The sequence below is a fragment of the Pseudomonas songnenensis genome, assembly GCF_003696315.1.
GTDB classification, from domain to species: domain Bacteria; phylum Pseudomonadota; class Gammaproteobacteria; order Pseudomonadales; family Pseudomonadaceae; genus Stutzerimonas; species Stutzerimonas songnenensis.
The window spans coordinates 1-115,343 of sequence record NZ_RFFN01000004.1; the positions used below are offsets into that span (position 1 = coordinate 1).

A 115,343-nucleotide genomic window follows, 5' to 3' on the forward strand; every position below is an offset into this window, starting at 1 on the left:
AAGGCGCCGAAGAACCAGTTACCGACGTAGATATGCTTGACCTTGCGCGTCGCCAGCGTACCGAAGAAGACGACCGCATAGGCCACCCAGACGATGGTGATCAGGATGTCGATCGGCCACTCCAGTTCCGCGTATTCCTTGGAGCTGGTAAAGCCCAGCGGCAGGGAGATCGCGGCGAGCAGGATGACCAACTGCCAGCCCCAGAAGGTGAACGCAGCCAGCTTAGGCGCGAACAGGGTGGTTTGGCAGGTGCGCTGAACCGAGTAGTAGGACGTTGCGAACAGAGCACAGCCGCCGAAGGCGAAGATCACCGCGTTGGTGTGCAATGGACGTAGACGACCGAAACTGGTCCACGGGAGGTCGAAGTTCAGAAATGGCCAGGCCAATTGTGCTGCGATGAAAACGCCGAGCCCCATCCCGACGATTCCCCACACCACCGTCATGATGGCGAATTGGCGGACCACCTTGTAACTGTAGGCGGTACTGGTTGCTGTGTTCATGTATGGGCTTCCATCCACGGGTAATGAGCAGTTTTTTTCTTTCTGATAGAAAGCGAGGCAAGGATGGGGAAAGGGCAATCTGCCGGTATTGACCCGGATCAATACACACAAAGTGACAAAGGGCATCTCGTCCGGTGGAACCAAACGCCTGGGAAGGCATCGGCGAGCCTGATTCTGGCCCATGGTGCAGGCGCACCGATGGACAGCCCGTTCATGGAGGAAATGGCCGAACGCCTTGCGGCGCGTGGGATAGCGGTTTGTCGGTTCGAGTTCGCCTACATGGCGCAGCGGCGGGTGGGTGGGACAAAGCGACCGCCCAGTCCTCAGGCCCAGTTACTGGCGGAGTGGCGGGAAATCCATGAGCTGGTGCGACAGCAGGCCACAGGACTCGTCGCCATTGGAGGCAAGTCCATGGGCGGCCGCATGGCGAGTCTGCTCGCCGACGAGGTGGGGGCGGACGCGCTGGTCTGCCTTGGCTATCCGTTCTACCCGGCCGCAAAGCCCGACAAGCCACGTGTCGCCCATCTCGCCACGTTGCAGACGCCGACCTTGATCGTTCAGGGCGAGCGGGACGCCCTGGGCGATCGCGAAACGGTGGAGGGGTACGTGCTGTCACCGGCTATCGCGCTGCACTGGCTCGCCGCGGCAGACCATGACCTCAAACCCTTGAAACGCACGGGGTTGACCCACGCAGAGCATCTCGACCACGCCGCGGACGCCATCGCCATGTTTCTGCGGGGGCTCGTTCGACCGTGAGTCCGGCAGGTGGCAGCCGGGTCAAGTGACACCGGCTGCCGGGCGAGCTCAGCGGTTGAAGCGCTCCACCAGCGCGTACTGACCTTCCGCCGTTGCGGCGAGGTCCTCGCTGAGCAGCGCCGAGCTGCGCGCATCTCCAGAGGTCTGGTCGGCCAGGCGAGCGATGGTGCTGACGTTGTTGCTGATTTCATCGGCCACCGCGCTTTGCTCCTCGGTCGCCGAAGCGATCTGCGTGGTCATGTCGATGATGTTGCCCATCGCCTCGTTGATGCCGGTGAGCGCCTGGTCGGCCTGGGCTACCTGTTCGACACCGCGCGTGGCCTGCACACGACCTTCTTCGGTGGTCTGGACGGCATGCCGCGCCTGCAGTTGCAGTTTCTCGATCAGCTGGTGAATTTCACCCGTGGCCTCGGCAGTGCGTTGTGCCAGTTGCCGTACCTCATCGGCAACCACGGCAAACCCGCGGCCGCTGTCGCCGGCCCGTGCCGCTTCGATTGCAGCGTTGAGGGCAAGCAGGTTGGTCTGATCGGCAATGCTCTTGATCACGTCGACCACGCCGCCGATCGCGTCGCTGTCGTTGGCTAGCTGATTAACCGCCTCGCCAGTCCTGGCTACCGAATCGGCCAGCTGCTGGATCGCCTTTCGTGTTTCGGCGGTGACCTCGCGACCATGAATGGTGAGGCGGCTCGCCTCGCGGGTGGCTTCCGCCGCCAGGGCGACGTTGCTTGCCACCTCCTGGGTAGTCGCGGCCATTTCGTTGATGGCGGTCGCTACCTGTTCGGTCTCCTGATTCTGCTGTACCAGGCCGTTCGCACAGTTCTGTGCCAGTGAATCGGCCTGCTTGGCCTGACCCTGCAGCTGCACGGCCGTGTCCTGCAAGCGGGTGAGGCAGGTTTTCAGATGCGCCTGCTGGCTGAGCATCGCCATCTCGAGCTGGGCTTCTACGCCACGGCTGTCGGTATACATGCGTGCAATGAGCGGATCGCTGGTGGTCTGGCTCGCGAGCTGCAGCAGGCGCTTCAGGCCGCGCTGTTGCCACTGCAGACCGGCGAGTCCGAGCGGAACGGCAAGCACCGCTGCGGCGATGAAGCCCAGAGCGTTGTCGAGGACTGCCCCAACGAGAAAACCGACCTGGCTGACGATCAGGAAGGGCAACCACTTGCTCAGCACCGGCAGCCAGCTGTCTCGCCGCGGCACGCCGCTCTTGCCCGAGTTGATTCGCTCGTAGAGCGCTTCAGCGCGCTGCACCTGTTCCCGCGTCGGTTTTGTCCGTACCGACTCGTAGCCCGTCACCTGACGCTGCTGATCGAGAATGGGGGTGACATAGGCATTGACCCAGTAGTGGTCGCCGTTCTTGCGCCGGTTCTTGACGATGCCCATCCAGGGCTTGCCCTGCTTGAGTGTGGTCCACATATGGTCGAACACGGCCGGCGGCACATCCGGATGGCGCACCAGATTGTGCGGCGCGCGGATCAGTTCGTCGCGATCGAAGCCGCTGACCTCGACGAATATGTTGTTGCAATAGGTGATCTGTCCTTTCAGGTCGGTTGTCGAGACCAGTCGCTGCTGATCTGGAAAGGCGTATTCACGCTGGGTTACTGGCTGGTTGTTACGCATCGACTGTCACGCCTGGCAAGGTATTTGTAAGGTGGTGCGCCTGACCTTTTATATTTTTTTGAGTCTCAGACTGACCTATGGGTCGGCAGCCGCACCGTGTTCTTGAGCGATTAGCTGCTTGCCGGATCTGCTTCAATCCGACAGTAAGACGACGGGCATCTGGTGCGGCTTAATCTTTCTGCAATCTATTTCCGGCACGTTCGTTCCATGTCCGGACGCTCTTCGACGGGAGCGATGACCCGGCGGTCACGGAATCGGACAGCAGGCATGGATGTCAGGGCAGCTGGAGGATCAGACGCCACGGAACGGCAAACGCCGGTGCGAATGGATTCGCACCGGCGTTTTTGTTTGCGGAGCGGGGCGCCCCGCATGTGGGTGCTCAGTGGGCGATCAGCTGGCGCAACACATAGTGCAGAATGCCGCCCGCCTTGAAGTACTGGACTTCATTGAGCGTATCGATGCGGCTCAGCACCTGGAACGAGTCACGCGAGCCATCGGCACGCTCTACATCCACGGTCAGCATCTGGCGCGGCGTGATATCGGCGCCGAGCCCGCGGATCGACAACTTCTCGGTACCGTCCAGGCGCAGCGATTGGCGCGTCTGATCATCGACGAACTGCAAGGCCAACACGCCCATGCCGATCAGGTTGGAGCGATGGATCCGCTCGAAGCTTTCGGCAATCACCGCCTTCACACCCAGCAGATTGGTGCCCTTTGCTGCCCAGTCGCGGCTGGAGCCAGTGCCGTACTCCTTGCCGGCGATCACCACCAGCGGTACGCCCTCAGCCTGGTAGCGCATGGCGGCATCATAGATGGAAAGCTTCTCGCCACTCGGCTGATACAGCGTATTGCCGCCTTCCTCACCCCCCAGCATCTCGTTGCGGATGCGGATGTTGGCGAAGGTACCGCGCATCATCACTTCGTGGTTGCCGCGGCGTGAGCCATAGGAATTGAAGTCTTCAGGCGCGACCCCTAGCGATTGCAGGTACATGCCGGCCGGTGAGCTGGCCTTGATGTTGCCGGCCGGTGAGATGTGGTCGGTGGTGATGGAGTCGCCGAACACGGCCAGAACCCGGGCATTCTCGACGTCCGCCGGCGGCGCTGGTGGCTGGCCGATATCTTCGAAGTAAGGCGGGTTCTGCACGTAGCTGGAGTTGGCATCCCACGCGTAGGTATCCCCGGCACTGACCGGAATCTTTTGCCAGTGCTCGTCACCGCTGAACACGTCGGCGTAACGGCTGCGGAACATCTCGCCATCGATGCTGGCCACCGCTTCGGCGATTTCCGCGCTGCTTGGCCAGATATCCTTCAGGTACACCGGTTGGTTCTGCGCGTCATAGCCCAGCGGCTCGCGGTCCATGTCGATGCGTGTGGTGCCGGCCAGTGCAAAGGCGACCACCAGCGGCGGTGAGGCCAGCCAGTTGGCCTTGACCAGCGGATGCACGCGCCCTTCGAAGTTGCGGTTGCCGGACAGGACGGACGAAACGATCAGATCGTTATCGGTGATCGCCTGGCCGATGGCATCCGGCAGCGGCCCGGAGTTGCCGATGCAGGTGGTGCAGCCATAACCCACCAGGTTGAAGCCGAGCTCATCGAGGTAGCGGGTCAGGCCGGCGCGTTCGAGGTAGTCGGTCACGACCTTCGAGCCGGGCGCCAGGGAAGTCTTGACCCAGGGTTTGCGTTGCAGGCCGCGTTCGATGGCCTTCTTCGCAACCAGGCCGGCGGCCATCAGCACGTTCGGGTTCGAGGTATTGGTGCAGGACGTGATGGCGGCGATTACCACCGCGCCATGCTTGAGCTGGAACTGTTCACCGGCGACTGCAAAATCGGTATCGGCCTGCTGCTTGCGTCCGCTGGTCTCCAGCAGCAGGTCGAAGTTTGCGCCGATGTCGCCGAGGGTCACGCGATCCTGCGGTCGTTTCGGTCCGGCCACGGACGGGCGCACCTGGCTGAGATCGAGTTCCAGCGTGGCGGTGAATTCCGGGTCGGGCGAGTTGGTGTCGCGCCACATGCCCTGTGCCTTGCTGTAGGCCTCGACCAGCGCGATGCGCTCTTCGTTGCGACCGGTCAGGCGCAGGTAATCAATGGTGACCTGGTCGACCGGGAAGAAACCGCACGTTGCGCCATACTCGGGGGCCATGTTGCCGATGGTGGCGCGGTCGGCCAGCGGCAGGTGATCCAGTCCCGGTCCGAAGAACTCGACGAACTTGCCGACCACGCCGTGCTTGCGCAGCATCTGCGTTACGGTCAGCACCAGGTCGGTGGCGGTGACACCCTCGTTGAGCTTGCCGGTCAGGCGGAAGCCGATCACTTCAGGGATCAGCATCGACACCGGCTGGCCGAGCATTGCCGCCTCGGCCTCGATGCCACCAACGCCCCAGCCAAGCACGCCGAGGCCATTGATCATGGTGGTGTGCGAGTCGGTGCCGACCAGGGTGTCCGGATAGGCATAGGTTTCGCCGTTCTCTTCACGGGTCCAGACCACCTGGCCGAGGTATTCCAGATTCACCTGGTGACAGATGCCGGTGCCCGGCGGCACCACGGCGAAGTTGTCGAAGGCCTGCTGGCCCCAGCGCAGGAACTCGTAGCGTTCGCCGTTGCGCTGCATTTCGATCTCGACGTTCTGCTCGAAGGCCCGGTGGCTGCCGAAGCGGTCAACCATCACCGAGTGGTCGATCACCAGGTCCACCGGCGACAGCGGGTTGATCTTCTGCGGATCACCGCCGGCCTTGGCGACGGCGTCGCGCATGGCCGCCAGGTCAACGACTGCCGGCACGCCGGTGAAGTCCTGCATCAGTACGCGAGCAGGGCGGTACTGGATCTCCATCGTGGAGCTGCGCGTATCCAGCCAGCGCACCAGGGATTTCAGGTCGTCGGCGCGGACCGTCTGGTTGTCCTCCCAGCGCAACAAGTTTTCCAGGAGCACCTTCAGCGAGGTGGGCAAGCGGCTGATATCGCCCAGCTGGGCAGCGGCATCGGGCAGGCTGTAATAGTGGTAGGTCTTGCCGGCGACTTCGAGACTGCGACGGCATTTCAGGCTATCCAGGGAAGGCATTCCTCATCTCCTTGTGCCCCACACGGTAGGGCTGGCTGATGAATAAGCGTTGAAACTAGCTTAAGTGGCTGGCCTGGTGGATTCGGTTTCGCTCAAAACATTTCCGAGCCAACTCACCACACCGGCCACCAGGGCAGGGGTTTCGCTACTGCACTGGACCGGGCCATGCGGGCGAGGGTTCCCGTGGTCGGCTATGATGCGCGGCTTTGGCGCAGGCCCGACCGCTGACAGGATTCGAACATGAACACATTGCTGCTGCATTGCCGCCCTGGTTTCGAGGGCGAGGTCTGCGCGGAAATCAGCGAGCACGCCGCCATCCTGGACGTGGCCGGCTACGCCAAGGCACGGCCAGAGAGCGCCTGTGCGGAATTCATCTGCAGCGAAAGTGGCGGCGCCGAGCGGCTGATGCGCAAGCTGCGTTTCGCCGAGCTGATCTTTCCGCGGCAATGGGCGCGCGGTGAGTACCTGCAACTTCCTGAAACGGATCGCATCAGCGTATTGCTGGAGTACCTGGCGGCCTACCCGGTCTGCAGCAGCCTGTGGCTGGAAGTGCTGGACACCAATGATGGCAAGGAGCTTTCCAACTTCTGCCGCAAGTTCGAGGCGCCACTGCGCAAGGCGCTGATCAAGGCCGGTCGCCTCGACGAGCAGGGCAAGGGCCCGCGACTGCTGCTGACCTTCAAGAGCGGCCGTGAGGTGTTCGTCGGTATCGCCGAGGCGAACAACAGCGCGCTGTGGCCGATGGGCATCCCGCGACTGAAGTTTCCACGCCAGGCGCCAAGCCGTTCCACATTGAAGCTGGAGGAGGCCTGGCACCACTTTATCCCGCGCGACCAGTGGGATGCGCGACTGGCCGCAGGCATGACCGGCGTCGATCTCGGCGCAGCACCGGGCGGCTGGACCTGGCAGCTGGTCAATCGGCATATCAAGGTCAGCGCCGTGGACAACGGGCCGATGAACGCCGACCTGATGGACTCCGGACTGGTCGAGCATTTTCGCGCCGACGGTTTCACCTTTCGGCCGAAGAGGCCGGTGGACTGGATGGTCTGCGATATCGTCGAGAAGCCGGCACGTAACGCTGCGCTGCTGGAAACCTGGATCGGCGAAGGCCTGTGCCGTGAGGCGGTAGTCAATCTCAAGCTGCCGATGAAGCAGCGCTATGCCGAGGTCAAGCGCCTGCTCGAACGTATCGCCGATGGCCTGGCCGCGCGCGGCGTCAAGGCCAGCATTGGCTGCAAGCAGCTTTATCACGACCGCGAAGAGGTGACCTGTCACCTGCGGCGCCTCTGATCGTTGATCGGCAGCGGATGACCTGTTCTCCCGCTTGCGCCACAATGCACGCCTGTTTTCCGGAGCCCCCTGATGAGCCAATCAGCTGAAATGACCGCCGACGCCGTGCTCGATGCCAGCGGCCTGAACTGCCCCGAGCCGGTGATGATGCTGCACAACAAGGTGCGCGATCTCGCCGGTGGTGCCCTGCTCAAGGTGATCGCGACCGATCCCTCCACCCAGCGTGACATTCCGAAGTTCTGCATTTTCCTTGGGCATGATCTGGTCGAGCAGCAGGAGGCAGCGGGCACCTACCTCTACTGGATTCGCAAGAAGAGCGAGTGAGCGATGTGGCTGCCGATTCGTTCGCGCCGCCTCAGCCCAGCTCCTCCCGGGCAGTACCCGTTTGCTGGCGTCGCCACATGCGGGTCAGCCAGCGCCAGGCGATCCAGCCGCCGCCGATCAGGTAGATCAGCCCGCCCGGCACCCACATGATCAGCCCGGCCAGTTGCTGGTCTTCCACTGAGCGGCCGTCACCGTAGAACGACACGCTACCGAAAGTGAGCAGGGCGCCCAGCAGGCCGGTGTGCATCAGCGTCAGTAGCACCGCCATCAGTGCCTGTGGTACCTGCTTCGGGTTCGCGCGCAGGACCGACCACCAGAACAGCCAACCGGTGAACAGGAAGCACGCATGCTCGAAGGCATGCCACCAGAGGTTGTCCAGCGCCAGCACGTAGAGTTTCGGCGTGTGCCAGATCCAGATCACCGCGCCATGCAGCAGCGCCAGCACTGTGGGGTAGCGCCCCGCACGCAGGATGCCGGTCCATAGCGGCTGGGCGAAGCGCCCGGTAATCCCGCGCCATTGCGGCAGCGGCCGCGCCAGCGCCCACAGCGGGGCGATCACTATGATGAACAGCATGTGCTGGGTCATGTGCCAGGCCGTGCTGGTTTCCGCCCAGTCGTCGATGGGGCCGAACACCGAGAAGACCACCAGCAGCATTGCTGCGTGAAAGCAGAGGGCTTCATGGCGCCGCGGCGCTACCTTGCGACCACCGAGCAGGTACAGCAGCCAGGCCGCTGCCACCAGCAAAGCGGTCAGCAGCAGCGGCGCGCGGTCGAGCATATGGGCGTCGAACAGGCCGTGTGCATGGGCACGGGAGGGCAGAGCGAGCGTGGCGCCCACGACGAACATGAGCAGGGCGGGCCAACGCGAGGATGTAAAGGTCACAGGCATGGCGGAATCTGTAATAGCGGAATGCCGACGAACAGGGTGGCCAGCGCTGCGATCAGGTGAATGCCGGCCGCGATCTTGGTGACGAACTGCTGTCGTTCGTTCAACTGCTCCGGCATGCGTGACAGGCGCCAGAAGTAACGCGCCATCCACAGCAGCAGCCCGAGCGTAAGCAGGGTGAGGACGCCGAGACTGCCGTTCAGCCAGTTCCATACGCCCTGGGCCGGGTCGGGCGGGCTGAGCTTGCAGATCACCGCCTGGCCGCCATACATGGCGACGAACCACAGGCTCCAGATGATCAGGCCGATCGGGATCTGAATCGGATGGTAGGGCGACGTCCGCGCATATTTCATCACGCACCTCCCCACGTAGCCGGAAACAGCACGATGGCCGCATAGCTGACCCAGAGCACACCCAGGTTGTAGTACCAGAGCTGCTCGACCACGACAGGTTCGTATGGCGCCTTGTCGCCCACGTAGCCGAGGGCTACCCGCCACGCCTGCAGACCGGTGAGCACCGCTGCCAGTGTGCAATGGATCAGGCTGTACGCGAGCATTACGAAAATCACCGCGTCATGTGCGGTTTCGGTAGGTGCCAGCCCTGCGCTCAGCATCAGCCACAGCAGCATTGCCGACTGTGCCAGTGCCAGCAGGCCCAGCCATGCCAGCTGCGCCATCAGCCCACTGTGCATACCGGCCCGCAGGCGCTTGATCAGGCGGTGCAGCCAGAGCGTGCCGGCGCTCAGCAGGACGGCGCTGGCGAACATCAGCCAGCCGTTGAGCCCACTCTCCGGGACCTGCCATTGCGGCGACACGGTCCACAGATAGAACCAGCCGAACAGCAGTGACAGATACAGGGCGCCGTCAGCCAGCAACGTCACGCCCATGCCCCACAGGCCCGGCCCGTCGAAGGTGCGCGAGTGCAGCGGTGGTTCGCCTGGCTGGGTGTGGGCGTCTGGTGCAGCAGCGGGATGCGCGCCGTTTTCCCAGGACCAGCGCAGCAGTACCACCACGGTGGCAATGGTCGCCACGATCGCAAGGATGTAGGACTTGCTCAGCAAGCTCAGGCACAGCACCGCGAGAAAAACCGAGGCGATAAACGGCAGCCAGCTGTTGCCGGGCAGATGGATGATCTCGCGCACCTTGCCCGTCAATGGATCGCTACCCCAGGTCTCGCGCCGTCCGTGGTCGATCACCGTCAACGCATGTTCGCCACGGGCAATGCTGTCGGGCAGGTCCGGGTCTTTCCACAGCGGATGACGGTCGGTCACGTCAGGCAGGCTGACGAAGTTGTAGGCGCTCGGCGGCAAGCTGGTGGCCCACTCCAGGGTATCGGCCTTCCAGGGGTTCTTCGGCGCAGGGATGCCGAAGCGGAAGTGCAGGATGATGTCCAGCAGGATGGTGGCGACACCCGCCGCCATGATGAAGCTGCCGATCGAAGAGACCAGATTGGGCATGTCCCAGCCCAGGCCCGTGTCGTAGGTATAAACCCTTCGCGGCATGCCGATCAGTCCGGTCCAGTGCATGATCAGGAAGGTCACGTTGAAACCGATGAAGAAGAGCCAGAAGCCCCAGCGCCCGAGCTTTTCCGACGGCATGCGCCCGGAGAAGTGCGGCAGCCAGTAGTACAGACCGGCCATCAGCGGGAAGACCATGCCGCCCACCAGCACGTAGTGCATATGCGCAACCACGAAGTGGGTGTCGTGGACCTGCCAGTCGAACGGCACCAGCGCCAGCATCACGCCGGTCAGGCCGCCGGCGACGAAGACGATCAGAAAGCCCACCAGCCAGAGCATCGGCACCCTGTACACCGGCTTGCCGAGCCAGAGCGTCGCCAGCCAGGCGAAGATCTGCACCCCGGTGGGAATCGCCACCAGCATGCTCGCCGCCGAGAAGAACGCCGTGGCCAGCTGCGGAATGCCGACCGTGAACATGTGGTGCACCCACAGGCCGAAACTGATGAAACCGGTGGTCAGTACGCCCAGTACCACCCAGCGGTAGCCCACCAGCGGGCGCTGGCAAAACACCGGAATCAGCGTGGAAACGATGCCGGCGCCGGGCAGGAAGATGATGTACACCTCCGGGTGGCCGAACAGCCAGAACAGGTGCTGCCAGAGCACCGGGTCGCCGCCGCGGGCGACATCGAAGAACGGCATGCCTGCTGCGCGCTCCAGCTCCAGCAGGATGGAGCCGAGGATCAGTGGCGGGAAGCCGACCACGATCATCATCGCCATCACCAGGATGTACCACGCATACAGCGGCATCTTGTGCAGCGCCATGCCGTTGGTGCGGGTACGCAGTATCGACACCACCAGCTCGACACCGGCCGATACCGCGGAAATCTCGACGAAGGTGATTCCCAGCAGCCAGAAATCCGAGTTTACCCCCGGCGTATGGGCCGAGCTGGATAGTGGCGTGTACATGAACCAGCCGGCCTTGGGCGCGACGTCGAGAAAGATGCTCGACAGCAGGATCAGCCCGCCGAACAGGTAGCAGTAGTAGCCAAGGGCAGAAAGCCTCGGAAAGACCAGGTCGCGGGCGCCGATCATCTTCGGGATCAGGTAGACCGCCAGCCCCTCCATCATGGGTACCGCGAAGAGAAACATCATCACCGTGCCGTGCATGGTGAAGACCTGGTTGTAGACGTCCGGCTCCATCAGCTCATAGCCGGGCAGGGCGAGCTGGGTACGGATCAGCATGGCCAGCAGGCCGCCCACCAGGAAGAAGAACGCGCCGGTCACCAGAAAGCGCAGGCCGATGCTGGTGTGATTGACGATCGTCAGCGCACGCCAGCCGCGCGGGTTGCCCCACACCTCGTCGAACTGATCGTGGAGCTGGTCGAGATCGGCGGCGCCGTTGTTCTGAGTCGGTGTCATGGAGCGAGGGTCTCCAGCCAGTCGGCAAGCTGGCCGAGGGTTTCTTCGGGGATGTCGTCGTGTCGGGGCATGGCAATGCCGTGTTTCAGGCTCTGGTGATCGCTCAACCAGCGGCGCAGGCCTTCGCTGTCATTGGCTATGACGCCGGCACCCAGGGTTGGGCGGGTGGCCAGATCGCTCAGATCGGGGGCGCGATCGCCATCGCTGACCCCGGCCACGCGGTGGCATTGCCCGCAGCGCTCGTCGAACACCCGGCCGGCATCACCGCTGGGGGGTTGGTGTGCCAGCTCCCTGCGTGCCTCGACCCAGCCGGCGAACGCGTCGGGTTCGAGCGCCTCGACATGGAGAATCATGTGTGCGTGCTGGCTGCCGCAGAATTCCGAGCATTGCCCGCGAAACACGCCGGTCTGGGACGCTTGCAGGCGCAGGGTGTTGGTCCGCCCCGGTACCATGTCCAGCTTGCCGCCCAGGCGCGGCACCCAGAACGAGTGGATCACGTCGGCGCTGGTCACCTCGACGTCCACTGGCCGATCCACCGGCAGGATGAACTGGTTGGCTGTCACCACGCCGCTGTCCGGATAGCGCACCTCCCACCACCATTGATGCCCTACGACCTGGATGCGCAGCGGTTGCTCGCCCTCGACAGGCAGCGGCAGCATGCTGCGCCCGGTGGGAATGCCGAAGGCCAGAAGGGCGATGATGCTGACCGTGGGCAGGATCAGGCCGCCACCGATGATCCAGCGCCGGTTGATCCGCAGGGCCTGCTCAGCGCTATAGGTCTGCGGGCGCCGCAGCATGGCGTAGATCCACAGCGCGCTCACCACCAGCAGTACCAGCACGGAAAAACCGAACATGGCCCACCAGACATTGGCGACGTCGCGGGCCATCGGCCCGGCGGGCGACAGAGCCGACTGCGGCCCGTCGCATGCGGTCAGCAAAGGAACTGCCAGCGCCAGCGTGGTCCATTTGAAAGGGTTGCCGCCTCGTTCCGATGACCGGGCGGCCCGTTTCACTACAGTGCCTGGGAGGGCCGGATGGCCACAGAACGCGAGTCGATCAACAGTAATGCCGCCATTGCCGGCCATCCGCTGCATCCTATGATGATTCATTTCCCCGTCGCCGCGCTGATCGGCCTGGTGCCGGCGGACCTGGCCTATTTCTGGACGCTCGACGAGTTCTGGTGGCGAGCCGGCCTCTGGCTTTCGGGCGTGGGCGCCATCGGCGGCTGGATCGCCAGCATCGCCGGCGTCATCGATCTGCTCTCCGTCCAGCAGATTCGCCGCAAGATCACCGCATGGTGTCACGCCATTCTCGCTGTGATGATGCTTTCGCTGGCTTCGTTGAACTGGCTGTTGCGCTATCAGGGCATGGATCGTGGAGATGGCGATGCCATGTGGGGGCTCTATCTTTCGCTGCTGACTGCCGTGCTGATCTCGCTGGCGGCGTTTCTCGGTGGGCGGTTGGTCTACGAACATGCTGTCGGCGTGGATCTCGACGGCCAGCAGGCGCCCTGAGCCGTCGCTGCGGCAGGCAGAATGTGATGGGGCGGGGCGGGCCGTGCAGTCGGTCATGCGAGGCTGTCGTTCCTTGAGTCAGAAGGGTTTGGCAAGCACCAGCCACAGGGTCAGGGCGATCAGTATCGGAACCAGCACACCCAGGGCCATGCACTGGTATGTGACGCCACGCTCCGGCTCGCGTTCGATGCGCAGGACCAGAACCCCGCACAGGGCATGACAGAGCGCCATGCCTGTCACCATCGTCAGCTTCATGATCAGCCAGCCGGCCAGCGTGCCGTCGCGCAGGAACAGCGCCGTGCCGGAGCCGATCGCCAGCAGCGCAGCGGGTGTGCTGATCAGGGTGAACGCCATGCGGGTGAGATGGGCATGGTCGCGGTAGAAGAGTTGATCGCTACGCTTGGTGCCCGCCGCGATCATTGCCGGCAGATAGAGCAGCGAGCCGCACCAGCAGAGCAGGGCGGCAAAGTGCAGCAGTTTGAGCAAGGGCATGCCGGTCTCCATCCTGCCTGAGGCGAATCAGAGGATGTGACAGTCCCGCTTGCGGGCAGTTCGTCAGTGCTGGCGAAGCGGCGGCAGATGCTGCCGCCGGTGCTCCGGTACCTGCTACGTTCAGTTCGACGCGTCGCGTTCAGGGCGCTCGAACAATTGCGTGCCGCAGCGGCTGCAGAACGCCGCATTGGGCTCGTGGGTGAGCTTGTCACAGGTCGGGCAGCTGTGGCGCAGGTTGTCCTGGCGCATCGCATTGGCGAGCTCGGCAGTGAAAATGCCAGTCGGTACGGCGATGATCGAATAACCGGTGATCATCACCACCGTCGCCAGCGCCTTGCCCAGCGGCGTATGTGGGACGATGTCGCCGAAACCGACGGTGGTCAGCGTGACCACCGCCCAGTAGATGCTCATCGGGATGCTGGTGAAGCCGTTGGAGGGCCCCTCGATCACGTACATCAGCGTGCCGTAGACGATGAGCAGCGTAGTGACGCTGAGCAGAAAGACGATGATCTTCTGCCGGCTACCCTGCAGTGCCACCAGCAGGAAGTTCGCCTGGCTCAGGTAGGGCGTCAGCTTGAGCACGCGGAATATTCGCAGCATGCGGATGATGCGCACCACCAGCAGATACTGCGCATCCGGCAACAGCAGGGCGATGAAAGCCGGCAGCACCGATAGAAGATCGACCGCACCGTAGAAGCTGAAGATGTACTTGCGTGGCTCGGGATGCGTGTAGATGCGTACCAGATATTCCACGGCGAAGATCGCCGTAAACGCCCACTCCAGATTTGTCAGCAGCTCGCCGTGGCGCTCATTGAACGCGGCGATGCTGTCGAACATCACCACCACCAGGCTGGCCAGGATGATGACCAGGAGCCAGGTGTCGAAGCGCTTGCCCGCCGGGGTATTGGTGAAAAAGATGATGACGTATAGCCGTTCGCGCCAGCTCATCGCCTTCAGGGAATCGTTATCCATTCGCGGTGGTCTCTCGCATGGGGGCAGCCAAAGCGGCTCATTAAAGCATTGCTGCCGTCCGCCTGCATGCCGTGCCGCTGCGCTGGCCGCATGCCGTTGGTAACGTCACTTTGCCTGAATCACGGTTAGCGCATAGTCTGAACACAGGCGCAGCCAGCAGTTGGAGAGTGCAATGCCCGATTCCCAGTTGGTCGACCCATTCGGCCGGCGCATTACCTACCTGAGATTGTCGGTAACCGACCGCTGTGATTTTCGCTGTACCTACTGCATGAGCGAGGACATGGTCTTCGCTCCGCGTGCACAGATTCTTACCCTCGAAGAGCTGTATGCCGTGGCCGACGCGTTCATTGGCCTCGGTGTCAAACGCATTCGCGTTACAGGTGGCGAGCCGCTGGTGCGCAAGGGCCTGACTGGATTGCTGGCGCGGCTCGGCGCGCGCAGCGAGCTGGAAGATCTGGCTATCACTACCAATGGCTCGCAGTTGCCGAGCCTGGCTGCATCGCTGCGTGAAGCCGGCGTCAAACGGCTCAATATCAGTCTCGACTCGCTCAAGCGCGACCGTTTCGCCGAACTGACCCGCCGTGACCGGCTCGATCAGGTACTTGAAGGCATCGAGTCTGCGCGCCGCGCGGGCTTCAAGCGGATCAAGCTCAACAGCGTGGTGCAGAAGGGGCGCAACGACGACGAGATTCTCGATCTGGTGGATTTCGCCATCGAGCGCGGGCTGGACATCAGCTTCATCGAAGAGATGCCGCTGGGCAGCGTGTCCAGTCATCAGCGCCAGATCACCTTCTGCTCCAGCGACGAGGTGCGTGAGCGCATCGAGGCGCGCCATACGCTGGTGCGCAGCAGCCATGCCACGGGTGGCCCCTCGCGCTACTGGCAGGTGGCCGGCAGCGAGACGCAGATCGGCTTCATCTCCCCGCATAGCAACAACTTCTGCGGCAGCTGCAACCGTGTACGTGTGACCGCCGAGGGCAAGTTGGTGCTCTGCCTGGGTCACGAAGGCGCGCTGGATCTGAAAAGCCTGATGCGCCGTCATCCGGGCGACAGTGAACGCCTGCGCAATGCCTTGGTGGATGCGTTGCAGCTCAAACCGGAAAAGCATCACTTCCGTACCGATGAGCAGGTACAGGTGGTGCGCTTCATGAGCATGACCGGCGGTTGATCGCCCACGGCCGCCGAGCCACTGGTCGGTGTTTCATTTCTTCCGCATTTGCGTCGCCGTACTTACCGGTGCCGCTTCGCCTCGAGAGAGGCGTTTCTGTGCGCCGCCGCGCTGCGAGCCTGGCCGATCGGCGTGATAAACTCCGTGGCTTCTTGCCAGTACCCATTCGATGCCAGGATTTCCGATGTTCACGGCGACTCCGCTTGTTCGTCCCCATGCTGACTGCCAAGGATTGGCTGCATGCGCCTGAAGAGCATCAAACTCGCCGGCTTCAAATCCTTCGTCGATCCCACCACCGTCAGCTTCCCGAGCAACATGGCGGCAGTTGTCGGGCCGAACGGCTGCGGCAAATCCAATATCATCGATGCCGTGCGCTGGGTAATGGGCGAAAGTTCGGCGAAGAACCTGCGTGGCGAGTCGATGACCGACGTCATCTTCAACGGCTCGAATACGCGCAAGCCGGTAACCCAGGCCAGTATCGAGCTCATCTTCGATAACTCCGACGGTACGCTGACCGGCGAGTACGCTGCCTTCGCCGAGATATCCATCCGCCGCCGCGTAACCCGTGATTCGCAGAACACCTACTTCCTCAACGGGGTGAAGTGCCGCCGCCGCGACATCACCGACATCTTCCTCGGCACCGGCCTCGGACCGCGCAGCTACTCGATCATCGAGCAGGGGATGATCTCCAAGCTGATCGAGGCCAAACCCGAAGACCTGCGCAACTTCATCGAGGAAGCCGCCGGCATCTCCAAGTACAAGGAGCGCCGGCGCGAAACCGAGAACCGCATTCGGCGCACCCACGAGAACCTGGCGCGCCTGACCGATTTGCGCGAAGAGCTGGAGCGTCAGCTCGAACGCCTGCACCGTCAGGCGCAGTCGGCGGAGAAGTATCAGGAGTACAAGGCCGAGGAGCGCCAGCTCAAAGCGCAGCTTTCGGCATTGCGCTGGCAGGCACTGAACGAGCAGGTCGGCCAGCGCGAGCAGGTCATCGGCGATCAGGAGGTCGCTTTCGAGGCGTTGGTGGCCGAGCAGCGCAGCGCCGACGCGAGCATCGAGCGCCTGCGTGACGGCCACCACGAGCTGTCCGAGCGTTTCAACCAGGTGCAGGGCCGCTTCTATTCGGTCGGCGGCGACATCGCGCGCGTCGAGCAGAGCATCCAGCATGGCCAGCAGCGCCTGCGCCAGTTGCAGGACGATCTGCGCGAGGCGGAACAGGCGCGTCTGGAAACCGAATCGCACCTTGGCCACGATCGCACTCTGCTGGCCACCCTCGGCGAGGAACTGGCGATGCTCGAGCCCGAGCAGGAGCTCTCCGGCGCCGCTGCCGAAGAGTCCGCGGCCCGGCTGGAAGAGGCCGAAGCGGCCATGCAGGCCTGGCAGGAACAGTGGGAGCGCTTCAACCAGCACAGCGCCGAGCCGCGCCGCGCGGCGGAAGTGCAGCAGTCGCGCATCCAGCAGCTGGAGCAGAGCCTGGAACGCCTCGCCGAACGCCAGCGCCGCCTGGACGAGGAGCGTGCGCTGCTGGCTGCCGATCCCGAAGACGTCGCGATCCTTGAGCTTGGTGAGCAGCTCGCAGCCAGCGAACTCGATCTCGAGGCGCTCGCTGCGGCTGGCGAAGGACTCAATGAGCGTCTGGAACAGCTGCGCGAAGAGCTGCAGCAGGCGAACCAAACCCAGCAGCAGATGCAGGGCGAGCTACAGCGACTGAATGGCCGCATCGCTTCACTGGAAGCCTTGCAGCAGGCCGCGATGGATCCGGGGAAGGGCGTCGCCGAATGGCTGCGTGAGCAATGTCTGGCGGACCGTCCGCGCCTTGTCGAGGGTTTGCGCGTCGAGCCCGGCTGGGAATTGGCCGTGGAGACCGTGCTGGGCGGCGACTTGAATGCGGTATTGCTGGATGAGTTCGCGGCAATCGATCTTGCTGGGTTCGAGCAGGGCGATCTACGCCTGGTCAGCCCGCGCCAGGGCGATGTGAACCGCCCTGGCAGTCTGCTTGCGCTGGTCGAGTCAGCACTCGATCTTTCGCCCTGGCTGGGGCGTGTGCGTCCTGTCGAGTCGCTGGAGCAGGCGCTGGCCGCACGCGCAGCGCTCGGCGAAGACGAAAGCGTGATCAGTCGTGATGGCTATTGGGTCGGCCAGCATTTCCTGCGGGTGCACCGTGCCAGTCAAGCGGAATCGGGTGTGCTTGCACGCGGGCAGGAACTGGAGCGGCTACTGGCCGAGCGCGACGAACGCGAAGCAGCCTTGGCAGTGATTGAAGAGCGCATTTCCGAATTGCGCGCAGCCCAGTCCCGCCTGGAAGAGGAGCGCGAACAACAGCGCCGGCGACAGCAGGAAGAGGCTCGGACACACGGTGACCTCAAAGCCCAGCTGTCTGCCGGGCAAGCACGGCTGGAGCAACTTGGACTGCGCCGCCAGCGCCTCGACGAAGAGCTTGCCGAACAGCAGGACCGGCGCGAGATCGAGACCGAGCAGTTGGGCGAGGCGCGCCTGCAGCTACAGGACGCGCTGGATGCGATGGCTCATGACGCCGAGCAGCGCGAGACGCTGCTGGCCAGTCGTGACGGTATCCGCGAACGTCTGGACCGTATCCGTCAGGATGCGCGTCAGCAGAAGGATCATGCGCACCAGTTGGCGCTGCGAGTCGGCTCGCTCAAGGCGCAGCATGAGTCTACGCGCCAGGCGCTGGAGCGGTTGGAACAGCAGTTCGAACGTGCCATCGAGCGCCGGGAGCAGCTAACGCTGAACCTGGAAGAGGGGGAGGCGCCGCTCGAGGAGCTGCGCATGAAGCTTGAGCAATTGCTGGAACGGCGGATGGGCGTCGAAGAGGAACTCAAGCATGCCCGCCTCGCGCTGGAAGATGCTGATCGCGAGTTACGCGATGCCGAAAAGCGACGCACGCAGGCCGAGCAGCAGGCGCAGCTGCTGCGCGGTCAGCTGGAGCAGCAGCGACTGGACTGGCAGGGCCTGAGCGTCCGGCGCAAGGCGCTGCAGGATCAGCTTCACGAGGATGGCTACGACCTGCACGGCGTACTGGGCACGCTCCCGGCCGAGGCCAGCGAGCAAGGTTGGGAAGCGGAGCTGGAGCGCCTTGGCCAGCGTATTCAGCGCCTCGGGCCGATCAACCTGGCCGCGATCGACGAATACCAGCAGCAATCGGAGCGCAAGCGCTATCTCGATGCCCAGAACGATGACCTTGTCGAGGCACTGGATACGCTGGAAAACGTTATCCGCAAGATCGACCGCGAAACCCGTAATCGTTTCAAGGAAACCTTCGATCAGATCAACAGCGGCCTGCAGGCGCTTTTCCCGAAAGTCTTCGGTGGTGGCAACGCTTATCTGGAACTTACCGGGGAAGATTTACTCGATACCGGGGTGGCGATCATGGCAAGGCCGCCCGGAAAGAAGAACAGCACGATCCACCTGCTTTCCGGAGGAGAAAAGGCGTTGACGGCGCTGGCATTGGTATTTGCCATCTTCCAGCTTAATCCGGCGCCTTTCTGCATGCTCGATGAAGTTGATGCGCCATTGGACGATGCGAACGTCGGTCGTTATGCGCGGCTGGTAAAGGAAATGTCGGAGAAAGTGCAGTTCATCTATATCACTCACAACAAGATCGCCATGGAAATGGCCGATCAGTTGATGGGTGTAACCATGCATGAACCGGGTTGCTCGAGGCTGGTGGCTGTCGACGTCGAACAGGCCGTCGCCCTAGCTGAAGCCTAGGATTAAGCCGCGTGTTTGAGCGTTTTTGATACAAGGAAGGCCATAAAAAGAGAACTACCGCACGGTGCAAAGTTACCGTTCGTCGTGCTAGCTTAGAGCACAATTTTTACGATGCGCTTGCAGCGGCTCCATGTGGCCGTTTGTTGCGTCTTTATCATCGAATTCAGAGGTTAATGCATTAATGGATATCGGTCTGCGCGAGTGGCTGATCGTCATCGGCATCATTGTCATCGCCGGCATTCTGTTCGACGGCTGGCGACGCATGCGTGGTGGCAAGGGCAAGCTGAAGTTCAAGCTGGACCGTAGCCTCTCCAATCTTCCCGATGCCGACGATTCTCCTGAAGTACTGGGCCCCGCACGCGTGGTGAATCGCGATCACGAACCTTCCCTCGATGAAGGCGACATGCCTGCCGTGAGCACTCGCGAGTCCGGCAAGAAGCGCCGGCAGGACGAACCTTTCCAAGGCGATCTTCAGCTCAATACCGACGAACCCGTGCCAACGCTGCTTGATCCTGTCGTGGGTGACGATGAAGACGAGAAAGAGCAGTCGCAGAAAGAGCTGGCGCCTGTCGAGGAAGTGCTCGTCATCAACGTGATTTGCCGCGACCCTCAGGGTTTCCGCGGCCCTGCGCTGTTGCAGAACATTCTCGAAAGCGGTCTGCGCTTCGGTGAGATGGATATCTTCCACCGGCACGAGAGCATGGCCGGCAACGGCGAGGTGTTGTTCTCCATGGCCAATGCGGTCAAGCCCGGCACCTTCGACCTGGACGACATCGATCACTTCACCACCCCGGCCGTCAGCTTCTTCCTCGGTCTGCCAGGCCCGCGCCATCCCAAGCAGGCCTTTGATGTCATGGTCGCTGCCGCGCGCAAGCTCTCCCAGGAGCTTAACGGCGAGCTGAAGGACGATCAGCGCAGCGTGCTGACCGCTCAGACCATCGAGCACTACCGCCAGCGCATCGTCGAGTTCGAGCGCCGGCAGATGACCATCAAGCAGCGCTGATAATCCACCGCACCGGGCCTCGCGCCCGGTGTTGCGTTTGCTGGGCAGACGCCCCCCATTTGCTCTACCGGCTTGATGCGCAGAGTGCTGTTGGGAGCAGCCCACCAGCACCACACCTCAGTGACGTCGTCCCGTTACGCTATCTGTCCAGTCCGAACCAATCAGCTCCCTCCGCAGGCCTGCCTTCGGCTTCGCATTCGGCTAGAATCCGACGCCTTTCCTATCAACCAAGGCGCGCTGATGCGGTCTGAGTCAGCACAGCCCCAGTCACGGCTTCGTCCTATGCCTTCTGCCCAAACCGCCGCCGAGCGCATCGCCGAACTGCGCAGCGAAATCGATGCCCACAACTACCGCTACTACGTGCTCGACGAACCCAGCGTTCCCGATGCGGAGTACGACCGCCTGTTCAACGAACTCAAGGCGCTCGAGGCGGAGCACCCGGAGCTGGTGACACCCGAGTCGCCGACCCAGCGGGTCGGCGGTGCGGCGCTGGCGGCGTTCGGTCAGGTACGTCATGAAGTGCCTATGCTGAGCCTGGGTAATGCCTTCGAGGAGCAGGACCTGCTCGATTTCGACCGCCGCGTGCGCGAAGGCCTGGATCTGCCGGCAGGCGACCTGTTCGGAGATGGCGCGGTTGTCGAGTACAGCTGCGAACCCAAGCTCGACGGTCTGGCGGTCAGTCTGCTCTACGAAAACGGCCATCTGGTGCGCGGTGCTACCCGCGGCGATGGCAGCACTGGCGAGGACATCAGCGCCAATGTGCGCACCGTTCGCAACATCCCACTCAAGCTGCATGGCAGCGGCTGGCCGGCGGTGCTCGAGGTGCGCGGCGAAATCTACATGCCCAAGGCCGGCTTCGAAGCGCTCAATGCGCGGCAGCTGGAAAGCGGCGGCAAGCCCTTCGCCAATCCCCGTAATGCCGCAGCCGGCAGCCTGCGCCAGCTGGATTCGAAGATCACGGCCAGCCGGCCGCTGGAACTGTGCGCTTACGGTGTTGGCCGCAGTGATGGTGAGCTGCCGAATACGCACATCGGGATTCTCGAAGCGCTGAAACGCTGGGGTCTGCCCATCAGTCGCGAACTGAAGCTGGCCAAGGGCGTTGCCGAATGCCGCGCCTATTACGACGCCATCGGTGCAAAGCGCGACGCGCTGCCTTACGAAATCGACGGTGTGGTGTTCAAGGTCAATGCCGTCGAGCAGCAGCGCGAACTGGGCTTCCGTGCACGCGAACCGCGCTGGGCCATCGCCCACAAGTTTCCCGCGCGGGAAGAGATCACCGAGCTGCTCGACGTGGAGTTCCAGGTTGGCCGTACTGGCGCCATCACCCCGGTCGCCCGGCTCAAGCCCGTGCAGGTTGCAGGCGTCACGGTGTCCAACGCAACCCTGCACAACATGGACGAAGTTGCACGTCTGGGCGTGATGATTGGCGATACGGTAATCGTGCGCCGCGCCGGTGACGTCATTCCGCAAATTCTCGGCGTGATCGCCGAGCGTCGCCCCACCGATGCCCGCGCTGTGCATGTGCCAGAGCAGTGCCCGGTGTGCGGTTCTGCCGTGGAGCGCACCCAGCTGATCAAGCGCAGCAAGGGGCGTGAATCGGTCAGCGAAGGTTCGATCTACCGCTGTGTGGGGCGCCTGGCCTGTCAGGCGCAGCTGAAGCAGGCGATCATTCATTTCGTTTCGCGTCGGGCGATGGATATCGATGGGCTGGGCGACAAGATCGTCGAGCAGCTGGTCGACAAGGGGCTGGTCCGTTCTCCGGCGGATCTCTACTGCCTGACCCACGAGCAGGTGATTGAGCTGGAAGGTTTCGCCGAGATATCCACGCGTAACCTGCTCAATGCCATCGGTGCCAGTCGCAAGCCGAGCCTCGCGCGATTCGTCTATGCGCTCGGCATCCCGGACGTCGGCGAGGAAACCGCCAAATTGCTGGCACGCGCGCTGGGTTCCCTGGAGCGAATCGGCCGGGCACTGCCTGACGTGCTCGTTTACCTGCCCGATGTGGGGCTCGAAGTTGCCCATGAAATCCACAGCTTCTTCGAGGACGAACACAACCGCGCGGTCATCGCGCTGCTGCGTGAGCGTGGCGTCGAGCCGCAGGAGGAGGGCGACGTGCATCCGGAATTCGCAGCCTGCGCGACACTGCCCGATCTGCTCGACCGGCTCAACATTCCCCATATCGCCCGCACCGGCGCCCAGCGGCTGGCAGAGCGTTTCGGCACGCTCGAGGCAATCATCGCCGCCGACTGGCTCGACCTGCGTCAGGTAGAGCGCCTTACCGAAAAGGCCGCACGCTCCCTGCGCGACTACTTCGACAAACCCGAGAACGCTGAGCGCGCCCGCGCTATCGAAACCCAGTTGCGGGAGTTCGGCATGCATTGGGAAAGCGAGCGGAAAGCCGCCGAAGGCCTGCCGCTGGCCGGCCAGACGTGGGTGCTGACCGGCACGCTGGAAACCATGAGCCGTGATGAGGGCAAGACGCGGCTGGAGGCGCTGGGGGCAAAGGTCGCAGGGTCGGTATCCGCAAAAACCACCTGCGTGGTGGCAGGCCCCGGCGCCGGCTCGAAGCTCACCAAAGCCAACGAGCTCGGCGTGGCGGTGCTCGACGAAGCGCAGTTCCTCGAGCGCCTCGCACAGCTTGGTTCGGTAGACACATAGCGCATCAGCAACGGTTCACCCCAGCGAGCCAAACCTGCTCCCGAATGTTTCACCGAACCCGTGGGGGCGGCCTTGGCCGCTGAAGCGCTTATCCAACGTGCAACAGCACACAGCGATTTCCCTTCGCCACTACCTTGGGGAACAGCTTCAGCCATCCCCCTAAAGTTTTCCCCGTTGCGCCCGAAAAGCTGGTCAAGCAAGTCCGCAGTATGGATGCGCTGGCGTAGTGGTGGTGCGGTACCGGGGGCGCGAAAAAGTTCGAATCTGCCCTAAAGCCAACCCAAACGGCGCCGATAAGCTAATCGAATGCGAACTCAATGGGTGCCTGGGCACAAGCCGGCCCGGAGTCGCAAGCTCAGGCAACCAAAGTAACTAGCGCCCTTGGAGGCAAATACCATGGCTCTTACCGTCAATACCAACGTTGCGTCCCTGAACACTCAGCGGAACCTCAACACCTCTTCCCGTGCGCTGGATACTTCGCTGCAGCGTCTCTCCACTGGTTCGCGTATCAACTCCGCCAAGGACGATGCCGCCGGTCTGCAGATATCCAACCGCTTGACCAGCCAAATCAATGGTCTGAATGTCGCCGCGCGTAACGCCAACGATGGCATCTCCATGGCGCAGGTCACCGAGGGCGCGCTGCAGCAATCGACCAACATCCTGCAGCGTATGCGTGAGCTGTCATTGCAGTCTGCCAATGGTAGCAACAGTGCTGAAGACCGTGCGTCACTGCAACTAGAAGTCGTTCAGCTTCAGGAAGAACTGACTCGCATCGCTGAGACCACCAGCTTCGGTACCCAGAAGCTGCTAGATGGCAGCCTTGGCTCGGTCGACTTCCAGGTCGGGGCCAACGCGAACGAGGTCATCAGTGTTGATTTCGGCGATGACGCGTTCGACGCTGCTGGTCTGGGTGTAGATGCTGTCGATATTTCCGATGTGGACGGTTCTCAGGATGCTATTGCTGCCATCGATGCTGCATTACAACAGATCGACGACCAGCGTTCGGCGCTCGGTGCGGTGCAGAACCGCTTCGAGAACACCATTTCGAACCTGCAGAACATCGCTGAGAACGTATCGGCGTCGCGCGGCCGTATCCAGGATACGGATTTCGCCGCCGAAACTGCCAATCTGAGCAAGAATCAGGTGCTGCAGCAGGCCGGTACTGCCATCCTGGCCCAAGCCAACCAGCTGCCCCAGGCTGTTCTCAGCCTTCTGCGTTAAGCTGAAAGGCGAGTCGTTTGGACTTCGGGGGGTAGTGCTTAGGCGCTACCCCCGTTTTTCCATGTGAGGGGTGATTCATGGAATTCAACGCGATCAAGAGCGAGGGCCTAAGCGGGATCGTCCGAGCTAGCATTAGCGATAGCTCTCGGCAACCCGAGCGTACCCGAACCTCCGACGGGGCAGTTGAAGTGCTGGCGTTGCCCTCTGTGGCGCAGGATTCATTGCGCAAGCCGTTAGAGGCCGCAATGTCTGGCATCCAGGAATTCGCGCATAGCTTACAGCGCAACTTGAGTTTCGCGCTGGACGAGTCCAGCGGCAAAATGGTGGTTAAGGTGACCGATGGAGAGTCCGGAGAAGTCATTCGGCAAATTCCTTCGGAAGAGGCGTTGCGTCTGGCGGATACGCTAGACGAAATGCGTAGCCTGCTGTTCAAGGCAGAGGCTTGAGCGGCACGATTCTTGATTAAACTCGAATCCGGATGGATTAAGCGTCAAGCACATGGCGAGGTGATCAGGTATGGCAGGTGTAAGCGGTATCGGCTCCGGCCTAGATATAAACGGTATCGTGACGGCCTTGGTCAATGCCGAGAAGGCACCAAAGGAGGCTCAGCTTGCCCGTCTGCAGACCGCATCGACCACCAAGCTCTCCGCACTGGGCCAGTTAAAGTCGGTTCTAGGTGGTTTCCAGGCGGCGCTTAAGAATCTAAATAAATCCAGTTTGTTCGAGAGTCGTGTGGCCGTGTCTTCCAACCCCGCCGCCGTCACTGCAACGGCCGGTAAGACCGCGCCGAATGGTACTTTCAGCCTCACGGTCAGCCAGTTGGCTAGTGGAAGCAAGGTGGCCAGCGCCGCCTTGAACCGCACCTACACAACGGGCGGGGCTGGCACTCTGATGGTCAAGGTCGGTTCGGCTGATCCCGGCATTGAAGTGTCCATCCCGGTTGGGGCTAGCCTGACTCAGGTACGTGATACGCTCAATGTTGCGCTCAAGGACAGTGGTGTCAGCGCCAACCTGGTGGCTAACCCAAGTGACGGCGCCACCCGGCTGGTGCTGTCCTCCAGCAATACCGGTGTCGGCAAGGATATCGAGGTGATTTCGTCGGATGCGGGACTTTCTGATCTCACCATCGGTGCCGGTTCGCCGGGCAGCATGGTGCTGGAGGCCGCGGCCAACGCTAAGTTCAGCATCGACGGATTAGCCCTGGAAAGTGACAGCAATGAGGTTGGCGGTGCTATTAATGGTGTAACGTTCAAACTGCTGGTCGCCGATCCTGAGAAAGCTTTAACCGTATCGGTCGGCCAGGATCGCGAAGGCGTCATTGAGACCATCAAAGCCTTCGTCGAGGCTTACAACAAGCTGATCACTACTAGCAACAGTCTGACCAGGGTGACCTCTACCGGCGAAGGCAGTGCACCAACTACTGGTGGGCTTGTTGGTGATGCCACCATGCGGTCGTTGTTGGGGGCTGTGCGCAACGAGCTGGTTAATCCAGCTGTTCAGGATGGGGTGCGGATATTGGCCGACCTTGGTATCGGTACAGCGAAGAACGGTACGCTTTCGATCGACGAGGGTAAGCTGAACAAAACTTTAACAGACAATTTTGATTCAGTTGCCGCGTTCTTCACTGGTGACAGCGGGCTTATGAATCGTCTTAATCAGCGGATTGACGGGTATATTCAGACTGGTGGCGTTATTGAACAGCGCATGAAAGGGCTTGAGACGATTGTCAGGGGTATTTCTGATCAGAAAGAAACCTTGGCTAGGCGTATAGATCAACTGCAGGCCCGTCTTTTTGCTAAGTTCAATACTATGGACGCTCTGGTGGGGCAGTTGTCTCAAACAAGTGAGCGGTTAGGGCAGGCTCTTTCAAGTCTTCCTGGTCTTGTGAAAAAAGATTGATTCGATTCGTCCTCACCTATCCTGCTCACTTTGGTCTGCTCGGGGTGAGGGTGGGTTATGCCTAGCAGGGGGCTGCCTCAGAATATGCGGGGTTTTCAGGGCTCCTTCAGCCGTGATGCGGCAGGCTCGCTGATACGCTGCTTTGTCATGTAGCAGATACGCTCGGCATCGCGAGATGGCTGTTGTCCATCCCGGCCACAAGTGGAGTGCTGCTGTACTCGGTCGGTACTGCCAATACTGCGCTGGTGTTTGCCGAAACGTTGCTTTTATGGCATAGCATGTGCCCAGCCGGTCGACGTTGGGCAATCACTCGGATGGAATTTGAATGCCGAAAAAGCGAACATGGGTTCTAGCTGCCTGTCGATCAGCGCCGGGAAAGACAAAGCCGCCTTTATGGCGGTTTTTTGTTTGCCTCGCTCGCTCAAGTCCCGTCAACTTCGACCGATAACTAAAGCATGTACTTGATGTGGCGGGGCTAATCCAAATGTACGCAATGTCGGCAATGAAGCAGTATCAGCAGGTAGGTGTTCAGGCCCAAGTAAACGACGCCGACCCGCACCGGTTGATTCAGATGCTGATGCAGGGCGGGCTGGATCGTATCGCTCAGGCCAAGGGCGCGATGGAGCGCAGCGCCTATGCGGAGAAAGGCCTGCTGATCGGAAAGGCGGTCGGGATTATCGGTGGTCTGCGTGACGCTCTGGACAAGGGCGTCGGCGGTGAGCTGGCAGAGAACCTAGATCGCCTATACGAATACATGACGATGCGCCTATTCGAAGCGAGCCGCCAGAACGATATCGAGAAGCTCAACGAAGTAGGCAGGTTGCTCGGCGAGATAAAACTCGCCTGGGATCAGATTGCTCCGAAGGACTGATCTATCATGTTTCCACTTCAGGCGCATAGCGCGTTTAGCGACGCTGATCGATCTGGAGAGTATATGAACTCGAAAACGCGACTCTTTGCCGACCTCACGGAGCGTTTGCGCAACGCGCTAGCCAAGGATGACTGGGAAGCGATCGCCGCTCTGGATGACGACTGCAGCGCTCTGATTGCGACTTTACAGGATGAAGATGCAGCGGACGCCGAGCTGCGTGAAGCGATTGAGGCGATGGCCGAGGTATACGCCAAGCTTCAAGCGGCGGGACGCTCGGAGCGCGAACGGCTAGCACTGGAGCTCACCAAGCTGAGCCAGAGCAAGCAGGTAACGCAGGCCTATACGTCGTTGGGCTGATGCTTGGCGGCGTCGGCTGTGCTGCTTTTCATGATGTCCAGTCGTTGGGCTGCGACGCTCAGCCCTCAACAGTCCTCTTGCGGAAGGTGGATGGCGCAACGTTCATCCACCTCGCCTGCGCGTCAGGCAATGCTCGTTTCGTCTCAGCGATACTCGCAAAGATAAGCCGTATCCACCTTGACCTTCAGCTGAAACTTGCTGTTCGCCGGCACGGTAAACTGGCTGCCGCTTGCGAAGGTTTCCCAGGCACCGGCACCCGGCAGTTTCACGTCCAGGCTGCCTGCTACTACGTGCATGACTTCCAGTTGCGCAGTGCCGAACTCATATTCGCCCGGGGCCATCACGCCGATGGTGGCCGGGCCTTCCGTCATTTCGAACGCGATGGATTTGACAGTGCCGTCGAAGTACTCGTTGACCTTGAACATTTGGTTTCCTTTGTGGGTTGGAAAGAGGGGCGCCAGTATGCCCAAGCGCCTGGGTTGGCGTCACTTGGCAGATGCTAGCTACGAAAGATGAAGTAGACAGCGCCGACCAGGCACAATCCCGCCCAAAGATAATCGAGCTTCAACGGCTGCTGCATATACAGCACGCTGAACGGAACGAACACCATGAGGGTGATCACTTCCTGCATGATCTTCAGCTGGCCTATCGAGAGTTCCGTGTAGCCGATGCGGTTTGCCGGCACCATCAGCATGTACTCGAAGAATGCGATGCCCCAGCTGATCAGGGCGGCGATGGCCCAGGGCTTGCCGTTCAGGCTCTTCAAGTGGCCGTACCAGGCGAAGGTCATGAACAGGTTGGAGCAGCAGAGCAGGGCGGCGGTTTGCAACCAGACTGGCATGATGCGGGTGGGCTCGAAATAGCGACGCGCTAGCGTATTTCCAGATGCAGTCGTCTGCAATGGCGCATCTGGTGTCTTTTTTTAAGCCGGATTATTATCGCGCCCGTTTTTCCACTGAGTGGCAGTTTATGAATTGTCGCCCTGGTTGCGGTGCTTGCTGTATCGCGCCCTCCATTAGCTCCCCGATACCTGGCATGCCTCATGGCAAGCGCGCAGGGGAGCGCTGTGTTCAGTTAAGCGATGACTTTCTCTGTTTGCTGTTTGGCGATCCGCGACGGCCTGCCGTCTGCTCCGCTTTTTCGGCTGACCCTGTTTGCTGTGGTGAAAGCAGAGAGGATGCGATTCAGTTGCTGGGTTGGCTTGAGCAAGCAACTGCGTAGGCAAGTCTGCGTTTGTTAACTGTCGGTCTCGGTCAATCGGGTCGCCGCCATTCCAGAATTGCGTATTCTAGTGCTCGTCGGATTGAGGGGCTGCCGGCTGCGCCGGTATGTTGGCTGAGGATGCTCATTGACGTTCGGCCGGAGGGGTTGATTGGTCTCGATGGCGACGGATCGTCTGTGCCGGCCTCTAGCAAATCGAGTGGCACGGCTGGGCGAGGCAATAAAAAAAGGCTGCCCAGAGGCAGCCTTTTCTGTACGCGGGCTTGTCGCTTAACGCGGCAGGTCGCGCTTGGTGTGGCCGGTGTACAGCTGACGCGGGCGACCGATCTTCTGGCCGGAGGCGATCATTTCCTTCCAGTGGGAGATCCAGCCGACAGTACGCGCTAGGGCGAAGATGACGGTGAACATGCTGGTCGGAATGCCGATGGCCTTGAGGATGATACCCGAGTAGAAGTCCACGTTCGGGTACAGGTTGCGCTCGGCGAAGTACGGATCGTTGAGGGCAATCTCTTCGAGCTTCATGGCCAGATCCAGTTGCGGATCGTTGATGCCCAGCTCGCCCAGAACCTCGTCGCAGGTCTGCTTCATGACCTTGGCGCGTGGATCGAAGTTCTTGTAAACGCGATGGCCGAAGCCCATCAGCTTGAACGGGTCGTTCTTGTCCTTGGCCTTGGCCAGGAACTTCTCGACGTTCGACACGTCGCCGATCTCGTCCAGCATGGTGAGCACGGCTTCGTTCGCACCACCGTGAGCCGGTCCCCACAGGGCGGCGATGCCGGCTGCGATACAGGCGAACGGGTTGGCACCGGTGGAGCCGGCCAGGCGCACGGTGGAGGTGGAAGCGTTTTGCTCGTGGTCGGCGTGCAGGATGAAGATGCGATCCATTGCCTTGGCCAACACCGGGCTGATCGGTTTGATCTCGCACGGGGTGTTGAACATCATGTGCAGGAAGTTTTCCGAGTAGCTCAGGTCGTTGCGCGGGTACATCAGCGGCTGACCGATCGAGTACTTGTAAACCATTGCGGCAATGGTCGGCATCTTGGCGACCAGGCGCACCGCGGAAATTTCGCGATGGTGCGGGTCGTTGATGTCCAGGGAGTCGTGGTAGAAGGCGGAAAGCGCTCCGACCACACCGCACATGATGGCCATCGGGTGGGCGTCACGACGGAAGCCGTTAAGGAAGGACTTCAGCTGCTCGTGGACCATGGTGTGGTTCTTCACGGTGCTGACGAACTGCGCCTTCTGCTCGGCGGTCGGCAGCTCGCCATTCAGCAGCAGATAGCAGGTTTCCAGATAGTCAGACTTCTCTGCCAGCTGTTCGATGGGGTAGCCGCGATGCAGCAGGATGCCCTTGTCGCCATCGATATAGGTGATCTTGGACTCGCAAGAGGCGGTCGACATGAAGCCGGGATCGAAGGTGAAGTGACCCGTGGAGGTCAGGCTTCGTACATCTATTACGTCAGGCCCTACGGTACCGGTTAAAACGGGCAGTTCGACGGGGGCAGCGCCCTCGATGATCAACTGCGCTTTCTTGTCAGCCATGTATGGCCTCCTGTTTTGTGCTTGGAATCATCATGGCCCCCCACGCAGGGCCCGCATCACTATAGTGTGATAAATCGCAAAGTCAATTTGCGCGAACCCATGCCGTAGAGGGCTCTGCAGGGGGATGCGTACAGCTTGGGTGCACTGTTTACGGCATTTATATAGAGGCTGCTATCAGCCTTTAGTGGCACTTCACCACATTGTCATTAGTGACCTAACTGTTTATACTCGGAAACCGACCGGCAGGGGCCTTACAGGCGGTATTTCTGTAGGTTGTCACTCGTGGGTAGCGGGTACTGCTGCGTGCTCTTCCCAACAACTTTGCCCTGCGTTCTAGGGCTCTCAAGTGTGAAAAAAAGCCGTGAAAAGCCAACGACCTGTAAACCTAGATCTTAGGACAATAAAACTTCCCATCACTGCTTACACGTCGATTCTTCACCGTGTATCCGGTGTCATCCTGTTCGTCGGTATCGCCTTGTTGCTGCTCGCGCTCGATACCTCGCTGTCTTCCCCAGAAGGCTTCGAGGAGGTTCGTGCGTACCTGGGTAGCCCCTTGGCCAAGCTGGTGAGCTGGGCGCTGCTGTCCGCGCTGCTGTATCACCTGGTAGCCGGTGTGCGTCACCTGCTAATGGACACTGGTCATGGCGAGACGCTGGAAGGCGGCAAGCTGGGCGCGAAAATCGTAATCGCCGTTTCGGTGGTGCTGATCGTTCTGGCGGGGGTGTGGATATGGTAACCAATGTCACCAACTTTTCGCGTTCGGGCCTGTATGACTGGATGGCCCAGCGCGTTTCTGCAGTGGTTCTTGCGGCTTATTTTCTGTTTCTGCTTGGGTATCTGATCGCGAACCCGGGTCTGGAGTATGCCCAGTGGCACGAGTTGTTCTCGGCTAACTGGATGCGCATTTTCAGTCTGCTGGCGCTGGTCGCTCTGAGTGTGCACGCGTGGGTAGGTATGTGGACGATTTCCACTGACTACCTGACCAACATGGCGATCGGTAAGTGGGCTACCGGCGTTCGTTTCCTGTTCCAGGCGGTGTGTGGCATTGCCATGTTCACCTTCTTCGTCTGGGGTGTGCAGATTCTTTGGGGTATCTGATTCATGGCTAATATTCGTACGCTTTCCTTCGATGCCATCATTGTTGGTGGTGGTGGTGCCGGCATGCGCGCGGCACTGCAGTTGGCTCAGTCCGGCCACAAGACCGCTGTAGTCACCAAGGTGTTCCCGACTCGTTCGCATACTGTATCCGCTCAGGGCGGCATTACCTGCGCCATCGCTTCGGCTGATCCGAACGATGACTGGCGCTGGCACATGTACGATACCGTCAAGGGTTCCGACTACATCGGCGACCAGGATGCTATCGAATACATGTGTTCCGTTGGCCCAGAGGCTGTGTTCGAGCTCGAGCACATGGGCCTGCCGTTCTCTCGCACCGAGCAGGGTCGTATCTACCAGCGTCCGTTCGGTGGCCAGTCCAAGGACTTCGGCAAGGGTGGTCAGGCGGCTCGTACCTGTGCCGCGGCAGACCGTACCGGTCATGCTCTGCTGCATACCCTTTACCAAGGCAACCTGAAGAACAACACTGTGTTCCTCAACGAATGGTACGCGGTTGATCTGGTGAAGAATCAGGACGGCGCGGTTGTGGGTGTAATCGCGATCTGCATCGAAACCGGCGAAACCGTCTACATCCGCTCCAAAGCTACCGTTCTCGCTACCGGCGGTGCTGGTCGTATCTACGCATCGACTACCAACGCGCTGATCAACACCGGTGACGGTGTGGGCATGGCGCTGCGTGCTGGTGTGCCGGTTCAGGACATCGAGATGTGGCAATTCCACCCGACTGGTATTGCCGGCGCTGGCGTGCTGGTGACCGAGGGTTGCCGTGGTGAAGGTGGCTACCTGATCAACAAGCACGGCGAGCGCTTCATGGAGCGTTATGCTCCTAACGCGAAGGACCTGGCTGGCCGTGACGTCGTTGCGCGTTCGATGGTCAAGGAAATTCTGGCCGGCAATGGCTGTGGTCCGGATGGCGATCACGTAATGCTGAAGCTCGATCACCTTGGCGAAGAAGTGCTGCACAGCCGCCTGCCGGGTATCTGTGAGCTGTCGAAGACCTTCGCTCACGTCGATCCGGTCGTCGCCCCGGTTCCGGTCGTGCCGACCTGCCACTACATGATGGGCGGTATCGCTACCAACATTCATGGCCAGGCGATCACCCAGGACGCCAACGGCAACGATACGATCATCGACGGCCTGTTCGCTGTAGGCGAAGTGGCTTGCGTGTCCGTGCATGGTGCCAACCGTCTGGGCGGTAACTCGCTGCTGGACCTGGTGGTGTTCGGTCGTGCGGCTGGTCTGCACCTGGAAAAGGCGCTCAAGGAAGGTATCGAGCATCGTGGTGCCAGCGAAACCGACCTGGACGTCGCGCTGAGCCGCCTCGCCGGTCTCAACGAGCGTACCACTGGCGAAGATGTCGCTCCGCTGCGTAAAGAACTGCAGAACTGCATGCAGAACTACTTCGGTGTATTCCGTACCGGTGAATACATGCAGAAGGGCATCGCTCAGCTGGTCGATCTGCGTCAGCGTATCGCCAACGTCAAGATCTCCGACAAGAGCCAGGCGTTCAACACCGCGCGCATCGAGGCGCTCGAGCTGCAGAACCTGCTGGAAGTTGCCGAAGCTACTGCAATTGCCGCGGAGAACCGCAAGGAATCCCGTGGTGCGCATGCTCGCGAAGATTTCGAAGAGCGTGATGACGAGAACTGGCTGTGCCACACCCTGTACTTCCCGGGTGACAAGCGCGTTGCCAAGCGTGCCGTGAACTTCGCTCCGAAGACCGTTCCGGCATTCGAGCCCAAGGTTCGGACTTATTGAGGTCGCCGATATGTTGCAAGTGAGTGTTTATCGCTACAACCCCGATCAGGACGAAAAGCCGTTCATGCAGGATTTTCAGGTCAATACCGATGGTAAAGATCTGATGGTTCTTGACGTCTTGGCTCTGATCAAGGAACAGGATCAGGGTTTCTCCTATCGTCGCTCCTGCCGTGAAGGCGTGTGCGGTTCCGACGGGATGAACATCAACGGCAAGAACGGTCTGGCTTGCATCACGCCGTTGTCCGCCGTGGTCAAGAACAACAAGCTGGTCGTGCGTCCGTTGCCGGGTCTGCCGGTCATTCGTGACTTGGCCGTCGATATGAGCATCTTCTACAAGCAGTACGAGAAAGTGCGCCCGTATCTGATGAACGATACGCCGCCGCCTGCAATCGAACGACTGCAAAGCCCGGAAGATCGCGAGAAGCTGGATGGTCTTTACGAGTGCATTCTGTGCGCTTGCTGCTCGACCAGTTGCCCGTCCTTCTGGTGGAACCCGGACAAGTTCCTCGGTCCGGCCGCTTCGCTGCAGGCCTATCGCTTCCTGGCCGACAGCCGCGACACCGAAACCGAGAATCGTCTGGCTGGTTTGGATGATCCGTTCAGTGTGTTCCGTTGCCGCGGTATCATGAATTGCGTTGACGTTTGTCCGAAAGGATTGAACCCGACCAAGGCGATTGGTCACATACGCAACATGCTGCTGCAGAGCGGCACCTGATGACACCCCGGTCGAGAAAGGTTATGCGCTAGCCTGGAACGGCCGGATCGCTTTACCCGTTACGCCTGCGGCGCCGAAGTTGAAGCTCGGCGCCGTAGTTTTAGTAGGAATCCCAGCTCACAAAGCCGGGATTTCACTCTGAAAATTTGATGACCAGCAGGAGCATCCGGGTTGTGCCCGGGAACTATCTGCGCGGTCCGTAGTGGCTTTACCTGAGTCGCTGCTTCAGAACTTGGGAAGTCATGCTGCGGTTTCCACGCTGGTGGTGTCTCCTTATCGAAGGTGACCAGACATGCAAGAAAGCGTAATGCAGCGCATGTGGGACAGTGCCCACCTATCCGGTGGTAACGCTGCCTATGTGGAAGAGCTTTATGAGCTCTACCTGCACGATCCCAACGCTGTGCCCGAAGAGTGGCGCACTTATTTCCAGAAGTTGCCCTCCGGTGGCAGCGCTTCAGCCGATGTATCGCATTCGACGATTCGCGACCACTTCGTCCTGCTGGCCAAGAACCAGCGTCGTGCCCAGCCTGTTTCAGCAGGCACCGTCAGCACCGAGCACGAGAAGAAGCAGATCGAAGTCCTGCGCCTGATTCAGGCCTACCGAGTGCGCGGCCATCAGGCAGCACAGCTCGATCCGCTTGGCCTGCAGCAGCGCACCGCCCCCGCGGATCTCGCGATCAACAACTATGGCCTGACCGACGCTGATCTAGATACGGTGTTCCGAACCGGTGATCTTGCGATGGTCAACGGTCAGGCGACTCTGCGCGATATCGTTCAGGCGTTGCAAGAAACCTATTGCCGCACCATCGGCGCCGAGTACATGCATATCGTCGATTCCGAGCAGCGCAGCTGGTTTGTCCAGCGCTTGGAGAGTGTGCGTGGGCGTCCCGAGTTCTCGCCTGAGATCAAGAGCCATCTGCTCGAGCGCCTGACCGCGGCCGAAGGTCTGGAAAAGTACCTGGGCACCAAGTATCCGGGTACCAAGCGCTTCGGTCTGGAAGGTGGTGAAAGCCTGATTCCGCTGCTAGACGAGATCATCCAGCGTTCCGGTTCCTACGGCACCAAGGAAATCGTCATCGGCATGGCCCACCGTGGTCGTCTGAACGTGCTGGTCAACACCTTCGGCAAGAATCCGCGCGACCTTTTCGACGAGTTCGAAGGCAAGAAGGTCGAAGGCCTGAGTTCGGGTGACGTCAAGTATCACCAGGGCTTCTCCTCCAACGTGATGACTCCGGGTGGCGAAATTCACCTGGCCATGGCGTTCAACCCGTCCCACCTCGAAATCGTTTCTCCGGTGGTCGAGGGTTCGGTGCGGGCTCGTCAGGATCGTCGTTGTGATCCGGTCGGCGACAAGGTACTTCCGGTAACCATCCACGGTGATGCTGCTGTCGCCGGTCAGGGCGTGGTGATGGAAACCTTCCAGATGTCGCAGACTCGTGCGTACCGCACGGGTGGCACCATCCGTATCGTGGTCAACAACCAGGTCGGCTTCACCACCAACAAGCAGGAAGATGCTCGTTCTACCGAGTATGCGACCGATGTGGCGAAGATGATCCAGGCGCCGATCTTCCATGTGAACGCAGACGATCCCGAGGCGGTGCTGTTCGTCACCCAGCTCGCTGTCGACTATCGGATGCAGTTCAAGCGCGACATCGTCATCGACCTGATCTGCTACCGCCGTCGTGGTCACAACGAAGCGGATGAGCCGAGCGGCACCCAGCCGCTGATGTATCAGAAGATCGCCAAGCAGCGCACCACTCGTGAGCTGTATGCCGATTCGCTGATCCAGTCCAAAGTGCTGGACGACGAGCGTGTTCAGGCCAAGATCGATGAGTACCGCACGGCACTCGACAATGGGCTGCACGTAGTCAAGAGCCTGGTCAAAGAGCCGAACAAGGAGCTCTTCGTCGACTGGCGTCCGTATCTGGGCCATGCCTGGACCGCGCGTCATGACACCAGCTTCGATCTGAAAACCTTGCAGGATCTGTCCAACAAGCTGCTGCAGACGCCGGAAGGCTTCGTGGTGCAGCGTCAGGTCTCGAAGATCCTCGAAGATCGCCAGAAGATGGGCGCAGGCGCGCTGGCCATCAACTGGGGCTACGCGGAAGTCATGGCGTACGCCACGCTGCTGTTCGAAGGTCATCCGGTACGTATCTCAGGTCAGGACGTCGGCCGCGGCACCTTCTCGCATCGCCATGCTGCGCTGCATAACCAGAAGGATGGCAGTACCTACGTTCCGCTGCAGCACCTCTATGAAGGTCAGCCGCGTTTCGATCTGTACGACTCATTCCTCTCCGAGGAAGCGGTTCTGGCCTTCGAATACGGTTACGCCACCACCATGCCTAACGCGCTTGTCGTGTGGGAAGCGCAGTTCGGCGACTTCGCCAACGGCGCGCAGGTAGTGATCGACCAGTTCATCACCAGTGGTGAGCACAAGTGGGGTCGCCTGTGCGGCCTGACCATGCTCTTGCCGCATGGCTATGAAGGGCAGGGGCCTGAGCACTCGTCCGCGCGTCTGGAGCGCTATCTGCAGCTGTGCGCCGAGCACAACATTCAGGTGTGCGTGCCGACGACTCCGGCGCAGGTCTACCACATGCTGCGTCGCCAGGCGATTCGCCCGCTGCGCAAGCCGCTGGTTGCGCTGACGCCCAAGTCGCTGCTGCGCCACAAGCTGGCCACGTCGACGCTGGAAGAGCTGACTCAGGGCTCGTTCCAGACGGTGATTCCGGAGGTCGATCCGATCGATCCGGCCAAGGTCGAGCGCGTCATCATGTGCAGCGGCAAGGTTTACTATGACCTGCTGGACAAGCGTCGTGCCGAAGGCCGTGACGATATCGCCATCGTGCGTATCGAGCAGCTGTATCCGTTCCCCGAGGAAGACCTCGCCGAGGCGCTCGCGCCGTATCAGAACGTCAAGCACATCATCTGGTGTCAGGAAGAACCGATGAATCAGGGCGCCTGGTACTGCAGTCAGCACCACATGCGCCGCGTTGCGACTGCACACAAGAAGGAACTGTTCCTTCAGTATGCAGGTCGTGATGCATCGGCGGCACCGGCGGTCGGTTACGCCTCGATGCATGCCGAGCAGCAGGAAAAACTGCTGCAGGACGCGTTCACCGTTTAATCCATTCGTGCGAGAGGCCGCGAACGTTCGCGGCCTCGATGTAGAAACCGAATCAATAGGACCCCTGAATAATGGCTATCGAGATCAAAGCCCCTACATTCCCGGAATCGGTCGCCGACGGCACCGTTGCCACCTGGCACAAGCAGCCGGGCGACGCGGTTAAGCGTGATGAACTGATCGTCGACATCGAAACCGACAAGGTGGTCATGGAAGTGCTGGCCGAAACTGACGGCGTGCTGACCGAGATCGTCAAGAACGAGGGCGACACCGTGCTGAGCGGTGAGCTGCTCGGCAAGCTGGAAGCAGGCGCCGCTGCCGCTGCTGCTCCCGCTCAAGCTTCTGCCCCGGCTCCGGCAGCTGCTGCTCCGGTAGCTGCTGCCAGCGCTGGCGGCGAAGAGCCGATCCTGGCCCCGGCGGCCCGCAAGCTCGCCGAAGAGAACGGCATTGATCCGAACAGTGTTCGCGGTACCGGCAAGGACGGTCGTGTGACCAAGGAAGACGTCGTCGCCGCCGTCGAAGCCAAGAAGTCCGCTCCGGCTGCTGCTGCCAAGCCGGCCGCTCCGGCCGCTGCCGCTCCGATCTTCGCCGAGGGCGATCGCGTCGAGAAGCGCGTACCGATGACCCGCCTGCGTGCCAAGGTTGCCGAGCGCCTGGTCGAGGCCCAGTCCTCCATGGCCATGCTGACCACGTTCAACGAAGTCAACATGAAGCCGATCATGGAACTGCGTTCCAAGTACAAGGACCTGTTCGAGAAGACCCACAACGGCGTGCGTCTGGGCTTCATGTCCTTCTTCGTCAAGGCCGCTGTCGAAGCACTCAAGCGTCAGCCGGGTGTCAACGCCTCGATCGATGGCAACGATATCGTTTACCACGGTTATCAGGACATCGGCGTGGCTGTTTCCAGCGACCGTGGCCTGGTGGTTCCGGTGCTGCGCAACGCCGAGCACATGAGCCTGGCCGAGATCGAAGGTGGCATCAACGAGTTCGGCAAGAAGGCCAAGGCCGGCAAGCTGACCATCGAGGAAATGACTGGCGGTACCTTCACCATTTCCAACGGTGGTGTGTTCGGCTCGCTGCTCTCCACGCCGATCGTCAACCCGCCGCAGACCGCCATTCTTGGTATGCACAAGATCCAGGAACGTCCGATGGCTGTTAACGGCCAAGTGGTCATCCTGCCGATGATGTACCTGGCACTGTCCTATGACCATCGCTTGATCGACGGCAAGGAAGCAGTAACCTTCCTGGTTACCATGAAGGACCTGCTGGAAGACCCGGCCCGTCTGCTGCTGGATATCTGATAGAAACGCCCCAGGCTGCAGTTGGCAGGTCAGGCGAAAGCCGACCGTGCTGCCTGCAGCCTTTGGCTTTTAGCTGCTTTTGAAGAGGATTCGTAATGAGCCAGAAATTCGACGTCGTCGTCATCGGTGCCGGCCCTGGCGGCTATGTTGCCGCTATTCGCGCAGCCCAGCTGGGTCTGAAGACCGCGTGTATCGAAAAGTACCAGGGCAAGGATGGTAAGACCGCGCTTGGCGGCACGTGCCTCAACGTAGGTTGCATTCCTTCCAAGGCGCTGCTGGACAGCTCCTACAAGTTCCACGAAGCCCATGAGAGCTTCAAGGTCCATGGCATCAGCACTGGCGAAGTGGCTATGGACGTTCCGACCATGGTTGCGCGCAAGGACCAGATCGTTAAGAACCTCACCGGTGGTGTTTCGGCACTGCTGAAAGCCAACGGCGTGACCGTTTTCGAAGGTCACGGCAAGCTGCTGGCTGGCAAGCAGGTCGAAGTTACCGGCCTGGACGGCAACGTGCAGACTCTGGCTGCCGAGAACGTCATCCTGGCTTCGGGCTCCACCCCGGTGAACATCCCGCCGGCGCCGGTTGATCAGAAGGTCATCGTCGACTCCACCGGCGCGCTGGATTTCCAGAGCGTTCCGGGCAAGCTGGGCGTCATCGGTGCTGGCGTGATCGGTCTGGAGCTGGGTTCCGTATGGGCTCGTCTGGGCGCCGAAGTCACCGTTATCGAGGCGATGGACAAGTTCCTGCCGGCCGCTGACGAGCAGATCTCCAAGGAAGCGTTCAAGATCCTGTCCAAGCAGGGCCTGAAGATCCTGCTGGGTGCGCGCCTGACTGGTTCGGAAGTGAAGGGCGATCAGGTGACCGTCAGCTTCACCAGCGCCGAAGGCGAGCAGCAGATGACCTTCGACAAGCTGATCGTTGCGGTCGGCCGTCGTCCGGTCACCTCCGAGCTGCTGGCTGCCGACACCGGCGTCGACATGGACGAGCGTGGCTTCATCTTTGTCGATGATTATTGCGCGACCAGCGTGCCGGGTGTCTATGCCATCGGTGACGTGGTTCGTGGCGCCATGCTGGCCCACAAGGCCTCGGAAGAGGGCGTGATGGTTGCCGAGCGCATTGCCGGTCACAAGACCCAGATGAACTATGACCTGATTCCATCGGTCATCTACACTCACCCGGAAATCGCATGGGTCGGCAAGTCGGAGCAGGCGCTCAAGGCCGAAGGCGTTGAGATCAACGTCGGTACCTTCCCGTTTGCTGCCAGTGGTCGCGCCATGGCTGCCAACGACACCGCCGGCCTGGTCAAGGTCATCGCCGATGCCAAGACCGACCGCGTGTTGGGCGTGCATGTAATGGGCCCAAGCGCTGCCGAGCTGGTTCAGCAGGGCGCCATCGGCATGGAGTTCGGCACCAGTGCCGAAGACCTGGGCATGATGGTGTTCTCGCATCCGACCATGTCCGAAGCGCTGCATGAAGCGGCCCTGGCAGTGAATGGCCACGCCATCCACATCGCCAATCGCAAGAAGCGCTAATCGGTTTCGTGCTGTACCCGGGGCCCGACGTATCCAGCGATACGCCGGGCCTTTTGCAAACTGCAGTTTCAAAAAGGATTGCAGGTCGCTGAGAGGTATCGTGAATTCGCAGATAGTTTTCAGCGACTTGTGAGGGAGGCACGACGGATCGTCGTGCCGTAAATGCGCCAATACCAAAACAGACGGTAGAAAGCATGAATCTTCACGAGTACCAAGGTAAACAACTGTTCGCTGAATACGGTCTGCCCGTGTCCAAAGGCTACGCAGTCGATAGCCCGAAGGAAGCAGCGGAAGCCTGCGACAAGATCGGCGGCACACAATGGGTGGTCAAAGCCCAGGTGCATGCCGGTGGACGTGGCAAGGCGGGTGGCGTAAAGCTGGTTCGCAGCAAGGATGAAGCCCGGGCGTTTGCCCAGCAGTGGCTCGACAAGCGTCTGGTGACCTACCAGACCGACGCCAATGGTCAGCCGGTCAGCAAGATCCTCGTCGAGGCGTGCACCGACATCGACAAGGAGCTCTACCTGGGCGCCGTGGTCGATCGCGCCAGTCGCCGGATCGTCTTCATGGCATCGACCGAAGGTGGCGTGGACATCGAGAAAGTCGCTCACGACACGCCCGAGAAGATCCTCAAGGCCACCATCGATCCACTGGTGGGCGCGCAGCCGTTCCAGGCACGTGAACTGGCTTTCCAGCTGGGCCTCAAGGGTGACCAGGTCAAGCAGTTCGTGCACATCTTCGTCGGCCTCGCCCAACTGTTCCAGGACTATGACCTGGCCCTGCTGGAAGTAAACCCGCTGGTGATCAAGACTGACGGCAACCTGCATTGTCTGGATGCCAAGATCAACATCGACAGCAACGCCATCTACCGCCAGCCGAAGCTGCGCGATATGGCCGACCCGTCCCAGGACGACCCGCGCGAATCGCACGCGGCCAAGTGGGAGCTCAACTACGTTGCGCTCGATGGCAACATCGGTTGCATGGTCAATGGTGCGGGCCTGGCCATGGGCACCATGGACATCGTCAACCTGCACGGCGGTGCACCGGCCAACTTCCTCGACGTCGGCGGCGGCGCCACCGAGGAGCGTGTCACCGAAGCGTTCAAGATCATTCTTTCGGACAGCAACGTTGCCGCGGTTCTGGTGAACATCTTCGGTGGCATCGTGCGTTGCGACATGATTGCCGAAGGCATCATCGGTGCGGTGCGTGAGGTGGGTGTCAAGGTGCCGGTGGTGGTGCGGCTGGAAGGCAACAATGCCGACCTGGGCGCCAAGATGCTGAGTGAAAGCGGTCTGAACATCATCGGTGCGAACAGCCTGACCGATGCGGCCATTCAGGTTGTCAAAGCCGCGGAGGGCAAGTAATGAGCGTATTGATCAACAAGGACACCAAGGTAATCTGCCAAGGATTCACAGGCTCGCAGGGCACCTTCCACTCCGAGCAGGCCATTGCCTATGGCACCAAGATGGTCGGCGGCGTTACGCCAGGCAAGGGTGGCACCATGCACCTGGGTCTGCCGGTATTCAATACCGTCCGTGAGGCGGTTGAGACTACCGGTGCCGATGCATCGGTAATCTACGTACCAGCGCCGTTCTGCAAGGACTCCATTCTCGAAGCGGCCTTTGGTGGTATCAAGCTGATCGTCTGCATCACCGAAGGTATCCCGACGTTGGATATGCTTGAGGTGAAAATCAAGTGTGATGAGCTGGGTGTGCGTCTGATCGGGCCGAACTGCCCGGGCGTGATCACGCCCGGTGAGTGCAAGATCGGTATCCAGCCTGGGCACATCCATATGCCCGGCAAGGTCGGTATCGTCTCGCGCTCCGGCACGCTGACCTACGAAGCCGTGAAGCAGACCACCGATGCCGGTTTCGGCCAGTCGACCTGCGTCGGCATCGGTGGCGACCCGATTCCGGGCTCGACCTTCATCGATATCCTCCAGCTGTTCCAGAACGACCCACAGACCGAGGCGATCGTCATGATCGGTGAGATCGGTGGTTCGGCGGAGGAGGAGGCGGCTGCGTTCATCAAGGCCAACGTCACCAAACCGGTAGTTTCCTATATCGCGGGCGTTACCGCTCCGGCCGGCAAGCGTATGGGGCACGCCGGTGCGATCATCTCCGGCGGCAAGGGCACAGCGGAAGAGAAGTTCGCTGCGCTGCAGGACGCCGGTGTGAAAACCGTGCGCTCGCTTGCCGACATCGGCAAGGCGCTGGCGGAAGTCACCGGCTGGCAAATGAAAGCCTGATGGCAAGGAGGCCCGGCGGAAGCCGGGCCTTTTTCGTTGGGCTTTTTGTTGAAACAGTCTGCATTGCGCTCGGCGTGCTGCATGTCTCTAAAGCCCTGCGTTTCCGCCTGGCGGACTTGGCTGTGCGCTGCACTTTTCGCAAGCACTGCCGACGTTCTGGTCGGCAATCTGGCTGCATCGTGGCATCATTGCCGCTCATTCATACGTATGTTCGTTTCACAAGAGCGACGGCGTGCATCGAAGGACTCGGCCCAACCGGCTGAGTGACGTTTCCCCTTATCCCTGAAGGAAACCCGAATCCCATCATCAGGCCCATTGAATCGCTGACCCGCCGCCTTCGCTGCGCGTGCGTCACTTCATTCGCGCCGTTATTTCTCTGGTAGTTCTCCCTGCATGAATCGTTTGAAAGGCTTTGACCTGCTGGCCCTTGGTTTCATGACCTTTGCGCTGTTCCTTGGCGCCGGCAATATCATCTTCCCGCCCAGCGCCGGTATGGCTTCGGGTGAGTTCGTCTGGCATGCGGCACTCGGCTTTCTGCTGACAGGTGTCGGCCTGCCGTTGCTGACAGTTGTTGCGCTAGCTCGTGTTGGCGGCGGCATGGACCGGCTTACCGCGCCACTCGGCAACGTCGCCGGTACCGTATTGGCGGTAGCTGTCTATCTGGCGATCGGTCCGCTGTTCGCCACGCCGCGTACCGCCGTCGTCTCGTTCGAGATGGGGATTGCGCCGTTCAGCGGTAACGCTGGAATGCCGCTGTTCCTTTACACGCTGGTGTTCTTCGCCGCCATGCTGTTCCTCGTGCTGAATCCAGGGCAGCTGGTCAATCGCATCGGCAAGTTCATCACACCGGTGCTGCTGGCTGCGCTGTTGGTGCTCGGCGGTGCGGCCATCTTCGCCCCGGCGGGAGAGGTCGGCGCCGCTACCGAGAGTTATCGCGCTTCTCCGTTGATCAAGGGCTTTCTGGAAGGCTATCTGACCATGGATACCCTCGGCGCCCTGGTGTTCGGAATCGTGATTGCCACTGCCATCCGTGACCGTGGTGTTACCGAGCCTGCGCTGGTGACCCGCTACTCGATGATTGCCGGCGTGATCGCCGCGATCGGTCTGTCGCTGGTGTATCTGGCATTGTTCTACCTCGGCGCCACCAGCCAGGGTATCGCCGGCGGAGCCGAGAACGGTGTGCAGATTCTTACGACCTATGTGCAGCACACCTTTGGGACGCCGGGCAGTCTGTTGCTGGCGGTGGTCATCACCCTGGCATGCCTGACCACCGCGGTGGGCCTGACGACCGCCTGTGGCGAGTTCTTCAGTGCGCTACTGCCGGTGTCCTATCGCACCGTCGTGGTCGTCTTCGCCCTGTTCAGCCTGCTGGTGGCGAATCAGGGGCTGACGCAGTTGATCAGCGTATCGGTGCCAGTACTGGTCGGGCTGTATCCATTGGCGATCGTGCTGGTCGGCTTGAGCCTGCTGGACCGTTTCTGGGTGTCGGCCACGCGCGTATTCGTGCCGGTAATGGGCGTGACCCTGATCTTTGGCGTGGTCGATGGCCTTGCCGCTGCGGGACTGGGGAACTGGGTTCCGGCATTGTTTGCGCAGTTGCCGTTGGCGGATCAGAGCATGGGCTGGCTGGTTCCGGTGCTGGTAATGCTGGTACTGGCGGTCGGCACCGATCGCCTGCTTGGACGGGCTGACAGGCAGCGCCACGCTTAAGCGTTCTGAGCTTCGGCGCAGCTGGCATCGACCAGACCTGCGCCGTCGTACTGCCCCTCGTGTCGCTTTCAGCGCAGCGCTGCTGGCTATAATCTCGCCACGTTTCCCGAGGGCGTGCCATGACCTTTTCTGATCCAAACCTGCCGCACCTGATTGCCGTCATCTGGTTTGTCGTCTGCTGGGCGGGGTACACCCGGTACGCGGGGTGGCGTGGGCGCGACACCGCCTGTCTGGCCAGTGTGTTGCACCTGTATCGGCAGGACTGGATGCAGCGCCTGCTGTTGCGCGACAACCGAATCGCCGATGCCAACGTGATCGGCAATCTGGAACGAAACGCCTCCTTCTTCGCATCGAGCACGCTGATCATCCTTGCCGGTATCCTGACCGCGCTAGGTGCATCGGAACGTGCGGTTTCGCTGCTGGCCGACCTGCCGTTCGCCCAGCCAGTCAGCCGCGGGCTGTCGGAAATCAAGCTGCTTTGCCTGGCGGTGGTGTTCGTTTACGCCTTCTTCACCTTCAGCTGGTGCATGCGCCAGTACAACTTCGCAGCTGTGCTGGTGGCGTCGGCGCCGATGGTGGGCGAGCGCAACGTCAGCGACCAGGAGCGCAAGGCCTTTGCCGAGCGCGCGGCACGGGTCCTGTCCATGGCGGCCAATCAGTTCAACTTCGGCTTGCGTGCCTATTACTTCGGCATGGCGACGCTGGCCTGGTTCGTTCACCCGTGGTTCTTCATGCTCGTTACCACCGGCGTGGTATTGATCCTCTACCGTCGCGAATTTCACTCCGACGTGCTCGGGGTGATGGTGTTCACGCCAACTTCCCCGGCCGAAATGCCCAAGGAGTAGGGCGGTATATGGCAAGTCGGTATCATGCGCGGCTTGATTCAATCCCCTGAGAACTCGAATGAGCGATAGCCAGATACTCGAACGCACGCAGCGCTTCCTGTCCTTCCTGCGGCATTGCCAGGTGCTGGGTCTAAGTGTCGAACACGCCGACAGCAGAGGGCTGACCCTGCGCCTTCCGTACAGCGAGAAAATCATCGGCAACCCGGAAACCGGGGGCGTTCATGGCGGCGCTATCACCACGCTGATGGATACCACCTGCGGCATCTCCACCGCCTGTGCGTTGCCTGAACTTGAAGTCTGCCCGACGCTGGATCTGCGTATCGACTACATGCACCCAGCCGAGGCAGGTCACGATATCTTCGGTTTCGCCGAGTGTTATCGCGTTACGCCGACGGTGATCTTCACCCGCGGAGTCGCCTACCAGCGCGATATCAACGAACCCATCGCTCATGTGGTGGGCACGTTCATGCGCATGGGCAAGGCGAGCCAAGGCGTATTCAGCAAGGATGGCGCGGCATGAGCGAGCTCAATCTCAACGAACTGGTGCGCAACGCGCATGCCAGCAACGATTACGACTCCCTGATCAAACTCGTGCCATACGCCAAGCTGATCGGTATCGAATGCCTGCGGTTGGGCGACGAGATGGTGTTTCGTCTGCCGCAGAACGAGGACAACATCGGCAACCCGCTGCCGGCCATTCACGGTGGGGTGATTGCTGGCTTCATGGAGCACGCCGCGCTACTGCATCTGCTGATGTTCATGGGTGCGCCACATTTGCCCAAAATCATCGACTTCTCGATAGATTATCTGCGTGCCGGTCACTATCGTGACACCTTTGCCGCCTGCCAGGTCTGGCGTCAGGGCCGTAGGGTCGCCAACGTAGCGATCACCGCCTGGCAGACCCATCAGGCCGAGCCCATCGCTACCGCCCGCTGCCATTTCAAGATCGACGAGCCCTGATGCTTTCGTCACGGGAAGCGGCGTCGCGGTGTGCGCCGACACCCTGTGCGATTGCGTGAAGGAACTCGAATGGAAGCACTGTTGATACTTGGCGGCTTGCTGCTGATTCTCGCCGGTTTCATCTGGCTGATCAGTCAGGCGTTTGCGACGAGCCTGTTGTGGGGATTGGGCAGCCTGCTGCCGCCGCTGACATTGGCCTTCGTGTTCAGCCACTGGCGGGTGGCACGCAAGGCGTTGATCCTGTCCTGCCTGGGCGTCATTCCACTGATCGTGGGGCTGTCCTTGCTGGCCAGTCGCGATGCGGAGCGACTGGAGGCGATTTTCAGCCTGCGCTGGTTGCCGACCCACACGCAACCCGAACTTGCGATGAGCGTACGGGGAAAGCTGAACGGTCGCGAGTTTGCACCGCAACGAGGCGAGATCATCAATGGGGTATTGACCTTGCGTGAAGGTCAGGGCTTCTTTGCGCGCCAGGAGGTAACCATCCGCCTGCGCGAGCGATTCGAAGGTGCGTTGCGCATGGACGTGCTTCCCGACGATATCGGCACCTTGCCGGAAGTCGAAATTGCCTGGCTGAGCCAGGATCAACAACTACCCGAATCGCGTCGCCTGGACCGTGGCTACACACTGCATCTCGATCTGCAGCCCGTCGCGCCGAACAAGCTGCGTGGCGATTTCCACCTCGTGCTGCCTCCGCAGTTTGAAACCAGCCTTACCGGTGTCGTCGAACTGTACACCGATCGCCTGCGCTACCTCGACGGCCAGGTCGATCGCCGCCACGACTCGCGCGATACCGTGGTATTCGTGATCGAGGATTACCTGCAGCGCCGGCATGCGAGCCGGCAGGTGACGCTGGAAACCGTACCCACGTTCACCTTGCCGGCCGATGAGCTGGAATTGGACGTTCAAGCGCAGATCAAAGGCGAACGGCAGACCTTTTCCCTGCGTCTTGGCAAGAGCGAGCAGGGCTGGCAGGTGAAGGGCGATGATTATCCGCCGTTGGCAGAATCTGTCGATGCGGTCGTGTCTGCCCGCAAGACGACCGAGGCAGTAAATGCCGAAACACCGCCGAGCAGTCTGGATCGGCGTCTGCGCTTTTCCATGGAGCAGGTGCTGCGCAACCCCGGTCGCTACCAGCACCTGCTGATGCGCGCGCATACCGAGCGCGGTGGTGTCGCCGAAGGTCGTTTTGGTGGACTCGACAGCGAAGGCAATCTGATCATCAGGCGGGTCATTCGCGGGCCTGGCGAGGCTACGTACAACCTGGCGCCGGGCGAAATCGTGCTGTTGGAACTCGTCGAACCCTGAAGGGCCAGGACCGACGCCTGGCGGCGTCGGTCGCCCTTGAAATTCACCGTCATGCCCCCATCTGCCAGACATCGCCGCAGTCGCGGTCCGTGCCATTGAGATGATGTGGAGTTTGTAGACGATGAGTGTGGAGACTCAAAAAGAAACCCTGGGCTTCCAGACTGAAGTGAAGCAGCTGCTTCATCTGATGATCCATTCGCTGTATTCCAACAAGGAAATCTTCCTGCGGGAGCTGATTTCCAATGCCTCCGATGCTGCCGACAAATTGCGCTTCGAAGCCCTGGCCAAGCCGGAGCTGCTCGAGGGCGGCGCCGATCTGAGGATTCGCCTCAGCTTTGACAAGGATGCCAAGACGGTCACGCTGGAAGACAACGGCATCGGCATGAACCGCGATGACGTGATCGCGCATCTGGGCACCATCGCCAAATCCGGCACCGCCGACTTCCTGAAGAACCTCTCTGGCGACCAGAAGAAGGACTCGCACCTGATCGGCCAGTTCGGCGTGGGCTTCTATTCGGCCTTCATCGTCGCCGACAGGGTCGATGTCTACAGCCGTCGAGCCGGCACGCCGGCCAGCGAGGGCGTGCACTGGTCATCGGCGGGCGAGGGCGAGTTCGAAGTTGCCACGATCGAAAAGGCCGAGCGCGGTACCCGTATCGTCCTGCACCTGAAGAAGGACGAGGAAGAGTTCGCCGATGGCTGGCGCCTGCGCAACATCGTCAAGAAATACTCCGACCACATCGCACTTCCGATCGAGTTGCCGAAGGAGTTCCACGGCGAGGAGAAGGACAAGCCGGCCGAGCAGGAGTGGGAGACGGTCAACCGCGCCAGCGCCCTCTGGACCCGTCCACGCACCGAGGTGAAGGACGAGGAGTACCAGGAGTTCTACAAGCACGTCGCCCATGATGTCGACAATCCGCTGTCCTGGAGCCACAACAAGGTCGAGGGCAAGCTCGAGTACACCTCGCTGCTTTATGTGCCGGGCCGCGCGCCATTCGACCTGTATCACCGTGAGGCGCCGAAGGGCCTGAAGCTGTACGTTCAGCGCGTGTTCATCATGGATCAGGCTGACGAGTTCCTGCCGCTGTACCTGCGCTTCATCAAGGGCGTGGTCGATTCCAACGACCTGTCGCTGAACGTATCCCGCGAAATCCTGCAGAAGGATCCGGTGATCGACTCGATGAAGTCAGCGCTGACCAAGCGTGTGCTGGACATGCTGGAGAAGCTGGCCAAGGACAAGCCCGAGGACTACAAGAAGTTCTGGTCGCAGTTCGGTCAGGTGCTCAAGGAAGGCCCGGCGGAAGACTTCGCCAACAAGGAGAAGATCGCCAGCCTGTTGCGCTTTGCCTCCACCAGCGACGCCACCGGCGAGCAGTCGGTTTCCCTCGCGGATTACCTGGGTCGCGTGAAGGAAGGCCAGGACAAGATCTACTACCTCACCGGCGAGAGCTACGCGCAGGTCAAGAACAGCCCGCACCTCGAGGTCTTCCGCAAGAAGGGCATCGAAGTGCTGCTGCTGACTGATCGGATCGACGAGTGGCTGATGAGCTACCTCACCGATTTCGACGGCAAGCAGTTCGTTGATGTGGCACGCGGCGATCTGGATCTGGGCAAGCTGGACTCCGAAGAGGACAAGAAGGCACAGGAAGAGATCGCCAAGTCCAAGGAAGGTCTGATCGAGCGTCTCAAGGGCGCACTGGGTGACGAGGTCGCAGAAGTGCGTGTTTCCCATCGTCTGACCGACTCGCCGGCGATCCTCGCCATCGGCGAGCAGGATCTCGGTCTGCAGATGCGGCAAATCCTCGAGGCGAGCGGCCAAAAGGTGCCGGAATCCAAGCCGATCTTCGAGATCAATCCGCAGCATCCGCTGATCGAGAAACTTGACGCCGAACCGGATGAAGATCGCTTCGCGGATCTCTCGCACATCCTGTTCGATCAGGCCGCACTCGCGGCGGGGGACAGCCTGAAAGATCCGGCTGCCTATGTGCAGCGTCTGAACAAGTTGCTGGTCGAGCTTTCAGCCTGATTCGCAGCGCAATGCCAGAACGGCCCGTCCATGACGGGCCGTTTTCGTTTGTCAGCGACTCATAGCAACACGCTGACCAGACGGGTGCCGTGGGTGAGGTTGTCCGCCACCGGGCAACGTTTCTCGATCTGTTCGAGAAGCGCCTGTTTGCCAGCCCGGTCCAGATCGGCATCGATCTCGACGTTCACACGCAGTTCCTGAAAGCCTGGACGTACCTCAGGATCGCGGCCAAGAAGACCGGCAGGGTCGTAATCGGCCTCGATCTCGAAGCGCATGCCGCGCAGTTCGATCTTCTGCTGATGGGCGATGAAACGGCCTATGGTGCCGAAGCAGCCGGCCACGGCCGCGAGGATGGCCTCGAGAGGAGTTGGTCCAAGATCCTGGCCTGCTGCATTCTTCGGCTGGTCCATGGTCAGGCGGTGATTGCCGCACTCCACCACGATTGCCATTCCGGCGTTCAGTTCTCCGCGTGCGCTGATGGTTTTCAAAGCCATGGTAGATTCCTTGCGAGCTGCATCTGAGAATTGGCGCGCCTAGCTGATGAAGCCGCGCGAGCGCCTGTTCTGGGGATACTAGAACCACCGTCCTGTGTCGGCTTTGATTCCAATCAATACGGGGTGGGGTATCCGGTAAGGAGCAAGATGATGCTCGGGGACCTTGGCAAAGCTGAACGGTGATCACTGCTCACGGTCTACTCGCTGGCTGTCAGGAGGACCGTGCTTTGTACATTCCCAGAATAATTTCCCTCGCCGCGCTTTGCTTGTTGCCGCTTGTAGCTGTAGCCGAAGGGCGCGAGTACCGTTATAGCGACGCACATCTGCACTACGTCGATTTCTTCCAGGAAACCGATGGCATGCAGAAGCTGCTGGAGGCGATGGATGCCGGCGGCATCGACCATGTCATGATCAGCGGCATTCCGGTGGCCAAGAAATGGCACGAGAACGAGCCCAAGCGTCCGCGCTATTACGCCGGTGACGATGCTCCGGTGTACTGGTATAGCGCCACCGATGTGCTGGTTGCCGCGGCCCTGGAGGAACTGGACGAGGAACAGCGCAAGCGCTTTCATCCCTTCCTCTCCGGTTTCAACCCCAACGACAAGAATGCCGATGCGCATATCCGGCGCATGCTTGAGCTGCATCCGGGGCTCTGGCAGGGGCTGGGCGAGATTTTCACGCGTCATGACGATGTGACCGCCCTGACCGAAGGCGACACACCGCGCGCCAATAACGAGGCGCTGGCCAGGGTTTATCACCTGGCAGCGGAGTTCGATCTGCCAGTGATGCTGCACTCCAACATCACCTCCAAGCGCGAGCGTAATCCGCTTTATCTGGTTGAGCTGGAAGAGCCACTGCGCAATCACCCGCATACCCGCTTCATCTGGGCGCATGCCGGTACCAGCATGGAGTTGCATCGACATCAGGAGAAACTGACCTTCCTGCACGAAACGGTCAGCCGCCTGCTCGATGACTACCCGAACCTCTACATCGATCTGTCCTGGACCATGCTCAAGCCTTATTTGTTGAGTGAACAGGACAAGCCTGATCCGAAGTGGGTGGAGCTGGTGAAGCGGCATCCGACGCGTTTCGTCTTGGGATCGGATGTGGTGGGGCGCTTTGGCAGCCTGGCCGACGGTATGGCGGCATTCGCGCCGTTTCTCAATGCGTTGCCGGAGCGCGTCGCTCATCAGGTCGCACGCGACAACTTTCTCGCCCTGCTGCCCCGCAAGCGCCAGGACGCTCTGCGTTGAGTGTCATCAGGCTGTCATCGGCGCTTCATAGGCTCCTGTGTTTTCTTCGGACAGGAGTGTCACATGCCAGTGTTTCGTGCGTTTTCGCTATTCGGTCTGCTGCTCTTTAGCGGCCTAGCTGGGGCCGCGATAGAAGTCACCGGGCCGGTGGAGTATGGCCTGTTCAGCAACCCTCGGCTGGATCTGCAGCCAGGTGAGCGAGTATTGGGTCGCAGCGATCCTGCGATCGAGCAAACCACCCGCGTTCCGGCGCGACTGGGCGTCAAGTTCGGTGTGCGCTACAGGCTGCACGGCAAACGCGAGGGCGACATGCCGCTGACGCTGTTGTACCTCACCCCTGGAGTGGTGACGCCGGATGGACAGCGACACGACAAGTTCGAAGTCGTACAGAAACTGGTGCCGGACAGCGTTCAGGACGTCATGGCGTTCGAATTCACCGAATCCCACGAACTCGTTGCTGGCGACTGGCTTTTCCTGGTCTTCCAGGGGGATCGCAAACTTGTTGAGCAGCACTTCATTGTGGAGTAACTGACTCGATTCGCCTCCGTTCGTCGCTTAACCGGCTGGTATTCGACGAAATACCTCACGAACGTTCAAGTCAGCCGCCTGCGACACGATATGGCAGATGACGTCGTTGCCTGCCCGTCAGAGCAGCGCTGGATATTCGAGAGGACTGCCTCAATGCTTGTTCGGAACATAAACGTGTCTCAGCGATCCGCGCTGGGTTTCGGCCTCATCGGTCTGATTGTCTTGTTGCTCGGTCTGTTTGCCATCTTGCAGATGGGCAAGATTCGTAGCGAAGCGGCAACGCTCAGCGATGAGTGGCTGCCCAGCATCGTCGCGCTCGGCAACCTCAACCAGCACACCCTGCGCACGCGGATTCATACGCTGCGGCTGATCATCGATCGCACGCGGGTCGAAGAGAACCGCGCCACGCTGGCTCGTTTCCGCAACGAGCTGTCCAGCCTCGAGGATGCCTATCAGCGTACAGTGGACCATCCGCAGGAGCGCGAGCTGTTCCAGAACTACCTGCGCGCGCGTACGGCATTCGATGAGGTGCTGTCGGAAATCGTCCGTCTGGAAGGTCAGGGCCGGATCGAGGACGCCGTTGAGGTCGTTGGCTCCAGGCTGAACACGGCCGGTACCGCTTTGAACGAAGCGGTCGCCAGGATGGCTGCGTTCAACAACGAGCAATCCGCACTCTCGGCGGCCTCGGCTGCGGCCATCTTCCAGAGCTCGCAGGCCTGGATGATCGGGACGATCGTGCTCGCCGTGCTGCTGACGGTTGTGCTGGCATGGATTTTTACCCGCAGTATCGTCCAGCCATTGCAGCAGGCGGTGAGCATCGCCGAAGTGGTGGCCAGTGGTGACCTCACGCGGCATATCGACATCGTCGGCCGGGACGAACCGGCGCGATTGCTGACTGCGCTGCGCTCAATGCAGGAGCGCTTGCGTGGCACTATCCAGAGTATCTCTCATTCGTCCAGTCAGCTTGCCTCCGCGGCCGAGCAGCTGAACGTGGTAACTGAGGATTCGACCCGCGGGATGAGTCAGCAGAGCCACGAGATCGAGCAGGCCGCCACCGCGGTCAACGAGATGACTGCAGCAGTGGACGAGGTGGCACGCAACGCCGTGGCTACCTCCGAGGCCTCCCGGGAGTCCGACGCGACGGCGCAGCATGGGCGCAATCAGGTGATCCGCACTGTCGATTCGATCGGCCAGCTGGCCGGCGACGTGACCCAGACCTCTGCCGAGGTCGAGCGGCTGGCGGCGCAGGTCCGCGATATCAGCAAGGTGCTGGATGTGATCCGTTCGATCGCCGAGCAAACCAACCTGCTGGCGCTCAACGCAGCTATCGAGGCCGCACGAGCAGGTGATGCGGGGCGTGGCTTTGCCGTGGTGGCCGATGAAGTGCGGGCGCTGGCGCACCGGACCCAGCAGTCGACCCAGGAGATCGAGCAGATGATCGGCGACGTGCATCAGGGCACCGACCGGGCTGTGCAGGCCATGCAGGTCAGTAACGAACGTGCCCGCACCACGCTGGACCTTGCGCGAGCGGCCGGCGAAGCACTGGAAGAGATCGCTGCAGCTATCAGTCAGATCTCCGAGCGTAACCTGGTCATCGCCAGCGCATCGGAAGAACAGGCTCAGGTTGCGCGGGAAGTCGATCGCAACCTGGTGAATATCCGCGACCTGTCGCTGCAGTCGTCCGCCGGGGCAAGCCAAACCAGTGCGGCAAGCCAGGAACTGGCACGGCTGGCGGTTGGTTTGAATGGCTTGGTCGGAGGCTTCCGAGTCTGACTTGAAGGTCGTCTGAACCCTGAACCAGATGCATTCTCAATCGCGATAAATATATTTGTTGTCGCTTGTCAAGTAATGCATGACCTTGCCCGATATACGGTTATATCCCGTAGTCGATGTGAGGTCTTGCTATGTTCAGACAGATGAGAATTGCCCTTAGGGCCGGATTGGGGTTTGGCGTTGTGGCACTGCTGGTCTTCCTGCTCGGTGCCTTCGCGTTGACCCGGATTTCCGCAATGCAGGACGAGGCCGAGGAGGTCGATCAGCGGTTATTGCCGACGATCCAGTTGCTCGGTCAGGTCAACCAGGAGTTCCTGATGATCCGCGCCGGAACCTTGCGCCTGCTGATCAGCGAGCCGGCAGAGCGCAGCCGCGGTGCGGACACCCTGGACGCCCTTCGCAAGGCGCTGGCTAAGGAGCGACAGGATCTTGATCGGCTGATCCAGAATGCCGAGGGAAAAGCCTTGCTCGCGACCTTCGACCAGTCGCTGGCACGTTATGAGAGCTTCCAGCGAAAGATCGTCGAACTTGCCTTGCAGAACCGCATGGAGGAGGCGATCGAGATCACCCGCGGTGAGCTGAACGAGCACGCGCGGAATACTTCTCAGGCTGTACATGACCTGATCGACCTCAACCGCAAAGCAGCCGATGCTGCCAGTGACCATGCGCTGCAGGTAGCGGCCAGCGCTTTCCAGGGCGTCGTCGTTGCGATGATCCTGGCGTTCATCGCTACCATCATTCTCGCCATGCTGCTGACACGCAGCATCGTTCAGCCACTGGCGGAGGCGGTGGGCGTTGCCGAAGTCATTGCCGGCGGCGACCTTACCCGGACCTTCCAGGTAGTCGGCAACGACGAGCCGGCGCGTCTGCTCAGAGCGCTGCAGGCGATGCAACGCAGCCTGCGCGAAACCATCCAGGGCATTTCCGATTCGTCCAATCAGCTGGCGTCAGCGGCGGAAGAACTCAATGTCGTGACCGAGGACTCGACCCGTGGCCTGCATCAGCAGAATCACGAGATCGAACAGGCGGCTACTGCGGTCAACGAGATGACTGCGGCGGTCGATGAGGTTGCACGCAACGCCGTGGCGACGTCAGAGGCGTCGCGAGAGTCCGACGAGACGGCGCAGCACGGCCGCCAGCAGGTCATCCGCACGGTCGACTCGATCGGCCTGCTGGCCGACGACGTAACGCAGACGGCCACCGAAGTCGAACGGCTCGCCGGGCAGGTGCGTGATATCAGCAAGGTGCTCGACGTGATTCGATCGATCGCCGAACAGACCAACCTCCTTGCGCTGAACGCGGCCATCGAAGCCGCGCGGGCAGGGGACGCGGGTCGTGGTTTCGCGGTGGTGGCCGATGAGGTGCGGGCGCTGGCGCATCGTACCCAGCAGTCGACCCAGGAAATCGAGCAGATGATTGGCGACGTGCACCAGGGCACCGACAAGGCGGTGCATGCCATGCAACTCAGTAACGAGCGCGCCAGGACCACGCTGGAGCTTGCGCGTGCTGCAGGTGAGGCGCTCGATGGCATCGCCAGTGCGATCAGCCAGATCAGCGAGCGCAACCTGGTGATCGCCAGTGCGTCGGAAGAGCAGGCCCAGGTGGCCCGCGAGGTCGACCGCAACCTGGTGAACATCCGGGATCTGTCGCTGCAGTCTTCGGCTGGCGCCAACCAGACCAGTGCGGCGAGTCAGGAGCTGGCGCGTCTGGCCATCGACCTGAACAATCTCGTGGCGCGCTTCCAGGTCTGATCCGACTCGATGGGCGCCGTTTGACGGCGCCCATCGCACCAGGCATCCGTGCGGTGCTCTTTTAGCACCCGTGACAGCGCAACGCTGGGCATTGCCGGGCGAGCGGCGTACCATCCCGCGTTTTTCCATGGCAGGAATGGCCACCTCCGGGCCGTTCTCTTCCTAGCTGCGAGACGCGTTTATGTCCGATATGCCTCGAGTCATCCGCTTCATCAGCCGTACCAGCCTGGTCGCCCAAATCGTGGTGGGCTTGGTGGCTGGCGCCTTGCTGGCGCTTTTCCTGCCGGCTGCGGCGAAATCGGTAGCGCTTCTGGGCGACCTGTTCGTGCAGGCGCTCAAGGCGGTGGCACCGATTCTGGTGTTCGTGCTGGTGACCTCCTCATTGGCCAATCACAAGCGTGGCCAACCGACCCATATACGGCCGATCATCCTGCTCTACGCACTCGGCACACTGAGCGCTTCGGCGGTGGCCGTGCTGGCGAGCTTCATGTTCCCCACCACGCTCACGCTGGTGAGTGGAGTCGCCGACGTCACTCCGCCGTCGGGCGTGGGCGCGGTGCTGCAGACGCTCTTGTTCAATGTCGCCGACAACCCGGTGCGCGCGCTGCTCAATGGCAACTTCATCGGCATTCTCGCGTGGGCGATCGGCCTCGGTTTCGCCTTCCGTCATGCGCAGGACAGCACGCGGCGTCTGATCGGTGATCTGTCCGATGGTGTCACGCTGATCGTCAAGGTGGTCATTCGCTTCGCGCCGCTCGGGGTGTTCGGTCTGGTTGCCGGCACGCTGGCTGATTCGGGCTTCGATGTGTTGCTGGGTTACCTGCGCCTGCTGCTGGTGCTGGTGGGCGCCATGCTGTTCATGGCGCTGGTGATGAACCCGCTGATCGTGTTCTGGCAGATTCGCCGCAATCCCTATCCGCTGGTCTTCACCTGCCTGCGTGAGAGCGGTATCACCGCGTTCTTCACCCGCAGTTCGGCCGCCAACATCCCGGTGAACATGCAGCTGTGCCAGCGACTGGGGCTGCACAAGGACACTTACTCGGTATCCATCCCGCTCGGCGCAACCATCAACATGGGTGGCGCGGCGATCACCATTACCGTGCTGACCCTGGCTGCGGTCAACACCCTCGGCATTCAGGTCGATGTCGCCACGGCGGTGCTGCTGAGCCTGTTGGCCGCCGTGTGTGCCTGTGGCGCGTCGGGTGTGGCCGGCGGTTCGTTGCTGCTTATCCCGCTGGCGTGCAGCCTGTTCGGCATTTCCAATGACCTGGCGATGCAGGTCGTGGCAGTGGGCTTCATCATCGGCGTGGTGCAGGATTCGGCCGAAACAGCGCTCAACTCTTCGACCGATGTGCTCTTCACTGCCGCGTCATGCATCGCTCACGGCGATATTTCCGAACCTGCGTAGGTTCCTCGGCGGGTTCTGACCGTATAGCTCGAGGCCAGCGCCATCCTCATCTGGCGCTGGCCTCGCTCTGCCGAAGGTTGTCGCCGGGTTCGCCCAGGCTGCTGCGCGCTGGCGCGCCGAACTGGACGCGCAGCACCCGCTTCAGCAACTTGCCCGCTGAGTTCTTCGGCAATTGCTTAACGAAGTGCACGTGCTTCGGGACCTTGAACGGCGCAAGGTGGGCGCGGGCATGGTGCAGCAGCGCCTGCGCATCCAGCGTGGCGTTCTGCTTCAGGACCACCACGGCGGCGATCGCTTCGATCCATTTCTGGTCGGGCACGCCAATGACCGCAACTTCAGCTACATGTGGATGGCGGTAGAGCGCTTCCTCCACGTCGCGACTGGCGACCAGCACGCCGCCGGTGTTCACGATGTCCTTGATGCGGTCGACGATCCAGATATAGCCCTGCTCGTCACGGTAGCCCAGGTCCCCGGAGTGGAACCAGCCGCCGGCGAACGCCTCAGCGGTTTCGTCCGGCTTCTGCCAGTACCCGACCATCAGCTGCGGTGAGCGGTGGACGAGCTCGCCTGCAACGCCGGGGGCACATTCTTCGCCGGTGGATGGATCGATGATCCGCGTCAGCACGTTGCTGACTGGCCGGCCGCAGGAAGTCGGGCGATCCCTGTGCTCATCCGGCGTCAGGACCGTCGCCAGCGGGGCGATCTCGCTCTGGCCGTAACAGTTGTAGAGGCCCGATTGCGGCAGGCGCTCGGCCAGCTCCAGGGCTATCGGCTCCGGCATGATCGAAGCACCGTAGTAGAGCTTGTGCAGATGCTGCAGCTCGGCCTCGACGAACTGCTGGTGGCGCAGCAGTGCGATCCAGACTGTTGGTGGTGCAAAGAAGCTGTTCAGCTGTTCGGTCTTGAGCAGTCGAAGTATTTCTTCAGGCGTCGGCATATCCGTCAGGCAGGTGAAGGCGCCGGCCAGCAGCGACGGCATGGTGAAAACATGCATCTGTGCCGAGTGATAGAGGGGCAGGGCTGCCAGGCAGCGGTCGCTGGGCTTTATATCGAGGTGCAGGAGGCAGCTGGAGTACTCGGTCATCAGGGAGCGGTGGGTGTGCATCGCGCCTTTGGGGTCTGATGTGGTGCCCGAGGTGTAGAGAATCTGCACGACATCGGTGTCGGCTATGCCGACCTTGGGTGGCTGATCGCAGGCCGAGCCGGTGGCGATCCCGAGGATGTCGCTGCGATCCGATGCTGTTCCGCCGTGCAGGCTGCCGTGGATAGCGAGCAGGGGTTGATCGGGAATGCCGTCGATCAGGTTTTTCAGGCTGTCGTCGACGAAGAGGGCGCGAGCGCCCGACTGGTTGAGCAGGTAGGTCAGTTCGTGTTCGGTCAGTGAAAAATTGACCGGAACGTGAATCAGGCCGGCACGGGTACAGGCAAGCCAGAGAATCAGATAGGCGTCGGAGTTCTTGCCGTACGCCGCGACCCGATCCGCTTTGCTCAGACCAAGGGCCAGCAGATGATTGGCCACGCGGTTTACCGCACGATCCAGCGCCTGGAAGCTCCAGCGGCGCTCCCTGTATTGCAAGGCGATCCGTTCGGGGCTGCGCATGGCAATGCGTTGCAGGGCATCACCAATGGTGTTGCGGTGGATAGAAGGGTGGACTTCGACCGTCGGACGCATGGGCATACCTCGAATAATTATTGTTGTTGCGGCATGTGAAGCTCGGGGCGACCGACGATTCTTCGCTGGTCGCTGGGATTCGTTGCCTCTTCTTCCTGCCTCAGAGGCGCTCGAGAATCAGCGCAATGCCCTGTCCGCCGCCGATGCACATGGTGATAAGCGCGTGACGCTTGCCGAGGCGTTCAAGCTCGTACAACGCTTTCAGGGTGAGAATCGAACCGGTGGCACCTACCGGGTGACCGTGGGCGATCGCTCCGCCATTGACGTTCACCTTGTCCGGATCGAACTCCAGGCTCTGCGCCACCGCTAGCGCCTGGGCGGCGAAGGCTTCGTTGGACTCTATGATGTCGATGTCGGCCAGACGAAGGTTTGCTGCCGTCAGTGCCCGCTGGACGGCGGGGATCGGCCCCAGTCCCATCAGCTGCGGCTCGACACCGGCGAAGGCATAGCTGAGGAAGCGGGCCCGTGGACGCAGCCCGAGCCTGACGGCTTCCTGAGCCGAGCCAAGCACGATCGCCGCGGCGCCGTCGCTGAGCGGAGAGGCGTTGCCGGCTGTCACCAGTCCGTCCTTCTTGAACGCCGCGCGCAGCTTCTGCAGGCCCTCCAGCGTGGTCTCAGGTCGCACGTGCTCATCCCGAGAGAACTCGCCGGTAGCACGGCCCTTGTTGATCGGGACGCTGACGATCTGCGTTGTCAGGTGCCCCGCGGCCATTGCATTGGCGGCCTTGCGGTGGCTGTCGCAGGCATATTGGTCGAGTTGCTCGCGCGTGAAGCGGTACCTGGCGGCGACATTCTCGGCGGTGATTCCCATGTGCCCGCTGCCGAACGGGTCGCTGAGTATGCCGATGGTCAGGTCCACGGCGGTCGCATCGCCCATGCGCTGGCCGAAGCGCAGCTTGGGCAGCAGATATGCGCCCTGGCTCATGCTTTCGGCGCCGCCGGCAAGGGCCAGACGGCTGGCACCCGCCTGGATCATCTGCGCGGCAGATATCAGCGACTGCACCGATGAACCGCACAGGCGGTTCACGTTCAGCGCCGCCGAGTGCTCGGCGAGGCCGCAGTTCAGGGCGATATGTCGTGCCAGATAGGCATCCTGCGGGCTGGTCGTGATGATGTGGCCGAAGATGCAGTGGTCGATTTCCTCAGCCGCCACGCCGGCGCGTTCGATGGCAGCACGGCCGGCGAAAGTACCCAGTTCGGCAGGGCTATAGCCTGACAGGCTTGCGCCAAAATCGCCGATGGCGGTTCGGGCGCCGGAGAGGATCACCACGTCCTGCAGAGCAACGGTATCGTTCATGAGCAGTTCCTTCTTGTCGGTCGCTCAGGCCACAGGCCCAAGCATGTCGCGGGCGATCACTTCTTTCATGATTTCGGAAGTGCCCGCATAGATGGTCTGGATGCGCGCATCCACATAAAAGCGGGAGATTGGATACTCGAGGGTGTAGCCGTAGCCCCCAAACAGCTGCAGGCATTGGTCGATGCAGCGGCACTGCATCTCGCTCAGCATCAACTTGAGGGCTGCTGCGTCGGTGCTGCTCATTTCTCCACGGGCATAGCGCTGCAGGCATTTCTCGAAGTAGGCGCGCCCCATCTCCAGTTGTGCACGTACTTCGGCCAGCGCGAAGCGGGTGTTCTGGAAGTCGGCGATCCGCTGGCCGAATGCACGGCGCTGTTGAACGTAATCCAGGGTCAGGTGAAGCGCACCCTCGATGGCTCCGATGGCTTGTGCTGCCACACCCAGACGTTCGCGAGGCAGCTCTTGCATCAGATAGGCGAAGCCCTTGCCCGCTTCGCCAAGCAGCGCATCCTCCGGCACGATCAGATCGTCGAAGAACAGCTCGGCGGTGTCGCTGGCGTGCTGGCCGATCTTGCGGATCGCTTTGCCGCGCGAGAAGCCCGGCAATGCGGTATCCACCAGAAACAGCGAGACGCCACGGGCCCGGGCGCTCGGGTCCGTCTTGGCGCAGACGATCACCATGTCTGCCAGCAGGCCGTTGGTGATGAATACCTTGCTGCCGTTGAGCTTCCAGCCAGCAGGAACCTTCTGCGCACTGGCGCGCATGGCGGCCAGATCGCTTCCGGCGCCAGGCTCGGTCATGGCGATGGCGCCCAGCACTTCGCCAGCGGCCATGCGCGGCAGCCAGCAGGCCTGCTGTGCGGGGTTGCCAAGATGGTGGATATAGGGCATCACGATGTTGGCGTGGATGTTGTAGCCGCTGGCCAGCCCGCCGAAGCCCTGGCGGGATATCTCCTCGCAGATCATCAGGCAGGTCTCGACCCCCGCTGCGAAGCCACCCAGCTGCTCCGGCAGATCCACGCCGAGCAGGCCCGCTTCGCCGAGGCGATGCCAGAGCGCGCGTGGCAGCTGGTGGTCGGCTTCCCATTGCTCGTAGTGGGGCGCCACTTCCTGTTGAAGAAAGCGTCGCACCGAATCCTGAAACAGGGTCTGGTCATCTTCGCTGGTTGCGCAATCGTCGCCCCGCAGGGTCTGTTCGTTCATGCTGAGCCCTTTGATTGTTATTGTTCTGACCGGTCACCGAGCAGGTGCATGGCTATTAATAAGGGCTTGCCCGCGTGCTTTGAATGACCGATGCGGTCGTTTTAGTTGATCGGATAGGCCACTGCTGATTCGAAACGCGCCATACTGCCGGGCGGAACGTCGAGGAGCAGCCGAATGACTGCGACGGATTTGCCCAGACCCTTGGCCAGGGCGCACATCGCCAATCACTACCTGCGAGCCGGCATCAGCGGCGCCGTCCGGCAGGGGGCGGATCCGCTGCAGTTGCTGGCTGCTGCCGGCATCCCGGCGCACTGGCTCGATCAGCCTGAACGGTTGATCACCGAACAGCAGCTCAGTGACCTGATCAAGGCGGTCTGGCGCGCCACCGCTGACGAATTCATGGGGATGGCGCCAAGCGCCTGCAAGCGGGGCGTGTTCTCGCTCATGGCGGAGTTCGCCTTGGGCGCGAAAACCCTTGGCGGCATGTTGGAGCGCAGTGCGCGTTTTTATACCGCTGTCAGGGACGACCTGGATATCGGCCTGGATCTTGCGCCGGCGCAGTCACCACTGGTGTTCTACCGTTTGCATCTGCATCGGCAATTCGATCCTGATCATTTCCTGCAGGAATTCATCCTGTTGATGTGGCAGCGCTTCGCCGGCTGGCTGGTTGGGCAGCAGATTCCTGTCGCCGCCACCTGTTTCGGCTACCCGGCGCCAATGCACGCGGCCGAGTATCGGGTGATGTTCATTGGGGAGCTGCAGCACGACCAGCCCCGATGCGGCTTCTATCTGCACCCACGAGTCCTGCAGCTACCGATCCTGCGCAGCGACACCGAGCTACAGGCGTTTCTGCGCGACTGTCCGGGGGTGATCCTGCACCGGCCCGTGCAGGACAACAGCGTGCAGAACCGCGTCAGGCTGTTGCTGCAGCACTACGATCTCCGGCAGATGCCAGAGCTGGGGGAGATCAGCCAGCGCCTGCTGATGACGCCACGCACTTTGCGGCGCTGGCTGCAGGATGAAGGCACCTCGGTGCGGCAGATCAAGGAATCGTTACGTCGGGAGTTCGCCCTGCGGTTGCTGGGCAACGAGCACCTCAGCGTGCAGGAAGTGGCCGAGCAGAGCGGCTTCGCCGAAGTTGCGGCGTTCTGTCGGGCCTTCAAGCGCTGGACGGGGCGACCACCAGCGCAATGGCGAAACGGTCGTCGATCGGCCTGATACCGGACGGTATGCCAAAGACCACTGATTCGTTCGACTCCTGGGCGCGCAAACGAAAACGCCCCGACTAGTCGGGGCGTTTTGCCGGCGCTGGGGCTCAGCCCTTGAAGCGGCGCAGCACCAGAGTAGCGTTGGTGCCACCGAAGCCGAAGCTGTTGCTCATCACGGTATCGAGCTGCGCGTTCTCGCGGGTTTCGCGCAGGATCGGCATGTCGGCAACTTCCGGGTCCAGCTCATCGATGTTGGCCGAGCCGGCGATGAAATTACCTTCCATCATCAGCATCGAGTAGATCGCTTCGTGGACGCCTGCGGCACCCAGCGAGTGACCGGACAGGCTCTTGGTCGAGCTGATGGTCGGGATCTTGTCGCCGAACATGTTGCGCACGGCCTTGATCTCGGCCACATCGCCCACCGGCGTCGAGGTGCCGTGGGTGTTGAGGTAGTCGATGGTGGTGTCGACGGTAGACATCGCCTGCTGCATGCAGCGCAGCGCGCCTTCACCGCTCGGTGCGACCATGTCGTAGCCATCGGAAGTAGCGCCGTAGCCGACGATTTCCGCGTAGATTTTGGCGCCGCGCTTGAGCGCGTGCTCCAGCTCTTCGACCACGACCATGCCGCCACCGCCGGCGATAACGAAACCGTCACGCTTGGCGTCGTAGGCGCGGGAAGCCTTTTCCGGAGTCTCGTTGTACTGGCTGGACAACGCACCCATGGCGTCGAACAGGCAGCTCTGGCTCCAGTGCTCTTCTTCACCGCCACCGGCGAAGACCACATCCTGCTTGCCCATCTGGATCTGCTCCATGGCGTGGCCGATGCAATGTGCGCTGGTGGCGCAGGCCGAAGCGATGGAGTAGTTGATGCCCTTGATACGGAACGGCGTCGCCAGGCAGGCGGAAACGGTGCTGCTCATGGTGCGCGGTACGCGGTATGGGCCGATGCGCTTGACGCCCTTGTCACGCAGGATGTCGATGGCTTCCATCTGGTTGATGGTGGACGCGCCACCCGAGCCGGCCACCAGGCCGATGCGTGGGTTGGAGATGTCATCGAGGCTGAAACCGGCGTCTTTGACGGCCTGCTCCATCGCCAGATAGGCATAGGCGGCAGCGTCGCCCATGAAGCGCAGGACCTTGCGGTCGATCAGCTCTTCGAGGTTCAGGTTGACGGAACCGGAAACCTGGCTGCGCAGCCCCATGTCCGCGTAGGACTGGTTGAAGCGAATGCCGGGGCGGCCGGCGCGCAGGTTGCCGGAGACGGTCTCTTTGTCATTGCCCAGGCAGGAAACGATACCCAGGCCAGTGATCACGACGCGACGCATGCGGATGTCCTTCAAAAGCTGTCGGTAGAGGTGAACAGGCCGACGCGCAAACCTTCGGCACTGTAGATCTCGCGGCCATCAACGCTGACGGTGCCATCGGCGATGCCGAGGATCAGCGAGCGGTTGATGGTGCGCTTGATGTGGATGTTGTAGGTGACTTTCTTGGCGGTAGGCAGTACCTGACCGAAGAACTTCACTTCGCCGGAGCCCAGCGCACGGCCGCGGCCGGGATTGCCCTGCCAGCCGAGGTAGAAACCGACCAGCTGCCACATGGCATCGAGGCCCAGGCAGCCGGGCATGACCGGATCGCCTTCGAAATGGCAAGCGAAGAACCAGAGATCAGGGTTGATATCCAGTTCGGCAACCAGTTCGCCCTTGCCATACTTGCCGCCCACTTCGCTGATGTGAACGATACGATCAACCATCAGCATATTCGGCGCGGGCAGTTGCGCATTACCGGGACCGAAGAGTTCGCCGCGGCTGCAACGAAGCAGGTCTTCCCGAGTAAAGGCGTGTTGTTTGGTCATGCGTATTCCTCAATGGGCCCCTTGCAAAGGGCTTTGCTGCTTACATACCGGGCCAGAATTCGAGGCCTGATCATCAAGACTAGTCATAGACTGCCGCGTTGTGGCTAAAGTCACAGCCTGCCAACAGCGACGCCATTCAACCCGTACCTGCGGCTGAAGGACGCAAAGACAGAATCGGGCGGCTACTTTAACACTCCTGAAAGGTTAACGAGGACCTTGCGACAGCGTGTCCTCTATAGACAATCGTTGCAGTGACGGTTGCATGGGTCCATCGAAGCCTTGTTCCAGCGCGTCGGGTGGGCGTCGTACGGCCTTTCGATTCAACTGTAACCGAATGATTTCGCGGGGGCGTGGCGGTTGCGCTGGCCGCTGTGAACGTGAAACGTATAATGCCCGGCACTGCCATTTCGGATGGCTCATAACGGAACCCACATGACACGAAAGCACCCCATCGCCGTACTCGGCGGCGGCAGTTTCGGTACCGCGATCGCCAATTTGCTGGCCGAGAACGGTCACCACGTTCTGCTCTGGATGCGCGATCCCGAGCAGGCCGAGAGCATCCGGACGCTGCGGCAGAACCCCCGTTATCTAAAAGGTGTGGAAATTCTCGCGCAGGTGGAGCCGACCACCGACCTGCCGTCGACCCTCGATGCCTGCGAGCTGATCTTCGTGGCGCTGCCATCCAGTGCATTGCGCCAGGCGCTGCAGCCGTTCGCGACGCAGCTTGGCGGCAAGATGCTGGTCAGCACCACCAAGGGTATCGAGGCCGATAGCTTCATGCTGATGAGCCAGATTCTCGAACAGATTGCGCCAGATGCGCGTATCGGCGTGTTGTCCGGCCCGAACCTGGCACGCGAGGTGGCCGAGCACGCCCTGACCGCGACGGTCGTGGCAAGCCAGGACGAGGCGCTGTGCCGCAGCGTTCAGCAAGTCCTGCATGGCCGCACCTTCCGCGTCTACGCAAGCTCGGATCGTTTCGGCGTCGAGTTGGGAGGGGCGCTGAAAAACGTTTACGCGATCATGGCGGGGATGGCCGCCGCGCTGGGCATGGGCGAGAACACGCGGAGCATGCTGATCACCCGAGCGCTGGCAGAAATGACGCGATTCGCGGTGAAGCTCGGGGCCAATCCCATGACCTTTCTCGGCCTGGCTGGCGTAGGCGATCTGATCGTTACCTGCACATCGCAAAAGAGCCGCAATTTCCAGGTCGGCTATGCGCTCGGTGAAGGGCTCAGCCTCGACGAGGCGGTTTCCCGGCTGGGCGAGGTCGCCGAGGGCGTGAATACCATCAAGGTGCTCAAGTGCAAGGCCGAGGAGCTGCAGGTCTACATGCCGCTGGTCGCGGGTCTCCATGCCGTCCTGTTCGAGGGGCGTACGCTGGATCAGATCATCGGTGTGCTGATGCGCGGCGAGCCGAAGACCGATGTGGATTTCATTTCAACCGACGGATTCTGAGCCGAGCGTAGGGGAAACCTTCATGAACCAATCTAACCAGGCCACGGACCGGGAGTCACTGATCCTGCGGGCCCTCTGGATGCTGATCTTCTTTTTCGTCTGGCAGCTGGCCGAGCTGGCGCTGCTGGTGGTCGTGGTGCTGCAGCTGGTGATGCGCCTGGTCAAGGGGCACCCGGATTCCAGTCTGCAGGCATTTGGCGACAGCCTCAGCCAGTACATCGCGCAGATCGGTCGCTTCGCCACCTTCAATACCGAGCGCAAGCCCTGGCCGCTGTCCGACTGGCCGACGCCCAGGCCGGCCGATGTGGAGCTGAGCAATCCGGTCCCGCCGGTGCCACCGGTCGAGCCGAAAGATCCCCAGCAGGGGCCGACTCCATGAGGCTATGGTTGTTGCGACATGGTGAAGCCGAGCCGCAGGCCCGTACCGATGCCGAGCGCAATCTGACCGAGGGTGGTCGACGTGACGTGCGCCGCAGCGCCACATTTCTGCGCGGCAAGCCGCTGCAGACGATTCTGGTAAGTCCGTTCCGACGCGCACAGCAGACTGCGGACGAGGTACGCAAGGCGCTCGGCTTTGCCGGTCACTGCGAGACGGTTGACTGGGCGACACCGGAATCCGATCTTGCCGAGGCATTGCGCGAGCTGGACCTGCGGGGCGAAAGCGACCTGCTGCTGGTCACGCATCAGCCGTTTGTCGGCAACCTGGCGGGCTGGTTGATCAACGGTCATTACGCCGATCCGCTGTCCATGGCGACTGCCTCACTGGTTGAGCTGGAAGGCGAAGCGATTGCCGGAGGGCTGATGCGACTGGTGTCCGTGCATCACGTTGGTTAGGGTTGGGCGGCTCGCCTTGCACTTGGGGCGAGCCTGACCGCAGAACAATAACCATCAGGAGTACCTGTCTTGAGCATCTGGCACCGCCAACCCGACCTGGAAGCGCTTCACAGCACCCGCAAGAACACCATCAGTGATCTGCTGGACATACGCTTCGAATCCTTCGACGACGTCTCGATCACCGCAAGCATGCCGGTCGATGCCCGTACCCATCAGCCCTATGGTCTGCTGCATGGCGGCGCTTCGGTGGTGTTGGCCGAGACCCTCGGCTCGATGGCGAGCCATCACTGCATCGACACCAGCAAGTTCTACTGCGTCGGACTGGAGGTGAACGCCAATCATCTGCGCGGCCTGCGCAGTGGCCGTGTGACCGGCGTTTGCCGAGCGGTGCACCTGGGGCGCTCGACGCATGTCTGGGATATTCGCCTGAGCGGGGAGGACGGCAAGCCCAGCTGCATTTCGCGGCTGACCGTGGCTATCGTGCCGCTGGACAAGGGCAACGGCGCGGGCTGATTTGCAGCCTGCCGCCATAGTGACCTGCTGATTGGCCTGAATGCCCTTCATTCGGCAGGCCTATGGCGATTGCCGCATGCCAGGGCCTGCCAGACAATGAGCGTTCAGTCTGTCCGGCAATGCCTTCATGTCCCAGCGTATCTTCTTCGCCCACGCCAACGGCTTCCCTTCGGCGACCTATCGCAAGCTGTTCGATGCCCTCGCGCCCGAGTACGAGGTCACGCACATGGATCGTCATGGCCATGACCCGCGCTTTCCCGTTGACGATAACTGGAACAATCTGCTTGATGAACTCTTCGAGCAGCTCGAATGCTTGCATGAACCCGTCTGGGGTATAGGGCATTCGTTCGGCGGCATGCTGCATTATCGCGCCGCGCTGCTGCGGCCCGAGTTGTATCACGGCGTCGTCATGCTGGATTCGCCGCTTCCGACCTGGTTCGATCAGACCGTCATATGGGCCGCCAAGCGCCTGGGCTTCATCGATCGGCTGACCCCGGCGGGACGGACGCTCGGGCGGCGCGAGCAGTTCTCCAGCGTCGAGGAAGCGCGTGCCTACTTCGCCGGCAAGGCGCTGTTCAGCCACTTCGATCCGGAGTGCCTGGAGGCTTATATCGAACATGGTCTGGAACCCGCAGGGCAGGGCGTGCGTCTGCGTTTCGATCCGCAGACCGAAATCAGCATCTACCGCAGCGTGCCGCATCTGACGCCGGGCTGGCCGCCGGCATTGAAGATTCCTCTGGCCATGGTGCGTGGGCGCGACAGCCGTGTCGTGCTGCCGCATCACGCCTATCTGCTGCGGCTTATGGCGCGCGGCGAGGCGCATACGCTGCCGGGTGGCCACATGTTTCCTTTCGAGCGGCCGCAGCAGACAGCGGACAAGCTTCGCGAACTGCTGGCCCGCTGGGGCACCCACGGCGAGCTTACCGAGGGGGTGGCATGAGCCTGGTGTTCGAGGAGGTGCGGCTGAGCCTGCCGCATCTGGAAGTCGCGGCGCACCTGTACGGTCCGGAAGACGGCAAGCCGGTTATCGCCCTGCATGGCTGGCTCGACAATGCCGCGACCTTCAGCCGGCTTGCGCCGCGCCTCAGGGGTTTGCGGATTGTCGCGCTGGATCTGCCTGGGCACGGTCATTCCGAACATCGTCCAGCTGGTGCCGCCTACAACATCTGGGAATACGCTCATGACGTGCTACAGGTAGCCGAACAGTTCGGCTGGCAACGCTTTTCCTTGCTGGGGCATTCCATGGGCGCCATCGTTTCGGTGCTGTTGGCCGGCGCACTGCCCCAGCGCATCGAACGACTGGCATTGATAGACGGCGTCATCCCTTACACCGGCGAGGCGGACAGCGCGCCGAAGAAGCTTGGCGCGGCGCTCGAGGCGCTGCTTGCGGTCGACGACAAGCGCAAGCCGGTGTACGCGAACTTCGTGCAGGCCGTGGAGGCGCGCATGAAGGGTGTCGGCGCGGTTAGTCGTGAGGCGGCCGAGCTACTGGCGCAACGTGGGCTGACCCCGGTGCCCGGCGGCTATACCTGGCGCACCGATGCCCGGCTGATGGTGCCGTCTGCGATGCGGCTGACCCGTGCCCATGCGCTGGCGTTTGTCGCACAGGTAGCCTGTCCGGCTACTCTCGTGCTGGCGGAGCAGGGCCTGATGAACGACCCGGAGATGATGAAGCTGATCGATGACCTGCCCTTCGACGTGCAGCGGCTTCCCGGTGGGCATCATCTGCACCTGGACGATGAGGCGGGCGCAGAAGCGGTGGCTGCGGTGTTCAATGCCTTCTTCCACGGCTGAGTGATGTCGGGCGTTTGCAATACTCTCTCGCAAAGCCTCGCTTGACTTGCTTTTGCCAACTGGCGAGGCTGGGAGGCAACGTTTCCAGCAGAGCCAGCGCAATGATCGATTGCTTCAGAGTCGCGACGGCCCCCGGCTGCGCCCTTGCGTTTGTTCCGACGGACCTCGGCTTGCCGCATTCGCTGAGTTCCGGCAAACAGCTACGGGTGACCCGTTGAGGAGTGTTATGCGAAGTGCATGGATCGCGGCATCGGTCTTGATATCCACTGTTGCCGTGGCCGCGGACGTTACCGGCAGTGCCGATCTCGAGCGGCTGCCACGTTTTGCTCAGGCGCAGATCGTCGACTATCGGCAGTCGCAGGTGCAGGAGCGCATCTATCCCCAGGATTCCATTCGTCGCATCAGTGGCAACTTGCGCATGGCCGCGCAGGTGGTGGTTTCGGGTGAGCTGACGGCGGTGACTTACCAGTTGCCGAGCACGCATACCGGTATCGAAGCCTTCACCCAGGCCCGCGGCGAGTTGCTGCGCCAGGGTGCTGAACTGCTGTTCTGGTGCGAGGGCCGCGAGTGCGGTTCGAGTAGCCTCTGGGCCAACGCCATTTTCGGTAAATCCATGCTCTACGGTCCAGAAGCGCAGCAGGCGTATCTGCTGGCCCGTCTACCGGACGCAGAGAACGATCTGGTCGCGTTGTACGGGATAACCCGAGGCAATGGCAGGCCCTATCTGCACGTCGAACAGCTGCGAAGCGATGAGCCTCTGGCTGCGGTACTGCCGACGGCAGCGACGCTGTTGCGGCAGTTGCGCAGCACCGGCGAGCTGCGCTTGCCACGCCTGGCGGACGAACCGACCGCCGAGTGGGGCGCTCTGCTCGCCAATGTGCTGAGCCTGGATAGCACCACGCGTGTCAGCCTGGCCGGACAAGGTGCGGCAGCCTGGCGCGAAGCGCTGATCGTCGAGCGCATCCGTGGTGGGCGGCTGGAAGTCGACGAGTCCCAGGAGCCGGGCCTGGTCATTCGGCTATTGCGCTGATCCTGCGTAACGGCTGCAATAGCGGTTCTTGTTTCGCGCCCTGATCATGGGCGCGGCGGCTCTAATTCCCAGGGTACGTTCAGATGCTCAACAATGACCGCCTGTTGGCGCAGATTCTGCTGCTCGGGCTGCTGGCTGCGTGCCTGTGGGTGCTGGCACCTTTCGCCTCCGCGCTGTTCTGGGCTGCCGTCCTGGCGTTCGCCAGCTGGCCGGTCATGCGTCTGCTGACCCGCTGGCTGCACGGCAATGCCACGTTGGCTGCCGGGCTGCTCACCTTCAGCTGGATGGTGCTGGTTGCGGTACCACTGGTTTGGCTGGGCTTCAACATCGCCGATCAGATCCGCGAGGCCAACGCCTTGCTGCATGACCTTCAGGTCGAAGGATTGCCGCCTGCCCCGACCTGGCTTGGCGAGTTGCCGCTGATTGGCGATACCCTTGTGGGCTTCTGGGATACCGTCGACGAGCAGGGCACGGCGCTGATCGCCAGCATCCGTCCGTACATCGGCCAAGTCGCGAACTGGCTGCTGGTGCGCAGCGCGCGGATTGGTGGCGGCATGCTCGAGCTGGCCCTGAGCCTGGTGCTGGTGTTCTTCTTCTACCGTGACGGGCCACGTTTGTCCGCATTCGTCCATAGCCTGCTGCACCGGCTGATCGGTGACCGCGCCGATCATTACCTGGAGCTCGTGGCAGGCACGGTGCAGCGCGTGGTCAATGGCGTGATCGGTACGGCGGCGGCCCAGGCGATCCTGGCCTACATCGGGTTTCTCATCGCCGGAATACCGGGTGCATTGGTGCTTGGCCTACTGACGTTCGCCTGCAGCTTCATCATGGTGCCGCCACTGGTCTGGGGCCCTGCCGTCGCCTGGCTGGCCTGGCAGGGCGACTACGGCATGGCGGTCTTCCTCGGCATCTGGGGCATGTTCGTCATCAGCGGCGTGGACAACGTGCTCAAGCCCTACCTGATCAGTCGCGGTGGCAACCTGCCGCTGGTGGTGGTGCTGCTTGGTGTGTTCGGCGGCATCCTTGCCTTCGGTTTCATGGGCCTGTTCCTCGGCCCGACCCTGCTTGCGGTTGCCTACAGCCTGCTGGGCGACTGGTTGATCAAGGAAGTGCCGACGATGCCCTCGCACGAGTCGACGCTACTCCCGGGCGAAGCGCGTGACCCGCTTGGTCAGTGAGCGGCTGCCCACCCTCTCACTGTTCCTCTTCGTAGCGGATCAACGCGTCGTGGGCGACGATGCGGCCCAGCGCGATCAGCTCGGGGGCCTTGTAGAACTCGTAGAAGCGGCAGGCGCGCTTGGGGATATTGACCAGCACGTTCGGCGGATAGCCGGCGATCTTGTACTGCGCCAGCGATGACTGCATCACGTCGAAGCTCTGGTTGATCAGCTCGAGCAGCGATGCCGGGCCGGTGACGTCGATCACTGTGGCTCCTTCGGCAGACTTCGGCGCGCTGTGGCTGGTCGGTGCAGCCGGCGGCTGATCGCCGCGCAGCAGCTCGCCGGCACGAAGGTCGTCGAGCTGACCGGCCAGCTCGGCCTCATCCTTGCGCCAGAACGGGATGTGCGAGCTGATCGAATTGACCAGTGAATCGAAGCGCCCCGGGCGCACGATCTCAGGCAGCGGATACTGCTTGTGGTTGTTGGCGTTGAGGTTGACCGCGATGATCATGTCGCAGTGCGCCGACACCACCGGAACGATCGGCAGAGGATTGAGCAGGCCGCCGTCGACCAGCATGCGGTTGCCCTGCATCACCGGCGTGAACAGGCTGGGAATGGCGGCGGACGCGCGCATCGCCAGCTCCAGGCTGCCTTCCTGAAACCAGATCTCCTGCTGGTTGGTCAGGTCCGTGGCAACCGCAGTGAACGGAATCGGCAGATCTTCGATGCAGATCTTGCCGACCATGTCGCGGATACGCCCGAAAACCTTCTCCCCGCGTATCGCACCGAGGCTGAAGCTCGGATCGACCAGTCGCAGCAGATCCAGGTAATCCAGGCTCTCGATCCAGTTGCGATACTCGTCGAGCTTGCCCGCCGCGTAGATGCCGCCAACCACGGCACCCATGGAGCAGCCGGCAATGCAGGCGATCTCATAGCCGCGTGCTTCCAGCTCTTCGATCACGCCGATGTGTGCATAGCCCCGAGCGCCGCCCGATCCCAGTACCAGTGCAACTTTCTTGCTCATGCGGTTCTCCCTGTGGCACTTGCGATAGCTTCATGCCTGGCTGGCGAGCCTGCAAGGGTTGATCCGTGCCGAGTGTCGTCCAGGCTGGTTGGTCCCGTGTCTATCGGCGAATGACGGGCGGCCTTTGCTACAATCGCCGCCCGTTTGTGCACGTGTCACGAGAGAGTCCGATGAGCGAACCGATCCGCCTCACCCAGTACAGTCACGGCGCCGGCTGCGGCTGCAAGATATCGCCCAAGGTGCTGGACGTGATTCTTGCCGGCAGCGGAGCGCAGAATCTCGACCCGCGCCTGTGGGTCGGCAATGCCTCGCGTGATGACGCGGCGGTTTATGGCATCGACGAGGAACGCGGTGTGGTCTCGACCACCGACTTCTTCATGCCCATCGTCGATGATCCCTTCGACTTCGGCCGCATCGCCGCCACCAACGCGATCAGCGACATCTACGCCATGGGCGGCGACCCGCTGATGGCCATCGCGATCCTCGGTTGGCCGGTCAACGTTCTGCCGCCGGAAGTCGCCCGCGAAGTGATCGCCGGGGGCCGTGCCGTCTGCGATGCCGCCGGCATTCCGCTGGCCGGCGGGCACTCGATCGATGCGCCCGAGCCGATCTTCGGGCTGGCTGTCACCGGCCTGGTCAACAAGCGCCAGATGAAGCGTAACGACACCGCCACCGCCGGCTGCAAGCTGTACCTGACCAAGCCGCTGGGCATCGGCATCCTCACCACCGCCGAGAAGAAGGCCAAGCTGCGCAGCGAGGACGTCGGGCTGGCGCGGGACTGGATGTGTACGCTGAACACGCCGGGTAGCCGCTTCGGCAAGCTCGAGGGTGTTCGTGCAATGACCGATGTCACGGGCTTCGGCCTGCTCGGTCATCTGGTGGAAATGGCCGATGGCAGCGGGCTGACCGCGGAGATCGACTATGCGCGCGTACCGCGCTTGCCGGGCATCGAGTACTACCTGGAGCAGGGTTGCGTGCCTGGCGGTACCCAGCGCAATTTCGACAGCTACGGCGAGCGCATCGCCGATCTCGATGAGCGCCACAAGCAGCTGCTCTGCGATCCGCAGACCAGCGGCGGACTGCTGGTGGCCGTGGCGCCGGAAGGCGAGGCGGAATTCCTGGCAGTCTGTGCCGAACTCGGCCTGAACCTGCAGCCGATCGGCCAGCTCGTCGAAGCGCGCGGCCATGCGGTCGAGGTCCGTTGATGCGCAGCGATACCGAAGATTTTCGCCAGCTGTTCCTCAATGACATCCCCATGATGGATGCCCGTGCCCCAGTGGAATTCGCCAAGGGCGCCTTTCCCGGTGTGGTCAACCTGCCGCTGATGAACGACATCGAGCGGCAGAAGGTCGGCACCTGCTACAAGCAGCACGGTCAGAAGGCGGCCATCGAGCTTGGCCAGCAGCTGGTTTCCGGCAAGGTCAAGGCCGAGCGTCTGCAGGCCTGGGCCGACTTCGCCCGCGCCCATCCGAATGGCTATCTGTACTGCTTCCGCGGTGGGCTGCGTTCGCAGATCGTCCAGCAGTGGCTGAAGGACGAAATGGGTGTCGAATACCCGCGTGTCGTCGGCGGCTACAAAGCGATGCGCCATTTCCTCCTCGACACCATCGACCAGGCTGTCGAGCAGTGTGACTTCGTGCTGGTGGGCGGCATGACCGGTACCGGCAAGACCGAGGTACTGGCGCAGCTGGACAACAGCCTGGACCTGGAAGGACTGGCCAATCATCGCGGTTCCAGTTTTGGCAAGCGCGCCACGCCGCAGCCGGCGCAGATCGACTTCGAGAATGCCCTGGCGATCCGTCTGCTGAAAATGCGCGCCGCCGGAATCGAGACGTTCGTGGTCGAAGACGAGGCGCGTCTGGTGGGCCGCTGTTCGATTCCGCTACCACTGTTCAACGGCATGCAGGAGTTCCCCCTGGTCTGGCTCGAAGACAGCCTCGAAGGGCGGGTCGAGCGGATCCTCAAGGATTACGTGATCGACCTGTGCGCGGAGTTCATTGCCGAGCAGGGCGAGAACGGTTTCTCTGCTTTCGCCGAGCGCCTGCAGCAAAGTCTGGTCAATATCAACAAGCGACTCGGCGGCGAGCGTTATCAGCGCCTGGCATTGCTGATGGATCAGGCACTTGCAGAGCAGGCACGCAGCGGTGCGATCGATCTGCACCGGGCGTGGATCGAGGCATTGCTTGGCGAGTACTACGATCCGATGTACGCCTACCAGCGCGAAAGCAAGGCCGGGCGGATCGAGTTCGCTGGCGACCAGCGGTCGGTGGTCGAGTATTTGCGTAACCGTAAGGCGAAAGAGCGCCTTTAATTCCTGAATGGCACACGAGGGATGATGCGATGAAAACTTGGCTGAGTTTGCCTTTGCTGGTTGTGCTGCTGGCCGGCTGTGCCGGCAAGACTGCATACCGTGACAGCTGCGCGGCGGAACTGGACGCGGCGTGGAAGGAGCAAAGCCTGGCGGAAGCCGAAGGCTTTGCCGGAACAGTGAGCTATTCCAAGGCGCTGGCCTTGCTGACCGGCGCCAAGACCCAGCAGCAGTTCGAGGCGTTCCGTGGCTGTACCCAGAAGGCGCAGAAGGCCCGCTTCTATCTGCGCGAGTCACGGGCCGGGCGCTAACGCGGTACTCCAACAACCAGCCCGCTGCACAGGGCGGGCTGGTCTCTTCGCTGAGCTTGGATCAGAGCAGCCAACCGGCGCGCCGCCGCAGCCACTTCTCGATCTCGACCACCGCCAGCAACACGGTACCGGCGAGCAGGCAGATTCGCCATCCAGCGAGGTCCAGCGATTGGGTGGCGAACAAGCGCTGCAACGGTGGCCAGTGGGTAAAGGCGAGTTGCAGCACGCTCAGCAGGGCGATCATTCCCCAGACCATCGGATTATCACGCAGGCCGAAGCGGGCCGGCGCGTTGATCTGACGGCTGCTGAACAGATAGGCGATCTCGCAGGCGACCAGTGTGTTCACCGCCAGTGTGCGACTGAGCTCCATGCTCCAGCCCAGCTGCTGGGCGTAGACGAAGACGCCGATACAGGCCGCGGTCATCAGCGCCGCCACCAGCAGCACTCGCCACATCAATTGCGTGCTCAACAGCGCCGCGTTCGGGTTCCGCGGCGGCCGACGCATGATGTCGGCCTCGCCGGGCTCGAAGGCCAGCGCCAGGGCAAGGGTTACGGCGGTGATCATGTTGACCCAGAGAATCTGTAGCGGGGTGATCGGCAGCGTCAGCCCCAGAGCGATGGCGACCAGCAGCACCAATGCCTCGCCACCGTTGGTGGGCAGGATGAACAGGATCGATTTCTTCAGGTTGTCATAGACAGTCCGGCCCTCTTCGACGGCATTGGCGATGGTGGCGAAATTGTCATCGGCAAGGACCATCTGTGCAGCTTCCTTGGCCACCTCGGTGCCCTTGATGCCCATGGCTACGCCGATGTCGGCACGCTTGAGCGCCGGCGCATCGTTGACGCCATCGCCCGTCATCGCGACGCGAGCGCCACAGGCCTGCAGGCGTTGCACCAGACGCAGCTTGTGCGCCGGACTGGTGCGAGCGAATACCGCAGTATCGCCCAGGCGCGCATCGAGCTCGGCGTCGCTGAGCCTGTCGAGCTCGGCTCCGGTGATCGGCGCGCTGCTGCCCAGACCGAGACGCCGCGCGATTGCCGCAGCGGTTTCGGCGTGGTCGCCGGTGATCATCTTCACCGCAATACCCGCCTGACGGCATTCGGTAATGGCGTCGATGGCTTCCTCACGTGGCGGATCGAGCATGCCGACCAGGCCGAGCAGGACGAAATCCCCTTCCAGGTCCGCATAGTTCAGTTCATGGCGCGGCGCGCCAAGAGCGCGCACCGCCAGGCCGAGCATACGCAGGCCCTGAGCGGCGCCGGCGGAAAGTACGGCATGCCAGTAGGCCGGGTTCAGAGGTTCGGCGCTGCCATCGACCAGTTGCTGGTTGCACACTTCCAGCAGCCGTTCCGGTGCGCCGACCATGTAGATCAGCCCGTGGCCGGAATGGTCGTGGTGGAGGCTGGCCATGCTGCGCCGCTCGGAGCTGAACGGGATGCTGTCGACACGTGGCGTGTGGGCCAGCTCGTGCGTCGCGGTCATTCCCAGCTTGCCAGCGAGGGTCAGCAGCGCGGCCTCGGTAGGGTCGCCGGTGATGCTCCATTGCGAGCCGTCATGCAGCAGGCTGGCGCTGTTGCAGAGCAGGCCGGCACGAGCCAGCGCGTGCAGGTCGCTGGCCTGTTCGATTGCGCAGGGCAGACCATCCTCGCCGCGAACCTTGCCGTTCGGTGCGTAGCCGACGCCTTCGATCTGATAGCGGTTTGCCGCGGTGAACACCTGCTGCACGGTCATTTCGTTGCGCGTCAGGGTGCCCGTCTTGTCGGAGCAGATCACCGTCACCGCGCCCAGGCTCTCCACGGCGGGCAGGCGGCGGATGATGGCGCGCCGCCGAGCCATTCGCTGCACACCAAGCGCAAGGGTGATGGTGAGGACCGCAGGCAGACCTTCGGGTATGGCTGCAACGGCCAGGCCGACTGCCGCCAGTAGCATCTCGTCGGATGAATAGCCGCGCAAACCGACGCCAAACAGGTAGGTGCCCAGCGCCAGCGCCAGAATGATGAAGGTGAGTACCCTGGCGAAGCGCGCCATGTCGCCGAGCAGCGGTGTCTGCAGGCTGACGACCTCGCCGAGCATATGGCTGATCTGCCCCAGCTCGGTCTTGCCCGCAGTCGCCACCACCACCCCGGCGCCGCTACCGGCACTGACCAGGGTGCCTGAGTAGGCCATGCTGAAACGATCACCAATGCCGACATCGCGTGCCACGGGCTCTACCTGCTTGCCGGTCGGCAGCGATTCACCGGTCAGGGCCGCTTCCTCGATGCGCAGATCACGACACTCAAGCAGGCGCATGTCAGCCGGTACCCGGTCGCCGGCTTCCAGCAGGACCATATCGCCTGGCACCAGTTGTTCGGCTGGAACATTGAGCGTCTGCCCGCCGCGGCGCACCTTGCTGTCGAGCGTGAGCATCCGCTGGATGGCACGCATCGCTTGTTCCGCCTTGCCCTCCTGGATGAAACCGACGATCGCGTTGATAACCACCACGGCGAAGATTACCGCGCTGTCCAGCCATTCACCCAGGGCCAGGGTGACCAGCGCCGAAAGCAGCAGAACGTAGATCAGCAGGTTGTGAAACTGCAGCAGGAAGCGCATTAGCGGCCCAGTGCGCCGTTTCCGTGGCAAACGGTTGGGACCGAAGGTCTCGAGGCGCTCCTGCGCTTGCTCGGAGGACAGTCCGGCAGGCGAGGTGTCCAGCTGCTGGAGCGTCTGTTCGGCGTGTTGCGCATGCCAGCAGCGTGAAGCGGGTGTGGACATCGGGTCCTCCTGTCGACCTTTGATCCGCCCAGCCTAAGCCGGGCCGCCATGCTGCGCATGGTGCTGGATCAAGGTGCGGGTCACAAACTCGTCACCGGGCGTTTCCTGTGCTTTGCCTGACTGCGGCTGACCAGTAGCATCGGGACGACGAACAGAGGAGGTTTTGATGCGCACCCGATTGGACGCCTGCCTGCGAGCAGTCAATGAAGTTTTGCTCGGCAAGGAAGCTCAGGTCCGGCTGGCCCTGACCTGCCTGCTGGCCCGCGGTCACCTGCTGGTCGAGGACATGCCCGGGATGGGCAAGACCACTTTGAGCCACACGCTGGCCAAGGTGCTGGGGCTGGAGTTTCAGCGCATTCAGTTCACGTCCGATCTGCTACCCGGCGACATTCTGGGTACGTCCGTTTTCGACAAGGATAGCGGGCAGTTCGTCTTCCATCCCGGGCCGATCTTCGCCGAGTTGGTGCTGGCCGATGAGATCAATCGTGCCACGCCGAAGAGCCAGAGTGCGCTGCTCGAGGCGATGGAGGAGGGCCAGGTCACCATCGAAGGGGCAACGCGCCCGTTACCCGACCCGTTTTTCGTCATCGCCACGCAGAACCCGGTGAGTTCCGGTGGCACGTTCGCGCTGCCTGAATCGCAGCTGGACCGCTTCCTCATGCGCGTTTCGCTGGGTTATCCGGCCAAGGCAGCGGAAAAGGCGCTGCTGCTCGGCGAATCCCGGCGGGATCTGCTGCTGCGCCTGGAACCGCTGCTTGAGCATGATGAGCTGCGCACTATCCAGGACGCGGTTAGTCAGGTGCGTGCCAGTGACGCCCTGGTCGACTACGTGCTGCGTCTGGTGGAGGCCACGCGCACCCAGCCGCAGTTCGCCTGGGGATTGTCACCACGCGGCAGCCTGGCGCTGCTCGCTGCAGCGCGGGCCTGGGCGTTTCTCGACGGCCGCGATTATGTGATTCCCGAAGACGTGCAGGCGGTGCTGCCGACCGTGGTCGGGCATCGCCTGCGTGAGCGCGCCGATGCCACCGGTCATGGTGGCGGTGCGCTGGTGCAGTGGCTGCTGCGCGAGGTGCCAGCGCTGTGAGACGTGCGCCTGCTCGTTTCGGCGAGCCTTCACTATGAGGATACTGCCGCGTTTCCGTGACCGCTGGCTGCTGCGACGGATACCGCCAGCACCCAGCGTGCGGTTGAATCAGCGGCGCATCTTCATCATGCCGACGGCGGTCGGGCTGGCATTCCTCGTGGCCTTGCTGCTGATGCTGCTCACCGCCATCAACTACCAGAACAGCCTGGCCTATGGGCTGAGCTTTCTGCTTGGTTCGCTCTATCTGGTCACCATCCTGCACACCTGGCGCAACCTGGCGGGGCTGCTGCTGCAGGCGGGTGGCACAACGGCGGCATTCGTTGGCGAACAGGCGCTGCTGCGTGTCCGCCTGGAAAGCGCAGGGCGTGCCTATCAGGCGGTGGCGCTAGGCTGGCCCGCCAGTGGGTTGCGCCTGGTCGATGTAGCGGCAGGCGGTACCGTCGAAGTCGAGCTGAGCCTGCCGACCGAACGTCGCGGCTGGTTGCGGCCCGGCCGGGTGCGGGTGGAGAGCCGTTTCCCGCTCGGGTTGCTGGTGGCCTGGAGCTGGATCGATCTGGAGCTGGCGGCGCTGGTCTATCCACAGCCGTGCGTGGCTGAGCGCCCTCAGGGCCACAGCGCGCCCGAAACCGAAGATGAGGGCACGCTGGCGCGGGGTGCCGGCGTCGATGACTATCAGGGGCTGCGTGCCTGGCAGCCTGGCGACGCGCGCCGACGCTTGCACTGGAAGGCCTATTCCCGCGGCCAGGGTCTGCTGGTGAAGGATTTCGCCAGCCTGCTCGGCAACGATCCACTGCTCGACTTCGACACGCTTGACGGCGATCCCGAGCGGCGCCTGTCGATGCTCTGCCATTGGGTTGTCGAGCTGAGCGAAAAGCAACAGCCGTTCGCGCTGCGACTACCGGCTGGCGTGATCGGCCCCGACGGTGGACAGGCGCATCGGGATGCCTGTCTGCGTGCCCTGGCTCTGCACGGGCTTGGCGGGGAGGGCAGCGCATGAGCGTCAAGCCGGGCATTCCTCGCAACAGCCTGATCTGGCTGCTGGTCGCGCAGGTGCTGGTGATCCTGCCGCACCTCACCCATCTGCCGTTGTGGATCATCGGCCTGTGGCTTGGCTGCGCCACCTGGCGGATCCAGATCTTCCGCATGCGTGCACGCTATCCGCGCAGCTGGCTCAAGGCGCTGCTGATGATAGGCGCCGGCTTCGGCGTCTATTTCTCCCGCGGCAGTCTGGTCGGACTGGAAGCCGGAGTGGTGCTGCTGATTGCCGCGTTCATTCTGAAACTGGTGGAGATGAGTACCCGCCGCGATGCGCTGGTACTGATCTTCCTGGGCTTCTTCGCGGTGGTAACCAGCTACCTGTTCGAGGACAGCCTGCTCGCCGGGCTGTACAGCCTGTTGCCGGTCACCGCGCTGCTGGCGGCGATGATCGGCTTGCAGCAGAGCAGCCTGGTGACACGGCCTTGGCCAACGGTGCGGCTGGCGGGCTCCCTGCTGCTGCAGGCTGTTCCGCTGATGCTGGTGCTGTTTCTCTTCTTCCCCCGTCTGCCGCCGCTGTGGTCATTGCCGCAGGCTGGTGATCGTGGGGTGACTGGGCTGGCCGACCATATGGCGCCTGGCGATATCGCCCGGCTGGGACGCTCCCCGGAGCTGGCTTTTCGTGTCAGCTTCGACGGCGACATACCTCCTCGGGAGCAGCTCTACTGGCGCGCAGTGACCTTCGAACGCTTCGATGGTCGGCGCTGGTCGCAGTCCTATGCCTCTCATCTGCCGCAGGAGCCGGAGTGGCAGGCTGTCGGCGAACCGCTCGGCTACAACGTCGTCATGCAGCCGAGCGGGCAGCCCTGGCTGTTTGCCCTGGATGTCGCTCGGGTAGCGCCGGGCCAGGCACAATTGATGAGCGATTTTCACCTGCAGCGTCGGCAGCCGGTCAACCAGCCGCTGATGTACCAGGTCACCTCCTGGCTGGACGCGCGCCGCGAAGCGGTTCGTGCCCCGGAGAGCCTAGGCCGGTCGTTGCAACTGCCGGAACGGGGCAATCCACGCGCTCGCGCCTGGGCCATGGAGCTGCGGCGCTCCGCACAAGAGCCGCAGGCGATGGTCGATGCGCTGCTCAAGCACTTCAACCGCCAGCCTTACCACTACACGTTGGAACCGCCGCCGGTGGGTGACGATATCGTTGACGATTTCCTGTTCGAAACACGCAGCGGTTTCTGTGCGCACTACGCGGGGGCGATGACATTCGTCCTGCGCGCGGCGGGTATTCCGGCACGCGTAGTCGCGGGCTATCAGGGCGGCGAGGTCAATCCGGCTGGCAACTATCTTTCGGTACATCAGTTCGATGCCCATGCCTGGGTCGAGTACTGGGTGGCCGAGCGCGGCTGGGTCAGTGTCGATCCGACCTTCCAGGTCGCGCCTGAACGGGTGGAGCAGGGGCTGGAACAGGCGCTGGCGCGCGAGCGGAGCTTTCTTGCCGATCAGCCGATGTCGCTGCTGCGTTATCGGGATATCGGCTGGGTGAATACCCTGCGGTTGCGCTGGGACAGCCTCAACTATGGCTGGCAGCGCTGGGTACTCAATTACCAGGGCGAGCAACAGACGCAGATGTTGCAACGTTGGTTAGGCAAACTCGATGCTCAGACGCTTGGCCTTGGCCTGGTTGCGATTCTAGGCGTGCTCACTGCTGTGCTGGCACTGTTCCTCTTCAAGCCGTGGCGTCGTGAAACGGATCCTCATCAGCGCCTGTTCCGACGCTTCGAGCGGCTGTTGGCACGCCATGGCGTCCATCGCAACAAAGGCGAGGGTGCGCGCAGCTTCGCCGAGCGTGCCGCGGCCACGCTGCCCGAGCAGGCGCCGGCCATCCTGGCATTCGTCCGGCTTTATGAGGCGCAGCGCTACGCCCAGTTGCCCGGGACCACGGATGAACTGTCGCATAGCTTGCGTCAGCTTCGCCGAGCGTTGCCGTGGCGTCTTCCGAAGCCGGCCGGACGGTCCTGATTGCCATTACCGACATGGATGATTCGGCATTTCACCCGGCTGCTTCTGCCAGAGTGGTTCGCGTCGCCAGGTAGGGGCCTTTACCATCGCTCGCATAACGAACGATAACGAGGTGGGTATGGAGCTTTGCGAGCTGCTGCAGGCGGTACGTGACAACCCCGGCAGCGTGGTGGTGCCGGCCAGCTGGGGGCAGGGTCGTGCAGGTTTCGGTGGGCTGGTCGCCGCGCTTGTCTTCGAGAGCATGCGGGCCAAGGTGCCGGAGGGGCGCCCCTTGCGCTCGCTGGCCATTACCTTTGTCGGCCCGTTGACGGTGGATGCGCCGGCGAGTTTCGAGGCCGAAGTGCTGCGCGAAGGCAAGGCCGTCAGCCAGATGCTTGGCCGGGTGATGCAGGATGGACAGGTGGTCACCATCGTTCAGGGCAGCTTCGGCGCGCCACGCAGTTCGGTGGTTGATGTCGCGGCAGAGCCAGCGCCGGCCATGCCACCCGTCGAGGCCTGCCAGGAGCTGCCCTATGTACCGGGTGTGACGCCGGAATTCACCCGCTACGTGTCGATGCGCTGGGGTATCGGCGGGCTGCCGTTCACCGGCAACACGTCTCGCGAAATGGGCGGCTGGGTACGCCAGCGGGGCGAGGTGCCGCGTGAACCGATGACCGAGGCGCACCTGCTGGCGCTGGTCGATGCCTGGCCGCCCGCCGTGCTGCCACATCTGAAAAGCTTCGTCCCTGGCAGCTCGCTGACCTGGACCATCGAGTTCATTCAGCCGATGCCCGATCTCGACAGCCACGACTGGTGCATGTATCGCGCGGTGATCGAGCACGCCCGCGACGGCTACGGACACTGTGCTGCCTCATTGTGGACGCCCTCTGGAGAGCTGGTGGCGCTGAGCCGGCAAACGGTGACGGTATTCGGCTGACGGCGCGGCGCTGACGTGCAGCGCCGCGCCGTCGATGTCACTTGCGATCGGTGCGATAGATCTTGTCCGGATTCATCTTCGGGCTCCAGGGCAGTCCTGCATTCTGCCAGCCGTTCTGCAGGCGAAAGCCTGCTTGCGGCCCTTCCTTTATGGCTGCGCCCTGAAAGCCATCGACGACATAGCGCGCGTTGGGGAAGCCATTCTCGCGCAGGAAATCCGCACTGGGCTTGCCACGTTCGCTGCCCGAGCGGCACATGGTGATGATCTCGGTGTCAGTGCTCAGGCCGCGCTTGTCGAGCTCGGCACGAACCTGGTCGAGGAACGCCGGATTGCGGTTGGTCTGGAAGGCGCCGCGCTCATCGTTCCAGACGTCACGCTCGACGAGCAGATACGGGACGTTGACATCCACCACGTCGGTAAAACCCGTGAACATGATTTCCACGGGGTCGCGCACGTCGACGAAGAGCACATCAGCACCCTCCTGCTGGGCGCGCGCGTAGGCATCCTGTGGGGTGACTTCGAGTTCGACCGCATGGGCAGCGATAGCCAACAGGCTGAGGGACGCGGCGATCAATGATGATTTCATCTGAGGCTCCGGCTGGGATGAAGGTAGCAACCCGCTCATCTTATACCTCTGGGGGTATGTAAGCATGTGCAGCCGTTTCAGTGCTTTTCTTCCCAGCCAGTGAGCATTGCCTTGATGTGCTCGAGCGGTGTTCGTCCGGTTGTCGCCAGGTATACGTGCACGATGAGGAAAATCAGCATCATGAACGCGCCTGCCGTATGCAGCAGCGCGACCTGTTGCAGATCAAACCAGGGAGAGAGCGGACCCTGTGCCCGCTCCCAGAAGAGATAGAGCAGCCCTGTCAGCCATAGCAACGGGCCGATCATCACCTTGACGAACAGATACGACAGGCGCTGCAGAGGGTTGTGCTTGCGCTCCATGGTGATTTTGTATGGATGTGGCGCGCCGATGAATATGCCGTGGACGTAGTAGCGCAGCATGCGGTCGATGTTGCTCAGGGTGGGCGTGTATTGACGCCACTGACCGGTAGTGAAATGCCAGAAGATGCCGAATACCCACAACAGCATCAGCAGCCAGGCGGATACCTCGTGGATCTCCACCGCGCTGCGGAAATCCATCAGTGCGTGGCTGCCATGGGCGGCGAACCCGCTGACCAGCAGGGTGATGATCAGCGCGGCCTGCGACCAATGCCAGAAGCGTTCGAAACGGGAGAACAGGTACAGGCGCTCGCCCATGTCAGTGACTCCTTCTGCGGCGTGATGACACGCGCAAGGCGGCATGAGCGAAGACGCCCAGCAGGGCCACTCCAGCCAGGCCAAAGCCGATGCGATCGAGCAGGGGACTGTGATGGTTGCCGGTCAACCAGATACCGGGCACGCCCGCGAGTCGGCTTTGCTGCCGGGTATGGCACTGCGCGCAATCGACTGCCTGTTCCTTCGGCGCAACCATATGGGTGATGGGCCACAGCATCGAGGTGTCAACGAAGTCGAACTTGCCGCTATAGGGCGCGCCGGAGGCGTCGGCACCCGCTTGCAGAGCCTTGGCCCAGTCGAAGTTGTACCAGAACGCCGTATCGTTCGGCAGCGCGGTATGCGGCACAAGCAATGTCAGGTACTCGGTGTCGTATGGCTGGCGGCCATGGAAGGTTTTTACCGGCCAGATTCGCGCATCGGCAGCCCCCGGCACACCATGAAAGCGGTTGATCGGAACGCGACTGGTCGGGTCGATGACCGTGTCGGGTTGCACGTAAGTAACCCGGCCGTCAAACCAGACATAGTCCGGCACTACGTCCTCGCCGAGGATGAAGCTGCCCTTGCGGCTGTCGTACAGAACCTGACCACGCTCGTTGCGTGTCTGATATGGCTTGCCGTCAGGCCCCATCTTCCCGGCGGTGGACCAGTCCCAGGCCATCTTGGTAGGCACACCACCGCGGGCGAATGTCGGTATATGGCAGCTCTGGCAAGCCAGCACACTGGTGTGATCATTCAGACGTCCGGCGTGCAGCAGGTTCCCCTGGTGTGGTTTGTCGCCATGGCAGGACTGGCACGTCGAGCGGTTGCGCTCGCTTCGCTGACCTCGGGTGGCTGCGTTGCGCGGATCGCTGGCGGTAACGTTGATGCGGCTGCCGGCAATCCGATGCTCTTCGGCGACATGGCAGGTTGAGCAGGCGAAGTCGAGGCCGTCGGCGGCCATGTGCACGTCCAGCTCAGGTGGCGGCGAATTGAGTGACGAATCGAGATCGCCGTGCTTAACGCCGTCGCCGCCACCGCCGTAGTAATGGCAGGTGCCACAGGTGCGCCGGCTGGTGGCACCGACCTGGCGCGCCACCGCTGCCAGGTCCACGGGCTCGACGAACTTGCCTGAACCGGGCGCGGTTTCGCTGCGTACCAACGGTGGATGGCCGGCGAGGCCAGCAAGCTTCAGGTAGTTGCCGGTGTTGTGACAGGCGAGGCAGTCGACCTTGCTCTCGTCGGTGAAGTCGAAACTGGCGTCTTTCCAGCCGTAGCCAATGTGGCAGGACTGGCAGAACGCCTCGTTCGAGCGGTCGCCGATACAGAAGCCATTGAGCATGGTCTTCTTGCCCAGGCGCTGGCCGGTATCCGGGTTGATGTAATCCCAAGTCCAATGTCGTGTGGCCATGACCTGGCTGGCGGCCTTGCTATGACAACTCAGGCAGGCCCGTGTGACCTCTTCGCCGCTGGCGAACGGACCCTGCAATGCCTCGAAGAGGGTGTGATCGGCGGTGGAGGCTTGCGCGAAGCCGCCTGAAAGCAGGAGTGGCGCTAACAGCAGGGCGGTGATGCACTGGCGGAATGCTCTCATTTGCCTCTCCCTTGCTGCATGGCAGCGGCCCTCGGTTCCAGCATAGGTCACCCCTGGCAATCTGCTATTGCAGCCATTGCGGCTTTAGCAGCATGACGAGGCCCAGGGCGAGCATCACCGCGCCGCTGATGAGCTTCAGCGTGGCGCCAGAGCGTTGCGTAAGCTTGCGGCTGCTCAGCGCGAGCACGGCGATTGCGACCATCAGTGCGTCGTCGGCGATATAACCAATAATGTAGAGACCCAGATAGGCGTGGTGGGCGAGTGCGCTCAACTGCTGCTGGGCCAGGACTGCGGTGTAGATCGCCGGCAGGCCGGCGGTACACAGCAGCTCGACGAAATTGACCACGACGGCCAGCAGCGCAACGCCGCCGAGAGCGGGCAACAGGCTCCGGGTTTGCAGGATGCGGCGTACGCGCGCATACAGGCCCGGCTTGGCGCTGGCGGGTATCGAAAGCGCGAAGCCGCTTTCCGGGCGCAGCCCGTCGCGCAGGTTGATGAAGCCGATCAGCATCGCCAGCAGCGCCAGTCCGGTGGCGATTAGCGGCGATACGCCAACGAACAGAAACAGGTTCAGCCAGGCCGCCATGAACAGGTAGTACACCGCGCCGCTGATCAGGACGAAGGTTCCCGCGATCGCAGCCATGCGCCGTCGATCCTGCAGACGAACCAGCAGCGACAGCAGAAAGAGCAGTACCCACATCGCACAGGGGTTGAAGCCGTCCAGCAGGCCGAGGGCAAGGGTGAATGCCGGCAGACCCAGACGCTCAAGGCTGAGCGTGCCGAATAGCGTGGATTCAACCGTCCCCGGTCGCTGGACGCGTTGCCCGATCAAGGCGAGCAGCCTGGCGCCGCTGTGCGCAGCGTCGTCAAAGCCCACCAGCAACTGATCGCCGATGACGAATGTCGGCACCGCCGGGGGCCAGGCGCCGGCCTCACGGGACAGGCGTAGCAGATCGGCGCGAGCGGCAGGATCGCGATCGACTTCCCGCAGGCGAATCTCCAGCTCCGGATGCTGCGTGGACAGCTCCGCGAGATACACCTTGGCTGCGCTGCAGTGCGGGCAGCCGTCGCGCACGAACACTTCAAGCACCGTTGCGCTGGCAAAGGCAGGAGCGCTGGCCAGTATTCCCAGAAGCATCAACAGAGCCCCGCGCAACAGGACGTGGTACATGAGCGTGCTTCCCTGGTGCGGGCCACGCCGCCGGCGGGGCGATGGCACATGGTTTGCGAATCCACGTCCATCCTCGACCGTCTTTTTCCGGTCAGCAATGATCTGTAGCAAGGTTGCGCGGTGTGAGCGGCCGTGGCGCAGCAGGGTGGGCTAATCTCTTAATCAGCGTCATGGAACCGGACCTGACAAACGGACAGAATCAGGCACCGGTGAGACAGGCCTGTGCCGTGCTGTTTGCCGTCCTACCAGCGGAGATTTTGGCGATGAAGATCGAGCGATTCGAAGACCTGATCGACTGGACACGCGACACCCATGCCATGCTGGCTCGTTGCATGGCTCGCTGTTCCGACAAGCACGAGGAGACCCGCGCCAAATGGCTGCTGGTCTACATCGCCGATCACGAGCGAGCCCTGGCGGAAACGGTCGACAAGATCGAGAAGCATGCCGACCCGAAGGCATTGCATACCTGGATCTACGACTATCTGACACGCAATCCGGTGTTGCGCAATCAGGCCTGCAAGGCTTACGACACCATGACGGTGGAAGAGATCTCGCTGGATATCTTCACCATTCACAACCAGGTGATCGATCTCTACCGCTCCCTGGCCCGCCGTGCCGAGATCGACGGTGCCCGCAACCTGGCCGAGGACTTGTTGCAGCTGGAAGAGCACGAAACCATGCGGCTGGCCCGCCAGGTGAGCCGTATTCACGAAATGTAGTGCCGTGCGGCGTGACCGTTGGGTTTGGCTTCGATGTTCACTCGCGCAGAGTGTTACCGTGAGGGGCTGCTCACCCGGCCGCCCCCTAATCGCGCCGAGACAGCGGACCGATGTGCCTGGAAACCCCGAAGCCGGTCCCAGCATGATCCGTCGACAACGCCCCTCAGGGCTGCGCCTTTTCCCGCATACTGCGCGCCGTCAGTCAGCATGGTTACGGTTGCATATCGATGGTGTCGCTCTCCGGCTATCTCGGTCTTTTTCTCGCGGCGTTCGGTGCCGCCACGCTGCTACCGATGCAGTCCGAGGCGGTGCTCGCCGGCCTCCTTCTTTCCGAACGCTACACGGTCTGGGCCCTGGTCGCCGTGGCCAGCCTCGGCAATGTGCTGGGCTCGGTGGTGAACTGGCTGCTCGGGCGTTACGTCGAGCATTTTCGCCACAAGCGCTGGTTTCCGGTCAACGAGCGGCAACTGACGAAGGCGCAGCACAGCTACCATCGCTACGGTCGCTGGACCTTGCTGCTCAGCTGGGTGCCGATCATCGGTGACCCGCTTACGCTGGTCGCGGGTGTCATGCGCGAGCCGTTATGGAGCTTTCTGCTGATCGTTAGCCTGGCCAAGACCGCACGTTATCTGATCGTGATGGGGCTGACGCTCGGCTGGATGTGACACAAAGGCTGACAGCGAGACCATGCCTGGCCGATCATGCGCCATCGACAACCGGCAGGAATCCGCGCGGCATGACCATTGAGGCACAAACGACAGCAGACGCAGCGGTTGGCACGGCTAGTGCCAGCCGTGACAGCATCAGCGTCCGTTTGGTGGCCGAGGCGCTGCTCGGTTTCGTCGGGCCGCGGCTGAGCGCCGAGCAACTGCTGGAGGAAATCGGTCTCGACCCCGCCTGCCTGCAAGATCCCGACGGCCGCATGGACGTGCGCGACTACTCGCAACTCTGGCTGCGCCTGGCGCGGCGCTTCGACGACGAATTCTTCGGCATGGACCCGCGCCGGCTGCGCTCGGGCAGCTTCGTTTTTCTCAGCCGCAGCTGCCTGCAACAGCCCACGCTGGAGAAGGCGCTGGTTCACGCGCTGGAGTTTCTCGGCCTGGGGCTGGAGAACCTGCGCGGCAAGCTGATCCGCAGCCAGAGCCTGGCAGAGGTGGTACTGCGCGAGCGCAACGCCGAGCCGGCGCGAGCCTTCTGCTACTTCACCTTCTGGATGCTCCTGCACGGTCTGGCCTGCTGGCTGGTGGGGCGGCGCATCCCGCTGCTGGCGGTCGAGTTGCGTTGTGCCGAGCCGGACTACACGGACGATTACCGGGTAATGTTTTCCGACAACCTGCGTTTCGGCCGACCCTCGACGCGGATCATCTTTGCTGCCGAAGTGCTCGATCTGCCAATCCGTCGCAGCGAAGCGGAGCTGCGTGCGTTCCTTGCCGAGGCCCCGGCGAACATTCTGGTGCGCTACCGTGATCACTCCAGCCTGGCCAGTCGCATCAAGCAGCACCTGCGCAGCCTGCCTGCCGAACGCTGGCCGGACAGTGAGACGCTGGCACAGACGCTGTGCATCTCGGCCTCGACGTTCCGTCGCCGGCTGGCGGAGGCGGGGCAGCCTTATCAGGCGATCAAGGACGGCTTGCGCCAGGAAATGGCCACCGAGTGGCTGGCCGATGCCGCCATCAGCTACGGGGAAATCGCCGAGCGCCTTGGGTTTGCCGATGTCAGCTCGTTCTACAAGGCGTTCCGCAAGTGGACGGGTATCAATCCGGGCCATTACCGCAATCTGATCCTGGCGCCGGTACGGCGCTGATTCCCTCGCCTCGCAGCTTCAGCTCGCTGACGCACACCGCGGCGTTGGCGTAGTCGCGTTTTGCCATTGGCCAAAACGGTCAGGCAGGTTGAGAACATCGACCATTGCCGCACCCGTGTGGCTGTCCAAAGATAACCCCGGCTTCGCACCGAATAACAACAAGCACGGGAGAGAGCCATGCAGATTCGCGACAAGGTATTCCTCATTACGGGCGGCGCCTCCGGCCTTGGCGCTGCCGCGGCCCAGGCGCTGGTCGAGGCGGGTGGCAAGGTTGTGCTGGCCGACCTGGATGAAGCGGCGGCCAATGCCACTGCCGAGGGGCTGGGGGCCAATGCGCTGGGCGTCGTTGCCGACATTCGTGACGAACAGGCCGCGCGGCATGCCGTCGCCACCGCCCGCGAACATTTCGGCGCGCTGCACGGGCTGGTCAACTGTGCCGGCGTCGCCGGCGGCGAAAAGGTCCTCGGTCGCAACGGCCCGCACAGTCTGGACGGCTTCAGTCGCATCGTCGGCATCAACCTGATCGGCAGCTTCAACATGCTGCGCCTGGCTGCCGAGGCCATGGCCGAGAACGCGCCTGACGAAGGCGGCGAGCGCGGCGCGATCATCAATACCGCCTCGATCGCTGCCTTCGACGGGCAGATCGGCCAGGCGGCCTATGCCGCGTCCAAGGGCGGTGTGGTCAGCATGACGCTGCCGGCTGCCCGCGAGCTGGCGCGCTTCGGCATCCGCGTGATGACCATCGCCCCCGGCGTGTTCGAGACGCCGATGATGGCCGGCATGACCCAGGAAGTCCGTGACTCGCTGGCCGCCGGCGTGCCGTTTCCGCCACGCCTGGGCCACCCGGCCGAATACGCCGCGCTGGTGCGGCACATCTTCGAGAACAGCATGCTCAACGGTGAGGTGATCCGCCTCGACGGCGCCTTGCGCATGGCCGCCAAGTGAAGGAAGCAGAGATGAAAGATGATCCGATCGTAATCGTCAGCAGCGCGCGCACGCCCATGGGTGGTTTCCAGGGTGACCTGCAGGGCATGACCGCCTCGCAGCTCGGCGCTGCCGCCATCCGCGCAGCGGTGGAACGCAGCGGCCTGCCGGCCGAGAACGTGCAGGACGTGCTGATGGGCTGCGTGCTGCCCGCTGGTCAGGGCCAGGCACCGGCACGCCAGGCCGCTCTCGGCGCCGGGCTGACCCGTGCCACCACCTGCACGACGGTCAACAAGATGTGCGGTTCGGGCATGCAGACGGTGATCGTGGCGCATGACCAGCTGCTGGCGGGCAGCGCGGAGATCGTCGTCGCCGGCGGCATGGAAAGCATGTCCAACGCGCCGTATCTGCTCGACCGCGCCCGCGGCGGCTACCGCATGGGGCACGGTCGGGTGCTGGACCATATGTTTCTAGACGGCTTGGAAGATGCCTACGACAAGGGCCGCCTGATGGGCACCTTCGCCGAGGAATGTGCCGATACGTTCAGTTTCACGCGTGAAGAGCAGGACGCGTTCGCGCTGGAATCGCTACGCCGGGCGCAGGTGGCGATCAGCGAAGGGCGCTTCGCCGATGAGATCGTTGCGCTGGAGGTTACCCAGGGCAAACAGCAGCGCCAGATCCGCGATGACGAGCAGCCGCCCAAGGCGATGCCGGAAAAGATCCCCACCCTGAGACCGGCGTTCCGCGAGGGCGGCACGGTGACTGCGGCCAACGCCAGCTCGATTTCCGACGGCGCCGCCGCGCTGCTGCTGATGCGTCGCTCCGAAGCCGAGCGCTGGGGCCTGCAGCCGCAGGCGGTGATCCACGGCCATGCGGCCTACGCCGATGCACCGAACCTGTTCACCACGGCGCCAATCGGCGCGATCCGCAAACTGATGGAACGCACCGGCTGGTCGATTGACGACGTGGATCTGTTCGAGATCAACGAAGCCTTCGCGGTCGTCGCCATGGCCAGCATCCGCGAGCTGGGCCTGGACCACGCCAAGGTCAACGTCAACGGTGGCGCCTGTGCGCTCGGTCATCCGATCGGTGCGTCCGGTGCGCGGATTCTGGTGACGCTGCTTTCGGCCCTTCGTGCCCGCGGTCTGCGCCGTGGCGTGGCGGCGATCTGCATCGGCGGCGGCGAAGCCACCGCCATGGCCGTCGAACTGATCTGAGGAGGCATCCATGCTGCCCAATGAAGATCAAAACGCGATCGCCGAGATGGCTCGCCAGTTCGCTCAGGAACGCCTGAAGCCGTTCGCCGAACAGTGGAGCCGCGAGCATCGCTATCCCGCCGAGGCAATCGGCGAAATGGCCGCGCTCGGCTTCTTCGGCATGCTGGTGCCGGAGCAGTGGGGTGGCAGCGACACCGGCTACCTGGCCTATGCCATGGCACTGGAAGAGATCGCCGCCGGTGACGGCGCCTGCTCGACCATCATGAGCGTGCACAACTCGGTGGGCTGCGTGCCGATCCTGCGTTTCGGCAACGATCAGCAAAAGCGCGACTTCCTTGCTCCACTGGCACGCGGCGAGCAGATCGGCGCCTTCGCTCTCACCGAACCGCAGGCCGGTTCCGATGCCAGCAGCCTGCGCACCCGCGCCCGGCGCGAGGGTGATCATTACGTGCTCAATGGCGCCAAGCAGTTCATCACGTCGGGCAAGCATGCCGGCACGGTGATCGTCTTTGCGGTGACCGACCCAGACGCCGGCAAGCGCGGCATCAGTGCCTTCATCGTACCTACCGACAGCCCCGGCTATCAGGTGGTGCGGGTCGAGGACAAGCTCGGCCAGCACGCCTCGGATACCTGCCAGATCGCCTTCGAGGACCTGCGCGTGCCAGTGGCCAACCGGCTGGGCGAGGAGGGCGAAGGCTACCGCATTGCCCTGGCAAACCTGGAAGGCGGACGCATCGGCATCGCCGCCCAGGCGGTGGGCATGGCCCGCGCGGCGTTCGAAGCGGCGCGTGATTATGCCCGCGACCGCGAAACCTTCGGCAAACCGATCATCGAGCATCAGGCCGTGGCGTTCCGTCTGGCCGACATGGCGACCCAGATCGCTGTGGCACGGCAGATGGTCCATCACGCTGCGGCGCTGCGCGAGGCCGGACGGCCGGCATTGGTGGAGGCCTCGATGGCCAAGCTGTTCGCCTCGGAGATGGCGGAAAAGGTCTGCTCGGCAGCGATGCAGACCCTGGGCGGCTATGGCTACCTGTCCGACTTCCCGGTGGAGCGTATCTACCGCGACGTGCGGGTCTGCCAGATCTACGAAGGCACCAGCGATATTCAGCGCCTGGTCATCGCGCGCAACCTCGGAGGGCCGGCCTGACCGAAGCAGCTGCGCCTGCGTGCCCTGCGGCGCATCGATACGTGATTTCAAGTGGTGCCGGTAGAACGCCGTTTCCTCGACCGGTACTTGCACAATAAAAACAAGATAGAGGTAGGAAACATGCAACCAGGATTGATGCAGAACGCCCCCCTGTTGATCAGCAGCATCGTCACCCACGCCGCCCGTGCTCACGGTGATCGCGAAATCGTCTCGCGGCTGGTCGACGAACCCCTCTGGCGTTATGACTATGCCGGGCTCGCCGCCCGTTCGGCACAGGCCGCCAGCATGCTGGGCAAGCTCGGCATCGGCCCCGGCGACTGCGTGTCGTCGCTGGCCTGGAATACCCATCGTCACTACGAGCTGTTCTTCGCCGTGCCCGGCATCGGCGCGGTGCTGCACACGGCCAACCCGCGGCTGTCGGACGAACAGATCGTCTACACCATCAACCACGCCGGCAGCCAGGTGCTCTTGTTCGACAGCAGCTTCGCTGCCTGCGTCGCGCGGCTGCGGCCGCGGTTGGGCAATATCCGGCATTTCATCGAGCTGGCTGCGCAACCCAGTTCCGGCCTGGAGAATGTCCTGGGCTACGAACAACTGATCGCCGCCGAGCAGCCGCTGGACTGGCCGCAGTTCGACGAGAACGCCGGCGCGGTGCTCTGCTACACCTCCGGCACCACCGGCGACCCCAAGGGCGTGCTCTACAGCCACCGTTCGGTCGTGCTGCATGCGATGGCCGCCGGGTTGTCCGGCGCGTTCGGGCTGTCCGCCTTCGACTGCATCATGCCGTGCTCGTCGCTCTATCACGGCACCGCCTGGGGCATTCCATTTGCCGCGGCGATCAATGGCTGCAAGTTCGTGCTGCCGTGCGACAAGATGGACGGCGCAAGCCTGCAGGAACTGATCAAGACCGAGGGCGTGACCCTGTCCGGCGGCGTGCCGACCATCTGGACCATGTACCTCGCCCATCTGGAACGCAGTGGTGAGGATTCCGGCAGCCTGGCACGGCTGGTGATCGGCGGGTCCGCCGTGCCGCGGGCCATGGCCGAGACCTTCCAGACCAAGTACGGCGTGGCGGTCTGCCAGCTGTGGGGCATGACCGAAACCAGTCCCCTGGGCGTGGTGGCGACGCCGACGCCGAAACTGGCCGAACGTGGCCAGCAGGCCACCAACGACACCATCTGGACGCGCCAGGGGCGCCTGCAATTCGGCATCGAACTCAAGATCGTCGACGAGGAGGGGCGTGAGCTGCCATGCGACGGCGTCAGTTCCGGCAGCCTCAAGGTGCGCGGACCCTGGACGGTGGAGCGCTACTACCGCAGCGAAGTGAGCGCACTGGATGAGGATGGCTGGTTCGACACCGGAGACATCGCCACGCTGGACGCCGACGGCTTCATGCGTATCACCGACCGCAGCAAGGACGTGATCAAGTCCGGCGGCGAATGGGTCAGCTCCATCGATATCGAGAACGTCGCGGCGGCCTGTCCCGGTGTGAAGGTGGCAGCGGTGGTCGGCGTGTTCCACCCCAAATGGGAAGAGCGTCCGGTACTGGTGATCGAGCCGCATGCCGATGCCGAAGTCACCGTGGAGAAGATCCTCGCCCATCTGGAGCCGAACATCGTCAAGTGGTGGATGCCGGATGCGGTGATCTTCGACGCGGTGCCGCTGACCGCCACCGGCAAGATCGACAAGAAAGTGCTGCGCGAGCGCTATCGCAACCATCTGGTCGAGAACCAGCTGACCGCCGCGAATCAGTAACCGTTTGCCGGAAAGGACGCCCCGTACCTACAGGCGCGGGGCGTTCCCGTGCGCGCGAATCAGGAGAGACATGATGAGTGAGAGCGTCGAGGTAAGGCAGGGCCCGTTGAAAGGCCTGCGTGTGCTGGAATTCGCAGGGATCGGGCCAGGCCCGCACTGCGCAATGCTGCTGGCGGACATGGGCGCTGAAGTGCTGCGCATCGAGCGCGAGGGTGGCAATGGCTGGCCCAATCCGGTGGTCGATCGTGGGCGCAGCACGCTGACGCTGGATATTCGCAGCGAAGCCGGGCGTGCGCGCTGCATTGAGCTGGCGCAGAGCGCCGACGTGCTGATCGAAGGCTTCCGCCCCGGGGTGATGGAAAGGCTCGGGCTCGGGCCGGAGGAACTGCTGCAGCGTAATCCGAAACTGATCTACGGCCGCATGACCGGTTGGGGCCAGACCGGCCCGCTGGCCAGGGCCGCCGGGCACGATATCAACTACATCGCCTTGACCGGTGCGCTGGCGGCAATCCGCGGCGAGAGCGGAACGGCGATACCGCCGTTGAACCTGGTCGGCGATTTCGGTGGTGGTTCGCTCTATCTTGCGGTCGGCATTCTCGCCGCGTTGTGGGAGCGTGAATGTTCGGGGCAGGGCCAGGTGATCGATGCGGCGATCGTCGATGGCGTGTCATCGCTGATGACCTTCTTCGCCGGTCTGTTGCCAGGCGGGCGAATCGACATGCGGCGCGAGCGCAATCCGCTGGCCGGTGCAGCACCGAACTACCGCTGTTACCGCTGCGCGGACGGCCGCGAAATTGCCATCGGTCCGCTCGAGCCTCAGTTCTGGCGCGAACTACTGGAGCGTATCGATGCACCCGAGGCGCTATGGGCGGGTTGTGACGATCCTGCTCAATGGCCCGCACAGGTTGACCTGCTGGAGCGCCTGTTCGTCACCCGTACCCAGGCTCAATGGTGCGCCTTGCTGGAGGGCAGCGACGCATGCTTCGCGCCGGTGCTGGAGCTCGCTGAAGCGGCGCAGCATCCACACCTGCGTCAACGAGGCGTTTATCAGGAACTCGATGGCCTTGCCCAAGCGGCACCGGCCCCGCGTTTTTCACGTACCCCAGGCAAGGCCAGGCGAACCTTGCGTTGCGGTTCGGACGGAGGTTGGGAGTAAAAGGGTAGGGCTAGGCGGGCTTCGGCAGGTCGAAAGAGATATCCAGCGCACTTCAATGGCACGGCATCTCAGCCGGTTTAATTTATTTGCGGCTGGCAAGTCTTTTATTGGACATGCAGTCAGGAAATCGATTCCGCCATATACAACACTTATGTTCCAACTTGGCCCAAAGTAATGACTGGACACGACCAAAGTCGAGTGCAAGGCCTGTAATACGCGGGCTAGACGTGCCGCACGTCGGTTAGGGTTGCTACTTGGCGTCAGCTGACTACTATGAAAACGAGGCTGCTTATTACAACAAAAACGGGGAGTCAAACGTCATGAATAATAATGCCGAGCAACAAGTAGTTGCGCTTGAATTGTGCCGCTTCCTGGCCCACTGCGTTGCCGCGATCGTTATCGTGGGGATGCTCTTCGTGGCCCTCGTCGGATCCTGGCATGCTGCCCTCAGTGTCGGGGTTGTTCCACTGCTGGCCATCATGGCCTGCGATTACCTGGCCAGACGCAAGGAAACTGCTGTGCTTGCAGCAGACGCCTGATACGATTCAGGCGCTAACCAGCCGAAGAACCTTCCTATGCCTATCGAGCGATCGACACCCTGACAGTGAATCACTGCCGGGGTGTCTTGCATTGAGGGGCCACCAGCCTGCCAAACACTCGGTTTACTGCAACCGTCGCGATTTCCCTTGGCCAGCCGCACAGGCGGTTACACCCAAGGTGTTACTCCTTTTGTACAGCGTAACGGCCGCTGAGGTGGGCGGTAACGAATCAGGCGTGGATTCTGTGGAGTGCCTGCCTGGATAAATCGCAACCTATTGAAAAATAAGGATTTGTGAAAACTGGCACGGCGAATGCTTTGTTAATGGCATAACAAGAACAAGAAAGCACACCCAATAACAAAAACAACACGTAGCGACTCCGACACAATAAAAACAAGCAGGTGGGAGACGTAGCAAACTGATTCTTTTGGAGAGGAATTGCCCGACAGGTTTCCTGTCGACCGGACCGAGAACAATAAAACTGCCTTGAGGCAGCTCCAGAACCGGTTGAGCCCGTGAGGGCAGTGGCAACATCAGCGACCAAAATAATCCGTTTGTTCTTTATGTCCCTTTATGGGACTGCTACTCGGACGATGTCCGGCCGGGCTACCAACAAAAACAACAAGCCCGTAAGCAGAAGAAGAACAAAGCAACACGCCCTGAAGGGGAGCCTAGCGGCTCCCCTTTTTATTGGGCCCGCATAACAGCAGCCGGTTTGTCAGGCGTTGTCTGTGTCGTTGAGTCGGCTTGGATACATGTCTGGCTGGCGCTCTCGCGGGAAAACACGCCTATGGCGAATGCCGAGCTGTCGGTTCGCAGCACGGCATTCGCCCAGCAAGCAGTGGCGCTTACAGCGCGTAGTTCGCCAGCTCCCGCGCGATCAGCAGGCGCTGGATTTCGCTCGAACCCTCGTAGATCTGCGTGATACGCGCATCGCGGTAGTAGCGCTCCACCGGGTAGTCCTCGAGATAGCCGTAGCCACCGTGGATCTGCACCGCCTGCGAACAGACCTTCTCCGCCATTTCCGAGGCGAACAGCTTGGCTTGGGAGGCCTCGGACAGGCACGGCAGGCCGGCGCTCTTCAGCCGCGCGGCATGCAGAATCAGCAGACGCGCCGCATTCAGTTGGGTCTGCATGTCGGCGAGCATGTTGGCGATGCTCTGGTGCTCGGCAATCGGTTTGCCGAACTGCACGCGCTCGCGGGCGTAGAGCAGGGCCGCTTCGAAGGCCGCACGGGCGATGCCCAAGGCCTGCGCGCCGATGCCGATGCGTCCGCCTTCGAGGTTCGACAGCGCAATCGCCAGGCCCTTGCCACGCTCGCCGAGCAGGTTGGCCTGCGGGATTCGGCAGTCGCTGAGCGAGACCGCGCAGGTGTCCGAGGCGCGGATGCCCATCTTGTGTTCGCTGCGTTCCACCGCGAAGCCAGGGGTATCGGTAGGCACCAGAAATGCGGAAAGACCCTTCTTGCCGAGGTCCGGATCGGTCACCGCGAAGACGATGGCCAACTTCGCCCGCTTGGCATTGCTGCAGAACTGCTTGCTGCCGTTGAGCACCCACTGGCCGTCCACCAGTTCGGCGCGGGTGCGCAGGTTGTGCGCCTCGGAGCCGGCCTGCGGTTCGGTGAGGGCGAAGCAGCCGATGGCGCGACCGCTGGCCAGTTCGGCCAGCCACTCGTCCTTCTGCGCCTGCGAGCCGTAATTCAGCACCGGGCCGCAGCCCACCGAATTGTGGATGCTCATCAGCGCGCCGGTGGCGCCGTCGCCGGCGGAGATTTCCTCCACGGCCAGGGCGTAGGCGACATAGTCGATGTAGCTGCCGCCCCATTTTTCCGGGACGACCATGCCGAGCAGGCCAAGCTCACCCATCTGGGCGACCAGGGCGTCGTCGATCCAGCCGGCCTTTTCCCAGGCCTGTGCATGGGGGGCGATCTCGCGGCGGGCGAAGTCGCGCGCCATGTCGCGGATCATGCGTTGGTCTTCGCTGAGTTCGAGGTCATGCATTGCGCGGTCTCTTCTTGTTGTTGTGCTGCAAAAGAGGTTCAGGCCGTGGCGCTGCGGCGTGTCTTGCCGGTGGTGGCCTTGAAGCCGTCGAAGAACGCCTGGACGCGTTCCGGCGTGACCTCTGCCAGCGTCGGCGGATTCCAGTGCGGTGACTTGTCTTTGTCGATGATCAGCGCACGCACGCCTTCCATGATGTCGCCCTTGGCGAACCATTGACGGTCCAGATGCAACTCCAGGGCGAAGCAGTCGGCGATCGGCAGTTCGCGGCCGCGACGCAGCATCTCCAGGGTCACGCACATGGCCAAGGGCGAGCGGCTGTCGAGCACCTTGAGCGTTTCCTCGGCCCAGTCGGCAAACTCCGGGCGTGTCTCGGCGGCCAGTGATGCGCGAATCGCCGCCACATCGCTTTTGCCGAAATGCTCGTCGATGGCCTGATGCAGCGCCTTCAGCTCGGAACCCGGCAGTTTGTTGCTGCCCAGCGTCGCCACCAGGGTGCGCAACGCCTCCTGCGGATGGACGGACCAGCTCATGTGGTCGAGGCAACGATCCAGCTCGGCGATCTGGTCGTGGCTGACGCACCAGTCCGCCAGACCGACGTGCAGCGCATCGGCTGCGCGGATCTGCAGGCCGGTGACGCCCATGTAGGTGCCAAGCTCACCCGGCAGGCGTGAGAGGAAATAGCTGCCGCCGACATCGGGAAAATAGCCGATACCGACTTCCGGCATGCCCATGCGCACGCGCTCGGTGACCACGCGCAGCGACGCGCCCTGGACCAGGCCCATGCCACCGCCGAGGACGAAGCCATCCATCAGCGCCAGCAGTGGCTTCGGGTAGGCATGGATGTACTGGTCGAGGGCGTATTCCTCCTCGAAGAAGGTTTCGTGCTCGGTGTCGCCGCGCTGGAAGCTGTCGTACAGCGAACGGATGTCACCGCCGGCGCAGAAGGCCTTCTCGCCATTGGCGCGCAGCACCACGGCATGGATCTGCGGATCGGCCGCCCAGGCGCTGAGCTGCTGTTGCAGCAGGCGGACCATTTCCAGGGTCACCGCATTCAGCCCGGCCGGGCGGTTGAGGGTGAGGTGGCCGACGTGGTTGCGTACGGCGGCCAGCACGGGGCGTTCGGTTGCACTCATGGTCAGGTGTCCTTGCGGTACTGATTGATGATCGCCGAGAAGTCCAGGCCGCCATGACCCTGGGCACTGAAGCTCTGGTAGAGCTGCTGGGCGAGGGCGCCGAGGATCACCGGCTGGCGCACCTGCTTGGCGGCCTCGGTGGCCAGGCCCAGGTCCTTGAGCATCAGGTCGCTGCCGAAGCCGCCGCTGTAACCGCGGGAGGCCGGTACGTTGTCCAGCACGCCGGGGAAGGGGTTGTAGGTATCCGAGCTCCAGCAGCGGCCGCTGGAGGTGTTGATCACGCCGGCCAGGGTCTTGGCATCCATGCCCAGCGCGACGCCCAGCGCCATCGCCTCGGCGACGCCGATCATGGAGATGCCCAGCAGCATGTTGTTGGCGACCTTGGCCACCTGGCCGTTGCCGGCTGCACCGCAGTGCACGATGTTCTTGCCCATGGCCGCGAGGATCGGTTGTGCACGATCGAAGTCCGCATCGCTGCCACCGACCATGAAGGTCAGGGTGCCGGCTGCTGCACCGCCGGTGCCGCCGGAGACCGGTGCGTCGAGCATCGGGTTGCCATGCTCGGCGGCGGCCTTGGCCACTTCGCGGGCGCTGTGCGGATCGATGGTGGAGCAGTCGATCAGCATCACACCGGCACGGCTGCTGGCGATCAGGCCGTTCTCGCCCAGGTACACGCTCTTCACATGGGCGGCGGCCGGCAGCATGGTGATGATCAGTTCGGCGTTGCCCTGGGCGATGGCGGTCGGGGAGTCGACCGGCAGCGCGCCGGCGCCGACCAGGTTTTCGACGGCCGCGGCGTTGAGGTCGAAGACGCTGAGCTGGTGGCCTGCCTTGAGCAGGTTGTGGGCCATGGGCGCGCCCATGTTGCCCAGGCCGATGAATCCGATATGCATGGCGTGTTTCCTCTTGTTGTTATGGCCAGATGCGGCTTAGCGATTGGTGAACTCAGGCTTGCGCTTCTCGCTGAACGCGGCCATGCCTTCCTTCTGGTCGGCAGTGGCGAACACCGCGTGGAACACACGACGCTCGAAGCGGATGCCTTCGGCCAGCGTGGTCTCGAAGGCGCGGTTGACGCTTTCCTTGATCATCATGGTGGCCGGCAGGGATTTCTCGGCGATCACCCGGGCGGCCTTGAGGGTTTCCTCCAGCAGGGCGTCGGCCGGGAACACACGGGCGACGAGGCCGGCGCGCTCGGCTTCGGCGGCGTCCATCTGGCGACCGGTCAGGCACATGTCCATCGCCTTGGCCTTGCCCACTGCGCGGGTCAGGCGTTGGGTGCCGCCAATGCCCGGCAGCACGCCGAGGTTGACTTCCGGTTGGCCGAAACGCGCGTTGTCGGCGGCGAAGATCATGTCGCAAAGCAATGCCAGCTCGCAGCCGCCACCCAGGGCGTAACCGGCGACGGCGGCAATCAGCGGCTTGCGGCGCGTGGCGATGCGGTCGGCTTCGGCGAACAGATCGTCGAGATAGACCTGCGGGTAGGACAGCTCGGCCATTTCCTTGATGTCGGCGCCGGCGGCGAACGCCTTGGCCGAGCCGGTGAGCACGATGCAACCGATCTGCGGATCGGCCTCGAGCTGGCCCAGGGCCTGGTTCAGTTCGCTGATCAGCTGCGCATTGAGCGCGTTGAGCGCCTGCGGCCGGTTTAGGGTGATCAGCGCAACGCGCTCCTGGATGTCGACGAGCAGGGTTTCGAATGTCATTTCAGCGTCCTTGAGGGCCGGCGCGTCCGCCGGCCCGGTGGGTGATGTCACTTCAGGTTGATGGTGGTGTTGACCGGGCCGCCGACCTCGTTTTCATCGAACCAGCGCTCGGTGATGGTCTTGGTCTGGGTGTAGAACTGCACCACCTGCTTGCCGTAGGGGCCGAGGTCGCCAAGCTTGGAAGCGCGTGAACCGGTGAAGGAGAACATCGGTACCGGCACCGGGATCGGTACGTTGATGCCCACCTGACCCACGTCGATCTCTTCCTGGAAGTGCCGCGCCGCCGCGCCGGAGCGGGTGAAGATGGCGGTGCCGTTGCCGTTGGGGTTCGCGTTGATCAGCTCGATGGCTTCGTCCATGGTCGCCGCCGCCATGACGCACAGGACCGGGCCGAAGATTTCTTCCTGATAGATGCTCATCTCGCGGGTGACGCCGGAGAAGATCGTCGGGCCGACGAAGTTGCCCTTTTCGTAGCCGCTGACGCTCGGGTTGCGGCCGTCCAGCTCCAGCTTGGCGCCTTCGCGTACGCCGCGTTCGATCAGCCCGCTGACGCGATCCAGCGCCGCGCAGGAAACCAGCGGACCGACATCGGTGCCGGCCTCGACACCGGCGTTGACCTTGAGCGTCTGCGCTTTGGCCACCAGATCGGGAATCCAGGCCTGCGCTTCACCCACCAGCACCACCACCGACAGCGCCATGCAGCGCTGGCCGGCCGCACCGAAAGCGGCACCGGCGAGGTTGTTGAGGGTCTGTTCCTTGTGCGCATCGGGCAGCACGATGGCGTGGTTCTTCGCGCCCATCATGCATTGCACGCGCTTGCCGGCCTGGCTGGCGCGGTTGTAGACATGGGTGCCGACCCTGGTCGAGCCAACGAAGGAAACCGCCTTGATATCCGGGTGGTCGCAGATCGCATTTACCGCATCCGCGCCGCCATGCACCACGTTGAGCACGCCCGGCGGCACACCGGCTTCCAGCGCCAGTTCGCACAGGCGCATGGTGACCATCGGGTCCTGCTCGGACGGCTTGAGGACGAAGGTGTTACCGGTGGCGATGGCCATCGGGAACATCCACAGCGGGATCATCGCCGGGAAGTTGAACGGCGTGATGCCGGCGCAGACGCCCAGCGGCTGCAGCAGGGTATAGGTATCGACGCCCGCCGCGACGTTGTTCGCCAGCTCGCCGAGCTGCAGGTTGCCGATACCGGCGGCGTGCTCGACCACTTCCAGGCCGCGGAACACGTCGCCCTCGGCATCGGCCAGGGTCTTGCCCTGTTCGGCGGTGAGGATCGCCGCCAGCTCCTTCATGTTTTCACGAATCAGTTGCTGGTACTTGAGGAAGATGCGCGCCCGCGCACCGATCGGTGTCTTGCGCCAGGTCTTGAAGGCTTTCTGGCCGCTGGCGACGGCGCGGTCGATTTCCTCGGCAGTCGCAAACGGCACGCGCGCCAGGACTTCCTGGGTCGCCGGGTTGACGACATCGCGCCAGTCCTGCGTGGTCGATTCGATAAATTCACCGTCGATCAGCAATTTGACGGTAGGAATGGAGCTGGACGTTGTCATAAGGCTCTCCGCCTGAGAAGGCACTGTTGTTGTTATGGCTCGCGGACGGCTGCGACCAGTTGCACCGAATGTAGCAATGCAAAAAACCACATTACAATGCGATCGACTGCAGAGTCGCTCTGCATAAATGCACAGGGGCTAATGGAGGCTTCAACCATGGACTGGGACAATCTGCGCTATTTCCTCGAGGTCGCCCGAGCGGGGCGGCTGACGACCGCGGCGCGCCGGCTCGCCGTGGACCACACCACCGTGTCCCGTCGTTTGCAGGCGCTGGAAAAAAGCATGGGCCTGCAGCTGTTCCTGCGCGAGCCGGGTGGCTACAAGCTCACCGAAGCCGGGCGCAACCTGCTGCCGCGAGTGGAAGCGATGGAAAGCGCCAGCGTGGCCATCGAGCATTCGTTGCCGAGCATGGGTGATGGCCTTTCCGGGCAGGTACGCATCGGCGCCACCGAGGGTTACGGCACGGTGATGCTCGCCGGCCAGCTCACCGGGCTCAGCCGGCGCTATCCGCACCTGAACATCGACCTGCTGGCGCTGCCGCGCGCGGTGCGCCTGTCGCGTCACGAGGCGGACATCGTCATCACCCTGGAACGCCCGGAGCGCGGGCCGTTCATCATCACCCGGCTGACCGACTACGTGCTGCGGCTGTATGCCTCGCCGGCGTATCTCGACGAACACCCGCCGATCCGCAGCCGCGAGGATCTGGCAGAGCACCGCTTCGTCAGCTACGTGGATGACCTGCTGTTCAGCAAGGAGCTGCTGTTTCTCGATGGCATCGCCGACGCCCGCTCCATCGGCCTGCGCAGTACCAGCCTGCTGGCGCAGCAGGAAGCGGTGGCGATGGGGGCGGGAATCGCGATCCTGCCGGCGTTTTCCGCCGACGCCGATCCGCGGTTGCGACTGCTGCTGCCGGAGGAGGTCAGCTTTACCCGCACCTTCTGGATGCTGATGCCGATCGAGTTCAAGGACCTGGCGCGCATGCGCACGACCTGGGATTACCTGAAGGAAATGGCGCAGCAGAACCAGGGCCGACTGCTGGGCCAGTAGTTATCGCTGGCCGAGCTGTCCAGAGAATCAGGGCGGCGCCGCGAGAGCGCCGGGAGCTTTACGCTTCAGCCGTGTATGGCAGTTATGCGCAGGCGGCACATCATCGAGGCGCCGCCCGGTCGATCAGACGCGCGGCGTGGTGCGGCTTTCGTTCCCCATGGGGGTGGAGTCCGGCATCTGTACGCTGGTATCGGTGAAGTCCGAACTGTGCACTTCGGAATCCATCGGCATATGGCTGTAGCGCTGGCTTGGCAGTGCCGGTTTCGCTTCCATCTCGGTCAACAGGCGCTTGCCCTCGCAACGGCCGCTGATGCCGCGGGCCAGGGCCATGCCGCCCATTGCCAGCTCGGCCAGACCGAAAATTCCGCCACGACGCAGCCCTTTGCCCATCAACACCAGGCCGCCGGCCAGCGAGGCGGCGCGTTCCCAGCCGTGGACGTTCTGTGGGGCGGATTTGGCGAACATTTGCTTGATCATGACGCGGCATCCTCTATGCAGGTGGTTTATAGATGACTGCGGCGTGCGGGTAGCGTTCCGGTCCGAGCGGCGGCGCAAGACCAACGTCAGAATTTACGGTTTTTTTACGCCCCCTGACCGGTAACACAATCGAATCTTTACGCCGGCTGCCTCGAGACTCCGTACACGCATTGACGCGTCATACGGAGCATTACCCATGACTATCCTCGACGGGCTCGCACTGGGCCTGGCCATCCTTCTCTTCTTCTACCTGCTGGCTGCGCTGTTGCGCGCCGAACGTAGTTAGGAGGCCGCATGCACGCCAACGACTACTGGCTGATCGCGGCGTTCTTCATCCTCGTGCTGGCGCCAGCACCCTGGCTCGGGCGCTATCTGTACCGTGCAATGGAGGGCGAACGCACCTGGCTGACACCTGTATTCCAGCCGGTCGAGCGGCTGTGTTATCGCATTGCCGGTATTGATCAGGAGCGCGAACAGAACTGGATGAGCTACTGCCTGGCACTGCTCGGGCTGACTGCGCTCAGCCTCCTGGGTCTGCTTTCGATGCTGATGCTGCAGGGGCAGCTTCCGCTGAATCCGCAGCAGCTGCCCGGGCTCGAATGGCACCTGGCGCTGAACACGGCAGTGAGCTTCGTCACCAACACCAACTGGCAGGCCTATAGCGGTGAGGCACAGCTCAGCTATTTCAGCCAGATGCTGGGTCTGGGTGTGCAGAACTTCGTCAGCCCGGCGGTCGGCCTGGCGGTGCTGGTGGTGTTCTGCCGCGCACTGTCGCGCCGCAATGCGGGTGCAGTCGGCAATTTCTGTGTCGATATGACCCGCGCGGTGCTGTACGGGCTGCTGCCGTTCAGCCTGATCCTGGCGCTGCTGCTGGTGTGGCAGGGCGTGCCGCAAAGCCTGGCGGAATACGCGCAGGTGGTGACGCTGCAGGGCGGCGAGCAGAGCATTCCACTGGGGCCGGCAGCCAGCCAGATCGCGATCAAACAGCTGGGCACCAACGGCGGCGGCTTCTTCGGTGTCAATTCGGCTCACCCGTTCGAGAATCCGACAGCCTGGAGCAACCTGCTGGAAGTTGCAGCGATCCTGCTGCTGCCGGCCGCACTGGTATTCATGTTCGGCCACTACGTTCGCGACCTTCGGCAGAGCAGGGCGATTCTGGCCTGCATGCTGGTGCTGTTCTCACTCGGTCTGGGCACGACCCTGCTCGCCGAGCATCAGCCCAATCCCGCGTTTGTCGGCATTGCCGTGGAGCAGACAGGGCCGCTGGAAGGCAAGGAAAGCCGTCTGGGCATTGCCGCCTCGGCGCTATGGGCGACCGTGACCAGCGCGGCTTCGAACGGCTCGGTCAATGCCATGCATGACAGCTTCAGCCCCCTTGGCGGCATGGTGCCGATGTTCAACATGATGCTGGGCGAGATCGTGTTCGGCGGTGTTGGCGCAGGCTTGTACGGCATGTTGCTGTTCGTGCTGGTCACGGTTTTCCTGGCGGGACTGATGATCGGGCGCACACCCGAGTACCTGGGCAAGAAGCTCGAAGCGCGCGAGGTCCGCCTGCTGGTGGCGTCGCTGCTGGTGATGCCGGTGGGTGTGCTGGTGCTGGCTGCGCTCGGTGTGAGCTTGCCGGGGCCCGCCGCCTCGATCACCAATCCTGGCCCTCATGGGCTGAGCCAGATCCTGTACGCCTATACCTCGGGTACCGGCAATAACGGCTCGGCGTTCGCCGGTTTTGGTGCCGGCACGACCTATCACAACCTGATGATCGCGCTCGCCATGCTGCTGGGGCGCTTTGGTTTCATCCTGCCGGTGCTGGCGATTGCCGGCAGTCTGGCGGCGAAGAACCGCGCACCGCTCGATGCCAACAGCTTTCCCACCCACGGACCGCTGTTCGTGACGCTGTTGACCCTGGTGATCCTGCTGGTCGGCGGGCTGACATTCCTGCCGGCCCTCGCGCTCGGCCCGCTCGCCGAACACTTCGTCCTGCTGCAAGGCTTCTGAGGAGCGTCCTGATGAACGTCCGTCAAACGGCACTCGAAAGTGCCGAGCAACAACCTGCCACATCCTTTGCCGCGCTGTGCAAGCCGGCGCTGCTGCAGGCCCTGGTCAAACTGGACCCACGCCGGCTCGCCCGATCTCCGGTGATGCTTGTGGTCGAACTCGCCGCTGTAGCGACCACGCTGCTGTGTTTCCTGCCTGACGCGGCGGTCGGTCGCCCGGTGGCAATACAGATAGCGCTATGGCTGTGGTTCACCGTGCTCTTCGCCAACTTTGCCGAAGCGCTTGCCGAAGGGCGTGGCAAGGCGCGGGCGGATAGCCTCAAGGCAGGCGTGCAGGGACTCGAAGCGCGCCTGCGCGATGACGATGGCAATTACCGCCAGGTGGCGGCGAGCAGCCTGCGGCGCGGCGATGTGGTACGGGTCGAGGTCGGCGAGCTGATTCCCGGTGACGGCGAAGTCATCGAAGGCATCGCGGCCGTCAACGAGGCGGCGATCACCGGGGAGTCTGCACCGGTGATCCGCGAGTCGGGAGGGGATCGCTCGGCCGTTACGGGCAATACCCGCGTGGTGTCCGATTGGCTTTTGGTGCGCATCAGCAGCGATCCGGGCGAATCCACACTGGACCGAATGATCGCCCTGGTCGAGGGGGCCAAGCGGCAGAAAACGCCCAACGAGATCGCGCTGGACGTCCTGTTGATCGGGCTGACGCTGATCTTTCTCGTGGTGGTCGCCACGCTGCAGCCATATGCCCGCTTCGCCGGCGGCGACCTGCCTCTGGTCTTTCTGGTCGCGCTGCTGGTGACATTGATTCCGACGACGATCGGCGGGCTGTTGTCGGCGATCGGCATCGCCGGCATGGATCGTCTGGTGCGGCTCAACGTGATCGCCAAGTCAGGCCGGGCAGTGGAGGCGGCCGGCGACGTCCAGGTGCTGCTATTGGACAAGACCGGCACCATCACCTTCGGCAACCGGCGCTGCAGCGCAATGGTGAAGGCCCCCGGCATTTCCACCACCGAGCTGTCGTATGCGGCATTGCTCTCTTCGCTGGCGGACGACACAGCCGAAGGCAAATCCATCGTGGAATACCTGCGAGCCCTGTCGCCCATGGCGGAGCCGTCCACACAGAACGTCAGCAATATTCCATTCAGCGCCGAAACCCGTTTATCCGGTGCCGATCATCAGGGCCGCCGCTATCGCAAGGGCGCCGTAGACGCCGTGCTTGACCATCTCGGCATGACGCGCGAGCAGGTTCCGCCGGTACTGGCACGTGAGGTGGAAAAGATCGCTCAGAGTGGTGGCACGCCTTTGCTGGTATGCGCCGATGACCGTTTGTTGGGCGCCATCCACCTCAAGGATGTCGTGAAGCCTGGCATACGCGAGCGCTTCGCCGAGCTGCGCCAGCTGGGCATACGTACGGTGATGGTTACCGGGGACAACCCGCTGACCGCAGCCGCGATCGCAGCCGAGGCGGGGGTCGACGATCTGATCGCCGAAGCGACGCCGCAGAAGAAATTGCAGCGCATTCGCCAGGAGCAGGCCGAAGGCAAGATGGTCGCCATGTGCGGCGATGGCGCCAATGATGCGCCAGCGCTGGCGCAGGCCGATGTCGGCATGGCGATGAACGACGGCACCCAGGCTGCGCGGGAGGCGGCGAATCTGGTCGATCTGGACTCCGATCCGACCAAGCTGCTCGACGTGGTTCAGGTGGGCAAGCAGCTGCTGGTGACACGGGGCGCGCTGACGACCTTTTCGATCGCCAACGACGTGGCGAAGTACTTCGCCATCCTGCCGGCATTGTTCATCGGCATCTATCCGCAGCTCTTTGCACTGAACCTGATGCAGCTGCACAGCCCGGAGAGCGCAATCCTGTCGGCGATCATATTCAACGCGCTGATCATCGTCGTCCTGATCCCGCTGGCGCTGCGTGGCGTACGCATCAAGGCGGCCGACGCAGCCAGCCTGCTACGGCGCAACCTGTTGATCTACGGACTGGGTGGGCTACTGGCGCCGTTCGTTGGGATCAAGCTGATCGATCTGCTCCTGACCGCGACTGGTCTGGTCTGAATCCCGCCGCGCCTCACTGGCGCGGCTTCTGGAGATGAAATGATGCTCAAACAACTTCGTCCGGCGTTCGTCCTGCTGGTCCTGATGACCCTGATCACAGGGGGCGCTTATCCGCTGCTGGTCACGGCTGTGGCGCAGCTCGCCTTTGCCGAACAGGCCAACGGCAGCCTCGTTCGTGATGCCAGCGGCCAGGTGCGTGGCAGCAGCCTGCTGGCCCAGCGTTTCGAAGGCGTGCAGTGGTTCCATCCGCGCCCCTCGGCGGGGGACTACGAGACGGTGGCCAGCGGTGCCAGCAACCTGGCACCCAGTAACCCGGAACTGGCGGATCAGGTCCGTGCGCGGGTAATCGAATGGGCTGGCAGCCCTACGAAGCCGGTGCCCATGGAGTTGGTGACGACTTCGGCCAGTGGGCTCGACCCACACCTGACCCTGGCTGCCGCCCGTTTCCAGGCCTCACGGGTGGCGGCGGCTCGGGGCATCCAGCCCGAGCGTCTGGAGCGCTTGCTGATCGAACACCTGGAAGCCCCTCTGGTGGGACCCGCTGTGGTCAACGTGCTGGCTCTGAATCTTGCATTGGCTGACAATCGCCTGCCTGCCCCCAGCGAGTGATGTGAATGAGCGATGCCCTGCGCGCGGATGCGCTGCTCGACGATGTACCAAGGGAAGGCCGCGGGCGTCTCAAGGTTTTCCTCGGAGCCGCACCCGGGGTCGGCAAGACCTATGCGATGCTGCAGGCCGCACAGCGCCAGAAGCGGCTTGGGTGTGACCTGCGTGTGGGTGTGGTCGAAACCCACGGCAGGGCTGAAACCGAAGCGATGCTCGTTGGCCTGCCCGAGCAGCCGCTGATCCGCAGTGAGTATCGCGGCATCACCCTGGCCGAGATGGACCTCGACGGGCTGCTGGCGGCGCGGCCGCGTGTGGTGCTGGTGGATGAACTGGCCCATAGCAACGCGCCTGGCAGTCGCCACAGCAAACGTTGGCAGGACGTGCTGGAACTGCTCGAAGCAGGCATCGACGTCTACACCACGGTCAATGTCCAGCATCTGGAAAGCCTGAACGATCAGGTCCGTGCGATCACCGGCATACAGGTCCGGGAAACCGTCCCGGACTGGATCCTGCAGGAAGCGGACGACATCCTGCTGATCGACCTGCCGCCGCGCGAGCTGCTGGAACGCTTGCGCGAAGGCAAGGTTTACGTGCCCGATCAGGCCAGGGCGGCCATTGATGCATTCTTCACGCAGACCAACCTGACAGCCTTGCGTGAGCTGGCGATGCAGACTGCCGCCGCGCGGGTCGATGCCGAGCTGAACCGGCGTTACCGCTTGCAGGGGCAGTCGGCGCCGGCCGTTCGTGGTCGCCTGCTGGTCGGTATCCACGGTAACGATGCAGCCGAAGGACTGGTACGGCATGCCGCACGCGTTGCGGAGCGCAGGCACCTGCCGTGGTCGGTCGTGTATGTGAACACCGGTGCGAATCGTGGCGAGACAGAGCTCGCTCATCTGCAAGCGGCTCAGCAGCTGGCAGAGCGGCTGGGCGGTGAGGTGGTGGAGCTGCGCGGGGAACGGGTAGCGCGAACACTGATCGACCACGCCTACGAGCGCCGCGCTACGTTGCTGCTGGTCGGACGTAGCGGAGCACGACGGGGCCTGAAACGCTTGTTCATGCGTTCGGTCGCCGAGCAGCTCATCGCGGCAGGTCAGGGGCTGGAAGTCAGTATTCTCGACCAGCAGCGCACGCCCTCGCGCAGGGTCGGCGAGGCGAGGCGGGCAGCGGACTGGCGCACCTACCTGCTGGCGCTGTTGGCGACCCTGGTGGCGACCGGCGCCGCGCTGGTGCTGTCGCGCTACCTCGCGCTACCCAACATCTCTCTGGTCTTTCTCGCAGCGGTACTGGTCGTGGCCGTGCGCAGTAGCCTCGGCCCGGCGCTGGCCTGCGCGGGATTGTCGTTTCTGTTCTACGACTTTCTGTTCATCCCGCCGACCTTCACCTTTATCGTGGCGCGCCAGGAAGATGTGCTGACGCTGTTGTTCTTCCTGTTGATGGCAGTCCTGGCCGGCAATCTCGCCAGTCGCCAGCGCCGTCAGCTGCAGTCCCTGCGGCAGGCTCAGGCGCAGACCACGGCGCTGCTCGACCTTTCCCGGCGGCTCAGCGCTGCGACGGATGTACAGGCGGTCTGCGCCGTTGCGGTTCACCAGCTGCAGTTGTTGCCGGATATCGAGGCTGTGGTGGCTATGCGGACGAAGAAGGCCGAGTGGTCGTTCAAGGGCGGTGCTCTGCCTGATCTGAACGACCAGGCGCTGGCGGCGGCCGAGTGGGCCTGGAAACACGGGCAGCCCGCGGGGCAGGGGACCGATACCTTGCCTGGCGGACAGTGGTGGTGGCTGCCGCTCAGCGGAGATGGGCAATCGCTGGGCTTGCTGGGCATTCAGCCGCTAGCCGGGACGCAGCTGCCGCCGCCCAAACGTCGGCTGATAACCGCCCTGGCCCAGCCGCTAGCCCAGGCGCTGGGCCGTGCGACGCTTGCCGATGAACTGGAAGCGGCCCGCCTGCATGGCCAGAACGAGGAGCTGCGCAGCGCCTTGCTGGCTTCCGTCTCGCACGATCTGCGCACACCACTGACCGCCATGCGCGGGTCCATCGACTGCCTGGCCAGTCTGGGGTCGGGCATGAGTGAGACCGACCGGAAGGAACTTCTGGAAACCACACGGGACGAAGCGGAGCGGCTGGATCGTTATATCCAGAACCTGCTGGACATGACACGTCTGGGGCATGGCGGGCTCAAGCTGATCCGCGACTGGGTGACGCCGGCCGACATTGTCGCCAGTGCCCTGCAACGCCTGCAGCGGGTCCTGGCTGGGCTCCAGGTCACAGTGCGGATTCCCGATCGGCTGCCGCTGCTTTATGTCCACGCGGCGCTGATCGAGCAGGCGCTGATCAACGTACTGGAGAACGCTGCGCGCTTTTCCTCGCCGGGCGGGTGCGTGGAAGTGGAAATTGCAGCGGACAGCAACAGGTTGCGTTTCATCGTCAGGGACGAGGGGCCCGGCATTCCCGAAGCGGAGCGAGAGAAGATCTTCGACATGTTCTACACGGCTGCACGGGGCGATCGGGGCGGTCCGGGCACCGGGCTGGGCCTCGCCATCTGCCAAGGCATGATCGGCGCTCATGGCGGGCGCGTACTGGTTGATGATGGGCTCAATGATCGAGGCGCAAGCGTGATCCTGGAACTGCCGCTATCGCCGCAGCCGGAAATGGAGGAAGGTCTTTCGTGAGTGGCGAATCGGCAAGTGTTCTGATCATCGACGATGAGCCGCAGATCCGGAAATTCCTTCGTATCAGCCTTGCCTCGCAAGGCTATCGGGTGGTCGAGGGCGTCGATGGCCGTGATGGTCTGACCCGTGCGGCGCTCGAGCGGCCGGATCTGGTGGTGCTGGACCTTGGCCTGCCTGACATGGACGGCCAGGTCGTGTTGAGCGAGCTGCGCGGTTGGAGCCAGGTACCGGTGATTGTGTTGTCGGTACGCTCCAGTGAGGCGGAAAAGGTCAGGGCACTCGATGCTGGCGCAAATGACTACGTCACCAAGCCATTCGGTATTCAGGAATTTCTCGCCCGGGTGCGTGGGCTGTTGCGTCAATCCACGGTTCCTGCGAGCACGGCAGCCCAGGTGATTGCAGGCGCCCTGTGCATAGACTTCGCGTTCAGACGGGTCAGCCTGGACGACCAGGCCGTGAGCCTGACGCGCAAGGAGTATGCGGTGCTAGCGGAGCTGGCCCGTCACGCTGGTCGGGTGGTGACACAGCAGCATTTATTGAAGGAAATATGGGGGCCGTCCCACGGAGGCGACAGTCACTATCTGCGTGTCGTTATCGGGCACCTGCGGCGCAAGCTTGGCGATGATCCGGCTGCGCCGCGCTTTATCGTGACCGAGCCCGGGGTCGGGTATCGCCTGGTCTCGAACGCATGACGCGCGCACCTGAGCAGTACCTCATCGCTGCCAGAGAATGAGCGGCAGCTCCAGCGGCACGGCGAGGCCCAGCTCGGGGCTGGGGACCACCCGTGCCGTGTAGTCGGCTACAGGGCGTCGGGTGCTCAGCTCGGTCCGGAAGCTGGCGTAGGCGCCTTCGTGGTGCTGAAGTTTCAGCGTGTGGACGGTAGCTGGCTCGTTCCCTCGTGATTCGGCGAGCAGCTGCACGGCAATCTGCTCTGGTTCGATTCGGCCGAGGTGCAGACGGGCGCCGATGCGGTAGGTGTCGCCCTCGGCCTGCCATTCAATCTGCTCGAAGGCCAGCTCGTGCCAATAGCTGCGCAGGCTGGTGATTCGGCGCGACGTGTGTATGGCCAGCGCAGAGCCGTCCGCGCAGCGTTGTCGGTAGGCACTGGCCAGCGGCAGGTAATAACGCTCGGTGTACTCGCGCACTGTGCGATCGGCGGAAAAGCGCTCTACCAGCTCGCTCATGCTGCGGCGCATGCGTTTTACCCAGGCGGTCGGGATATGTTGCTCATCACGCCTGTAGAAGCAGGGCACCACCTGCTCTTCGAGCAGCCGATAAAGCTGTTCGGCGTCAGCCGCATCATGTTCGGGTTCATGCTCCAGGCCATCGCCGACGGCCCAGCCGAGATCGGCGGCATAGGCTTCAGCCCACCAGCCGTCGAGCTGCGAGAGGTTCAGCCCGCCGTTAGCCAGGACCTTCATGCCACTGGTACCGCTGGCTTCCCAGGGGCGGCGCGGTGTGTTCAGCCAGACATCGACGCCTTGCACCATATGCCGGGCAATACGCATGTCGTAATCCTCGAGAAATACCACGCGCCCGGCGATATCGGCTCTGGCGGCGAACCGTTGCCATTCGCTGAGCAGCGCTTGTCCGGCGCGGTCGGCAGGGTGAGCCTTGCCAGCCACCAGCAGCTGCACCGGATAAGCGGGATGGGTGAGGATGGCTGCCAGTCGCTCCGGGTCCTGCAGCAGCAGGTTGGGGCGCTTGTAGCTGGCGAAGCGCCGGGCGAAACCCAGCGTCAAACGCTCGGGATGCAGGCGCGAGCCGGCGACTTCGATTTCCGCTGGCGACGCACCGTGCACCGCGAGGCTGCGGGCCAGATGGCTGCGCACGAAACCGAGCAGTTCGTTGCGCGCATGCTGGCGGATCTGCCACAGCCAGCGGTCGTCGACCTGGGCAAGCAGTTCGTCCACCGAGGATTCACCGGTGCCGCGCCAGGGAATCTCGTCACCGTGCAATTCATACCAGTGCGCTTCGGCGTCCGGTGAAACCCAGGTCGGCAGGTGGATGCCGTTGGTGACATGGCCGACAGGTACGGATTCGACCGGCCAGCGCGGGTACAGCTCGCGAAAGATGTAGCGGCTGGTGCGGCCATGCAGCTGACTGACGGCGTTGACCGCGCCGGCACCGCGCGTGGCCAGGTAGGCCATGTTGAATGGCTCGTGCGGGTCTTGCGGCTGTTTGCGCCCCATCGCCAGCAATGCCTGCAGGGAAATGCCCAGTTCGTACTCGGCATAGCGCTCCAGGTATTTGCTCACCAGCTCCGGCGGAAAACGATCGAAACCGGCTTCGACAGGGGTGTGGGTCGTAAACAGATTGCCGGCGCGCGTTGCGTTGAGCGCGACGGAGAAGGAGACACGCTCTCGGGCCATATGGCTGCGCGCGCGCTCCAGCACCGCAAACGCGGCGTGACCGTCGTTCAGGTGAAGCACATCAGGACGCAGCCCTGCGGCCTCGAGCAAACGCCAGCCGCCGATGCCCAGAACCAGTTCCTGACGCAGGCGCATTTCGTTGTCACCGCCGTAGAGTTCGCTGGCGATCAGTCGTGCTATGGGTGGGTTTGCCGGATCGTTGGTGTCCAGCAACAGCAGGCGGTTGAGGCCGACCGTTGCCTGCCAGCCGCGCAGCCAGATCTGCAGGCCGGGGAGCTGAACGGCCAACCGCAGCGGGGCGCCGTCTGCATCGAGCAGCGGTTCGATGGGCATCTGTCGTGTGTCGTTGACCGGGTACAGGGCCTGCTGGTGGCCGTCCGGTCCGATGCTCTGGCGGAAATAGCCGTGCTGCCAGAGCATGCCCACCGCGGTAACCGGAACACCGAGATCACCGGCCGCCTTGAGCTGGTCGCCAGCGACATTGCCGAGCCCACCGGAATAGATCGGCAGCGCTTCGCTGAGCATGTACTCCATGGAGAAATAGGCGACCCGCGCGAGCGTTTCGCCGTAATGCTGGCTGGCGAACCATGTCGGCCGTTCCAGGCGTGCCTGCTGCGCCTCGACGATGCCCTCCACCAAGCGATGGCATTCAGCGCGTTGCAGCAGGGCCTCCAGTCTCTGCTCCGGCACCGTGCTGAGAATCAGGCTGGGGTTGCGCGTCAGCTGCCACAGGTCGTTATCGATCAGCTGCCAGAGGTCATCGTTCTGGCTGGTCCAGCGGATGGACTGGTCGAAGGCGAGCCGACGCAGGGTTTCCGGTGTGATGGCGGGGCGTTCGGTGGCGGGAGTCAATGCAGTCTCTCTTTGCAGAACCGGGAAAAGCCATGCCGTCCAGCATAGCGTTCCCTGTTGCGGCTGGCCCGGGCTGCGCGGCTCAGCGCCGCGGCTCGGTATCCGGTTGCGGTACATCGCTCGGGGTTACGGGTTCCTCGTCGATGGTTTGCTCGGCCTGCTGTTGGTCCCCGCGGTCGGCTTCGAGGCCGTGTTGCTGCCGAGTGTGCTTGGGGTCGTACTGCAGTTCGATGAATACCGGGAAGTGGTCGGAGCCGATATCCGGCAGGCGCAGCAGGCGGATGAAGCGAAAATGCGCGCTGTGGAAGAAATGGTCCAGTGGCCAGCGCAGGAACCAGTGATGGGCATGGAAGGTGTTGTACATGCCGCGGCCGACCCGCGGATCGAGCAGGCCACTGATCTTGCGAAACAGCCGGGTGGTTGGCGCCCAGGCCACATCGTTGAGGTCACCGGTGACGATGATCGGGTCAGCATTGCCCTGAACGCTTCGGGCAACGACCAGCAGCTCGACATCACGCTCGGTGGATTCCTCGTTCTCGGTCGGGCTGGGCGGCGCAGGGTGCAGGAAGTGCATGCGCACTGCGAGCTCGTCGCTGACGCGAACCCGGGCATGCATCGACGGCACGTCGTCTTCGACCAGAAAACACAGCTCCGGCTCCTCCAATGGCAGGCGCGAGTAGACGTGCATGCCGTAGAGGTTGTCCTGCGGACAGCGGATGCTGTGCGGATATTCAGCGGCCAGCTGATCGAGCTGTGTTTCCCACCACTGGTCGGTCTCGAGCGTCACCAGGACATCGGGGCGGTACTCGCGGACCAGCGCCAACAGGCGATCGGACGTTCTGTTCGGCCCCAGCACGTTGGAGGCCATCACCCGAATGCGTGGGCCCGGCGCATCGGGTGCGGCGCGCAGCACTTCGTTGCGCCAGAAGCGGGTGTAGGGCGCGATCCACCAGAGCTGATAGGCCAGGCAGGCTGCCGTCAGGGCCGAAAGCAGAAAGGGCCAGGCCTGACGGTAGTCGAGCAGCCCCGCTTGTGCGATCAGCAGGGCGATCAGCAGCGTGCCGAGCTGCAGTCGTGGAAACTCCCAGACGCGCACCCACCAGGCGCGATGCCGCCACAGCGGCAGGAGCGTGACGAGCACAAAGAATCCTGTAGTGACCAGCAATATCCCTTCGAGCATGACGTTTCCCATGGCGGCCGATCGGTTCGGCAGATGCCCTTGCGCTGCGGATGGAGCAAGGACCGAGGCATTCGACAGGCAAACAGGCAAAGCTGCTCAAAGGAAAGCGGATGATCATGTTCACGTCAGGCTGGGTGCGGCGAGCGACTGGCCAGGTGGCCAGCCGCATCGCCGTTGCGGAGTCACTTGTCGGCAGACAGCATGCCGCTGGTCAGTGCCGGCAGGTGCTCCGGCTGACAGAGGGTGTTCTGGCCCTGCAGATAAGGCAGCAGGATCGGTGCCATGCCCTTGAGCGTCTGCACCGGCAGCGCCGAGGTGAACCGGAAGCTGTCGGCGCCGCGCCCTGGCACATAGGCCGTCAATGTGCCGAAGTGACGGGGCCCGAGATAGAAGACGAACGTCGCCGTGCGGTTCAGTGCCAGCGAGCTGATCAGCCGTCCCCCGGAACCGACGCTCTGGATGCGGTTGTCGCCCGTGCCGGTCTTGCCGCCTACACGCAAGGCGCTGCCGTCCTCCTGCACGAAGCTGCCCTGCAGGCGTCGCGCCGTGCCACCTTCGACCACATTGGCCAGCGCATCCTGCAGCGCGCGCGCGACCTCGACCGGCATCACCCGCTTGCCGTCGCCCGCGACAAAGCCCATGCGCGTCTCGTAGGGGGTGCCTTCGGCGAAGTGCAGGTTGTCGATGCGCACGCTGGGCAGGCGGATACCGTCGTTGAGGATGATGCCCATCAGCTCGGCCAGCGCGGCCGGCCGATCACCGGAGCTGCCCAGGGCCGTGGCAAGCGAAGGCACCAAGTTGTCGAACGGATAGCCCAGCCGTTGCCAGCGCCGGTGAATGTCGGTGAAGGCCTCGACCTCCAGCATGATGCGAATCCGGCTGTCACGCGCGCTCTTGTGCCGGCTGCGGAACAGCCAGCCATAGACTTCCTGGCGTTCGGCGCGGCTATCGGCAACCACTTCGGACAGCGTCGCCTGCGGGTTGGCGATCAGGTAGCCCAGCAGCCAGAGGTCCAGCGGGTGCGTGCGGGCGATGTAGGCCTGATCGGGCAAGCTGTAGGCGCCAGGGCCGTAGCGCGTGTAAAGCGCATCCAGCTGCTTCTCGTTCAGGTCGGTGTCTGGCAGATGTTGTTTTAGGAAGCGATCGAACACCGGCCGCTCGGCATCGGGCATCAGATAGCGGTGCACCGCGGCCAGGCGTACCGGC

99 protein-coding genes and 2 pseudogenes (1 of these 101 running past the window's edge) are annotated in these 115,343 nt (G+C 62.6%); 67 read left to right on the plus strand and 34 right to left on the minus strand.

Going from position 1 to position 115,343, the window contains the following annotated elements; translation table 11 throughout:
* Positions 1–500: cbb3-type cytochrome c oxidase subunit I (locus EA798_RS12295; protein ID WP_208643721.1), on the minus strand; the 500-nt coding region annotated here is incomplete at its 3' end.
* A 63-nt stretch (positions 501–563) separates the two neighbouring features.
* Here EA798_RS12295 and EA798_RS12300 point away from each other — a divergent pair.
* Complete coding sequence (locus EA798_RS12300) at positions 564–1,256, plus strand: alpha/beta family hydrolase (RefSeq protein WP_122099139.1); 693 nt, start codon at positions 564–566, stop codon at positions 1,254–1,256.
* Between the two features lie 48 nt (positions 1,257–1,304).
* Here the strand turns inward: EA798_RS12300 and EA798_RS20960 are convergent, their stop codons facing one another.
* The 3 genes and pseudogenes from EA798_RS20960 to acnA form a co-directional block, all read right to left on the minus strand.
* The gene (locus tag EA798_RS20960; protein WP_420849552.1) at positions 1,305–2,222 is read right to left on the minus strand and encodes a methyl-accepting chemotaxis protein; all 918 of its coding nucleotides are present in this window, start codon (positions 2,220–2,222) and stop codon (positions 1,305–1,307) included.
* A gap of 318 nt (positions 2,223–2,540) precedes the next feature.
* Positions 2,541–2,873, minus strand: a pseudogene (locus EA798_RS20965) (PAS domain-containing protein); the annotation flags it as partial.
* 379 nt (positions 2,874–3,252) lie between these two features.
* Positions 3,253–5,928, minus strand: a complete 2,676-nt coding sequence (gene acnA / locus EA798_RS12310; RefSeq protein WP_122099141.1) for an aconitate hydratase AcnA — start codon at positions 5,926–5,928, stop codon at positions 3,253–3,255.
* A gap of 240 nt (positions 5,929–6,168) precedes the next feature.
* Between acnA and rlmM the strand changes: the two genes are divergently transcribed.
* A complete protein-coding gene (rlmM, locus tag EA798_RS12315) occupies positions 6,169–7,218 on the plus strand; it encodes a 23S rRNA (cytidine(2498)-2'-O)-methyltransferase RlmM (protein ID WP_122099142.1) in 1,050 nt (349 codons plus the stop codon).
* Positions 7,219–7,290: 72 nt separating this feature from the next.
* Positions 7,291–7,542, plus strand: a complete 252-nt coding sequence (gene tusA, locus EA798_RS12320; RefSeq protein WP_106155126.1) for a sulfurtransferase TusA — start codon at positions 7,291–7,293, stop codon at positions 7,540–7,542.
* A 31-nt stretch (positions 7,543–7,573) separates the two neighbouring features.
* On the opposite strand, the gene EA798_RS12325 is transcribed toward tusA, so the two are convergent.
* The 4 genes from EA798_RS12325 to coxB are packed head-to-tail and all read right to left on the minus strand — an operon-like array spanning position 7,574 to position 12,190.
* The gene (locus EA798_RS12325; RefSeq protein WP_106158723.1) at positions 7,574–8,389 is read right to left on the minus strand and encodes a cytochrome c oxidase assembly protein; all 816 of its coding nucleotides are present in this window, start codon (positions 8,387–8,389) and stop codon (positions 7,574–7,576) included.
* Between the two features lie 32 nt (positions 8,390–8,421).
* Complete coding sequence (locus EA798_RS12330) at positions 8,422–8,781, minus strand: hypothetical protein (protein WP_106155125.1); 360 nt, start codon at positions 8,779–8,781, stop codon at positions 8,422–8,424.
* Positions 8,781–11,303 carry a cytochrome c oxidase subunit I gene (gene ctaD / locus EA798_RS12335; RefSeq protein WP_122099143.1) on the minus strand — a complete coding sequence of 841 codons (2,523 nt, stop codon included), beginning with the start codon at positions 11,301–11,303 and terminating at the stop codon, positions 8,781–8,783. Before ctaD ends, EA798_RS12330 begins: the two co-directional genes overlap by 1 nt.
* Positions 11,300–12,190, minus strand: coding sequence for a cytochrome c oxidase subunit II (coxB, locus tag EA798_RS12340; protein ID WP_122099340.1), 891 nt, complete (start codon positions 12,188–12,190; stop codon positions 11,300–11,302). Before coxB ends, ctaD begins: the two co-directional genes overlap by 4 nt.
* Before the next feature lie 147 nt (positions 12,191–12,337).
* On the opposite strand from coxB, the gene EA798_RS12345 reads away from it, so the two are divergent.
* Entirely contained in the window at positions 12,338–12,817 is a 480-nt protein-coding gene (locus EA798_RS12345) for a DUF2231 domain-containing protein (protein WP_106155122.1), read from the plus strand.
* Positions 12,818–12,895: 78 nt separating this feature from the next.
* Here the strand turns inward: EA798_RS12345 and EA798_RS12350 are convergent, their stop codons facing one another.
* Together EA798_RS12350 and EA798_RS12355 are read right to left on the minus strand one after the other, a co-directional pair.
* Entirely contained in the window at positions 12,896–13,309 is a 414-nt protein-coding gene (locus EA798_RS12350) for a CopD family protein (protein ID WP_122099144.1), read from the minus strand.
* Between the two features lie 120 nt (positions 13,310–13,429).
* Entirely contained in the window at positions 13,430–14,281 is an 852-nt protein-coding gene (locus tag EA798_RS12355; protein WP_106155120.1) for an ion transporter, read from the minus strand.
* Positions 14,282–14,453: 172 nt separating this feature from the next.
* Between EA798_RS12355 and moaA the strand changes: the two genes are divergently transcribed.
* The 9 genes from moaA to EA798_RS12400 all read left to right on the plus strand — a co-directional run bounded on the left by moaA (position 14,454) and on the right by EA798_RS12400 (position 27,187).
* The gene (gene moaA, locus EA798_RS12360) at positions 14,454–15,449 is read left to right on the plus strand and encodes a GTP 3',8-cyclase MoaA (RefSeq protein WP_122099145.1); all 996 of its coding nucleotides are present in this window, start codon (positions 14,454–14,456) and stop codon (positions 15,447–15,449) included.
* A 240-nt stretch (positions 15,450–15,689) separates the two neighbouring features.
* Entirely contained in the window at positions 15,690–19,178 is a 3,489-nt protein-coding gene (smc, locus tag EA798_RS12365; protein ID WP_122099146.1) for a chromosome segregation protein SMC, read from the plus strand.
* Positions 19,179–19,359: 181 nt separating this feature from the next.
* Positions 19,360–20,181 (plus strand): cell division protein ZipA, encoded by an 822-nt coding sequence (gene zipA, locus EA798_RS12370; protein WP_095460032.1) that lies wholly within the window; start codon positions 19,360–19,362, stop codon positions 20,179–20,181.
* Between the two features lie 282 nt (positions 20,182–20,463).
* Entirely contained in the window at positions 20,464–22,839 is a 2,376-nt protein-coding gene (ligA, locus tag EA798_RS12375) for an NAD-dependent DNA ligase LigA (RefSeq protein WP_122099147.1), read from the plus strand.
* A gap of 396 nt (positions 22,840–23,235) precedes the next feature.
* Positions 23,236–24,060 carry a flagellin domain-containing protein gene (locus EA798_RS12380; protein ID WP_122099148.1) on the plus strand — a complete coding sequence of 275 codons (825 nt, stop codon included), beginning with the start codon at positions 23,236–23,238 and terminating at the stop codon, positions 24,058–24,060.
* A 77-nt stretch (positions 24,061–24,137) separates the two neighbouring features.
* Positions 24,138–24,506 (plus strand): flagellar protein FlaG, encoded by a 369-nt coding sequence (locus EA798_RS12385; RefSeq protein WP_122099149.1) that lies wholly within the window; start codon positions 24,138–24,140, stop codon positions 24,504–24,506.
* Between the two features lie 70 nt (positions 24,507–24,576).
* Positions 24,577–25,959 carry a flagellar filament capping protein FliD gene (gene fliD / locus EA798_RS12390; RefSeq protein ID WP_122099150.1) on the plus strand — a complete coding sequence of 461 codons (1,383 nt, stop codon included), beginning with the start codon at positions 24,577–24,579 and terminating at the stop codon, positions 25,957–25,959.
* Between the two features lie 484 nt (positions 25,960–26,443).
* The gene (fliS, locus tag EA798_RS12395; protein ID WP_122099151.1) at positions 26,444–26,830 is read left to right on the plus strand and encodes a flagellar export chaperone FliS; all 387 of its coding nucleotides are present in this window, start codon (positions 26,444–26,446) and stop codon (positions 26,828–26,830) included.
* 63 nt (positions 26,831–26,893) lie between these two features.
* Positions 26,894–27,187 (plus strand): flagellar protein FliT, encoded by a 294-nt coding sequence (locus EA798_RS12400; protein WP_122099152.1) that lies wholly within the window; start codon positions 26,894–26,896, stop codon positions 27,185–27,187.
* Between the two features lie 143 nt (positions 27,188–27,330).
* Here the strand turns inward: EA798_RS12400 and ppnP are convergent, their stop codons facing one another.
* Both ppnP and EA798_RS12410 read right to left on the minus strand, forming a co-directional pair.
* Positions 27,331–27,612 (minus strand): pyrimidine/purine nucleoside phosphorylase, encoded by a 282-nt coding sequence (gene ppnP / locus EA798_RS12405; RefSeq protein ID WP_019407617.1) that lies wholly within the window; start codon positions 27,610–27,612, stop codon positions 27,331–27,333.
* 74 nt (positions 27,613–27,686) lie between these two features.
* Positions 27,687–28,028 carry a DMT family protein gene (locus EA798_RS12410; RefSeq protein WP_106155112.1) on the minus strand — a complete coding sequence of 114 codons (342 nt, stop codon included), beginning with the start codon at positions 28,026–28,028 and terminating at the stop codon, positions 27,687–27,689.
* Positions 28,029–28,156: 128 nt separating this feature from the next.
* Between EA798_RS12410 and EA798_RS20765 the strand changes: the two genes are divergently transcribed.
* Positions 28,157–28,408 carry a YkgJ family cysteine cluster protein gene (locus EA798_RS20765; protein ID WP_122099341.1) on the plus strand — a complete coding sequence of 84 codons (252 nt, stop codon included), beginning with the start codon at positions 28,157–28,159 and terminating at the stop codon, positions 28,406–28,408.
* A gap of 270 nt (positions 28,409–28,678) precedes the next feature.
* On the opposite strand, the gene gltA is transcribed toward EA798_RS20765, so the two are convergent.
* Positions 28,679–29,950: a citrate synthase gene (gene gltA / locus EA798_RS12420; RefSeq protein WP_003294794.1), complete on the minus strand. Its 1,272-nt coding sequence runs from the start codon at positions 29,948–29,950 to the stop codon at positions 28,679–28,681.
* Positions 29,951–30,311: 361 nt separating this feature from the next.
* Between gltA and sdhC the strand changes: the two genes are divergently transcribed.
* The 15 genes from sdhC (at position 30,312) to htpG (ending at position 48,587) form a co-directional block, all read left to right on the plus strand.
* The gene (gene sdhC, locus EA798_RS12425; protein ID WP_015277280.1) at positions 30,312–30,686 is read left to right on the plus strand and encodes a succinate dehydrogenase, cytochrome b556 subunit; all 375 of its coding nucleotides are present in this window, start codon (positions 30,312–30,314) and stop codon (positions 30,684–30,686) included.
* On the plus strand, positions 30,680–31,048 hold the full coding sequence (gene sdhD, locus EA798_RS12430) for a succinate dehydrogenase, hydrophobic membrane anchor protein (RefSeq protein WP_015277279.1): 369 nt from the start codon (positions 30,680–30,682) through the stop codon (positions 31,046–31,048). Before sdhC ends, sdhD begins: the two co-directional genes overlap by 7 nt.
* 3 nt (positions 31,049–31,051) lie before the next feature.
* Entirely contained in the window at positions 31,052–32,824 is a 1,773-nt protein-coding gene (gene sdhA / locus EA798_RS12435) for a succinate dehydrogenase flavoprotein subunit (RefSeq protein WP_106155111.1), read from the plus strand.
* A 10-nt stretch (positions 32,825–32,834) separates the two neighbouring features.
* A complete protein-coding gene (locus tag EA798_RS12440; protein ID WP_003302396.1) occupies positions 32,835–33,539 on the plus strand; it encodes a succinate dehydrogenase iron-sulfur subunit in 705 nt (234 codons plus the stop codon).
* A 292-nt stretch (positions 33,540–33,831) separates the two neighbouring features.
* Positions 33,832–36,663, plus strand: a complete 2,832-nt coding sequence (locus tag EA798_RS12445) for a 2-oxoglutarate dehydrogenase E1 component (protein ID WP_106155110.1) — start codon at positions 33,832–33,834, stop codon at positions 36,661–36,663.
* A gap of 71 nt (positions 36,664–36,734) precedes the next feature.
* Positions 36,735–37,961 (plus strand): 2-oxoglutarate dehydrogenase complex dihydrolipoyllysine-residue succinyltransferase, encoded by a 1,227-nt coding sequence (odhB, locus tag EA798_RS12450; RefSeq protein ID WP_122099153.1) that lies wholly within the window; start codon positions 36,735–36,737, stop codon positions 37,959–37,961.
* Positions 37,962–38,056: 95 nt separating this feature from the next.
* Positions 38,057–39,493, plus strand: coding sequence for a dihydrolipoyl dehydrogenase (gene lpdA / locus EA798_RS12455; protein WP_122099154.1), 1,437 nt, complete (start codon positions 38,057–38,059; stop codon positions 39,491–39,493).
* 194 nt (positions 39,494–39,687) lie between these two features.
* The gene (gene sucC / locus EA798_RS12460) at positions 39,688–40,854 is read left to right on the plus strand and encodes an ADP-forming succinate--CoA ligase subunit beta (RefSeq protein ID WP_015277274.1); all 1,167 of its coding nucleotides are present in this window, start codon (positions 39,688–39,690) and stop codon (positions 40,852–40,854) included.
* Entirely contained in the window at positions 40,854–41,738 is an 885-nt protein-coding gene (gene sucD / locus EA798_RS12465; RefSeq protein WP_122099155.1) for a succinate--CoA ligase subunit alpha, read from the plus strand. Before sucC ends, sucD begins: the two co-directional genes overlap by 1 nt.
* Before the next feature lie 393 nt (positions 41,739–42,131).
* Positions 42,132–43,448 carry a branched-chain amino acid transport system II carrier protein gene (brnQ, locus tag EA798_RS12470; RefSeq protein WP_106155107.1) on the plus strand — a complete coding sequence of 439 codons (1,317 nt, stop codon included), beginning with the start codon at positions 42,132–42,134 and terminating at the stop codon, positions 43,446–43,448.
* A 119-nt stretch (positions 43,449–43,567) separates the two neighbouring features.
* Positions 43,568–44,293, plus strand: coding sequence for a DUF599 domain-containing protein (locus EA798_RS12475; protein ID WP_106155106.1), 726 nt, complete (start codon positions 43,568–43,570; stop codon positions 44,291–44,293).
* A gap of 58 nt (positions 44,294–44,351) precedes the next feature.
* Positions 44,352–44,813: a PaaI family thioesterase gene (locus EA798_RS12480; protein WP_106155105.1), complete on the plus strand. Its 462-nt coding sequence runs from the start codon at positions 44,352–44,354 to the stop codon at positions 44,811–44,813.
* Positions 44,810–45,253 carry a PaaI family thioesterase gene (locus EA798_RS12485; RefSeq protein WP_015277269.1) on the plus strand — a complete coding sequence of 148 codons (444 nt, stop codon included), beginning with the start codon at positions 44,810–44,812 and terminating at the stop codon, positions 45,251–45,253. The genes EA798_RS12480 and EA798_RS12485 overlap by 4 nt, the downstream gene beginning before the upstream one ends.
* 69 nt (positions 45,254–45,322) lie before the next feature.
* A complete protein-coding gene (locus EA798_RS12490; protein ID WP_122099156.1) occupies positions 45,323–46,561 on the plus strand; it encodes an MFS transporter in 1,239 nt (412 codons plus the stop codon).
* A gap of 121 nt (positions 46,562–46,682) precedes the next feature.
* The gene (gene htpG, locus EA798_RS12495) at positions 46,683–48,587 is read left to right on the plus strand and encodes a molecular chaperone HtpG (protein WP_122099157.1); all 1,905 of its coding nucleotides are present in this window, start codon (positions 46,683–46,685) and stop codon (positions 48,585–48,587) included.
* A gap of 59 nt (positions 48,588–48,646) precedes the next feature.
* On the opposite strand, the gene EA798_RS12500 is transcribed toward htpG, so the two are convergent.
* Positions 48,647–49,081, minus strand: a complete 435-nt coding sequence (locus EA798_RS12500; protein ID WP_106155102.1) for an OsmC family protein — start codon at positions 49,079–49,081, stop codon at positions 48,647–48,649.
* A gap of 227 nt (positions 49,082–49,308) precedes the next feature.
* Here EA798_RS12500 and EA798_RS12505 point away from each other — a divergent pair, with 227 nt between their 5' ends.
* From EA798_RS12505 to sstT, 6 genes and pseudogenes are all read left to right on the plus strand, one after another.
* A complete protein-coding gene (locus tag EA798_RS12505; RefSeq protein WP_122099158.1) occupies positions 49,309–50,334 on the plus strand; it encodes an amidohydrolase family protein in 1,026 nt (341 codons plus the stop codon).
* A gap of 63 nt (positions 50,335–50,397) precedes the next feature.
* Positions 50,398–50,862: a DUF3859 domain-containing protein gene (locus EA798_RS12510; RefSeq protein ID WP_122099159.1), complete on the plus strand. Its 465-nt coding sequence runs from the start codon at positions 50,398–50,400 to the stop codon at positions 50,860–50,862.
* 153 nt (positions 50,863–51,015) lie between these two features.
* Complete coding sequence (locus EA798_RS12515; RefSeq protein WP_106155099.1) at positions 51,016–52,635, plus strand: methyl-accepting chemotaxis protein; 1,620 nt, start codon at positions 51,016–51,018, stop codon at positions 52,633–52,635.
* A gap of 143 nt (positions 52,636–52,778) precedes the next feature.
* A pseudogene (locus EA798_RS20970) lies at positions 52,779–53,291 on the plus strand (MCP four helix bundle domain-containing protein); the annotation flags it as partial.
* A gap of 54 nt (positions 53,292–53,345) precedes the next feature.
* Positions 53,346–54,386 (plus strand): methyl-accepting chemotaxis protein, encoded by a 1,041-nt coding sequence (locus EA798_RS20975; RefSeq protein ID WP_420849553.1) that lies wholly within the window; start codon positions 53,346–53,348, stop codon positions 54,384–54,386.
* Between the two features lie 181 nt (positions 54,387–54,567).
* The gene (sstT, locus tag EA798_RS12525) at positions 54,568–55,794 is read left to right on the plus strand and encodes a serine/threonine transporter SstT (protein WP_122099160.1); all 1,227 of its coding nucleotides are present in this window, start codon (positions 54,568–54,570) and stop codon (positions 55,792–55,794) included.
* Between the two features lie 46 nt (positions 55,795–55,840).
* On the opposite strand, the gene EA798_RS12530 is transcribed toward sstT, so the two are convergent.
* The 3 genes from EA798_RS12530 to EA798_RS12540 all read right to left on the minus strand — a co-directional run bounded on the left by EA798_RS12530 (position 55,841) and on the right by EA798_RS12540 (position 59,966).
* Complete coding sequence (locus tag EA798_RS12530; RefSeq protein WP_122099161.1) at positions 55,841–57,466, minus strand: fatty acyl-CoA synthetase; 1,626 nt, start codon at positions 57,464–57,466, stop codon at positions 55,841–55,843.
* Positions 57,467–57,566: 100 nt separating this feature from the next.
* Positions 57,567–58,763 (minus strand): acetyl-CoA C-acyltransferase, encoded by a 1,197-nt coding sequence (locus EA798_RS12535; protein WP_122099162.1) that lies wholly within the window; start codon positions 58,761–58,763, stop codon positions 57,567–57,569.
* A gap of 24 nt (positions 58,764–58,787) precedes the next feature.
* A complete protein-coding gene (locus EA798_RS12540) occupies positions 58,788–59,966 on the minus strand; it encodes an acyl-CoA dehydrogenase family protein (RefSeq protein WP_122099163.1) in 1,179 nt (392 codons plus the stop codon).
* Between the two features lie 174 nt (positions 59,967–60,140).
* On the opposite strand from EA798_RS12540, the gene EA798_RS12545 reads away from it, so the two are divergent.
* Positions 60,141–61,184 carry an AraC family transcriptional regulator gene (locus EA798_RS12545; protein ID WP_122099164.1) on the plus strand — a complete coding sequence of 348 codons (1,044 nt, stop codon included), beginning with the start codon at positions 60,141–60,143 and terminating at the stop codon, positions 61,182–61,184.
* A gap of 97 nt (positions 61,185–61,281) precedes the next feature.
* On the opposite strand, the gene fabB is transcribed toward EA798_RS12545, so the two are convergent.
* Both fabB and fabA read right to left on the minus strand, forming a co-directional pair.
* Entirely contained in the window at positions 61,282–62,499 is a 1,218-nt protein-coding gene (gene fabB, locus EA798_RS12550) for a beta-ketoacyl-ACP synthase I (protein ID WP_015277256.1), read from the minus strand.
* Positions 62,500–62,510: 11 nt separating this feature from the next.
* Positions 62,511–63,026 (minus strand): 3-hydroxyacyl-[acyl-carrier-protein] dehydratase FabA, encoded by a 516-nt coding sequence (fabA, locus tag EA798_RS12555; RefSeq protein WP_003285418.1) that lies wholly within the window; start codon positions 63,024–63,026, stop codon positions 62,511–62,513.
* Between the two features lie 432 nt (positions 63,027–63,458).
* Here fabA and EA798_RS12560 point away from each other — a divergent pair, with 432 nt between their 5' ends.
* From EA798_RS12560 to EA798_RS12595, 8 genes are all read left to right on the plus strand, one after another.
* Positions 63,459–64,481 carry an NAD(P)H-dependent glycerol-3-phosphate dehydrogenase gene (locus EA798_RS12560; protein WP_106155093.1) on the plus strand — a complete coding sequence of 341 codons (1,023 nt, stop codon included), beginning with the start codon at positions 63,459–63,461 and terminating at the stop codon, positions 64,479–64,481.
* 22 nt (positions 64,482–64,503) lie between these two features.
* On the plus strand, positions 64,504–64,860 hold the full coding sequence (locus EA798_RS12565; RefSeq protein WP_015277254.1) for a DUF4389 domain-containing protein: 357 nt from the start codon (positions 64,504–64,506) through the stop codon (positions 64,858–64,860).
* Positions 64,857–65,315 (plus strand): phosphohistidine phosphatase SixA, encoded by a 459-nt coding sequence (gene sixA / locus EA798_RS12570; protein ID WP_122099165.1) that lies wholly within the window; start codon positions 64,857–64,859, stop codon positions 65,313–65,315. Before EA798_RS12565 ends, sixA begins: the two co-directional genes overlap by 4 nt.
* A gap of 69 nt (positions 65,316–65,384) precedes the next feature.
* Positions 65,385–65,828, plus strand: coding sequence for a hotdog fold thioesterase (locus EA798_RS12575; protein ID WP_122099166.1), 444 nt, complete (start codon positions 65,385–65,387; stop codon positions 65,826–65,828).
* 127 nt (positions 65,829–65,955) lie between these two features.
* Positions 65,956–66,768 carry an alpha/beta fold hydrolase gene (locus EA798_RS12580; RefSeq protein ID WP_122099167.1) on the plus strand — a complete coding sequence of 271 codons (813 nt, stop codon included), beginning with the start codon at positions 65,956–65,958 and terminating at the stop codon, positions 66,766–66,768.
* Positions 66,765–67,622 (plus strand): alpha/beta hydrolase, encoded by an 858-nt coding sequence (locus EA798_RS12585; RefSeq protein WP_122099168.1) that lies wholly within the window; start codon positions 66,765–66,767, stop codon positions 67,620–67,622. Before EA798_RS12580 ends, EA798_RS12585 begins: the two co-directional genes overlap by 4 nt.
* A gap of 226 nt (positions 67,623–67,848) precedes the next feature.
* A complete protein-coding gene (locus tag EA798_RS12590) occupies positions 67,849–68,652 on the plus strand; it encodes a DUF4892 domain-containing protein (RefSeq protein WP_106155090.1) in 804 nt (267 codons plus the stop codon).
* Positions 68,653–68,735: 83 nt separating this feature from the next.
* On the plus strand, positions 68,736–69,830 hold the full coding sequence (locus EA798_RS12595) for an AI-2E family transporter (RefSeq protein WP_106155089.1): 1,095 nt from the start codon (positions 68,736–68,738) through the stop codon (positions 69,828–69,830).
* Positions 69,831–69,846: 16 nt separating this feature from the next.
* Here the strand turns inward: EA798_RS12595 and EA798_RS12600 are convergent, their stop codons facing one another.
* Positions 69,847–70,836 (minus strand): patatin-like phospholipase family protein, encoded by a 990-nt coding sequence (locus tag EA798_RS12600; protein WP_106155088.1) that lies wholly within the window; start codon positions 70,834–70,836, stop codon positions 69,847–69,849.
* A 170-nt stretch (positions 70,837–71,006) separates the two neighbouring features.
* Here EA798_RS12600 and selD point away from each other — a divergent pair, with 170 nt between their 5' ends.
* From selD to EA798_RS12615, 3 genes are read left to right on the plus strand one after another with little or no spacing between them, the layout of a single operon-like run.
* Positions 71,007–72,041: a selenide, water dikinase SelD gene (gene selD / locus EA798_RS12605; RefSeq protein ID WP_106155087.1), complete on the plus strand. Its 1,035-nt coding sequence runs from the start codon at positions 71,007–71,009 to the stop codon at positions 72,039–72,041.
* Entirely contained in the window at positions 72,041–73,147 is a 1,107-nt protein-coding gene (gene mnmH / locus EA798_RS12610) for a tRNA 2-selenouridine(34) synthase MnmH (RefSeq protein ID WP_122099169.1), read from the plus strand. Before selD ends, mnmH begins: the two co-directional genes overlap by 1 nt.
* A 29-nt stretch (positions 73,148–73,176) precedes the next feature.
* Positions 73,177–73,455 (plus strand): hypothetical protein, encoded by a 279-nt coding sequence (locus EA798_RS12615; protein ID WP_106155085.1) that lies wholly within the window; start codon positions 73,177–73,179, stop codon positions 73,453–73,455.
* Between the two features lie 61 nt (positions 73,456–73,516).
* Here EA798_RS12615 and EA798_RS12620 read toward each other — a convergent pair whose 3' ends face one another.
* Positions 73,517–76,207: a cation-transporting P-type ATPase gene (locus EA798_RS12620; protein ID WP_122099170.1), complete on the minus strand. Its 2,691-nt coding sequence runs from the start codon at positions 76,205–76,207 to the stop codon at positions 73,517–73,519.
* Between the two features lie 166 nt (positions 76,208–76,373).
* Between EA798_RS12620 and EA798_RS12625 the strand changes: the two genes are divergently transcribed.
* From EA798_RS12625 to EA798_RS12640, 4 genes are all read left to right on the plus strand, one after another.
* Positions 76,374–77,291: an AAA family ATPase gene (locus EA798_RS12625; protein WP_106155083.1), complete on the plus strand. Its 918-nt coding sequence runs from the start codon at positions 76,374–76,376 to the stop codon at positions 77,289–77,291.
* 34 nt (positions 77,292–77,325) lie between these two features.
* Positions 77,326–78,288: a DUF58 domain-containing protein gene (locus EA798_RS12630; RefSeq protein ID WP_122099171.1), complete on the plus strand. Its 963-nt coding sequence runs from the start codon at positions 77,326–77,328 to the stop codon at positions 78,286–78,288.
* Positions 78,285–80,285: a transglutaminase TgpA family protein gene (locus tag EA798_RS12635; protein ID WP_122099172.1), complete on the plus strand. Its 2,001-nt coding sequence runs from the start codon at positions 78,285–78,287 to the stop codon at positions 80,283–80,285. The genes EA798_RS12630 and EA798_RS12635 overlap by 4 nt, the downstream gene beginning before the upstream one ends.
* Positions 80,286–80,403: 118 nt before the next feature.
* A complete protein-coding gene (locus EA798_RS12640; protein ID WP_122099173.1) occupies positions 80,404–81,201 on the plus strand; it encodes an acyl-CoA thioesterase in 798 nt (265 codons plus the stop codon).
* Between the two features lie 37 nt (positions 81,202–81,238).
* Here EA798_RS12640 and EA798_RS12645 read toward each other — a convergent pair whose 3' ends face one another.
* The 4 genes from EA798_RS12645 to EA798_RS12660 all read right to left on the minus strand — a co-directional run bounded on the left by EA798_RS12645 (position 81,239) and on the right by EA798_RS12660 (position 85,220).
* On the minus strand, positions 81,239–81,787 hold the full coding sequence (locus EA798_RS12645) for a rhodanese-like domain-containing protein (RefSeq protein WP_122099174.1): 549 nt from the start codon (positions 81,785–81,787) through the stop codon (positions 81,239–81,241).
* 77 nt (positions 81,788–81,864) lie between these two features.
* Positions 81,865–82,461 carry a cytochrome b/b6 domain-containing protein gene (locus tag EA798_RS12650; protein WP_122099175.1) on the minus strand — a complete coding sequence of 199 codons (597 nt, stop codon included), beginning with the start codon at positions 82,459–82,461 and terminating at the stop codon, positions 81,865–81,867.
* Between the two features lies 1 nt (position 82,462).
* Positions 82,463–84,049 (minus strand): tetrathionate reductase family octaheme c-type cytochrome, encoded by a 1,587-nt coding sequence (locus tag EA798_RS12655; protein WP_122099176.1) that lies wholly within the window; start codon positions 84,047–84,049, stop codon positions 82,463–82,465.
* Positions 84,050–84,113: 64 nt separating this feature from the next.
* On the minus strand, positions 84,114–85,220 hold the full coding sequence (locus tag EA798_RS12660) for a glutaredoxin family protein (protein ID WP_122099177.1): 1,107 nt from the start codon (positions 85,218–85,220) through the stop codon (positions 84,114–84,116).
* Between the two features lie 263 nt (positions 85,221–85,483).
* Here EA798_RS12660 and EA798_RS12665 point away from each other — a divergent pair, with 263 nt between their 5' ends.
* The 9 genes from EA798_RS12665 to EA798_RS12705 all read left to right on the plus strand — a co-directional run bounded on the left by EA798_RS12665 (position 85,484) and on the right by EA798_RS12705 (position 94,484).
* Positions 85,484–85,939: a hypothetical protein gene (locus tag EA798_RS12665; protein ID WP_015277234.1), complete on the plus strand. Its 456-nt coding sequence runs from the start codon at positions 85,484–85,486 to the stop codon at positions 85,937–85,939.
* Between the two features lie 227 nt (positions 85,940–86,166).
* Positions 86,167–86,604, plus strand: a complete 438-nt coding sequence (locus EA798_RS12670) for a YqaA family protein (RefSeq protein ID WP_106155075.1) — start codon at positions 86,167–86,169, stop codon at positions 86,602–86,604.
* Between the two features lie 71 nt (positions 86,605–86,675).
* Positions 86,676–87,743 (plus strand): AraC family transcriptional regulator, encoded by a 1,068-nt coding sequence (locus tag EA798_RS12675; RefSeq protein WP_122099178.1) that lies wholly within the window; start codon positions 86,676–86,678, stop codon positions 87,741–87,743.
* A 177-nt stretch (positions 87,744–87,920) separates the two neighbouring features.
* Positions 87,921–88,688 (plus strand): SDR family NAD(P)-dependent oxidoreductase, encoded by a 768-nt coding sequence (locus EA798_RS12680; protein WP_122099179.1) that lies wholly within the window; start codon positions 87,921–87,923, stop codon positions 88,686–88,688.
* 11 nt (positions 88,689–88,699) lie between these two features.
* Positions 88,700–89,884 (plus strand): acetyl-CoA C-acyltransferase, encoded by a 1,185-nt coding sequence (locus EA798_RS12685; protein ID WP_122099180.1) that lies wholly within the window; start codon positions 88,700–88,702, stop codon positions 89,882–89,884.
* 10 nt (positions 89,885–89,894) lie between these two features.
* A complete protein-coding gene (locus EA798_RS12690; protein WP_122099181.1) occupies positions 89,895–91,034 on the plus strand; it encodes an acyl-CoA dehydrogenase in 1,140 nt (379 codons plus the stop codon).
* A 135-nt stretch (positions 91,035–91,169) separates the two neighbouring features.
* The gene (locus EA798_RS12695; protein ID WP_122099182.1) at positions 91,170–92,789 is read left to right on the plus strand and encodes a long-chain fatty acid--CoA ligase; all 1,620 of its coding nucleotides are present in this window, start codon (positions 91,170–91,172) and stop codon (positions 92,787–92,789) included.
* Between the two features lie 73 nt (positions 92,790–92,862).
* Positions 92,863–93,945: a CaiB/BaiF CoA transferase family protein gene (locus EA798_RS12700; protein WP_122099183.1), complete on the plus strand. Its 1,083-nt coding sequence runs from the start codon at positions 92,863–92,865 to the stop codon at positions 93,943–93,945.
* Positions 93,946–94,265: 320 nt separating this feature from the next.
* Complete coding sequence (locus EA798_RS12705) at positions 94,266–94,484, plus strand: hypothetical protein (RefSeq protein ID WP_106155068.1); 219 nt, start codon at positions 94,266–94,268, stop codon at positions 94,482–94,484.
* 848 nt (positions 94,485–95,332) lie between these two features.
* On the opposite strand, the gene EA798_RS12710 is transcribed toward EA798_RS12705, so the two are convergent.
* From EA798_RS12710 to EA798_RS12730, 5 genes are read right to left on the minus strand one after another with little or no spacing between them, the layout of a single operon-like run.
* Positions 95,333–96,484, minus strand: coding sequence for an acyl-CoA dehydrogenase family protein (locus EA798_RS12710; RefSeq protein WP_122099184.1), 1,152 nt, complete (start codon positions 96,482–96,484; stop codon positions 95,333–95,335).
* 38 nt (positions 96,485–96,522) lie between these two features.
* Positions 96,523–97,617, minus strand: coding sequence for an enoyl-CoA hydratase/isomerase family protein (locus EA798_RS12715; RefSeq protein ID WP_122099185.1), 1,095 nt, complete (start codon positions 97,615–97,617; stop codon positions 96,523–96,525).
* A 2-nt stretch (positions 97,618–97,619) separates the two neighbouring features.
* Positions 97,620–98,510 carry a 3-hydroxyisobutyrate dehydrogenase gene (mmsB, locus tag EA798_RS12720; protein ID WP_020306202.1) on the minus strand — a complete coding sequence of 297 codons (891 nt, stop codon included), beginning with the start codon at positions 98,508–98,510 and terminating at the stop codon, positions 97,620–97,622.
* 36 nt (positions 98,511–98,546) lie between these two features.
* Entirely contained in the window at positions 98,547–99,320 is a 774-nt protein-coding gene (locus EA798_RS12725; protein ID WP_122099186.1) for an enoyl-CoA hydratase, read from the minus strand.
* 47 nt (positions 99,321–99,367) lie between these two features.
* Positions 99,368–100,879 (minus strand): CoA-acylating methylmalonate-semialdehyde dehydrogenase, encoded by a 1,512-nt coding sequence (locus EA798_RS12730; RefSeq protein ID WP_122099187.1) that lies wholly within the window; start codon positions 100,877–100,879, stop codon positions 99,368–99,370.
* Positions 100,880–101,035: 156 nt separating this feature from the next.
* On the opposite strand from EA798_RS12730, the gene EA798_RS12735 reads away from it, so the two are divergent.
* Positions 101,036–101,926: a LysR family transcriptional regulator gene (locus EA798_RS12735; protein ID WP_106155063.1), complete on the plus strand. Its 891-nt coding sequence runs from the start codon at positions 101,036–101,038 to the stop codon at positions 101,924–101,926.
* 123 nt (positions 101,927–102,049) lie between these two features.
* On the opposite strand, the gene EA798_RS12740 is transcribed toward EA798_RS12735, so the two are convergent.
* On the minus strand, positions 102,050–102,403 hold the full coding sequence (locus EA798_RS12740; protein ID WP_122099188.1) for a YgaP family membrane protein: 354 nt from the start codon (positions 102,401–102,403) through the stop codon (positions 102,050–102,052).
* 196 nt (positions 102,404–102,599) lie between these two features.
* On the opposite strand from EA798_RS12740, the gene EA798_RS12745 reads away from it, so the two are divergent.
* Genes EA798_RS12745 through EA798_RS12770 form a run of 6 tightly spaced genes read left to right on the plus strand, consistent with a single transcriptional unit; the run spans position 102,600 to position 110,425 of the window.
* The gene (locus tag EA798_RS12745; RefSeq protein WP_106155062.1) at positions 102,600–102,689 is read left to right on the plus strand and encodes a potassium-transporting ATPase subunit F; all 90 of its coding nucleotides are present in this window, start codon (positions 102,600–102,602) and stop codon (positions 102,687–102,689) included.
* Between the two features lie 8 nt (positions 102,690–102,697).
* Entirely contained in the window at positions 102,698–104,398 is a 1,701-nt protein-coding gene (gene kdpA, locus EA798_RS12750; RefSeq protein WP_122099189.1) for a potassium-transporting ATPase subunit KdpA, read from the plus strand.
* Between the two features lie 11 nt (positions 104,399–104,409).
* Positions 104,410–106,461, plus strand: coding sequence for a potassium-transporting ATPase subunit KdpB (gene kdpB / locus EA798_RS12755; protein ID WP_122099190.1), 2,052 nt, complete (start codon positions 104,410–104,412; stop codon positions 106,459–106,461).
* A gap of 42 nt (positions 106,462–106,503) precedes the next feature.
* On the plus strand, positions 106,504–107,070 hold the full coding sequence (gene kdpC / locus EA798_RS12760; RefSeq protein WP_122099342.1) for a potassium-transporting ATPase subunit KdpC: 567 nt from the start codon (positions 106,504–106,506) through the stop codon (positions 107,068–107,070).
* A gap of 5 nt (positions 107,071–107,075) precedes the next feature.
* Entirely contained in the window at positions 107,076–109,733 is a 2,658-nt protein-coding gene (locus EA798_RS12765; RefSeq protein ID WP_122099191.1) for a sensor histidine kinase, read from the plus strand.
* A complete protein-coding gene (locus EA798_RS12770) occupies positions 109,730–110,425 on the plus strand; it encodes a response regulator (protein ID WP_122099192.1) in 696 nt (231 codons plus the stop codon). Before EA798_RS12765 ends, EA798_RS12770 begins: the two co-directional genes overlap by 4 nt.
* Positions 110,426–110,446: 21 nt before the next feature.
* On the opposite strand, the gene glgP is transcribed toward EA798_RS12770, so the two are convergent.
* The 3 genes from glgP to EA798_RS12785 all read right to left on the minus strand — a co-directional run.
* Positions 110,447–112,957 (minus strand): alpha-glucan family phosphorylase, encoded by a 2,511-nt coding sequence (gene glgP, locus EA798_RS12775; protein WP_122099193.1) that lies wholly within the window; start codon positions 112,955–112,957, stop codon positions 110,447–110,449.
* 82 nt (positions 112,958–113,039) lie between these two features.
* Positions 113,040–114,149: an endonuclease/exonuclease/phosphatase family protein gene (locus EA798_RS12780; protein WP_122099194.1), complete on the minus strand. Its 1,110-nt coding sequence runs from the start codon at positions 114,147–114,149 to the stop codon at positions 113,040–113,042.
* Between the two features lie 170 nt (positions 114,150–114,319).
* On the minus strand, positions 114,320–115,343 hold the final stretch of the coding sequence (locus EA798_RS12785) for a transglycosylase domain-containing protein (protein ID WP_244221274.1). 2,096 nt of this gene lie beyond the right edge of the window; 1,024 of the gene's 3,120 nt are visible here — the last part of the coding sequence; the start codon falls outside the window, past its right edge — the gene reads right to left on this strand; it ends in the stop codon at positions 114,320–114,322.

Bases quoted from the DNA above. Each gene is read 5' to 3' on its own strand.
- EA798_RS12300 (WP_122099139.1), top strand. From the start codon at position 564: ATGGGGAAAGGGCAATCTGCCGGTATTGACCCGGATCAATACACACAA.
- EA798_RS20960 (WP_420849552.1), bottom strand. From the start codon at position 2,222: ATGTATACCGACAGCCGTGGCGTAGAAGCCCAGCTCGAGATGGCGATG.
- acnA (WP_122099141.1), bottom strand. From the start codon at position 5,928: ATGCCTTCCCTGGATAGCCTGAAATGCCGTCGCAGTCTCGAAGTCGCC.
- rlmM (WP_122099142.1), top strand. From the start codon at position 6,169: ATGAACACATTGCTGCTGCATTGCCGCCCTGGTTTCGAGGGCGAGGTC.
- tusA (WP_106155126.1), top strand. From the start codon at position 7,291: ATGAGCCAATCAGCTGAAATGACCGCCGACGCCGTGCTCGATGCCAGC.
- EA798_RS12325 (WP_106158723.1), bottom strand. From the start codon at position 8,389: ATGTTCGTCGTGGGCGCCACGCTCGCTCTGCCCTCCCGTGCCCATGCA.
- EA798_RS12330 (WP_106155125.1), bottom strand. From the start codon at position 8,781: ATGAAATATGCGCGGACGTCGCCCTACCATCCGATTCAGATCCCGATC.
- ctaD (WP_122099143.1), bottom strand. From the start codon at position 11,303: ATGACACCGACTCAGAACAACGGCGCCGCCGATCTCGACCAGCTCCAC.
- coxB (WP_122099340.1), bottom strand. From the start codon at position 12,190: ATGGCCCGCGACGTCGCCAATGTCTGGTGGGCCATGTTCGGTTTTTCC.
- EA798_RS12345 (WP_106155122.1), top strand. From the start codon at position 12,338: ATGGCCACAGAACGCGAGTCGATCAACAGTAATGCCGCCATTGCCGGC.
- EA798_RS12350 (WP_122099144.1), bottom strand. From the start codon at position 13,309: ATGCCCTTGCTCAAACTGCTGCACTTTGCCGCCCTGCTCTGCTGGTGC.
- EA798_RS12355 (WP_106155120.1), bottom strand. From the start codon at position 14,281: ATGGATAACGATTCCCTGAAGGCGATGAGCTGGCGCGAACGGCTATAC.
- moaA (WP_122099145.1), top strand. From the start codon at position 14,454: ATGCCCGATTCCCAGTTGGTCGACCCATTCGGCCGGCGCATTACCTAC.
- smc (WP_122099146.1), top strand. From the start codon at position 15,690: ATGCGCCTGAAGAGCATCAAACTCGCCGGCTTCAAATCCTTCGTCGAT.
- zipA (WP_095460032.1), top strand. From the start codon at position 19,360: ATGGATATCGGTCTGCGCGAGTGGCTGATCGTCATCGGCATCATTGTC.
- ligA (WP_122099147.1), top strand. From the start codon at position 20,464: ATGCCTTCTGCCCAAACCGCCGCCGAGCGCATCGCCGAACTGCGCAGC.
- EA798_RS12380 (WP_122099148.1), top strand. From the start codon at position 23,236: ATGGCTCTTACCGTCAATACCAACGTTGCGTCCCTGAACACTCAGCGG.
- EA798_RS12385 (WP_122099149.1), top strand. From the start codon at position 24,138: ATGGAATTCAACGCGATCAAGAGCGAGGGCCTAAGCGGGATCGTCCGA.
- fliD (WP_122099150.1), top strand. From the start codon at position 24,577: ATGGCAGGTGTAAGCGGTATCGGCTCCGGCCTAGATATAAACGGTATC.
- fliS (WP_122099151.1), top strand. From the start codon at position 26,444: ATGTACGCAATGTCGGCAATGAAGCAGTATCAGCAGGTAGGTGTTCAG.
- EA798_RS12400 (WP_122099152.1), top strand. From the start codon at position 26,894: ATGAACTCGAAAACGCGACTCTTTGCCGACCTCACGGAGCGTTTGCGC.
- ppnP (WP_019407617.1), bottom strand. From the start codon at position 27,612: ATGTTCAAGGTCAACGAGTACTTCGACGGCACTGTCAAATCCATCGCG.
- EA798_RS12410 (WP_106155112.1), bottom strand. From the start codon at position 28,028: ATGCCAGTCTGGTTGCAAACCGCCGCCCTGCTCTGCTGCTCCAACCTG.
- EA798_RS20765 (WP_122099341.1), top strand. From the start codon at position 28,157: ATGAATTGTCGCCCTGGTTGCGGTGCTTGCTGTATCGCGCCCTCCATT.
- gltA (WP_003294794.1), bottom strand. From the start codon at position 29,950: ATGGCTGACAAGAAAGCGCAGTTGATCATCGAGGGCGCTGCCCCCGTC.
- sdhD (WP_015277279.1), top strand. From the start codon at position 30,680: ATGGTAACCAATGTCACCAACTTTTCGCGTTCGGGCCTGTATGACTGG.
- sdhA (WP_106155111.1), top strand. From the start codon at position 31,052: ATGGCTAATATTCGTACGCTTTCCTTCGATGCCATCATTGTTGGTGGT.
- EA798_RS12440 (WP_003302396.1), top strand. From the start codon at position 32,835: ATGTTGCAAGTGAGTGTTTATCGCTACAACCCCGATCAGGACGAAAAG.
- EA798_RS12445 (WP_106155110.1), top strand. From the start codon at position 33,832: ATGCAAGAAAGCGTAATGCAGCGCATGTGGGACAGTGCCCACCTATCC.
- odhB (WP_122099153.1), top strand. From the start codon at position 36,735: ATGGCTATCGAGATCAAAGCCCCTACATTCCCGGAATCGGTCGCCGAC.
- lpdA (WP_122099154.1), top strand. From the start codon at position 38,057: ATGAGCCAGAAATTCGACGTCGTCGTCATCGGTGCCGGCCCTGGCGGC.
- sucC (WP_015277274.1), top strand. From the start codon at position 39,688: ATGAATCTTCACGAGTACCAAGGTAAACAACTGTTCGCTGAATACGGT.
- sucD (WP_122099155.1), top strand. From the start codon at position 40,854: ATGAGCGTATTGATCAACAAGGACACCAAGGTAATCTGCCAAGGATTC.
- brnQ (WP_106155107.1), top strand. From the start codon at position 42,132: ATGAATCGTTTGAAAGGCTTTGACCTGCTGGCCCTTGGTTTCATGACC.
- EA798_RS12475 (WP_106155106.1), top strand. From the start codon at position 43,568: ATGACCTTTTCTGATCCAAACCTGCCGCACCTGATTGCCGTCATCTGG.
- EA798_RS12480 (WP_106155105.1), top strand. From the start codon at position 44,352: ATGAGCGATAGCCAGATACTCGAACGCACGCAGCGCTTCCTGTCCTTC.
- EA798_RS12485 (WP_015277269.1), top strand. From the start codon at position 44,810: ATGAGCGAGCTCAATCTCAACGAACTGGTGCGCAACGCGCATGCCAGC.
- EA798_RS12490 (WP_122099156.1), top strand. From the start codon at position 45,323: ATGGAAGCACTGTTGATACTTGGCGGCTTGCTGCTGATTCTCGCCGGT.
- htpG (WP_122099157.1), top strand. From the start codon at position 46,683: ATGAGTGTGGAGACTCAAAAAGAAACCCTGGGCTTCCAGACTGAAGTG.
- EA798_RS12500 (WP_106155102.1), bottom strand. From the start codon at position 49,081: ATGGCTTTGAAAACCATCAGCGCACGCGGAGAACTGAACGCCGGAATG.
- EA798_RS12510 (WP_122099159.1), top strand. From the start codon at position 50,398: ATGCCAGTGTTTCGTGCGTTTTCGCTATTCGGTCTGCTGCTCTTTAGC.
- EA798_RS12515 (WP_106155099.1), top strand. From the start codon at position 51,016: ATGCTTGTTCGGAACATAAACGTGTCTCAGCGATCCGCGCTGGGTTTC.
- EA798_RS20975 (WP_420849553.1), top strand. From the start codon at position 53,346: ATGATCCTGGCGTTCATCGCTACCATCATTCTCGCCATGCTGCTGACA.
- sstT (WP_122099160.1), top strand. From the start codon at position 54,568: ATGTCCGATATGCCTCGAGTCATCCGCTTCATCAGCCGTACCAGCCTG.
- EA798_RS12530 (WP_122099161.1), bottom strand. From the start codon at position 57,466: ATGCGTCCGACGGTCGAAGTCCACCCTTCTATCCACCGCAACACCATT.
- EA798_RS12535 (WP_122099162.1), bottom strand. From the start codon at position 58,763: ATGAACGATACCGTTGCTCTGCAGGACGTGGTGATCCTCTCCGGCGCC.
- EA798_RS12540 (WP_122099163.1), bottom strand. From the start codon at position 59,966: ATGAACGAACAGACCCTGCGGGGCGACGATTGCGCAACCAGCGAAGAT.
- EA798_RS12545 (WP_122099164.1), top strand. From the start codon at position 60,141: ATGACTGCGACGGATTTGCCCAGACCCTTGGCCAGGGCGCACATCGCC.
- fabB (WP_015277256.1), bottom strand. From the start codon at position 62,499: ATGCGTCGCGTCGTGATCACTGGCCTGGGTATCGTTTCCTGCCTGGGC.
- fabA (WP_003285418.1), bottom strand. From the start codon at position 63,026: ATGACCAAACAACACGCCTTTACTCGGGAAGACCTGCTTCGTTGCAGC.
- EA798_RS12560 (WP_106155093.1), top strand. From the start codon at position 63,459: ATGACACGAAAGCACCCCATCGCCGTACTCGGCGGCGGCAGTTTCGGT.
- EA798_RS12565 (WP_015277254.1), top strand. From the start codon at position 64,504: ATGAACCAATCTAACCAGGCCACGGACCGGGAGTCACTGATCCTGCGG.
- sixA (WP_122099165.1), top strand. From the start codon at position 64,857: ATGAGGCTATGGTTGTTGCGACATGGTGAAGCCGAGCCGCAGGCCCGT.
- EA798_RS12580 (WP_122099167.1), top strand. From the start codon at position 65,956: ATGTCCCAGCGTATCTTCTTCGCCCACGCCAACGGCTTCCCTTCGGCG.
- EA798_RS12585 (WP_122099168.1), top strand. From the start codon at position 66,765: ATGAGCCTGGTGTTCGAGGAGGTGCGGCTGAGCCTGCCGCATCTGGAA.
- EA798_RS12590 (WP_106155090.1), top strand. From the start codon at position 67,849: ATGCGAAGTGCATGGATCGCGGCATCGGTCTTGATATCCACTGTTGCC.
- EA798_RS12595 (WP_106155089.1), top strand. From the start codon at position 68,736: ATGCTCAACAATGACCGCCTGTTGGCGCAGATTCTGCTGCTCGGGCTG.
- EA798_RS12600 (WP_106155088.1), bottom strand. From the start codon at position 70,836: ATGAGCAAGAAAGTTGCACTGGTACTGGGATCGGGCGGCGCTCGGGGC.
- selD (WP_106155087.1), top strand. From the start codon at position 71,007: ATGAGCGAACCGATCCGCCTCACCCAGTACAGTCACGGCGCCGGCTGC.
- mnmH (WP_122099169.1), top strand. From the start codon at position 72,041: ATGCGCAGCGATACCGAAGATTTTCGCCAGCTGTTCCTCAATGACATC.
- EA798_RS12615 (WP_106155085.1), top strand. From the start codon at position 73,177: ATGAAAACTTGGCTGAGTTTGCCTTTGCTGGTTGTGCTGCTGGCCGGC.
- EA798_RS12620 (WP_122099170.1), bottom strand. From the start codon at position 76,207: ATGTCCACACCCGCTTCACGCTGCTGGCATGCGCAACACGCCGAACAG.
- EA798_RS12625 (WP_106155083.1), top strand. From the start codon at position 76,374: ATGCGCACCCGATTGGACGCCTGCCTGCGAGCAGTCAATGAAGTTTTG.
- EA798_RS12630 (WP_122099171.1), top strand. From the start codon at position 77,326: ATGAGGATACTGCCGCGTTTCCGTGACCGCTGGCTGCTGCGACGGATA.
- EA798_RS12635 (WP_122099172.1), top strand. From the start codon at position 78,285: ATGAGCGTCAAGCCGGGCATTCCTCGCAACAGCCTGATCTGGCTGCTG.
- EA798_RS12640 (WP_122099173.1), top strand. From the start codon at position 80,404: ATGGAGCTTTGCGAGCTGCTGCAGGCGGTACGTGACAACCCCGGCAGC.
- EA798_RS12645 (WP_122099174.1), bottom strand. From the start codon at position 81,787: ATGAAATCATCATTGATCGCCGCGTCCCTCAGCCTGTTGGCTATCGCT.
- EA798_RS12650 (WP_122099175.1), bottom strand. From the start codon at position 82,461: ATGGGCGAGCGCCTGTACCTGTTCTCCCGTTTCGAACGCTTCTGGCAT.
- EA798_RS12655 (WP_122099176.1), bottom strand. From the start codon at position 84,049: ATGAGAGCATTCCGCCAGTGCATCACCGCCCTGCTGTTAGCGCCACTC.
- EA798_RS12660 (WP_122099177.1), bottom strand. From the start codon at position 85,220: ATGTACCACGTCCTGTTGCGCGGGGCTCTGTTGATGCTTCTGGGAATA.
- EA798_RS12665 (WP_015277234.1), top strand. From the start codon at position 85,484: ATGAAGATCGAGCGATTCGAAGACCTGATCGACTGGACACGCGACACC.
- EA798_RS12670 (WP_106155075.1), top strand. From the start codon at position 86,167: ATGGTGTCGCTCTCCGGCTATCTCGGTCTTTTTCTCGCGGCGTTCGGT.
- EA798_RS12675 (WP_122099178.1), top strand. From the start codon at position 86,676: ATGACCATTGAGGCACAAACGACAGCAGACGCAGCGGTTGGCACGGCT.
- EA798_RS12680 (WP_122099179.1), top strand. From the start codon at position 87,921: ATGCAGATTCGCGACAAGGTATTCCTCATTACGGGCGGCGCCTCCGGC.
- EA798_RS12685 (WP_122099180.1), top strand. From the start codon at position 88,700: ATGAAAGATGATCCGATCGTAATCGTCAGCAGCGCGCGCACGCCCATG.
- EA798_RS12690 (WP_122099181.1), top strand. From the start codon at position 89,895: ATGCTGCCCAATGAAGATCAAAACGCGATCGCCGAGATGGCTCGCCAG.
- EA798_RS12695 (WP_122099182.1), top strand. From the start codon at position 91,170: ATGCAGAACGCCCCCCTGTTGATCAGCAGCATCGTCACCCACGCCGCC.
- EA798_RS12700 (WP_122099183.1), top strand. From the start codon at position 92,863: ATGAGTGAGAGCGTCGAGGTAAGGCAGGGCCCGTTGAAAGGCCTGCGT.
- EA798_RS12705 (WP_106155068.1), top strand. From the start codon at position 94,266: ATGAATAATAATGCCGAGCAACAAGTAGTTGCGCTTGAATTGTGCCGC.
- EA798_RS12710 (WP_122099184.1), bottom strand. From the start codon at position 96,484: ATGCATGACCTCGAACTCAGCGAAGACCAACGCATGATCCGCGACATG.
- EA798_RS12715 (WP_122099185.1), bottom strand. From the start codon at position 97,617: ATGAGTGCAACCGAACGCCCCGTGCTGGCCGCCGTACGCAACCACGTC.
- mmsB (WP_020306202.1), bottom strand. From the start codon at position 98,510: ATGCATATCGGATTCATCGGCCTGGGCAACATGGGCGCGCCCATGGCC.
- EA798_RS12725 (WP_122099186.1), bottom strand. From the start codon at position 99,320: ATGACATTCGAAACCCTGCTCGTCGACATCCAGGAGCGCGTTGCGCTG.
- EA798_RS12730 (WP_122099187.1), bottom strand. From the start codon at position 100,879: ATGACAACGTCCAGCTCCATTCCTACCGTCAAATTGCTGATCGACGGT.
- EA798_RS12735 (WP_106155063.1), top strand. From the start codon at position 101,036: ATGGACTGGGACAATCTGCGCTATTTCCTCGAGGTCGCCCGAGCGGGG.
- EA798_RS12740 (WP_122099188.1), bottom strand. From the start codon at position 102,403: ATGATCAAGCAAATGTTCGCCAAATCCGCCCCACAGAACGTCCACGGC.
- EA798_RS12745 (WP_106155062.1), top strand. From the start codon at position 102,600: ATGACTATCCTCGACGGGCTCGCACTGGGCCTGGCCATCCTTCTCTTC.
- kdpA (WP_122099189.1), top strand. From the start codon at position 102,698: ATGCACGCCAACGACTACTGGCTGATCGCGGCGTTCTTCATCCTCGTG.
- kdpB (WP_122099190.1), top strand. From the start codon at position 104,410: ATGAACGTCCGTCAAACGGCACTCGAAAGTGCCGAGCAACAACCTGCC.
- kdpC (WP_122099342.1), top strand. From the start codon at position 106,504: ATGCTCAAACAACTTCGTCCGGCGTTCGTCCTGCTGGTCCTGATGACC.
- EA798_RS12765 (WP_122099191.1), top strand. From the start codon at position 107,076: ATGAGCGATGCCCTGCGCGCGGATGCGCTGCTCGACGATGTACCAAGG.
- EA798_RS12780 (WP_122099194.1), bottom strand. From the start codon at position 114,149: ATGGGAAACGTCATGCTCGAAGGGATATTGCTGGTCACTACAGGATTC.